Raw genomic sequence first — 115,343 nt, forward strand, 5'->3', positions numbered from 1 at the left:
TCAGAAAAGGTACTGTGCGTGTTGGCCAATGCTAACGTCGCGTCGTCCTCATACATCTCTTTCGCCACTGATGGGTAAACCGTGGTCGAGCTGACCATTACCAGCTTGTTGACCCCGATATTGACACAGGCTGTGGCGAGTTTTTTCCACTGCTCGGCGTATTCATCACCCTTACCTTTACGAAAACCTGGCGGAAAACAACCGATCACGATCGAAGGTTGAATCGCGCTGAGTGAGCGTTCCACCTCAGACTGCGGACTCTCGAGCTGGCAGATAAAGCCATCGAGGTGCGCTGCTTTGAGCTCATCTGCCCCTGCCTTACTGGTGCGGCTGACAGACACCTGATGGCCAATGGATTCCAAGTATTGAGCAAGTGGGCGACCTAACCATCCGCCGCCAATAACCGCTATATGACTCATGACATCCTTCCTTCATTTGTTTCCTTTACTCTATCTTGCGTTAGGTGCAATGAAAAGCATTGTGAAAGTGTTCGCAACCGTATCGCAAGGCCACGCAGAGGTGTTGGCTAAAATGAATCTAGCGAATTGAGTCAATCACGCTATTATTAAAAGTGAGACAATGGGTTGGCAATGGGCGCCAAACCTTGGATGTCACTGGCTTGAATAGCGATGGCTGCGAAGGCGTTGAAAAAGGAAGGTAAGATGATCAAGTGGTGGTTTGCTCTGTTGTTACTGACATGGCAGGTACAGGCTAATCAACGTGTCGTGATGACGTCACTCAACTGGCCACCGTATTCAGGTGAAGAGATGATTGAGCAGGGTGTCTCCGTCGCCATTGCCAAGGAAGCGTTTGCCGCCATGGGCTACCAGTTAGTGGTTGAGTTCAAGCCTTGGGTCAGAACGGTGACGACGGCCAGTCGCAAAGCCCAGTACATCGGTTACTTCCCCGAATATTATTTTGATACACAAGAGTTTGTGTTTTCAGACCCGATTGGTCGCGGTCCGCTAGGGCTGGTGGAAAATACCCAATCCCCCATTCGTTGGAGCACACTCAGCGATCTCACTCAATACCGCCTTGGAACCGTGAAAGGCTATGTCAATACACCAGAATTTGATCAGATGGTCGCTTCCGGCTCCCTCACAGTGGAAGAGACACTCGATGATTTACGTAATGTCTATAAAGTGGCAAAAGGGCGATTGGATGCGGCGGTGATTGATGCCAATGTGCTCGATTTTTTGATTCGGCGTGATTCTCGCTCTGCCTTATTATCAAAGCGGTTGCGAATGAACCCCACCTTATTGGCAGAAAAAGATCTCTTTTTGGCGTTTAACAACAGTGAAGAGGGGCGCAAGTGGCGAGACATCTTTAATCAAGGCCTCGCCAAAGTCGATCCACTGTCGATCGCGGCCAGTGTTCAGAAAAGACAACAAGAACCGGGTAACGTGACTCAGTTACCCGTGGCGGATAATTAGCTGCACAGCACTCGAAGAATCTTATCAGCGTGCTCGGCCACTTCAATGCCTTCGTCCGTCAGGTAGCCACCATCAGGTAGCGTACAAAGCCCCTTTTGATACAGACGAGCCACCGCGGATTGCATCTCTTGCGACGCCTCGTGGTGCACTTTGATGCCAGTCGCTGCGCTGCTGATATCGAACTGAAGTAAGAGATTCAGTTCAGAAAGGTGCTCGCTGGAGTATTTCATAGACGGTTTCCTTCTGTTTCTATCGTCGATCTCACCATAAGCGCCCAGCCCCGTTAGAACAACGCCTTGCGGCGAGTTTTGTTAGCTCAACCACTCTTTTTTAGTGGCCAATGATCACTTCTGAAAGCTAAATCTTATTTCCTTATTTTTAGTGCTTGAATTTGATCACATTTAGAAACACCGTCTGGATGTTTAGTTGAGTCAAAAAACCTAGCTCGCGCTAGGTTTTTTCGTATCGTCTCTGATTAATCGAGGCTTTGATGATAGGGCTCATCAAATGGCAGCAGTTCTTTGGGCAAAGAGACCAGCCAATCACGCAGCTCTTCACTGCCTACCTCTTCTTGATCGCACACTTGGTGTAATGGATTAACTATCATAACAACACTCCTTTGCAGTTACCGATTGCATCCTATGGTCATTTTGTGACCTGTTTATTACAGTTATCGAAATAAATCATACTCGGATGAAAGTAAAGGAATTTTTCTATAATCGTCAAAATTTACGTTTTTCGTCTCGACCAAGGCTAGGTATCACCACGGTTATCCACAGAATCTGTGGATAAGATCTATTCCTGTTCAGGCTCGATCCTTTTGACCCGTGTTTGACCCGATTGGGTAAAGTTGACCGCAATATTCAGCCGAAGCGTGGTGGTAATGGAGATGGTCATCATGACAAATATCGCTACCATGATCATCACTTGGTATTTGATCGCAATGATAGGGCTTGCTCCGCCTAAAATTTGACCAGTCATCATCCCTGGTAACGTCACCAGTCCGCTGGTGGTCATTGAGGCTAATGTGGGTGCCACGGATTTTTGAATCGCTTCGCGAACAAAAGGCAGGGTAGCAAAGCTGGGTGGCGCCCCTAGTGAGATCGCCGCTTGGTACTCGGAATTGCGCTGCTCAAAGGCGGTGTAAAAATGTTGCAGCGCGACGATATTGCCGCTCAAACTGTTGCCCAGTAGCATGCCAGCGAGCGGAATTAAGTACTGAACGTGATAAAACGGCGTGGGTTTCACCACCAAAGCGGTGATAATCAGCAACACTGGCGTTAGGCCGACGATGAGGCTTGTGGTGACGACCGCCATTAATGGGCGGCGAGGTAAACGCGCTTTGTTGATGATGGAACTGGCGCCAATCAAAATCATCACGGCGAGCCAGAGCACATTGACCAGCGGGCTATTGAGTTCAAACAGGTATTCGAGATAGACCCCAACCAGGGCCAGTTGCAGCGTCATTCTCGCGACGCCTATGAGCGCATCTTTGCCAATGTTCAGTTGATAGTAGCGACTGATAGAGAGCGGAACGCTCAAAGTAAGAAAAAACAGCCCAAGAATGGGCCAAGGAATATCCACCACACTGCTCATTATTCATCTCCATATTCGCGTTTATTCTACACCATTGCGTTCATTGTGACAGATTGGCCGCTGCGCTCGGATTGAGCCCGTAATTCCCGTTTCTCACTAATAATAATTTAACAATTTGTTGGGAAGTTGAGCGCTCAGGCTTACGTTTTTTAAGCCAGTTTGAAAGTGAAATGTTATGTGAGTAACCGTTTTTTAACTCTTTCTTCTTGTTCATATTTCTTCACAAATGCACCTTATTTAACACATAAAATCGCAATCCATCACATCTCTGTGTCAGCTCAAAAAAGTGTCGAATAGTCGCTGTGATGGGCTTGAATTCGATTGAACCCCACAGAATGTGTGGTCTACCATTACGTCTATCAGTTGTACGAAATTTGTGCGTATCGATCAGCGCTCAAAGTGAGCATCAGTGACAGGGCAGGCAAATGTATGAGTAATGTTAAGAAAATAGAGAGTGGCGAAAAGCGCTCCTTGGAGTGGAAATCGTTCCTCTTCATCACAGTGATTCTTTTCCCCGTGTTGAGTGTCGTACTGGTGGGTGGATACGGATTCATCGTCTGGATGCTACAGGTCTTTTTCATGGGACCACCGGGAACGCACGGTTAATGACGCACGGTTAAACCAAGAACCATCACTGACGTTAAGAATAAGATGAAAGAGAAAGAATGATGAAAGCACTAATTGTTAAGCTGTGGCGAACCATGACTCGCCCTGCAGTTCATATCAGCCTAGGTGTGCTCACCATGGGTGGCTTTATTGCTGGGGTGATTTTCTGGGGTGGATTCAACACAGCGCTAGAAGCGACCAACACCGAAGAGTTCTGTATCAGTTGTCACACCATGCGTGACAACGTCTATGTTGAGCTGCAAGAAACCGTGCACTGGAAAAACCATTCAGGGGTTCGCGCATCCTGTCCTGACTGTCACGTACCTCACAACTGGACGGATAAAATTGCACGTAAAATGCAGGCCTCCAAAGAGGTGTTTGCGCAGGTGTTTGGCGATCTCGATACGCCTGAGAAATTTGAAGCGCGCCGTCTTGAGTTAGCCCGTCACGAATGGGACCGTTTCTCGGCCAATGGATCACTGGAGTGTAAAAACTGTCACAACTACGAATCGATGGATTTTGATTTGATGTCGCCAACCGCGCGCATTCAAATGCAATCCGCGGCTGAGCGCGATCAAAGCTGTGTGGATTGTCACAAAGGCATTGCGCACCACTTACCGAACAATATGGAAGCGGCGAGCGGCATTGTGGGGGATCTTGAACAGGTCGCTAACGGCACCTCATACAATGTGGGCAACTCTGTGGTTTCGATTCGTCACTTGCCTCTCTATACCGACGAAAGCGCGACCACCGAAGCGGGCCTACTTAGCCCAGCAAGCCAAGTGGCGATTGTGGAAACGAAGGGCGACATGATCAAAGTAGAGATCGACGGCTGGCGCAAGGCGAAAGGCTTTGGACGTGTCATTCAAGAAGATTTTGGTATGAACATCTCAACGGCCATTTTGACGCGCGATGTTTCTCAAGGTGACCAAGTGGTGACAGGGGAAAGCAAAGAAGACCAACTCACGGGTTTGCCATGGGAAAAAGTGGCCGTGGACTTGTGGATGAAAAAAGAGTCGATGGTCTCGGATTTCGAGCCGATTTGGAGCGCTGCCGGCCAAGCGTATCAAACCAACTGCTCGACGTGTCATACGCAGCCTGATGAGGCGCACTTTAGTGCCAATGGCTGGGTGGGGATGCTCGATGGCATGATTGCCTTCGTCAACTTTGACACTGATACCGAAGCCTTGGTGCTCAAATACCTGCAAAAACACTCTTCTGATTTCTCAGATGGTCACCACTAATTCGCGGCAATGGAGTAACAAATAATGGCAATCACAAGAAGAAGTTTTCTAAAAGGTGTTGCGGGAACCAGTGCTGCCTCCTTGATTGGGCCGAGCTTACTGACGTCGGCTGCGGCGCACGCCGGAGAAGTGGAGGGTACCTGGAAGGTATCTGGCTCACACTGGGGCGCATTTCGTGCCCGTATCTGGGGCGGGAAAGTACAAGAAATCAAGCCGCTTGAAGTCGATAAGTACCCAACCGATATGCTGAATGGCATCAAAGGGATCATCTACAGCCCCTCTCGTGTACGCTACCCTATGGTGCGTTTGGATTGGTTGAAAAAGCATAAGTACTCGACCGATACACGCGGCAACAACCGTTTTGTTCGAGTCACTTGGGATGAGGCTCTGGATCTTTTCTATCGTGAGTTGGAACGCGTGCAAAAAGAGTATGGCCCTTGGGCTTTGCACACTGGACAAACTGGTTGGCGTCAAACCGGTCAGATGCACAGCTGTAACAACCATATGCAGCGAGCGATGGGTTTACATGGTTACTCAGTGAAAAAGGTCGGCGACTATTCAACCGGCGCGGGGCAAACTATTTTGCCTTATGTGTTGGGTTCCACCGAGGTGTACGCGCAAGGCACATCATGGGAGCTGATCCTCGAAAACAGCGACAACATCGTGTTGTGGGGTAACGATCCGGTCAAAAACCTACAAGTGGGCTGGACATGTGAAACGCACGAGTCGTTTGCCTATCTTGAGCAGTTGAAAGAAAAAGTCGCGCAGAAGCGCGTCAATGTCATCTCCGTTGATCCAGTACGCAACAAAACTGCGCGCTATCTAGGTAATGAGTTGCAATACATCCACCCGCAAACGGATGTGCCTTTTATGCTTGCAATCGCGCACGTGCTGTACAACGAAGATCTGTACGACAAAGACTTCATTGATACCTACTGTCTTGGTTTTGAAGAGTTTATTGACTACGTGCAAGGTAAGACCAAAGACAAGGTCGAAAAAACACCCGAGTGGGCGGCAGAGATTTGCGGCGCATCCGCCGACGAGATTCGCCAATTTGCGCGCATGCTTGTGAATGGCCGCACTCAGATCTTGGTCGGCTGGAGTATCCAACGTCAGGAGCACGGTGAGCAGCCATATTGGATGTGCGCCGTGATTGCTGCAATGGTGGGGCAGATTGGTTTGCCTGGTGGCGGTATCTCTTACGGTCACCATTACTCAGGTATCGGTGTATCCTCGACGGGATTTGCTGCGCCGGGATCGTTTCCGCTTAACATCGATCAAGGTCAAGAACCAAAGCATACCAATCAAGATTTCAACGGCTATAGCCGCGTGATTCCGGTGGCGCGTTGGGTGGATGCCTTGCTCGAGCCGGGTAAAAAAATCAACGCCAATGGTGCTGTGGTTACCCTGCCAGACATCAAAATGATGGTGTTCAGTGGCAACAACCCTTGGCATCACCATCAAGACCGCAACAAAATGCGCCAAGCGTTCAAAACGCTGCAAACCGTGGTAGCGATTGATTTCGCTTGGACGGCCACTTGCCGTCACGCTGATATCGTCTTGCCCGCCTGTACTCAGTTTGAGCGTAACGATATTGATGGTTACGGTGCTTACTCTGGCCGTGGCTTAATCGCTATGCATAAGCTGGTTGATCCGCTGTTCCAGTCGAAAACCGACTTTGACATCATGACGGAACTGACGCGCCGTTGGGGTCGTTCTGAGGATTACACGCGTGGTATGAGCGAGATGGAGTGGATAAAATCACTCTATGATAACTGCCGTGAAGCCAACAAAGGCAAGTTTGACATGCCTGAATTTGATGTGTTCTGGCAACAAGGTTTCCTTGACTTTGGCCAAGGTGAACCTTGGGTTCGTCACGCTTCGTTCCGTGAAGACCCGGAAATCAACGCGCTGGGCACGCCATCGGGCTTTATTGAAATCACCAGCCGCACGATCGGTAATATGGGCTATGAGTTCTGCCAAGAACACCCGATGTGGTTTGAAAAATCCGAGCGCTCGCACGGCGGCCCAGGTTCACAGCAGTACCCCTACTGGCTACAATCGTGCCACCCAGACAAGCGTCTGCACTCACAGATGTGTGAATCTGAAGCGTTTCGTGCGACCTACGCGGTGCAGGGGCGTGAGCCTATCTACATCAACCCAACCGATGCTAAACGCAAAGGCATCAAAGAGGGCGATGTGGTTCGAGTGTTCAACGGCCGAGGTCAGCTACTTGCTGGCGCCGTGTTGACCGATAGCTACGCCCCAGGCGTGGTACGTATCGAAGAGGGCGCATGGTATGGGCCACTCAACGAAAAAGTGGGCGCGTTGGATACCTACGGCGATCCGAATACGCTGACTCAAGACATCCCGTCCTCTGAGCTAGCGCAAGCGACCTCTGCTAACACTTGTCTGGTGGACTTCGAAAAATACACCGGCACATTACCGCCAGTGACCGCCTTCGGCGGGCCGATTGAGGTCATGTAGCACCCATGTAGCCAGCAAAGACCAGCATCGCGCTGGTCTTTTCCTATTTTAGTGACCTGATCACTCCCTGTTTTGGGAATAATGGTTATTCCTATCAGTTCGAGCACGATAACCGCATAATTCGCCACGTTTAATTCCAATAATCAGTGAAAGGGACATCGCTGAACAACTTTGTGGAGATGGCGATGAGCAACAAACCTCTATTCGCACTGAGCGCGTTGGCGTTGGTGCACTTTAATGCAGTAGCCAATGAAGATGTGCAGGACATGTCGGATCCGTTGGCGGTCTATACCCAGGCGGGTGTCGGTTATACCGACAAAGGTCTGAACCTGAAACTCGGTCAAGCGTACGACACCGGCAATCCAACCACGATGGCGATGCACATCGCAGAGGTGAAAGGCTTCCTTGGTGAAGATCTTGGCTGGAATGGCGGCACACGTTCAGACAACGACAACAGCATCGATAGTTTACGCTACCGCCACTTCAGCGTGGATATGACTAACGGTCGTGGCTCGCAGGTGGACGTGAATCTTGGATTCCAAAACACAACGCCAAAACGGCGAGGCAATGGGTACTCAAGGCAGCGTCTCTTACAGTTTTATTCAAGCGTTGCCTAAAATGGGCCCGGTAAACTTCTACCCATTGGCAGGAGCGGGCGTCGCATTTGGTGAAAATCCCCAAGCTGCGACAGACAACCAAGCGCAAGATCGCTGGGACATTCACGGCACATTCTATGTTGTGGGTATGTACAGCAAAATCGAAGTGACTGAGAGCATCTGGATCAACTACAACCCAATGTACCTAGGCACCATGTCTGGCTCAAGCTTCTACAAAGACAATGCTTTTGGTGCAGGTGAAGATACCCTGTACGCGCACGAAGCGGCGGTCTCTTACCAAATCAACCCACGCGCCAACGTTCGTTACTTTGCCAACTGGAACGAGAACGTCAACTACGCGAAAGGCGATCACCGCATCGAATTTAACTACCAGTTCTAACGTTCAATGCGTTTTGTATGGTCAATGCCGCTTCCTGTGAAGCGGCATTTTTCGTTGCGCCGAAATTTGGCGAAAACAAAAACCATCACATATAGTGATAAAAGTGTGATTTGCAATAGATTTGTTGGTTAGACAGGCACGGTGAGCAGTGCTGTAATGTCAATCGTTGTGGTGAGAGGTAACGAGATGGGCCAAGTGATTCGATTAGATAACGAGCAGGTGCTGTATGTGCCGAGCCGCGATCTTGATGCGGTGGCAGAGGGCAACGAAGTCCACTTTCGCTTCCAAGGCTTAAGTAATGATCCATTCGGCTCACACTACGCACTGTTCTCAACGGATTTTCAGTTTGAGCGTCAGGCAACGGTACTTGGTGATGGCTTTCAAATGCTCGCTCAAACCACCGGCACCATCGACAAGCCGGTGGATATCGGTCGCTGCCCCGACAACAGCGCGAGCTATCGGCTCTATGGCTCCAACGAACCTAAACGCTATTACAACTATCTGGTGGTCGAAGACTCGCTGGGCTACACCTTGTTTGGCTTTACCTCTTGTCGGCGTTTCGCCGGCTATTTTGAGGTGAGAGAGCAGAAGGGTACGCGTACCCTCACGGCTTACATTGATGGTGAAAATACCCACCCTAGTGATTGGAGCTATAGCGAACTCGAATCGGTTGTTGTGCTACAAGGCTCTTCACTTTCCGGACTGTATGAAACCTTCAGTGACTGCATTGCCAAACATCATCCACCGCGTGCAGGTGTTGATGGTGTCTCGCCGCTGGGCTGGTGCTCTTGGTATGCCTATTATGCGCAAGTCAAAGAGCAGCAGATTCGCGACAATGTGCGCTGCATGAAAGAGAACATTAAGCCGCTCGAGTACGTGTTAATTGATGATGGCTATCAAGCGTTTATGGGCGATTGGCTTTCGCCATCTGAGCAGTTTCCGTCTGGGCTTGCGTTCTTGATTGAGGAGATAAAGCGCAGCGGCAAAAAGCCTGCGATTTGGGTCGCGCCTTTTATTGCCGAGGGCAACTCAACCATTTTTCGCCAGCATCCAGATTGGTTTGTCACCCATGACAATGGCCAGATCATGAAAGCAGAAGACGTCACCTATGCGGGCTGGCGATGTACGCCTTGGTATCTGCTCGATACGACTCACTCGGATGTGCAAGATCATCTCACCCATGTGTTTAAGACCATGCGTGAAGAGTGGGGAATTGAGCTGTTTAAGCTTGATGCTAACTATTGGGGAGCGTTAAAAGGTCACCGTTGGCAGTCAGGCATTACTGGGGTGGAAGCCTACCGAATGGGGATGGATGCCATTGCTCAAGGGGCAGGCGATGCGTGGCTACTGGGCTGCAATGCCCCAATGTGGCCGTCGCTAGGCATGGTAGATGCGATGCGCGTATCCGATGATGTCGAGCGAGACCCAAGGCGATTTGAACAAATCGCCAAAGAGACCTTCTACCGCAGTTGGCAGCATCGCAAACTGTGGCAAATCGACCCCGATTGCGCGACGTTGGTCTCGTTGCCCAATCAGGCAGCGGAACGTCAAGCGTATGAATTCCATCGTGATGTGTTATTAGCCAGTGGCGGATTACTGCTCTCTGGCGACCCTCTACCGGATCTCACCACATTCGCGAAAAAGACCCTAGCGAAACTGGTGATGCGACACAACCATAATCAAGACGCCGCCAAGTTTACCGCGTTTAACCTGCATCATGGGTTTTTGAAACTGACTGAGCGTAACGACTTACACTGCTTATTTAACTACCACCAAACCGGCCGAGAAGTCACGTTGACCTCCGATTACCCGGTGTATTGGTTTGATTATTGGAGTGGCGAGAAGCTGACCGCTGAGCCTGAGCAAGTGATTGAAGTGACGCTTGAGGCGGGCTTATCGAGCCGCGCGATCATTACCGCTCCGTCTTGATGCTTTGCGCTACATATTCCCCCATCGATTGGGTAGAATGACGTTTTTTGCCAATCTAGGATCTCAATGTCGATAATTATAGGAATCGATCCGGGCTCAAGAATTACCGGATATGGCGTGATTCGCCAAACAGGTCGACATCTTCACTACCTCGGCAGCGGTTGTATCCGCACGTCAGAATCGGAATTACCCGGCAGGCTCAAGCAAATTTATGCGGGCGTTTCGGAGATCATCACCCAGTTTCAGCCCGATGTGTTCGCTATTGAACAGGTCTTTATGGCGCGCAATGCCGATTCCGCACTTAAATTAGGTCAAGCCCGAGGCAGCGCTATTGTGGCGGCGGTGAATGCTGAGTTGCCGGTGTACGAATACGCTGCGCGTCTGATTAAACAAGCTGTAGTGGGTAATGGCGGCGCGGACAAAGAGCAAGTGCAGCACATGGTTCAGTCGATGCTCAAACTGCCAGCCAAACCACAGGCGGACGCCGCCGATGCGCTGGGTGTGGCGATTTGTCATGCGAATACCAACAAAACCTTAGTGGCGCTGGCGGGAAAAGCGACCAGCGCACGACGAGGACGCTACCGCTAGTTTTTTACTGGCTATATATCCAGTTCTTTATTATCATCAAACCACTTTTATACAGCGAATAGGACGAACCAGTGATTGGACGATTGCGCGGCATTTTAATTGAGAAACAACCCCCAGAATTGCTGATTGAAGTCAGCGGGATAGGCTACGAAGTTCAAATGCCTATGAGCTGCTTCTATGAATTGCCCAACATTGGTGAAGAAGCGATCATCTACACACACTTTGTGGTTCGTGAAGATGCGCAGTTGTTGTACGGCTTTAATACCGTCAAAGAGAGAGCGCTGTTTCGTGAAGTGATCAAAGCCAATGGCGTAGGGCCAAAACTGGGGCTTGGCATTTTATCGGGTATGACGGCGAGTCAGTTTGTCGCCTGTGTCGAGCGAGAAGATGTCTCTACCTTGGTTAAGCTGCCTGGAGTAGGCAAAAAAACCGCAGAACGATTGGTGGTTGAGATGAAGGATCGCCTCAAAGGCTGGGGAGCGGGCGACTTGTTCACGCCACATACTGATGCCGCGCCGATGGATTCGGCGACACAATCAAGTCAATCGAATGCGGAAGAAGAGGCGATCAGTGCGCTGCTTGCGCTTGGCTATAAGCCAACCCAGGCGTCTAAAGTGGTATCGCAGGTGAAAACGTCAGAGATGAGCAGCGAAGAATTGATTCGTGAAGCGCTCAAATCTATGGTCTAGCCCATTGAAAGGTAAACAGTCATGATTGAAGCGGATCGCCTGATTGCCCCAGACAATGCTGTCTACAAAGAAGAAGACGTCATTGACCGTGCAATACGCCCGAAAAAGCTCGAAGATTACCAAGGCCAGGATCATGTCCGTGATCAAATGGAAATTTTCATCAAAGCCGCCAATTTGCGCAGCGAAGCCCTCGATCACTTGTTGATCTTTGGTCCTCCGGGTCTGGGTAAAACCACGCTGGCGAACATTGTGGCTAACGAGATGGGCGTTAACATTCGTACCACCTCGGGGCCAGTACTTGAAAAAGCGGGCGATTTGGCCGCCTTGTTAACCAATCTCGAAGAAAATGATGTGTTGTTTATTGATGAGATACACCGCTTGAGCCCAATGGTTGAAGAGGTGCTCTATCCTGCAATGGAAGACTATCAGCTTGATATTATGATTGGTGAAGGCCCGGCGGCGCGGTCAATTAAAATTGATTTGCCTCCGTTTACCCTGATTGGCGCTACCACGAGAGCCGGGTCGTTGACGTCGCCACTGCGCGATCGTTTTGGTATTACTCAGCGTTTGGAGTATTACAAAATCGCCGATTTGCAGCACATTGTCCAGCGAAGTGCCGATTGTCTAGGGCTGTCGATGGATGCGGAAGGGGCGCTTGAAGTCGCGCGCCGAGCGCGAGGCACGCCTCGTATCGCCAACCGACTGCTACGCCGCGTACGTGACTACGCTGAAGTAAAAGGCAATGGCCATATTTGCGCTGACACCGCAGACAAAGCGCTCAATATGCTTGATGTTGATGCCAAAGGCTTCGATTACATGGATAGGAAATTACTGCTCGCCATTATGGAGAAATTTGGTGGCGGACCGGTTGGCCTCGACAACATGGCGGCAGCGATAGGTGAAGAGAAAGACACCATCGAAGACGTTCTTGAACCTTACCTCATTCAACAGGGGTATCTGCAACGCACACCAAGAGGTCGTATTGCGACCGATCGAGCTTATCTCCATTTTGGTATCGACAAGTCTTAGCGAGTCAATGCCCAATCGTGAATGAAAACTAAGTTTGCATAACCAGCTCCGATGAGCTGGTTTTCTATTTTTGGTGATCAATGTCACAAATGTAAATTCTTTACTACCCCTTTATGGTTAATGAAATAAGGTGTTTTGTTAATCGCTTGTTCTGCATAAAAATGAATTCGACCCGTCTAATTACGCCCCATTAACATCCGCGCTGATTTTCTTTTGATACAGATCAATTTGATGGAAAATTAATCAAAAATGCGGCACTAAAGTTGATACAAATCAAAGCGGACAGTTTCTATAAACCTTTTGAAACGCAGAATTTTTAGCAGTAATATTAGTCCCAGCTATATTAGCTGATGCTTAACAATTAACTAACTGTTACGGTACATTTTTGCAACAGTAAGCCGTTATCTGATAACAACCTTTAAGATTGGGTAACGAATAATCATGCTGCATCAATGGAAGTAAAGTGTCTTCAGCCGGCACAAAAGGAGTAATCAATGTTCGATATTGACGTAGTGGATCTGTCGCGGTTGCAGTTTGCATTAACCGCGATGTATCACTTCCTCTTCGTACCGTTGACTCTCGGAATGGCGTTCTTACTCGCCATCATGGAGTCTCTGTACGTGATGACCGATAAGCAAATCTACAAGGACATGACCAAGTTCTGGGGTAAGCTGTTTGGTATTAACTTCGCCCTAGGTGTAGCAACGGGCCTGACCATGGAATTCCAATTCGGAACCAACTGGTCTTACTATTCTCACTACGTAGGTGACATCTTTGGTGCGCCTTTGGCCATCGAAGCACTGGTTGCCTTTTTCCTCGAATCCACCTTTGTCGGCTTATTCTTCTTTGGCTGGGACAGGCTCTCTAAGCGTCAACACTTAGCCGTCACTTGGCTCGTTGCGCTTGGCTCCAACTTTTCGGCGTTGTGGATCTTGGTGGCCAACGGTTGGATGCAAAACCCAGTTGGCGCAGAGTTCAACTTCGAAACCATGCGTATGGAAATGGTGAGCTTTGCCGAAGTGGTGCTCAACCCAGTGGCACAAGTTAAATTCGTTCACACGGTCGCTTCAGGTTACACGACGGGCGCTATGTTCGTGCTAGGCATCAGCTCTTACTACTTATTGAAAGGTCGTGACATTGCGTTTGCGCGTCGTTCGTTTGCGATTGCGGCTTCTTTCGGTATGGCGGCGATTTTGTCGACTATCGTCCTTGGCGATGAGTCAGGTTACGAATTGGGTGAAGTGCAGAAAGTGAAACTTGCGGCAGTTGAAGCTGAGTGGCACACAGAGCCAGCCCCAGCGGCCTTTACTCTGTTTGGTGTCCCTAACCAAGAGACCATGCACACCGATTACGCGATTAAGATCCCTTACGTTATGGGTATTATCGCGACACGTTCGTTTGATGAGGAAGTGACGGGCCTTCGTGATTTGCGTGATCAGCACGTCGAGCGTATCCGCACTGGTATGCTTGCTTATGAGCTGTTAGAGAAGCTGCGCGCTGGTGACCAATCTGCTGAAAACGTTGCGGCGTTTGACGAAGTGAAGGGCGACCTTGGCTACGGCTTGCTGCTCAAGCGTTACACCGACAACGTTGTCGATGCGTCAGAAGAGCAAATTCAAGCGGCGGCGGATGACTCCATTCCTACTGTTTGGCCTCTATTCTGGTCGTTCCGTATTATGGTGGCGTGTGGTTTCATCATGCTGTTTGTCTTTGGCGCGGCGTTTATCCAGACCTGTCGTCAGAAAATCGAACAGAAAGCGTGGATCCACAAAGCGGCGCTATTTAGTATCCCATTGCCTTGGATTGCGGTTGAAGCGGGGTGGTTTGTCGCCGAGTTTGGTCGTCAGCCTTGGGCTGTGGGTGAAATCCTACCAGTTCACGTTGCTGCATCAGCGTTGACTGCGGGTGAAATCTGGACGTCGCTGTTTGCCATTTTGGCGCTTTACACCGTGTTCTTGATTGCAGAGGTCTACCTGATGGTGAAATTTGCACGCAAGGGACCGAGCAGCCTGAAAACAGGTCGCTACCACTTCGAGCAAGATGCTAACTCTGTTGAAGACAAAGTTAGTCGCCAAGTAGAAGCTTAAGGCAAGGAGAAACACAGATGTTTGAATACGAAATCTTGCGATTGATTTGGTGGGTACTGATTGGTGTTCTACTAATAGGCTTCGCCATTACTGACGGTTTCGATATGGGGGTTGGTGCGCTGGTCCCTGTTATCGGCAAAAATGACAACGAACGTCGTGTCATGATCAACTCTATCGCCCCGCACTGGGACGGTAACCAAGTGTGGTTGATTACCGCGGGTGGCGCGCTGTTTGCCGCTTGGCCACTGGTGTACGCGACCTCGTTCTCCGGTTTCTATCTGGCGATGATCGTGACATTGGCAGCACTCTGGTTGCGTCCGATTGGTCTCGATTACCGCTCTAAGATTGAAGATCCTAAATGGCGTAACACTTGGGATATCTGTATCTCAATCAGCGGTTTTGTCCCACCGATTATCTTTGGTGTGGCGTTTGGTAACTTGCTGCAAGGGGTTCCGTTCCAACTCAATGAGTTCTTGATGCCGACCTATCACGGTTCCTTCTTTGGCTTGTTGAACCCATTTGCTCTGCTGTGTGGCATAGTGAGCTTGTTTATGATCATCATGCAAGGCGCAACCTGGCTACAGATGAAAACCACCGATGACGTGCACGCTCGTGCTCGTGGCGTGGCTCAACTGATGGGTCTACTGACAGCGGCTGCCTTTGTGGGCGCGGGTTTTTGGGTACAAAGCATTGATGGTTATGTGATCACTAGCGTGATTGATGGCAATGCGGCGTCAAACCCACTCAATAAAGAAGTGGTGCGTGAAGCTGGCGCATGGATGAGCAACTTTGAATCCTACCCACTGATGTGGCTAGCACCTGCACTGGGTGTGGCGATGCCTCTGTTGGCGGTAGTGGCGTCTCGATTTGAAAAAGGCGGCTTTGCCTTCTTGGCATCGAGCCTTGGTAATGCGGGCGTCATTTTGACCGCAGGTTTTGCGATGTTCCCATTCGTAATGCCATCGGATTTGATGCCAAGTCACAGCCTAACCATGTGGGATGCGACGTCATCTGAGCTCACACTGAACCTAATGACCGCGGTTGCGGCCGTGATGGTACCTGTGATTTTGGGTTACACATCGTGGACCTACTACAAAATGTTTGGCCGTCTCGATAATAAATACATCGAAGACAACAAAAACTCACTCTACTAAGGAGCAACAATTATGTGGTATTTCGCATGGATTCTGGGTGTACTCTTAGCGTGTGCGTTCGGCATCATTAACGCGCTTTGGTTAGAGCACTCAGAAATGATGGACAAAGACAGTGAGTAATCTCACTGCGCGTGTCACTAAGTGGCATGCGCCAATGGATAAGACCCTATTTCGGGTCTTATCTTTGGTGTTGGGTTTTTACCATGTCGCTATGGTGATGTGGGATCCAGAACGCTACGCTGCATCCATTGGCGGTTTTAATGCCGTGATCTCACCGCTGATGATTTGGGCCATTTGCTCAAGCATGGTGTATGGCATTGGCTTTAAGCCGCAGAAATGGGTTTGGCAGTGCCTGTTTAGCCCCTATTTCTGTTTGAGTGTTTTGGGCTACCTCACCGTAGTGAGATTGCTCTAAACGCGATCCCCTCACCGCAGGCGAACCCGTCCGCTCATTCCATGAGCGAAATAGCACTACTGATTGAAAGGTAGTGCTATTTTTTTGTTTCAATCTTTGAAAAGCGCCGATAAGCCCTTGCGTAAACCCCAATGAGTTGCGTTATAGTAACAAACCGTTTGTGATGGGCTTGCGTCCTTTCTCCGGTGGGACCGATAGGCACAAGGAGCCGAGATGACATTTGAATGGCCAGTGACGGTCTACTACGAAGATACCGATGCCGGTGGCGTGGTATATCACTCCAACTACTTAAAGTACTTTGAACGTGCGCGAACCGAGCTACTTCGCACTATCGGTGTATCGCAACAGCGTTTACTGGAACAAAAGTTGGGTTTTGTAGTCCGACACATGGATATCGACTTTTTACACGGAGCGCGTCTAGACGACCATCTCAAAGTGCTGACGCGCGTCGAAGAAATCAAAAAAGCATCGCTCACATTCTGTCAGGAAATCGTTAATCCTGAAGGAAGGTCATTGTGTAAAACAATGGTTAAGGTAGCATGTATTGATAATGAGAAAATGAGGCCAACGGCGATACCTCAGTCAATAATTACGGAGTTTACACACGGTGACCGCTGATATTTCCATGCTGGATCTGTTCCTGCAAGCAAGCTTGCTGGTAAAAATGGTCATGCTGATTCTTTTGGGCATGTCGATAGCCTCTTGGGCGATGATCATCAAGCGCAGTAAAGTGCTCTCACAAGCCGCGAAAGAAGCGGAGACGTTTGAAGATAAGTTCTGGTCGGGCACCGATCTTTCTGTCCTTTATCAAGCGGCCAATAAGCGCAAAGATGAACTGGCCGGAACGGAAGAGATTTTCTACTCGGGCTTCACAGAGTTTGCTCGCCTACGTAAATCCAACGCTGATTCGCCAGACTACATTATGGAAGGCACGGGACGCTCGATGCGCGTCGCAGTCGCTCGCGAAGTCGATGAGTTAGAAACACATCTGCCGTTTCTTGCGACCGTTGGCTCCATCAGCCCTTATATTGGTTTATTTGGCACGGTTTGGGGCATCATGCACGCCTTCATTGCACTGGGTGAAGTGAAGCAAGCGACGTTAGCTATGGTGGCGCCAGGTATCGCCGAAGCATTGGTAGCGACTGCGATGGGTCTGTTTGCTGCTATTCCTGCGGTAATGGCTTACAACCGCCTGAGCAATAAAGTGGGCAAGCTTGAGCACAACTACGCCACCTTCTCTGAAGAATTCCACAGTATCTTGCATCGTCAAGCGATGGCCGGAAGAGACAAAGCGTCCAAGGAATAAGCGCGATGGCAGGCTATCAACCGAAAAAGCGTAAGATGACCGCAGAGATCAACGTCGTGCCTTACATTGACGTGATGTTGGTACTGCTGATCATCTTTATGGTGACTTCACCGTTTGTTACGCAAGGGGTCGATGTTGAGCTACCTAAGACCTCCACCGCCAAACCTGCCTCAGAAATGGCGGGAGACAGCGACGCGAGCTTCATCATTGTCGAAATCGACCGAGATGGAAACTTGGGGCTAAGTGTCAACGACGAAGACGTGGTGCGCGGCTTATCACTGCAAGACATTATCGTGCGAGTTAAAGCGGAGCTTTCACTTAAGCCCGACTCACCGGTTGCTGTGGGCGGCGACGCGGCCACCCCTTATGCCGAAGTTGTCTTGGTGCTGGATGAGCTCAGCCGCGCGGGCATTCCTAAAGTCGGCCTCCTGACAGACATCAAAGAGTAAGTGCTCCTAATCTATGAAAGAAAAGAAGTCTCTATTTCGTGAATACAAAAAGCCCATACTGATTTCAGTTGGGCTTCATGTGGCTTTGATGGTGGCACTGATTTGGGGAACGGATTTCACCATGTCGACGCCAAAACCAACGGGCCAGCTCGTGCAAGCGGTGGTCATAGACCCAAGTGCGGTGCGCGCGCAAGCACAGCAAATTCGCAGCCAGCGTGAAGAGGCCGCGAAAAAAGAGCAAGAGCGTCTCGATAAGCTGCGCCGAGAAAGTGAAAAGCTCGAGCAGAACCGTAAAGCGGAAGAAGAGCGCATTCGCAAGCTAAAAGAGCAGCAAGCGCAAGAAGCCAAAGCGGCGCGCGAAGCAGAAAAACGCCGTGTTGAGAAAGAAAAGCAGCGCGAAGCGGAAGAGCAGCGTGTAGCCAAACTTGAGGCGGAGCGCAAAGCGAAAGAAGAAGCGGTGAAGAAAGCAGAGCAAGAACGCCTAGCCAAAGAGGCGGCGATTGCTAAAGCAGAACAAGAGCGCGTCGCTCGTGAGAAAGCCGCGCAAGAGGCGCAAGAAAAGGCGCGTCGTGAGCGTGAAGCGGCGGAAAAAGCGGAACAAGAACGCATAGCGAAACAAGAAGCGGCGAAGAAGGCTGAGCAAGAGCGGATTGAAAAAGAGCGTGCAGCCAAAGAAGCCGCAGAAAAAGCGCGTCAAGAGCAGGAGCGTTTGCAGCGACTGGAACGTGAGCGCAAAGAGCAAGAGGCGGCGCTTAACGATATCTTCGCTGGCCTAGAGTCAGAGTCACAGAGTAACAGCAGTGCGCGTTCACGCCATGTAGCCAGTGAAGCGGACCGCTACGGAGCGATTTACACCCAGCTGATCCAGCAGAATTTATTGCTTGAGGACAGTTTTCGGGGAAAGTCTTGTTTGGTTAACCTGCGCTTGATACCCACGGGATCGGGCGCGATTGTTGGTAATTTGAGCGTTCGAGAGGGTGACAGCCGTTTGTGCGCTGCGACTAAGAGTGCGGTCGCCAAAGTCGGCACCTTTCCGCTGCCAACCGATCAAGACATAGTGAACAAGTTAAAAGACATCAACTTACGAGTAATTCCTGAGTAATTCAGGATTGAGTAAAAGGAAATGCTTGTGTTAAAGCGATTAGTATTAGGATGGGTGCTCACCACTATGAGCCTGTTTCAAGTAGCCAACGCGGCCTTGGAACTTGTTATTACCGACGGTATTGATTCTGCGCGTCCCATCGCGATTGTGCCTTTCCAATGGGAAGGTGCAGGCAAGTTACCTGAAGATGTGTCTAACGTGATTGCATCTGACTTGCAGCGCAGCGGTAAATTTAGCCCAGTTGCCACCAGTAAAATGCCACAAACGCCGTATAACGAATCTGACGTCAACTTTGATGCTTGGACGAGCATCGGTGTGGATGCTCTCGTCACCGGTAGCATTAGCCAAAATGCGGAAGGCAACTACGTGATCAACTACCAGCTAGTGGATGTGGTACGTGGTCAGTTGACGCAAGGGCAGAGCAAAGCGCTCAGCGACGATGGTCAATTGGTCCTATCAAAAGATCACGTGCTGTTTAACAAGCGTGCCACCGTACCGGGCGATCGCATGCGTGAGTACGCGCACCGCATTGCCGACCTTGTCTACCAAGAGCTAACCGGTGAACGCGGCGCCTTTCTGACCCGTATTGCCTATGTGGTTGTCAATGACAAAGAGACGTTCCCTTATCAGCTTCGCGTCGCCGATTATGATGGCTACAACGAGCGTTTAGTGCTGCGCTCTAAACAACCATTGATGTCACCAGCTTGGTCACCGGACGGTCAGCAGCTTGCCTATGTGAGCTTCCAAAACGGCCAAGCAGAAATCTACATCATGAACATTTACACCGGCAAGCGTGAAAAAGTGACCTCTTATCCGCGTCACAATGGGGCGCCACGATTCTCACCAGACGGCAGTAAGCTGGCTTTGGTGCTGTCAAAAACCGGTAACTTGCATGTGTATACTCTGGACCTAAACAGTCGCAAGTTAACTCAGGTGACGACGGGTCGCTCGAATAATACGGAGCCGTTTTGGCACCCAGATGGTAAATCTCTGATCTTTACCTCGGATCGGGGTGGAAAACCTCAGATTTATCAAGTAGATTTGGCAAACGGGTCATCCAGTCGAATCACTTGGCAAGGAAGTCAAAATTTAGGTGGACAAATCACGCCTGATGGTCGTTTTCTTGTGATGGTTAACCAAAGCAACACCGGTTTTAACCTTGCAAAACAAGACCTAGAAACAGGGGCGGTACAAATCCTAACGAAAACACTGCTCGATGAATCTCCGAGCATAGCGCCAAACGGTGGCATGGTGATTTATAGTTCGATCTATAACAAAGCCAATGTGCTGTCCATGGTCTCCATCGATGGGCGTTTTAAAGCGAGATTACCAGCGACAAACGGACGTGTTCGTGCACCTGCATGGTCACCATTTTTGTAGCAAGTAAATACCTAAAATAAGGAAAATCAACAATGCAACTTAATAAAGTGTTTAAGGGGCTTCTAATTGCGCTTCCTGTCCTTGCAGTTACAGCATGTAGCTCAAGCGACGACGCAGCTAACGCTTCTGGTTCTGAAACTAACCAATCAGTTCAAGGTTCAGCGAACGGTACAGATACCACTATGGTCTCTCCTATCGATCAAAACGCTCAACTGTCTGAGCAAGAACTAAAAGAGCAAGCGCTACGTGAAACGCAAACTATCTACTTTGCTTTCGACAATGCAACTATCGCAGCAGATTACGAAGAGATGCTAGCAGCACACGCGGCATACCTAAGCAAAGATCCTGCGCTTAAAGTGACTATCGAAGGCCACGCGGATGAGCGCGGTACGCCTGAGTACAATATTGCCCTAGGTGAGCGTCGTGCGGAAGCCGTAGCGAAATACCTACAAGCACTTGGTGTTCAAGCTGATCAAATCGCTATCGTAAGCTACGGTGAAGAGAAACCTCTTCTTCTTGGTCAGTCAGAAGATGTTTACGCTAAGAACCGCCGCGCTGTTCTAGTGTACTAATTCGAGGATTGCCTCATGTTCAGTAACTTAAAGCGAGCGTTTACGCTGACGTTACTGGCAAGTGCAGCGAGCTCTGTGCTCGCTGCACCAGCCCCAGTATCTGATCTCGGCAGTAGTGGCAACGGCGCTGCGTCGACATCCGTTGTGCGTAGTAACGAGTCAGACGTAGAGCGTCTTGAACGCTTATTAGAAAACCGCAACCGTGTGCAGCTACAAATGCAGCAGCAACTTGATGGTATGGCGCTAGAAATTAGCGACCTTCGCGGACAAATCGAAAAGAATAATTACGACATGCAGCAAATGCTGCAACGTCAACGTGAGCTGTTTATCGAACTTGATAAGCTGCGCGCTCAAGCCAGCGCCGCGCCTGCTGTGGTCCCTGCGGATGCCGCAGACAACGAGCCGACCGGCACATTCAGCTCCGATGCGAGCGAGCAAGAAGCCTATCAAAACGCCGCCGATCTCGTGCTGAAAAAGCGCGATTACACCGGCGCGATCGCTGCATTTAAACAGTTCCAGCAAGACTACCCAGATTCTAGTTTTGCGCCTAATGCCCACTACTGGTTAGGACAGCTCTATTTCGCTAAGAAAGAAGACAAAGAAGCCGTGAACAGCTTTGCCGCTGTGATTGCCTACCCAGAGTCCAACAAGCGTGCAGACGCACTGCTCAAATTGGGTGACATTGCTAAGCGCAACAACAATGAAGCGCAGGCGAATAAGTACTACCAACAGGTGGTCGATGAGTACCCTACCAGCGCATCCGCCAATATGGCAAAGGAACGCATGTAGACTCTGTATCGTCGCGTGTCTCGTCGCCCTGGGGCAACACATCATCAACAAGAAGGAGCGCGTGTCGCTCCTTCTTCATTTTGGGTTCGATAGCCTTTGTCTCTTACGCATAAGCAGCGGTTTTAAGGATGAGGTGGAATCTACAACACACTTGGGGTTACAATATTCGGATTACTGGAAGTTGCGTAGAGCAAGAGCAATGAGCCACATACTCGATAAAATTGAAACCGTTTACCCATTCCCTCCTAAGCCCGTTCCGCTGACGGATGCAGAAAAGCAGGCCCACGTGGCCAATATTAAAGCGCTGCTGAAAGAAAAAGACGCGGTACTGATTGCCCACTACTACACTGATCCTGAAATTCAGGCGTTGGCAGAAGAAACCGGCGGCTTCGTGGGTGATTCGCTTGAGATGGCGAAGTTTGGTAACCGTCACCCAGCCAGCACTTTGATCATTGCGGGTGTTCGCTTTATGGGTGAATCTGCAAAAATCCTCACACCTGAAAAGCGCATCTTGATGCCAACCCTAGAGGCGGAGTGTTCTCTTGATTTAGGCTGCCCAGCGGATAAGTTCAGTGAGTTCTGCGATGCACACCCTGATCATACGGTGGTGGTGTACGCCAACACGTCTGCTGCGGTAAAAGCGCGCGCTGATTGGGTGGTGACGTCGAGTATTGCACTCGAAATCGTCGAACACTTAGACGCGCAAGATAAGCCGATCATCTGGGGCCCAGATCGTCACTTAGGCTCTTACATTGCCAACAAAACAGGCGCAGAGATGTTGCTTTGGCAAGGGGAGTGCGTGGTTCATGACGAATTTTCCGCAGACGCACTGCGTAAGATGAAAGCCGTCTACCCTGAAGCGGCTATTTTGGTCCACCCGGAATCTCCCGCTAGTGTGGTCGAATTGGCCGATGCGGTTGGCTCGACCAGCCAGCTGATCAAAGCCGCTAAGGCGCTGCCACATAAGCAGATGATCGTCGCGACGGATAAAGGTATCTTCTTCAAAATGCAGCAATTGGTGCCAGAGAAAGAGCTGATTGAAGCCCCAACCGCTGGCGCGGGTGCAACGTGTCGCAGCTGTGCACACTGCCCTTGGATGGCGATGAATGGGCTTAAAGCGATTGAAACCGCCCTGCGTGATGGCGGCAAAGAGCACGAAATCTTTGTGGATGAAGCGCTACGAGTGAAATCACTCATCCCGCTTAACCGCATGCTTGATTTTGCGGAGCAGCTTAACCTGCAAGTGAAAGGCAACGCCTAATCTTTGATGCGTTAAACGCCTATTGAGAGAACCAGCCATTGTGTTAGCGCATTGGCTGGTTTTTTTCGTTGTAGGGATCCGCTAGTATGAAAGCCATAGACGCCAATATCACAACAGTAGAGACTCAGCATGACATTGTGGCTCACCTTTAGAAAGTGGATGATGACGCACTTGTTCAAACTCAGTGCACGCAATGTGCTGATTTTGTTTTTTCTCTACGTGTTGATTGCATGGGTCTTGCTTGATGCCAGTGGTGAGCAAGCACTCACACAAGATATTTCAACCTATTTTTATTTTTTGATGGTGACCGCCTCGACCGTGGGTTATGGCGATCACTCACCGCAGACTGCCACAGGAAAATGGGTTGTGATGTTGTTTGTCATCCCTGGTGGTTTAACCTTGTTCGCGGCCTTAATTGGACGACTGGCGGGCAGTGCGGTGGACTATTGGCGAGCCGGTGTATTAGGAAAACGGAGAGTGGGTGTGGAGAATCATATACTACTGTTGGGGTGGAACGGGCAGCGCACGATGCATTTGATTCGGATGCTACAGCATGAGGAAGCGGGCAAGCGCCCGATTGTACTGTGTAGCCGCTCAGACATCGAAAACCCACTGCCTGGTGAAATTGGCTTTGTGCGAGTCACCAGTTATACCGACCAGCAAGAGATGGCGAAAGCGTCTATCACCGATGCGAGCTGTATCGTGGTCGACAATCTAGAAGATGACATCACGCTCTCTGCGGCTCTCTACGCGGCGAACGTGAACCCCAAGGCTCATTTACTCGCGTACTTTAAAGATGAGGCGCTCAGCCAGCTTCTTAGCCAGCATTGCCCGAATGCCGAGTGCATACCCGCAGTAGGTGCAGAAATGCTCGCCAAAGCGGCCGTTGACCCGGGCTCTAGCGCTTTGCATCAAGAGTTGCTTGCTTCGACGCGGGGTATGACGCAGTACTCCACCACGTTACCAACTGGCTTTATTCAGCGCGACATCGCGCCTATTTTTGATTACATGAAGCGAACTCATCAAGCGACATTAATCGCAATCGATGTTGGTGAGGGGATTGAGCTGAACCCGGATTTAGATCGGCAAGTCAAAGCGGGCGATAAGCTGTTCTATATTTCAGATGAACGAATCGAGTCATTCCAGTGGCAAAAGTTGGATTAAAAAACGCGGCGTGATGCCGCGTTTTTCGTTTCCATTCAGGAATTAATCTTGCTCCGCCAGCATTGATCCGCGCATGGTAAGGCCGCATAGCATGGTAGGTACGGCGTTGAAAATCTCTTCAAACTGCTCTAAACCCTCAATACCTTGGTCGGCCAAGGTGGCGATGGAGGTTTCGGGATCGTACAACATGCTGATAGAAAGCAGTACCCCACCCAATAGGGCGTTATCTTCGCTCTCTTCTGGCATGATGGTTTCCCAATCATCGCGCGCGAGCTGCCAACCTTGCAGTAAGCCTTCGCAGAAATCGCGTGTTGCTTCGTTGACGATCTCTTCTTCATCAATCTGGCAGCTCTCTGGCCATTGCCATTCATTGTTTAACAGGGCAGGGCGGTAGTCATTCCACATCGCGATCACCGCTTCAATGTAGGACTCAAGCTGCTCACCATCGGAAAACGGAGCGACGTCTTCACCGCCCCATAAGAATGGAAGCCACTCTTCCGGTGCCAGCACGTTCGGTGCCGCGGCCATGGAAGTCACAAAACCACGAGTTTTGTTTTCGTTAATAAGTCGGCCTTCTAGTTCTGGCAGAGCTAGGATCTCTTGTAGCGTCAAAATGGGTTCCATTGAGTGTTTGAGTTGTGATGGAGCAATGTTAACAGTCTCTTTCTGAGAGAAAAAGGTTGAACCCTAGTGATATCCGCTATAATTTTTTAGAAACAGTAAAAATTCAGACGTTTATGAAAATTCGTTCTTCCCTCAAGCGCAAAAGTAGTTATGCGCTGGCGCTCTATTTGGCGCTGGCGGTGACGCTCATTGGTACCGTGAGCTACTTGGTGGTTGAGCCACCGATTCGCGATCAGTTGGAAGCGAATTTGGATCTGCGTACTGAGCTCCTGTCGGCGCAAATTGAAGAACCGATCAATAGCTCGCTGGGCATTTTGCAAAGCATTGTCGCCATCGGCAGCAACAACGAGCCGCAAGATCACCAAGAACGGATTTTGTACAAACTGTTTGAAACGCTACAGGGCATCACTGTCAGTGGTGGACTGTGGCCGGCCTCGAACCAAGAGGGCGCTCAAGACACGCGTGAGACACAGCTCCAAAGCCTGTTTTTTACCCGAGCCAGTGATGGCCTGATAGATAGAATACGCTCATGGGATAACCCTGCTTTAGGGGGTTATCAGCAAGAACCATGGTTTACAGCGGCGGTGGAAAAGCCCGCCGGTTATGTCGCATGGTCTGAAGTCTATATTGACCCGTTCAACCACATTCAGATGATCACCGCTTCCTCGCCATACTATGTGGACGGGCGATTTGCCGGTGTTGCGACCGTCGATATTTCATTATCCAGCTTGGTGAGATTTGTTCGCCAACATGCCGAGCAGTACGATCTCGGCGTCATCTTGCGCGATGCCTACGGAGACTTGGTGACTGAGCACAATTTTCAAGTCGTGAGAGGGATGTACATCAGTCGCTTCCAATTTGGTGAGTTTAATTGGAGCGTGGATGTCATCAACGCCAAGCGCCTCGTGACCGAACAAGTCTATGAAGTCGTCTACAAAGTGGAGGCGGGGATTGTCCCCATCATGCTGATCTGCGTACTGATTGGGTACTTTTTGATTAACCGCTACCTCATTTCTCCCATCGTCTATATCGCCAAAAAAGTGGACGATTCCCGCGAAGGTGGCGTGATAGACATTACCTACAACAGCCAAGATGAAATTCGCCACCTTATCGACACGTTTAACCAAAAGACCGTGTATCTTGATGCGGAAAAACGCAAGGCGCAGGCCTCGACCGAAGCGAAAAGCGCGTTTTTAGCCTCGCTGTCTCACGAAATACGCACACCGATGAATGGCGTCTTAGGTACGGCGCAGATTCTACTCAAAACCGATTTAGATGATGAGCAGCGCAAACACATGAAAACCCTCTATGACTCTGGGGATCACATGATGACGCTGCTCAATGAAATCCTCGATTTCTCCAAAATTGAGCAAGGTCGGCTAGAGCTCTCAAATCATCCTTTCCCGCTTGAATCGATCATCGGCAGCGTAAACAGCGTCTATTACACCCTGTGTAATGAAAAAGGACTCAAGCTAACCGTGCACAGTGACGTACCGGATGGGCGTTGGTACTGCGCCGACAAAGCGCGTCTAAGGCAGATCCTATTTAACTTGCTCAATAACGCGGTGAAGTTTACATCTCGCGGCTACGTGGAAGTGCATTTGAGTGAACAAAAGCGTGATGGGAAGAACTACCTCAACGTCGAGGTCAGAGACTCGGGAATCGGCATCGCCAAAGAAGCGCAAGGGAAGATCTTTAATCCTTTTGAGCAAGCAGAGTCTTCAACGACACGACGTTACGGTGGAACAGGGCTTGGCCTCTCTATTGTTAAACAGATTTGTGAACTGATGAACGGCGAAGTAAGCGTAACCAGTGAGGTAGGGATCGGCTCGAGCTTTCACATCAGCATCGAAATGGCCATCAGTGACATTCAACCTGTCGAAATGGCTCAGCGGTGCAAAGTGGACTACAAAGGGCTCAAAGCGCTGATTGTGGAAGATAACCGCACCAACTCCGTGATCATGAGCACGTTTTTGGCCAATAAAGGCTTTACGTGTGATTGTGTCGATAATGGTCAAAAAGCCATTGATGCGATTGGCTCAACGCACTATGACCTAGTGTTAATGGACAACCACATGCCCGTAATGGATGGGATCGAGTCCACCACAGCGATTCGAGCGCTCCCCGATGGCCATGCCAGCACCTTGATTTTTGGCTGTACGGCCGACCTGTTCAAAGAGACACAAGACAAAATGTACGCCGCAGGTGTGGACGCCATTATCTCCAAACCCATCGATGAAACCGAGCTTGACGACACACTGTTCCAGTTTACTCATCGTCTGTACGGTTCAATGAGCGCAGTCATTTCAAACGAAGAAGAGTTAGAGAAAGCACTAGTGAGTCTGTTCGTAGCGATTGAAAATCAACAGTTTGAAGAAGCACTGACCTACGTTAAAACGATTCAAGCAAGTGTCGACTCGTCGAAAAGTGCCAACTTACGTCAAGCCATCGACAACCTTCACGGTGACATAGAAGCCAAGCGTACGCCGAGCCAAATCGATTTGGATACTCTCGCCGTTGAAGCGAGTCGGAACCTCTAGAATTGGCTGCCACATTCACCTCAATACTACCTGAATGCTCGTTTTGCTCAGAAAATACACAAAGGTCAAAAAGGCAGTGAAAAATGCTACCTTGCTCACACTATTTGGTGGGTTATTGACCAAGCTTACTTAAATTCGAGATCAAAAACTGCAAATTTACTGTTCTAATAGCGCCATCAACTGGGTGGTGTTTTTATCTTAGTTGTATGTGTTGCTGTTTGTGTGTTGTTTTAGTTTATTGTTTGGTGAGTAAAATGAGGCCTAGAGCGCCGTTTTGTATTCGTCATGCCGCTGCAGATACCTTTGCAATGGTCGTGTTTTGCTTTATTTCCGGAATGATCATTGAGATCTTTATCTCTGGTATGACATTCGAGCAGTCTCTTGCATCAAGAACGCTGTCTATTCCCGTCAATATCGCCATCGCATGGCCTTATGGTGTGTTTCGTGACTTTGTATTGCGCCAAGGGCGACGACTTTCGCCATCAGGTGCAATGAAAAGCGTCTCAGACTTGCTGGCTTACGTGCTGTTTCAATCCCCGGTCTATGCCGGCATTCTTCTGGCCGTGGGGGCATCCACCGATCAGATCATGACGGCCGTTGCTTCGAACGCTGTCATCTCATGTGGTATGGGTGTGTTGTATGGCTATTTTCTCGACCTATGCCGCAAGTGGTTCCGCGTTCCGGGTTACTACCAACGCGCGTAATTGCATGAACCTTAACCACTTAACCCAATAAGTAGCCAAACAAACCCAATGACTTGGCTTTTTTTGGGAATGGGTCTTGACCTAAGGTAATAGAATCATTAAATTAGCGCCTCGTTGGTGAGCAACACCAACCACAATTTGATTCGGTGAGTTGTCCGAGTGGCTGAAGGAGCACGCCTGGAAAGTGTGTATACGGCAACGTATCGAGAGTTCGAATCTCTCACTCACCGCCACATTCTAAGAGGTCTGATTTATCAGGCCTTTTTTCATATCTGAAGATTGAAGAATATTTTAGATAGCTACTCTAGAACCAACACATATCATTCAGCCCAAGTCTAACTTCTCGTAAAGGTCGAACCATTACAAATCAGGCTTGAGTCCAGTCACATTCACTACAAAAAAGCGCGCAATCCAGCGGCGGTAGTCCGAAAATTTCAAATTAAACATCATGCCAAACGTGACGCAAGTCACCAAACCTAACCCATTTCTAAGACTTTATCGCCATATGCAATTGAGCTGTATATCATGATTTCAGAATGATGATCGGCGCCTATTATGTTCCAGACTACCTCTTTTTATGATGCGCACGCAGATGTGCTAGCGAAGCAATACAACTCAGTGTCGTTTGAGTCTGTTCACCAGTCTTGGCGGGCCTATTGGCCGAGTGCGGGCGCGTCTGTGCTTGATGTGGGGGCCGGTTCTGGGCGAGATGCAAAGTGGTGTAGTGCACAAGGGTGTGAGGTCATTGCTATCGAGCCGAGTGATTTGCTGCGAGATATTGGCAAACACAGCACGGGCCCGAATGTCACTTGGCTGAAGGATTCACTCCCTAGGCTAGAGAACACGCTCACCCTAGGCATGCGCTTTGACCTGATCTTAGTCAGCGCAGTATGGATGCATATACCGAGTAGCAAACGGGAGCGCGCGTTTAGGAAACTCTCATATCTTCTTGCTCCCAATGGCAAGCTTGTGATCAGTTTACGTCATGGTGAGTTCGATGATGGGCGCCACAGCTTTCCCGTTTCGGTGGACGAAATTAAGCGCTACGCAAGCGAACGTGCGCTACAAATGGAGTTGGTCACTGATAGCGATGATTCTCTTCAACGCAGCGGTGTGCATTGGCAAACCGTTGTGCTGTCCCTACCTGATGATCGTTCTGGAAGTCTCAACACCGTTCGCCGTATTGTGATCAATGACAGTAAGTCGGCCACCTACAAATTGGCTTTATTGCGCACACTTTTACGCATTGCTGATGCTCATCCCGGCGCAGTGATGGAGAGAGCCGATGGCAAGATAACGCTACCAGCCGGCTTAGTCGCGCTCTACTGGGTCAGGCAGTTTAAGCGACTCATTGATGTCGATATCCAAGGCATGGGGATTCAACAAAACTCCAATAGTAGTAAAGGTCTGGGTTTTGTAAAAGAAGATGGGTGGCACCAACTCAACCATCTAGCGGCGGATGATTTTGCCATTGGTGCGCTCTTTATGGGGGATGACGCCAAAGCCATCCAAAAGCTCTTCTCTCACACACTGGTGACCATCAAATCAGGTCCCGTAACCTTTATTTATCAAGGCAGTAAAGACAATCGCTTGTTTGAGTTATGTTCACCTTCCTCTCGTCGCAAGCGTCAAGACTCAGTGGTATTGGATGGCGCGTTTTTCGCAAGCTACGGTGAGTTTGTACTCGATGAGAGTTTGTGGGAGTGCTTTCGCTTGTATCACTCATGGATTGAGCCTTTAGTCGTCAACCAATGGGTTAAAGAGATGCAGCGATTCGAGTTAAATCGCCAGCGTGATATAGCGCTACATACCTACCATAATTGTTTGGTCTGGATTGATGCTGCGCATGATACGCGTGATGTACGGCAAAGAGTTGAGGAGCTCAAAGGTCAAGGGACGGAGATTGTCAGTGTGTGGAGCGGTAAGCCGCTCGCAGATGCGTATCACGTTGATCATTGCTTGCCTTTTGTGTACTGGCCAAACAACGATAAGTGGAACTTATTTCCGACGACATCAGCGGAAAACCTGAAAAAGAGTGACCGACTGCCAACAGTTAAACGCCTGTATGACTCGAGAGTGCGAATCCTAGATTGGTGGAATGTTGCGTGGGGAAATGATGCACATCGCCAGCGCCGCTTTTTCACTGAAGCCGCATTATCGCTGCCCAATTTACCCGCCGCGTGTACCGACTTTGAGGCGGTATTTGAAGCGATGGGGCTTCAAGTGCGAGGGGTAAAAAGCCGCTTACTTGTCTCTGAGTGGTAACCACCATGACCTACACCGGAATTGATGGCTGCAAAGCAGGCTGGTTGGCTTGGGTAGTGACAGAAAGTGCACTGCCTAAAGTCGTGATTGGAGAGAGTTTGGACGCGCTGGCGGCGCAGATTGGGGAAACTGGAGTGTGGCTGGTGGATATGCCAATCGGCTTTAGCACCCCAGATCAGCCAGATAGGTTATGTGATAAGGCGGCGAGGGCGTTGCTCAAAGGGCGCCGTGCGTCGGTGTTTTCCGTACCTTGTCGTGAGGCGGTCTATAGTGAGAGTTACGAGCGCGCCTGCGAGCAAAATGTGGCGCGGTTGGGCAAAAAGTTCTCGAAACAAACCTGGGGTATTGTCCCTAAAATGCGTGAATTGGATGCCTTTGTCCGATCTCGGCGCAGTGCGTCACTGTCTGTACGTGAAGCGCATCCCGAGCTGGCCTTTGCGGGGCTATCTGGTCAACCGATGGCGTGGAATAAAAAGTGTGTTGAGGGGCATCAAGAGCGGTTAGCGCTGCTAAATCACATTGCCCCTGATTGGATAGCGGTGCTCAACTCAGCGCTGGCGAGCGTGCCGCGTAAAGTGGCGGAGAAAGATGACATTCTCGATGCGTTTGTTCTGATGTGTATTGCGATGCGACCAGAAGAGTGGGTGAGCGTACCAAACCCTGCCAGCGATTTAGAATCTGGCTTACCGCGTGAGATTGTCTATCTACCGAGCGCCGATGTGAGCTGAGTACCCGTTTCACATCGGCGTCATCTGTTTCACGCCGGTTTATTGCGCTTTTTGTGTGTTGGATGGCTTGTTTGGACGGTTACCTGAACGGTTTGGCTTTCTTGCACCGTTGCCGCTTTTTCCCGCAGGTTTACCACCACGGTTTTCACCGTTCGCCGATTTTGGGCCGAAGTGACGCTTGTTTTTGCTGGCCGGTTTGTGGCCACGTGCGTTGTCTGCTGAGCGTTGTCCGTCGGTGTGTTCCGTTTTCGGTTTCTTCGGCTTTTTCGGTTTCTTTGGCTTAATCGGGCGTGTGTCGAGTTTGGATTCTGGCAGCACGTTCACTGGCGCATAGCCTTCTAAGGCAAGGCGTGGCAACAGCTGTTGAATTAATCGCTCGATGGCAAATAGCTCGCTCGCTTCTGCCGCTTCCACCAAAGAGATGGCACGGCCCACTTCGCCAGCTCGACCTGTACGGCCAATACGGTGAACATAATCTTCGGCCACATTCGGCAGTTCAAAGTTCACCACTTGAGGCAGCTGTGGGATGTCGATGCCGCGCGCCGCAATGTCGGTGGCCACTAGGACGCGAACGTCGCCAGATTTAAAATCCGCTAGTGCTTTGGTGCGCGCACTTTGACTTTTATTGCCGTGAATCGGCGCTGCGGTGATCCCTTGATCATTGAGGTAATACGCTAAGCGGTTAGCACCGTGTTTGGTGCGGCAGAACACCAGAACTTGCTTCCAGTCGCCATCTTGAATCAGTTTAACCAACATCGGCGCTTTCTTGCGCTTGTCGGCCGGGTAGATGCACTGCTCGATGGTGGTTGCGGTTGAGTTAGCAGGCGCGACAGACACTTCAACAGGGTTGTTCACCAAGCCTTTTGCTAAGTCACGAATCTCCGCTGAGAACGTCGCTGAGAAGAGCAGGTTCTGGCGTTTTTCAGGTAGCAGAGCCAAAATCTTGCGGATATCGCGAATAAAGCCCATATCCAGCATGCGGTCTGCTTCATCAAGAACCAGCACTTCCAGTTGATCAAATTTCACCGCGTTCTGTTGGTAAAGATCGAGCAAGCGACCCGGCGTGGCGACCAATACGTCCAACCCTTTGCGCAGCTTCATCATCTGCGGGTTGATTTTGACGCCGCCAAATACCACACCCGAGGTTAGGCGTTGGTAACGGCTGTACTTGAAGACGTTTTCTTGCACTTGCGCCGCCAACTCACGAGTCGGTGTAAGGACGAGCGCACGAATGTGATTGCCTTTGACGCGCGTGCCGTTATCGAGGCGCTCTAGAATTGGCAGTGTAAAGCCTGCGGTTTTACCTGTGCCTGTCTGCGCTGCGGCCATGACATCTTGACCAGCAAGCACCGCTGGAATGGCTTGTTGCTGGATTGGTGATGGCTCACGGTAGCCTTGTTCATCAATGGCTTTAAGCAGCGGAGCAGAAAGACCTAAATCGGTAAAACCCATACGTTGTTCTCTGTTGTGATGTAACCACGCCCCAGCGTGTATGCGGGGGGCGAAAAAGTGGGCCATTCTGCGCCCTTTGTCTCTGAACATCAATAAAATTATTGAGACAAAGGGCACAAAGACCGGGCGTCAAGGAGGGCAGTGCAAGACGGCGGATGCGGCCGTGGCTGATTTGAGCGTGACTTATTTTAGCGTGATCGCGTCTTTGTTTTGTTGCGTGAGCAAGTGCATGACAAGCGCGAAGAGCAAGCCGGTACCCGCGCCAAAGAGATGCGCATCAATGGCGACAGGAGCTTCAATCAGAGCGCTGGTGGATTCTGGCGCGCCCATGCTTTGCTCCCAAGCAATTTTTGCCAGCAAGCCAAGCACAAGCAGCCCGCTACTTTTTCGCCTTGGTAAATGGCTCTTGCTTGGCAAGTATTCACGTAAGGCGAAGTAGCCAAACAGTCCATGTAAAACGCCAGAGAGGCCAACATAGCCTTGCATCGTCGTCGTTAAGTTAAGTAAACCGACGCCAAGGCTACAGAGAAAAAGGGCTAAAATAAGGTTAAAGGGGCGAGGGCGGAATAGATAGCAAATCACCCACAGACCTGCGAGGTTCATCACAAGGTGGGCAAGGTTGGTATGGGTAAAGTTTCCTGTTACGATCCGCCACCACTGACCTTGTAGGATATCGACCTGGTGCCAAGCGCTCCAAGTCGCGGCGGGTTCAGTTTGCATCACGGCACACACAAGGCTAATGAGCCCCAATAGGATAATTAAGCGGAAATGACGTTTCGGTACTGTACTCAATGTGGGAAATCACTCAAAGCGTGTCTATGCCAATGGATAGTGCCGCTATCCTCTCATGTGGAACTCATCATACTCCAACATAAAGCGGAAACCCACCGACCAATGGGCACCGCGCGCATCTTGACGCTCTCGCTCTCCAATAGTCGCTGTTACGTCGGGGAAGATTTCAGTGAGCATGAGGCGCTCAACACCCTGCTTAGTGAATCCAACGTCGAGCATTGGGTACTGTTTCCCGGTGAAGGTGCGCAGAGCTATGAGCAAGTGAGAACGCGCCTCCAGCAAGCTGAGCCCAAGGTACGTCTGCGCGTGATCCTATTGGATGGCACATGGAAGAAAGCCTATAAAATGTGGCAACTCTCGACCAATTTACACGCTTTGCCTAAAGTCGCGCTCCCCACAGATCTGGTGGGCAACTACCGCATTCGTAAATCGCCCAGCGCCAACAGTTTATCGACGGTGGAGGCAGGCTATCACATCTTGCGTCTACTTGAGCCTCAGCAGGATTTCACCCCACTTATTAATGCGTTTGAGAAGATGATCGATTTTCAGATTGCGCAAATGCCGCCAGGTGTGTTTGAGAAAAATTACCAAGGCTAGGTGTTGCCACGCAGCAAAGGTTGGCAAAGTCTTCTGTCTAGGTATATGCTTAACGCAATCGTTTTCACCGTAAGGCCATCATTGGCGCTGCGGTGCTTCGTATAATCCCACTGATATGGTGTGGGAGTCTCTACCTGGAGCCGTAAATTCCAGATTACGAAGAGATAAGTGCAAGTCGCTTTTCTCTTTGTATGTCTGAAATTCGTCAAGGGAAAAGCGTTTGTTGTGAAAGTGTCATTAAGAGGCGACAAACGTGAATCATACTGCTTTTATTCAAAACCTACCCAAAGTTGAACTCCACCTACACATTGAAGGCACCTTAGAGCCCGAGATGATGTTTGAGCTGGCCAAGCGCAACCAAATAGACCTGCCCTTTGCGACGCCTGAGGCGGTCAAGCAAGCGTACCAGTTTACCAATCTTCAATCGTTTTTAGACATCTACTACCAAGGCGCCAATGTGCTGATTGAAGAGCAAGATTTCTACGATTTGACGTGGGCTTACTTGCTGCGCTGTGAGCAAGATAATGTGCTGCACACTGAGATCTTTTTTGACCCGCAAACGCACACCGCGAGGGGTATTGCCTTCTCTACCGTGATCAACGGCATCACGCGCGCTTTGGATGATGGCCAGCAAAAGCTCGGTATTACTAGCCAAGTGATCATGTGCTTTCTTCGTCATTTAGATGAAGAGAGCGCGATGGATACGCTTGAAGAGGCGATGCCGTTTAAAGAGAAGATCGTTGGCGTAGGACTCGATTCCTCTGAACTAGGCCATCCGCCAGAAAAGTTTGAACGCGTGTTTGCCAAGGCTCGTGAGGCGGGCTTTTTGACCGTGGCACACGCGGGCGAAGAGGGGCCAGTCGCTAACATCGCCAACAGTTTAGATAAGCTGCATGTGGCGCGAATCGATCATGGAGTGCGTTGCAGCGACGATCCAAGCTTAGTCGCCTCGCTTGCACAATCGCGCGTGCCGTTGACGGTCTGCCCACTATCAAATATCAAGTTAAAGGTCTTTGATGAGATGGCGCAGCACAACATTGTGGACCTATTGCGCCAAGGGCTTTGCGTGACGATAAACTCTGACGATCCCAGTTACTTTGGCGGTTACATGAGCGATAACTTTCTTGCGGTTGCCGGCAGCCACGCACTAAGCCGCGATGAACTGGCCATGTTTACTCGCAATGCGATTGAAGCCAGTTTCATTTCACAGCAAGAAAAAGCGCGCCTGAATAGCCAGCTTAGTGACTATATGGAAGCTGGGCAGCCAGAGCGTAGCTAATCGCGTTAATGAGACGAAAACAGCTGTTGGTGCAGGCGCTGAGCGTGGCCATCGGTCATTGAGGAGATGTAGTCGGCTATCACGCGATAGCCGTCTTTGCTCTGTGTCCACTGTTGGCGCACTTCGATCGGCAGCAATCGCTCTGGATCGGCGCTCAGCGCTTCAAAGATGTCCATAATGATCTGCTGGCCTTTATATTCGACCACCTGAACGTGGGGCACTTGAATCACATAGTCGCTGACAAAGCGCTTGAGAATATCCAGTGCTAGCGCCATTTGTGGCTCCAAAAAGGCATTGAAAGCCAGCAAGTCACAATCGAATGGCGCATCCACCGGCTTGATAGAGACGCTGGTCAGCAGGGCGTTGACCATACCGCCAATGGCATCTTTGCGCTGAAAGTGCGTGCCGGCAAACAGCATTTCAGTGATGGAGTCGATGTGCTGCTCAAACCAGCTCTCACCGCACTCCGACAACTGGCTCGCCGCGCCCTCTATCCATTGATGACGGGTGACCAGACCAAGCACTATGGCATCTTCCAGATCGTGTACGCCGTAGGCAATATCATCGGCCAGTTCCATAATGGAGCAATCGAGCGACTTAAATCGCGTTTTGTGGTGCCCTTGGCCGCTTGGCGCTTCACGCAGCTCGCTAAAGCGCGTTTTGTCCGCTTGAGAGAGCGGTTGCAGCATCCAATCAAAGGTGACTTGGTCACAATCATAATACCCTTTCGCAGGCGACCACTCTTTGGCTTTTAATCGCCGTTGATGAGAGACTGGCGGTGGCTTGTCGGCGGAGCAAGTTTGGCTAAGCGGCGCTGGGTATTTCATCAACCCAAGCAGAGTGCGCCGCGCGAGGTTCATACCAAAATGTTCGGTGTAGGGTTCAAGCTGGGTAACAATACGAAAAGTTTGCGCGTTGCCTTCAAAGCCGCCGTGGTCGCGCATCATGTAGTTCAGGGCAACCTCGCCGCCGTGCCCATAAGGCGGGTGGCCAATATCGTGCGCCAAACATAACGAATCAATTAAGCTATCGCTAGGCAGTAGGTCACGAAACTCAGGCTGCTTCTTTTTGATTTGCGCGACAATACCTGTACCGAGCTGAGCGGCTTCAAGCGAATGGGTGAGACGGGTGCGGTGGAAATCATCAAAGCTGGTGCCATGCACTTGGGTTTTGGCCTGCAAACGACGAAATGCCGCAGAGTGGAGGATTCTTGCTCGATCGCGCTGGTATGGGCTGCGATGATCGTCACGGCGAATTTTATGTTCATCGTCGTGGCGCATCAGCCACGCCGGGTCCAAGTTGAAATCCATCAGCACATCACCTTTCGAACGTTACGTGTTTAAACCTCGAGTATGCCTAGCTTACGATGGATTGCCAATCTGCTTTATCAAATCCTCAATAGACAGAGGTTTAGCATAGAAATACCCCTGACCCAAATTACAGTCGTACTCGATCAACTGCTGGCTTTGCTCTTGCGTTTCTATCCCTTCGGCGACCACTTTCATCTTATGCGCTTTGCCGATGGCGATGATCGCTTTGACCAGCGCATCACTCTGTTTGTTGACCAGCATTTTATCGACGAAGCTGCGGTCAATCTTGATCTCGTTAATCGGTAGATTGCAGAGGTAGCTCAGAGACGAGAACCCAGTACCAAAGTCATCCAACGAGACTGCAAAACCGCTCTCTCTGACTTGATTAAGGATTGGGGTAACCATTTCTAAGTCATCAATCAGGACGTTCTCGGTAATTTCAACCGTGATGCGGCTGCGGTCGATCTGCTGTTCATCAATAATACGAGTGAGCTGTTCGAGGAAGTTTTTCGCCATCAATTGGCTCGGCGAAATGTTAATGGAAAGACCCAGCGTGTCCTGCCCATTGGGGAAGTGCGCAATGATGTGCTGACACGCATGGCGAATGACAAACTCGCCAATTTGATGGATAAGACCGATCTCTTCTGCTTTACGTATCAGCTCAATCGGTGACACATGCCCAAGCTCAGGGTTATGCCAACGCAGAAGCGCCTCTACCGATTCAAACTGGCCAGATTGCAGGTTGATCTGTGGTTGGAACACCATATAGAGCTCATTATTCCTGATGGCATTTCTCAGCTCTTTTTCTAGAGTCAGCTCGTACTGGACACGCTTGTTAATTGACTCATCAAAGAACAATACGCGCCCTTTGCGGCGGGCTTTTGAGGTATAGAGCGCTGTGTCGGCGCGAGTGATAAGCTCTTCCGGATTTAAGCCATCTTGCGGATAGATAGCGACACCGATACTACAACTGGTGGAGATCACTTTGCCATCCACCACCATTTCTTGTTTAAAAATATCGCGGATTTGATGGGCGATCTCTTCGGCATCGAGCACTGAGCCCAGTTGTGGGAAGCAGAACACAAATTCATCGCCGCCAAAGCGCGCTACCAGTGAGTGATCATTGAGCATCTCGGTAAACTGATGGCCGACATAGGTCAGCAGCTTGTCGCCCACAGAATGACCAAAGGCGTCGTTGACCTTTTTAAAGTCATCAATGTCGACAAACATGATCGCCGTGAGCGGTGTTTCTTGATTGGCATTGCGAATCGCCTCTTGAATAAACTCAATCAAGAAGGTGCGGTTGGGCAACTCGGTTAAACTGTCGTGCAGGGCTTGATGTTGCAGCTCACTTTTGGCCTCTTGCAACTGGGTAAAGTCACGCGAAATCTGCTTTTGCATGATGCGATAACGTAGCCCAACACGTTTACCGACCACCCAAGAGAGCAAACCTAAAATGCCACAGACCAGAATGCTCGCCAGCAAGACCTGATTGAGCTCTCGCTGATTGCTCTGTGTGATCTGTTGCTCGCGATCCATGAGAAAATCTTCGACGGGCTTGAGGTAAACGCCTGTCCCGACGATCCAATCCCAGTCGGGCAAGTAGGTGACATAGCTGAGCTTGTAGGAATCTTCGCTACCGAGCGGCGTTTGGCTTGAGTGGTAACGGACAAAGCCACTGCCTTGGTGGGCGGTATCGACAATGGCTTGAATGTACTGAAAGCCGGTTTTATCGGTAGCGTCTAAGCGTTCAACACCGAGCAGCGCTTTGTTGGGGTGAGAGAGCATCGCCCCTTTGCTGTCCATGATGAAAATGTAGTCGTTGTTGCCGTAGCGATAATCTGAGATGCGTTCAATCAAACGTTGTTTGATATCTTGCTCGACATCCACCACGTACTCACCGGTACCAATAAACCAATCGTAGGGCTCAAACAGCGCCACATAGCCAATTTTGTCGAACTTTTGATCCAAAGCGTTGGGCTTGTTCCAGTGCCAGCGGTGGTAGACACTCTGTTGATTGCTGACCATTCGGGAGAGGTCTCGAGTGAGGTACGAACCATTGACATCTTGAAGATCCCACATGTCCGTTCCTTCTAACTGGGGAAGAATCGGATGCATGACATTGGTACCATCGAGCTGATAGACAAAGAAATACCCGCGCCCTTGATTGAATCGAATGGGTCTGAGCGCTTCGATGATCGCCTTTTTGATGGTCTCTTCGGGTTGGCCTTCATACTGGCGATATAAGTTTTGTGCAATGGCGAGGGCTTCTTCAACGCGCTGTTTAATGTCTCGGCGAAGCAGATCTTCGGTGCGTTTTTTCTCAAACTCAATCTGATCGACAATATTGGTCACGCGATTTTGGATGCTTTTGCGCTGTGTGGTGTAGAAGTTGTCGCGCAGGGAGTTGACGTCTTTTTCGAGCGCAAAGCGATTTTCGTTGACGATTAAGGCCACAATGACAATCGCAAATGTGACCATTAAGGTAAGCGGCACATACTGAATGAACATCAGCAGTTTTTTATCATTAGAGATACCGTCCTGCACTACACACCTCGTCTTAGGGCTTTTTGATTAAGTGTAGACAGAAAGTACTAGCTTGCCAGTTAGCTTATCTCATCGAGAGAGAGCTCAAAACTCGGCGCGAAGGTGTTGAGGAAGTACTCCATTTCGGGGGTATGGCGCTCTTTTAGCGTCACATCAAGGCGCTTTTTGGCCAAGGCGTATTCATGGTTGCCCGCACTGAGTTCTTCCAAACATTTGAGATAGGCACAGATGGTGTCGGCTTGCTTAACGATGGCAGCATCGTCACTGTGCGCTTGATGAGAAACTAAGTAAGGCGCAAAGTCTTCTTGGAACTCTTCCGGCAGCATGGAGAGCAACTTCTTCTCGGCCGCTGCTTCGATTTTTTTGTACTCTTTGGCGATCTCAGGATTGTAGTATTTCACTGGAGTCGGTAAATCGCCCGTCAGTACTTCACTGGTGTCGTGATACATGCCGAGCAGCGCGACACGTTCTGCGTTGACTTGGCCGCCAAACTTCTTGTTTTTGATAAGCGCCAGCGCGTGGGCGACAAAGGCGACTTGCAAACTGTGCTCGGAGATGTTTTCAGTCGACACAGAGCGCATGAGGGGCCAGCGCTGAATGAGTTTCATACGGGCCAAATGGGCAAAAAAGTGGCTTTCTTGGGGCTGATTGGATGACATTTCTCTACCTCCTAGAAATGAAAAAAGGACACGAGGTCGTGTCCTTAGCATAAGAAAATTCGGCGGCGATTACTATTGCCGAATCGCTGATTACACCATGTCGCCGAGACGCGTTATTGGCTGTAACCGGAAAGGAATTTCTCAAAGCGGCCAATGGCCAGTTCCAAGTCTTCAACATGGGGCAATGTCACGATGCGGAAGTGATCCGGTTTAGGCCAGTTGAAGCCAGTGCCTTGTACCAGTAGCACCTTCTCTTGGATCAGAAAATCCAACACCATTTTTTGGTCATCTTTGATCTTGTACATCTTGGTATCAATTTTAGGGAACAGGTACATCGCCCCCTTGGGTTTGACGCAAGAGACGCCAGGGATTTGGTTGATCAGCTCCCAAGCGCGGTCGCGCTGCTCCAGCAATCGACCACCGGGTAAGATCAACTCATTGATACTTTGGTAGCCACCGAGCGCGGTTTGAATTGCATGCTGCATAGGCACGTTGGCACACAAACGCATCGACGCCAGCATGTCCAGGCCGTTGATGTAGCCCTGCGCCAGGTGTTTTGGCCCGGTCATAAACATCCAGCCGCCACGGAAACCACACACACGGTAGGCTTTAGAGAGACCATTGAAGGTCATCACCAGCACATCTTCAGTCAAGGTCGCAACTGAGGTGTGCGTCGCGCCATCGTAGAGCACTTTGTCGTAAATCTCATCGGCGAAAATGATTAACTTGTGTTGGCGCGCAATTTCAATCACTTCTAATAGGAAATCACGGCTGTAGACCGCACCGGTTGGGTTGTTTGGGTTGATCAAAACAATCCCGCGGGTTTTGGGCGTGATTTTCTTCTTGATGTCATCCAGATCGGGGTACCAATCGGCTTGCTCATCACACAGATAGTGCACCGCTTTACCACCTGACAGTGCGACTGACGCTGTCCATAGTGGGTAGTCCGGTGCTGGCACTAGCATCTCTTCGCCGTTGTTGAGGAGCGCTTGCATCGCCATCACGATCAACTCCGACACGCCGTTACCGATGTAGACGTCTTCCACATCAAGCGAGCGAATACCTTTACGTTGGTAATGTTGCACGACCGCTTTACGCGCCGAGTAAATGCCTTTGGAATCGCAATAACCTTGTGATGTTGGGAGGTTACGAATCACATCGACCAAGATTTCGTCAGGGGCGTCGAAGCCAAATGGGGCGGGGTTGCCGATATTGAGCTTTAGTATTTTGTGTCCTTCTTCCTCCATGCGCTTAGCATGTTTCAGTACAGGACCCCTAATGTCATAGCAGACATTGTCGAGTTTTGACGACATCCCGATATTTTGCATTGGCAGCAACCTAAAAATAATTGAATTTCTTTATTAAAGTAACTCAATTCAACGTTATTTAGAATAAAAATCTGAATGATTGCGGCTATTTAGTGAGCTTGTAGCACGCGTATTATCACAGGAATTCGCAAAACATTGCTTGCATCCTTGATTTGAGTAGGGTCAATAAATAGAGTAGCGGTATAAAATTGAATAATGATCTCTTTGCATACGAGGCTGATTTGTCCCATTTCCATCAAGCAGTCACTGAACTGATAGAACGCGTCAAGCTAGCAGAAGACGGCACCGCCCGTCTGGTTCAAGCTCTTGAAGACAAACCAGAATGTTCAATGATCGATTGGCTGGATGCTCAGCCACTTTTCCCTAAATTTTACTGGCAATCCCGCGATACTCGTGAAGAGGTGGTGGCGCTCGGTCAGTGGCATACTTTCGTTGACCCGGCTCCCGCTTACGCAATTTTATCGGCAGATCAGCGCGTGTGGGGAGGGAGAGCGTTTGATGGTGATGATGAAAAAAATCGCCGTTGCATGCCGTCGTTTTTCTTTTTACCTCAAGTGGAGTTGATTCGTCTTGATGATCAATGGTCTTTGGCGGTCAACCTTAACCCAGATAAATCGCGCACCTTGGTGGCGCTAACCAAATTGCGTTGCGAGGTGGCCAAGCTCAAGCCTTTAAGTGCTAACGTGCAGAGCATGACCCATAGCCCAGAGCAGCCTCAGTGGCATGATTTGGTCGACAAAGTGTTGCACGGTATCGATAACGATCAGTTTAAAAAAGTGGTGCTCGCAAGGCGCACCGATGTGGCGCTCGACCGCGCGATCAGCGCCGCGCAACTGCTTAAATCCAGCCATGAGCAAAATCACCATAGCTTCCATTTTATGTTGGCGCTAGACAGCAAACACAGCTTCGTAGGGTCAACGCCAGAGCGGCTCTATGCCCGCCAAGAGAATGAGCTGCACACCGAAGCCTTAGCTGGCACGATTGGTCGTGGGCAAAGTGCGACGCAAGATATGGCGCTCGCCAATTGGCTGGCTAATGACAGCAAGAATCTCAACGAAAACCAGTACGTGGTGGATGACATAGTGCAAAGCCTTGCGCCGTTTTCTTCCCATGTTGAGGTGGAGCAAGAGGCGCGTTTGGTTCGGCTTAGAAAAGTGCAGCACCTTAAGCGCACCATTCACGCCACGCTACACTCTGGTATTAACGGTGTGCAGTTGCTTGGCGCTTTGCAGCCAACGGCGGCGGTCGCCGGTTTGCCGCGTCAGGCGTCGATCGATTTCATACGCCAACACGAGCCGTTTGCGCGCGGTTGGTACGCAGGTTCTATGGGCTTTATTAGCCATCAACGTGCCGAGTTTTGCGTGGCGATCCGTAGCGCTTTGGTCTTGGGGGAGACAGTGCAGCTCTTTGCCGGGGCAGGGATTGTGCCCGGATCTGTGGCTGAGCATGAGTGGCAGGAGCTGGACAAAAAAATGTCGACGCTACTGTCACTGTTTGGCCATCAATCACCGCCTTTTTGTCAACGCTCACCATTAGGAGTGGCTTCGTAAATGCCCCCACAAACCCATACACAAGCGGTGACAAATCGTCTTTGGTCGCGTCTTTTACTGGAAGAATTATCTCGATTTGGCGTGCGTCACGTCTGTGTCGCGCCTGGCTCGCGTTCAACGCCGTTGACCCTAGAAGCCCATGCCAATGCGCATTTTACCCTGCACACCCATTTTGATGAGCGAGGTTTAGGCTTTCTCGCTTTAGGGCTGGCCAAAGCCAGTCAACAACCGGTCGCTATTGTCGTCACCTCTGGGACGGCGGTGGCCAATCTTTTGCCTGCGGTTGCCGAGGCCAAGTTAACCGGCGAGCCTTTAGTGGTGCTCAGTGCCGATCGCCCGCCGTCGCTGGTGGATTGCGGCGCGAACCAAGCGATCAATCAAATAGGATTGTTCTCAACCCATGTCACTAACAGCTTAAATCTGCCTATCCCTGCGGGTCGAGAGGCGTATCCTTGGCTGCTGACATCGGTTGATAACCTGATGGCCAGCCAGCAGCGCGAGGGCGGTGCGGTGCACATTAACTGCCCGTTTCCTGAGCCTCTCTATCTCAGCGCTGAGGATGAGCCAGTCTTGGCGCAAAGTCTCGATACCTTATACCCTGAACTGGCTAAGTGGACGCTATCATCCACACCTTATTCGCAAAAAAGTGCTGCTCAGCACAATGAGCCTTGCCATGTTCCTAATCTGGCGGGCAAGAAAGGCGTGGTGGTGGTGGGGAGTGTGGAATTACAGGAAGCCAAACAAGCCAAACACTTAGCCGACACATTAGGTTGGCCGGTGTTTTGCGATCCGCAGTCAGGCGTCAGTTCGCCTTGGGCACACTACGATTTATGGCTGCAAAATTCGCGTTTTCGCTCTCAGCTTGCATCTTGCGAGTGCGTCCTACAGTTTGGCTCGCGTCTGGTCTCTAAACGTTTGGTGCAGTGGATAGCCGAGTGCGTTACCGGCTCGGGTGCTGAGTATCACTATGTATCGCCTCACCCTGCGCGCGATAACCCGAACCATCTGCCACAGCATCATCACGAGATGGATATTGGCCGTTGGATTGAGAATGTTCAAGCGATGATGCCCGCAGCGGAAAGCCATCAAACTGGATGGGCGGAGCGCTTAATAGGAGCGAGCGAGCAAACACGTCGCCTAGTGCAGCAGTTCAATGTGGATGGGGCGCTCAGTGAAGTGTCCGTGGCCATGTCGTTAGAATCGTTGCCTGATGAGGCATCGCTCTTTATTGGTAACAGTTTGATTGTTCGCTTGGCGGATATGTTTACTGCGTTGACGCCGAGAGAGGTGTTGAGTAACCGCGGCGCATCGGGCATTGATGGCTTGATCTCCACCGCGGCAGGTATTGTGCGTGAGCGTCAAACGCCGACGGTCGTGCTGCTTGGCGATACTTCCGCACTTTATGACTTGAATTCACTTGCCCTGTTCCATCATGAGGCAACGCCGGTGGTTATTGTGATTACCAACAACGATGGCGGCGCGATTTTTGATTTGTTGCCGGTCCCAGATAGGGAGAAGCAAGCTCTGTATCAAATGCCGCACGGTTTTCATTTTGAACACGCTGCGGCTCAGTTTGGCCTTGCGTATCGTCAGCCAAAGGCGTTGGCGGACTATCAGCACTGTTTAGCCACGCACCTCAAGCAGGGAAGTGGCGCACTCATTCTTGAAGTTTTCACGCCCGCGGGTGAGGCGTCGAGTCATATTCGTCAATGTGTCAGTCAGATCTATGCTCTCTAGTCAGTTCTTCCCTGCCGATGATGTTCAGAAAAAAGACAGTATTCAGCAAGCTGATGACGCGCCGCTATTGGTGTTTCTTCACGGCTTTCTTGGTTCGAGTGACGATTGGCGTGAGACGCTCAGCTATCTGAGCGAGTTTGATCGACTTTGCCTCGATCTTCCGGGGCACGGTGAGAGTGTCGGTATCCACACCGAGTCATTTTCGACTTGCTGTGCACAGATCACCAAGAGCGTGTTGGCGAGATTGCAGAGTGAGCAAATCTCTTTGGATCGACCTATAGTGGTAGTGGGTTACTCGCTTGGCGCTCGCCTTGCCATGATGGGCACGGTGAAGCGCGATTTTGCGCCGCTGAATATCCAAGCCCTACTGCTAGAGGGTGGTAATTTTGGCTTGCAAGATGAAGCACAGCGCCACGAGCGATGGCGCAGTGATGCGCAATGGGCCCGCCGCTTCAACGAGGAGCCGATTGAGCAGGTATTGAGCGATTGGTATCGCCAGCGCGTATTTAGTTCACTAAAGGATGCGCAAAGACAAACTCTTATCGCCAAGCGCAGTGATAATCTAGGCCCCGCGGTGGCCAAGATGCTATTAGCAACGTCTTTGGCGAAGCAGCCGGACTGCTTAGACGCACTGCGCCAACTCACCCTGCCAATCACCCATGTCTGCGGTGAGCAGGATGAGAAATTTAAACAACTTGCACAGCGCAGCGGGCTCCACCTCTGCTGCGTTGAGAATGCGGGGCACAATGTTCATGTTGAACAGCCCCAACGCTTTGCAGAGCAGGTGCGCGCGCAGTGTATTGCGCTTGCCGCTCGCTCCTAGACATTATGCCCCGCTCGGTTGGGCTACAAGACAAAACAGGAATCATCATGGCTAAAACAGTCGGTATCTCAGAAGAAGAACTCTACGCTCCCGTTCATTGGCGTGATTGCAGCGCCGAATATGAAGACATCCACTACCACAAATCGGACGATGGCATTGCTAAAATCACCATCGCGCGACCTCAGGTGCGCAATGCGTTTCGCCCTTTGACGGTCAAAGAGATGATCCATGCACTCGCGGATGCGCGCTACGATGAGAGTGTTGGGGTGATCATTCTGACTGGGCTAGGCGAAAAAGCGTTCTGTTCAGGCGGCGATCAAAAAATTCGTGGCGACTACGGCGGCTACCAAGATGATTCTGGCACTCACCATCTCAACGTGTTGGACTTTCAGCGCCAGATCCGCACCTGTCCAAAACCTGTGATCGCCTCGGTGGCCGGTTGGGCGGTGGGCGGCGGCCACGTATTGCACATGATGTGTGACCTCACGATTGCCGCAGACAACGCCCAATTTGGTCAAACAGGACCTAAAGTGGGTTCTTTCGATGGCGGTTGGGGCGCCTCTTACATGGCTAGAATTGTTGGGCAAAAGAAAGCGCGTGAAATCTGGTTCTTGTGCCGTTTTTACGACGCCCAAGAAGCGCTCGACATGGGGCTGGTGAATACCGTTGTGCCTCTGGAAGAGTTAGAAAAAGAGACGGTGCGCTGGTGTCGTGAAACCTTGCAACACAGCCCAATGGCGCTGCGCTGTCTGAAAGCGGCGTTAAATGCGGATTGTGATGGTCAGGCGGGTCTTCAAGAGTTGGCAGGCAACGCAACCATGATGTTCTACATGACCGAAGAAGGCCAAGAGGGTCGCAACGCTTTCAATGAGAAGCGTCGCCCTGACTTCAATAAATTCCCACGCAATCCGTAAAGGAGTTGGTGATGAGAACAGCCAAACTGTACCGCTACGAACTGCCGATGGACAGTGGCGTGATCCTGCGCGAGCAACGTTTGACTGTGCGGGAAGGCTTTGTGATTGAGCTTTGCTGTGATGGTCATACTGGTCGTGGTGAAGTCGCACCGTTACCCGGTTTTAGTGTGGAGAGTCTCGATGAGGCCTACGCGCAATTGGTTGAGCAGCTTTCTTACTGGCAACTAGGCCAAGAATTGGCGCTGGATACGCTGCATCCTTCGGTGGCCTTTGGTCTATCGATGGCGCAATTGGAGCTCGACAACGCCTTGCCGGCAGAGGGCTGTTTTCAGGCCGCGCCGCTTTGCTCGGGCGACCCGGATGAGCTGTTGCCCAAACTGGCGGGGATGAGCGGGGAGAAAGTCGCCAAAATCAAAGTTGGCTTGTACGAGCCTATCCGAGATGGCCTCTTGGTGAGTCTATTCCTTGAGTCGATTCCCGATTTGACGCTGCGCCTTGATGCGAACCGAGCATGGAGCGCGGACAAAGCGGCGCAATTTGCTAAGAAAATCGCGCCGTCGCTACGTCAACGTATCGCTTTTATTGAAGAGCCATGTCAAGCGCCGGGGGACAGCTTCTCCTTTGCCATCAACACTGGCATTGCGATTGCCTGGGATGAAACACTGCAACACGCCATGCGCAGCGAGGATTTCTCACTGCATGATCTCAATGGCGCCAAAGCGATCATCATCAAACCGACTTTAATTGGTTCGATTGAACGCTGTAAATCGCTGATTGAGCAAGCGATGTCGCTTGGGATCAAACCGGTGATCAGCTCAAGTATTGAGTCAAGCCTTGGCTTGACGCAACTGGCGCGCCTTGCCCATTGGTTGCTGCCGGAGACGATTCCAGGTTTAGATACCGTCGGATTGTTTACCGCGCAACTTGAGGTCCCTTGGCCGGGCTGTGAGCTGCCGGTTACGCCTCTGTCGTCGCAAAGTCTCATCTGGCAATGTTAATCGCCGCTGTGAGAGGCGAGCACTATGATGGAAGGCTTCATGTTGTCACCAGTTAGACAATGGGCGCAGCAGTGCCCATTGCAACTGGCCTTGCGCACGCCAGAGCGAGACTATACTTGGGCAGAGCTGTCTGATGTGGTCAGTGAAACAGCATCGACTCTCGCTCAGCAAGGTGTGGGACAGGGTGATGTGCTCACCTGCATCGATAAAAACAATTCGGAACTCCTGTTTGTGTTGTTGGCGTGTATGGAGCTAGGGGCCATTTGCGCCATCAGCATGCCCGGTAGTGAGCAGGAGAGGGCGCAAAAGCTTTCTACGTTGTATCCCGCATCCAACGCTGTGAAGCAGTGGTCTTCTCGCCAAGATATTCGCAGTACCCTCCGCTTAGACTTCTCTGCCAACCAGCGACAACGCCAAGAGAATTTTTCTCACAGTTACCACCCAGATAACCTCGCGACGCTAATTTTTACCTCAGGCTCGACTGGGCCTGCTAAGGCCGTCGCCCATACACACGCGCAGCATTTGGCCTCAGCGACGGGTCTATTGACGCACTTTTCTTTTCAGCCTGAAGATTGCTGGCTACTGAGCTTGCCGCTTTATCATGTCTCTGGGATGGCGATCGTCTATCGCTGGTTGGTCAGTGGCGCGCAGCTCAAAATCGGCACGGGTGAGTTGGCGCGCGACATTCAACAGGTAACTCACGCCTCGCTGGTGGCGACGCAGCTTAAACGTTTACTCGATAGCCAACAGCCTTTACAGCTGAGTCGTGTGTTGCTTGGTGGCAGCCATATTCCGCTAGAGCTTAGTCAACAAGCTGCGGATCGTGGTATCGACACCTGGCTGGGGTATGGGTTGACGGAAGCGGCCTCGACCGTGACAGCAAAACGCGTGGATGGCAAAGAGAGCGCCGGTGTGGTGTTACCCCATCGCCGCGTGATGGTGCACGACGGGCGGATTTTGATTGGCGGTGAGACGCTCGCCTCAGGTTACTACTTTCAAGGTCAATTGACCCCGCTCCCGAGGGTTAGCGTGCCGGGGCAGGGGGATGGGTTTGATAGTAAAGATTTAGGCCAGTGGCAGGACAATGAGCTGTGTATACTTGGCCGCGCCGACAACTTATTTATCTCTGGCGGCGAGAATGTACACTGCGAAGAGATAGAAGCGGCGCTCTGTACCCACAGTGCGATTCGTCAAGCGATTGTGGTGCCCGTTGACGACGCCGAATATGGCCAGCGGCCAATCGCAGTTCTCGATGCCAACGCAATGCCCGATAAAACCGAGCTAGATTCCCACCTAACACCACTATTAGCCAAGTTCAAATGGCCCATCGGTTACTATTTGATGCCCCCTGAATTGACCCAAACAGGCATCAAAGTCTCACGTTATAAGGTTAAGAAGTTGCTAGTTCTAGTTCCTAGAGTAGGGCTTTCTCCTTCTAGGAACTAGAAACTAGCCACTCGCCTCTCCTCACCCATTAGGTCTTTTGGCAATATCACAGACCAAATCTGAATTTCGTTTTGTTATTCCTCTCTTTCATAATAACCGCTAGTTTAAATGATGATGGGAATAAGCAATGAATGCGATCTTGATCGTCGCGGTGGTGATTCAGATTATTGTCGCGACGCAAAGCGAGGGTGTGATGCGCTCGTTGTGCGAGCTCACGGCTTTCCTGTTGGTCATTGTGTTGGTTTTTCGTCAGCGTCAGCGATTGAGCCCACGTCGCAGAAAGCAAGACAACAAAGTGATGATCGAACCAGAAGATCTCTAACGTCGGTTCGCGCGTTAACTGAGCATTAGCCAAGTCAGTGAACCGCTTGAAATCAACACCCATAAGGTGATGCCAAACAACAAGGGCTTGGGTCCGGCAGCTTTCAATTTTTCTAGCGAAATACCACATCCAATCAAAAACAGACAGACCACTAATGCGCGTTTTGCCAGCGCGAAAAGGCCTTCATAGAGCACCTGAAATTGCGGTAGCGCATCACTCACTCCGATCGCGGCGCAGTAGAACACGATGAAATAGGGAATGGTGACCTTTTTTGCATCGCTGTGAAAAATCCACGCACTCACCAGAGCCACAGGCACTATCCATAACGCACGCGCTAACTTTAGCGTGGTTGCGGTGGTAAGTGCTTCCTCACCGTATGCCGAAGCGGCGCCGACCACCGAAGAGGTGTCATGGATGGCGATGGCGGCCCAAGTTCCGAAGGTGTGTTGGTCGAGATTGAGGGCGTGTCCAATCAACGGGAACACAAATAAAGCGACTGAGTTAAGCACAAATACAGTTGCCAGTGCCAAGCCAATTTGTTCGTCTTTCGCATTGATCGCCGGTGATACGGCGGCGATGGCGCTGCCGCCACAAATCGCGGTGCCTGATGAGATTAAATAGCCGGTGACCGTGTCCAGCTTAAGCTTCTTCGCTAGCCAGCTACCGATGAGCAAGGTGCCAACGATGGTCGTGATAATCAGGCCGATACCATCCGCGGTGACGCTGATGGCTTGCTGAAATTGAATACCAAAACCCAAGCCAACAATAGAATAGGCGAGCAGCTTTTTGGTGATTTTTGCAAGCGGGATCGACGCCGGTACCCAGCCCATCGACGCGATCAAAAAGCCAATCACCAGTGCGGTGGGTGACGAAATCCAGGGCGTTAAACACAGGGCCAGTGCTGCCCAAAAAAGCCAAGTTGAAGAGGGTCGGATCATCGTTGCTCTAAGTGCCTACAGAAACGTGTTCATTGAATAACGTCAGTCTAAAGCAGTTTTGTTGTTAAGTAGATTAGTATGATTTGAACAAGCGTTAAGTTTTTCTTAACGCTTGTCTTCACAGTGAACGCCTGTATCAAGTCGTGTACGGGGTGATTATCGCCAATCGCCTCGCAGTTCGAGCACGCGTTGCTTCATCCCTTCGGCGGAGGCTTCTTGCGGCGTAACCGGCTCTCCGGCTTCGATTTCAATTCTCGACCAGAATCGACTCGGCAAGCCTTTGCAGGCACTGCCTTTCACGCGACTAAAGTAGCTGCCCCACATGCCTTTCAGAGCGACGGGAATCACAGGGACAGGGCTGCGTTTAAGAATGATGTCCATACCGCGCATAAACGGGCCGATTTCGCCGTCAGGCGTCAGTGTGCCCTCAGGGAAAATACAGACGATGTGTCCCTCTGCCAGCGATTGTTCCACTTCGCTGAACGCGCGGCGGATAGAACCTCGGTTTTGCGCGCAAATCGGAATCACGCCCGCCCGCTTTAAAAAGCGTTTTAGCGGAGGAAGATGGGCGTACTCTTCATGCATCACAAAACGAATCAAACGCGGACACACCGCGCTCAGTAGCAGCGCATCCATATAACTGACGTGGTTACAGACAATCAGTGCGCCGCCCTGTTCGGGCAGGTGGTGTAAATTTTTGTGTTTGACGCGATAGGCGCTGTGCGTCAGCACCCAAACCAAAAAGCGCACCGCAAAAATCGGCACTTGCAGGAAGAGATAGAGCGCGACCAAGGCATTCAACACCGACAGCAGAATAAACAGCTGCACTATGGTGAGGTTGAGTAAGCTCAGGCACACAATGCCCATCACAGCACTGCCTACCATAAAGAGTGAGTTGTAAATATTGAGCGCCGCAACGACCTGCGCGCGCTCACTCTCTTTCGAGCGCTGCTGCATTAACGCATACAAAGGCACGATAAATAGACCGCCAGAGGCACCTAGCAGTAGCAGATAAACAAACACTGGCCACAGTGCTGAGTGGCTAATAAACGCGTGGAACGTTGAAAATTCAGGCAATTGCTCAGGGACAGAGAGCGCCATTAGTAGACCAAACAGGGTAATTCCGGCACTGCCAAGTGGCACGATGCCAATATCGATGCGATTTTTCGATAGCTTGTCACAAGCCATGGAGCCAACCGCAATGCCGATTGAAAACAGCGCGAGCAGGAAGGAGACCGCGGCTTCATTGCCACTTAAGTGCAGTTTGGTGAAATTTGGGAACTGAGTCAGGTAGGCGGCGCCTAAAAACCAGAACCAACTGATCGCCATTAGGGTTTGAAAGACGGTTCTGTCGCGCTTGGCGATCGCCAGCGTGCGGCGTGTCTGTTGGGTAGGCTGCCAACGAAAGGTCAGGTTTGGATCATTGGCTGGGGCAACCGGAATTGATCGGCTCGCGAGATAACCCGCAATCGCAAACACCACGACTGCAACCGCCGCAACGTATTTGGCGTTCTCTGCGGAGGCAATGACACCAGCGCCCAGTGTGCCGAGCAAAATCGCAAGAAAGGTGCCGGTTTCGACCAAGGCATTGCCGTTCACCAGTTCATGTTGTTTAAGCTGAGAAGGTAATAGGGCGTATTTTATCGGTCCGAAAAACGCCGATTGGGTACCCATCAAAAACAGTAACAAGAGCAAAATAACATAGCTTTCGGTAATAAAACCGACAGCGCCAAGGCACATAATGGCAATTTCGGCCAATTTGACTTTACGAATGAAGCCCGCTTTTTCGTATTTGTCCGCCAATACTCCCGCCGATGCCGAGAATAAAAAGAAAGGCAAGATGAACAGGCCCGCAGCGAGGTTGATGAATAAGTTGCTAGAGATGGGGAGCGCGTTTGCGCCCGCGAACGCGACAAACAGCAGCAAAACATTCTTGAAAATGTTGTCGTTAAACGCGCCAAAAAACTGAGTAATAAAATAGGGTAGAAAGCGCTGCTGTCGAAGAAGCGAGGTCTGGGGCTCTGACATGAAGGGGCCTTTTATTGATTACCAGCTTTTAAGATAGCTCGAAAGTAAATTTTCGATAAGCACTTTGCCCTCAATCGGCTCATCAGCAAAAAACTTATCATCGACACTGAGTAAGGTAATGCCGTGAACGCCCGCCCACAACACGCGACTGGCTTTCACCACCTCTTGATCTGAGCGATGAGGGGCAACGGCTTTCAGCAGATGTTCCAGCATGCTGGTCATACCGTCAATGCGCTGTGCTTGCCATTCGGGCAGCTCTTCCCCGTTCATATTGTGCTCAAAAATGAGCTGCCAACGGTAAGGGTGGCGTGCCGCAAAGTCGTGGTAGCAATAGGCAAGCTCATATAAGGCTTTGGTGCTGTGATTACAACGTTCAACGACCTTTTTTGACTCAAGCGCGAGTTCGTCCAGTGTTTGAGCGACCGCGTGTAAGAGCAGCAGGTTGTAGTTGCCAAACACATTCACCAAGGTGCTCGGAACATAGCCGATTTTGTTCGCCAGCTTACGCAGGCTCAGCTCATGATGAGAGTGAGTCGTGAGGAACTCTTTTACCGTGTCTAAGGTGAGTGCGATCAGCTCTTCGCGAGTGTGGTCGTTGCGTCTGGCCATAAAAAGGGGATGAAAATGAACAATGTTCAATATTCTAATAAGCACCTGTTCGATCCGCAACAAAACAATCACTAAATTGGGGCGTTTCCTTGCGGATAGCTGCAATATTCTGATACATCATAAACCCAGCTTCTGGTTTCTTTATCAAGGATGTCTGGGTATTATGCGATGATAACGAAAACTTCATCCTCAAATGGAAACTCTAAGGAAAAATATGAAACGTTTGTTTTCCCTAGTTGCTCTACTCATGGTCTCTGTCGCCATGACGCCTGTTGCCGAAGCGAAAAAGTTCGGTGGTGGTAAATCTTTCGGTAAAAGCTTTAAAACAGCCCCTGCGCCGAAGCAGCAGCAACAAAACACCAATACGCTGGGTAAAGACCAATCGACCAAAGCACCGAGCTCAAGCAAAAAAGGCTTAATGGGCGGCTTGCTTGGCGGTCTGCTGGCTGGTGGCCTGCTCGCGGCATTTTTCGGTGGCGCGTTCGAGGGCATCCAATTTATGGATATTCTCATTCTCGGTTTGATCGCCTTTGTGATCTTCAAATTTATGCGCGGTATGCTGGGCGCAAAACAGGGCAGCATGAATCAACATCGTCAGCAACCTGCTTTTGGCGGCAGCGCACCCAAGTTCGAACAGCCGAATGTTCACAACTTTGAACAAGCGTCTGCGTCTTCTACGGGCGGTTTTGGTGCACAGACTGATGTGCCACACAACACGCCACCGGGTTTTGACCAAGCGGCCTTTATCAACGGCGCGCGTGAGCACTACCGCATTTTGCAAGGGGCGTGGAACCACAATCAGTTGGAGACCATTGAAGAGTACGTGTCACCAAGCTTGTTTGAAGACCTAAAAGCAGAGCGTGCGAAGCTAGAGGGCGATCAACACACTGACGTTATGTACGTGGATGCGGAAATCGTGCGAGCGGACTACGACGCGTCAAAAGCGCAACTGAGCCTACAGTTTAGCGGTCGCTACCGTGATGCGGTGGAAGGCGTTGAAGAGAATATCGAAGACATCTGGCACCTAGAGCGTGACTTAACCGTCGACAATGCGCCATGGTTGATTGTGGGTATCCAAGGATAATATCCTAGGGCAAGAAATAGTATCCTAAGGTAAGAAATAGTAACCTGATGTAAGAAAACGCCCATTTCGATGGGCGTTTTTTTCACCTCTCCATGATTGACCTTAACAACCAAAACAAGGAAAGAGTAACGTGGCTGAATTTAAGTACCAACACCTCTCACAGGAAGAGCAAGACAAACTCGATGCCGCTGTGTTTCGTCGCTTGCTGTCACACCTCGATGACAATAAAGACGTGCAAAATATCGACCTGATGATCTTGGCGGGTTTTTGCCGCAACTGCTTTAGCAAATGGTACAAAGCCGAGGCGGACAACCAAGGGTTAGAATTAGACATTGATGACGCACGCGAGCGTGTTTACGGTATGACTTACGATGAGTGGAAGCAAAACCATCAACCTAAGGCTACCCCAGAGCAGTTGGCTGCCTTTGAAGCTCGTCAGAATCGCACCAAATAGCGAGTAGTAGCTACAGAGCGAATCAAAGCAGTAGCAAACGTCAGAGACAAAAAAGCCAGCGCAGGTTCCACCTCGCTGGCTTTTGTTTAGATTGCGCCTATGTTTAGATTGCGTTTAGGGGCGGTTTAGAGCTTAAGAAGCACCTTAACATCGCCCGTAACAGCAGACTCATCCACATAGCCAATCGCGCTGGCATTCGAAGAGACTTCCGCAATCACGCCGGCGTAATCCGCCACTTGAACAGGCGCTTCCGCTTTACCCGTGAAGACCAAGCGTGACCAGGCCGATTGCAGCTGAGACTCACTGCGACCCGTGGCGATTTCATGAAAAGCAATACGCCCAGCGTCACCATCAGCCAGCTCAACGATACGCGCAGTTGAGCCATTGTCGAGCTTGGTTTTTTTGCCCATAAAGAGCTTTTTCACATCACCTGCTGAAAGTGAGTCCACACCAGCCGGATTACCAATCACGACCATACCTGCTAGCGCATTGAATGAAAGGGCAGAAGCCGCTAATAAAGTGATCAGTTTTTTCATCGCTTCCTCCTTAGAATACAAAGTCTAGACGTGCAGAGTAGACGAAGGTGTCTTGCTCCAAAAATTCAGAATATGAACTGTTTATATTTGTTTGATAGCCGCCTGATGTATCTTTGTAGTCAACGTATGTAACATCAAATTTTAGAGCCATATTTTGATAAAAATCCCAACGGCTACCCAGAGAGTATGAAATGCGCTCGTAGTTAGAGATCTTATTTAGGGCAAGAGCGGTTTGGTATGCTGATTGATCCGAAACGGCGAGCGCGAGGCTAGGTTCGGGACGTTCATCATCATCCGTGGTTTCTACCCAGCTTGAGGCTATGTAAGGAGTAAATTCGCCAATACGATACCCGACTAAGCCAGAGAGTGAACGAGTGTCATAGAATTTTCCGTCCAATTGAACGTCGGTACCTTCGACATTAACGAGTAAGTCGCCATTATCGTACTGTGCTCCGAGGGAAATAAACTGCCCATCTTTGTCTTTGGCTATCACAGAGAGGTTACAGCCATCGCTGCTGTCAGTACATTGTGGATCTGCTGTTGCTCTAAAATATGAGCCACGTAAAGTAATATCTTCGTAGTTCCAACTCGCCGATAAACCCATTAATTTGTTGAGTTTCACCTCACCAATGCGAGAATCATCTTCGTCTACTGTACCAATCCCAACTACTGGTTGAATAAGCAAGGTTGATTCATCAAAATCGACTGGTATTAGGAGCTCAGCGCCAGTATACCCTTTTAAGACAATGTTCTGATACGTCTCTTGAGAGGGTCTCAACATTGGATAGGCGTATCCTAAGTCGATGTAATCCGAGTAGAAAAACAATGGTAGGCGTAACTTACCAGCACGAGCGGTGAAAGAGTCAAATTCGTAGGCAAGGTAAGCCATTTCAAATTTTGGATCGTAGTCATATTGACTGTTTGCAACAATTTGAGTGACAAACTTAGCTCGATCATTCACTTGGAAGTCAAACTGAATTCCGGCGAGTGTTTCTTGTTCCCACTCAACGTTGTCATCAGTGTATCCTGCATAGCCGACATCATTGTCTGCTTTACCGATACCAACGGAACCAAATCCTCCGATAGATAGGTCTTCTAAACTGGCAGCGTTAGCGCCAAATGCGGCGAGTGCCACACAGCTTGCTAGAATCGTTCTTTTCATCCTGAACTCCACTACTTTATGTTGGGGGTTATCATAGTTATTTAATTTTGGGCGAATTTGTCCACACCATCACGCTTACGAGACGGTGTGAGAGACAAAGAGATCGCTACTTGACCTTAAAGTGACTCGTCAGTTCGGTTAAGTTAGCGGTAATAATGTTGATGTTTTGCGCGACGCTATCGAGCTCACCGACACTGTCTGCCGTACCTTGAGCCATGTTGCGGATGTTGGCCACTATGGTTTCAATCTCTGCGGATGTGCGTTCTTGCTCTTCTGTGGAAGAGGCAATCAGTTCGTTTTTGTGGCTAATATCCGAGACGTCAGCGGTGATGCGTTGCAAAGATTGCTCAGCAACGAGCGATTTCTCTACGCACGCTTCCGCTTTGTTGGCGCTTTCGGTAATGATGTTGGCAGCGGTTTTGGTCTGTTCCTGTAACTGCTGCAAGACAGATTGAATTTCTTGAGTAGAGGTTTGAGTGCGAGAAGCGAGGGTGCGCACTTCGTCGGCCACCACGGCAAATCCGCGGCCCTGTTCGCCCGCGCGGGCGGCTTCAATGGCGGCGTTAAGCGCCAGTAAGTTGGTTTGCTCAGCAATGGCGCTGATCGCATCCAGAATCGAGCCCGCATTTTGGGTGTTGGCATCGAGTTGTTGAACGACGGTCGAGGCGTTTCTCACGTCTTCCGTCAGCTCTTGAACGGCAGTGATGGTGCTCTTAACCTGCACTTCACCGTTGCTGGCTTGCTCACTGGCGCTGTTGGCTGAGACGGAAGCATCGCTGGCGTTGGAAGCAATCAGCCTTGCAGCTTCAAACAATTGCGCCAGTGAGCGAGAGACTTCTTCGATCGCTTGGTATTGTTTATCTGACAGGCTAGAGGTCGAATGGCTTGATTCCACTAGAGTGGTGGATATATTGTCCAGCTTGCTGACGTTTTCGATAGTGCGGGTGACGTTTTGCTGTAACTTGTTAACGAATACGTTGAAGGAGTCCACCACAGGTTTCAATTCATCGCGTTTGTCATGTTGAATTCGAACAGTGAGATCGCCATCGCCCTCTGCAATGTCGCGCATGTTTTCGGCCAAGGCACCCAGATCGCGGCGAATACCGCGAGTGACAAATGCGCCCATGACGATGATCAGAGCCAGCGCCACAACACCAAGAACGCTCATGTTGCGACTTGCGGTCACGTTGTCACTTTGTAGCTCCGTCACCGACTGCTCAAACTCATCAATGCGAGCTTGAGAGAAATCGGACATTTGGGTGGTCAGTTGGCTAAGAAGTTGGTTGTTTGCTTCGGCTTTTCTGGCCGCCTCGGACAGATCGAGTTCGCCATCAATCATGCCGAGCGCGACATCATAAGTGCCATTGAAATAGCTCTCTAACGTCGATTTAAGTTGCGCAGTCTGTGATTTCAGTGCTGGCTGCAAAGTGGCTTGCATCTCAAAGTTGCCGACGATTTCCGCGAGCGTGTCACGGTTGATCTCGAGCATCTCTTCATCACCGAGTGTTACGGCGAGATTGAATCGCTCTGCAAGCTGGGAGAGCAGCACAGAGTTCAGGGAGGCCGAGTTCATCACGGGGTAATAAAGCTTATTGATATCACGAACTTGTTCGGTGTTATTGGTGAGGGTTGAGCCACCGATAGAGAGAATGCTCACAAAGCCGAATAGCGACACCAAGCAGAGTGCAAGGACCTTCCCACGAATGGAGAGCGACAGCATAGAAATTTCCTTATTTCAGTATCAACAAAGATGTGTGACAGTGATTGTTTATAGATTTTGTATTGTGGTTAATGATAATAATCACATCTTATCAATACTAAAACAATAACCTAGCCACGTTATTTTGCTATTACTGTGAAGGATAGTCGCTCTTTTGGGACTCTGCTGAGTTTAAAACAAAAGTCGTAGGTTAAAAATTGATTTTTGTATGACTTAATTCGTTTCTGTTTTCATTATTTATAATAAAAACAACGGGTTGATAAATGCGCGTTTTTATCGCCCGTTGTTTGAATTTATCGGATGTTTAGCCCCGTTCCTGTGGTTTCAAATTGTTTAAGTTGCGTGAGGTAAGGCGCTAAATCACCAATGTGATCCTCAACCCATTCTGGTGAAAAGTAAGTATCGAGGTAGCGCTCGCCACTGTCACAGAGTAGCGTGACAATCGCGCCTTGCTCGCCTTTGGCTTTCATTTCGCTGGCGATTTGCAGCGCGCCGAACAGATTGGTGCCTGTAGATGGCCCCACTTTACGCCCCAGAATCCCCTCAAGCCAATGGATGGTCGCGACCGAAGCAGCGTCAGGAATGGTGCGCATTTCATCGATAACGCCGGGAATAAAGCTCGGTTCAACTCTTGGGCGGCCGATCCCTTCTATTTTACTGCCGCAGTCGAGCGTCAATGAAGCATCGCCAGTACGATAAAATTGATGGAACACTGAGTGTTCTGGGTCAACCACGCACAACTTGGTGTTGTGCTGTTGATAGCGAATAAAGCGGCCAATGGTGGCGGAAGTGCCGCCTGTTCCAGGGCTCATAACAATCCAACTGGGGATAGGGTGCGTCTCGAGTGCCATCTGGCTAAAGATCGAGTTAGCAATATTGTTGTTGCCGCGCCAGTCTGTCGCGCGCTCAGCATAAGTGAACTGGTCCATATAATGGCCGTTGAGCTCTTTGGCGAGGCGGTGAGATTCTGCGTAAATCTGGTCGGTGCGTTCGACCAGATGCGCTTTGCCACCATAAAATTCGATTTGTTCTATTTTTTTCCGCGCGGTGCATTTGGGCATCACGGCGATAAAGGGCAGCCCAAGTAGCCGCGCAAAGTACGCCTCTGAGACCGCGGTACTGCCGGAAGAGGATTCAATGATCGGAGTGTCAGGCCCGACCCAACCATTGCATATTGCGTACAGAAACAGTGAACGTGCCAATCGGTGCTTGAGCGAGCCGGTAGGGTGCGTGCTTTCATCTTTTAAGTAGATATCAATGCCGTCAACACACGGCAAATCGAGTTTGATGAGATGAGTATCGGCGCTGCGTTGATAGTCCGCTTCAATTTTGCGCACAGCGCTGTTTATCCAATCATGATCTTTACACACGGTATCGCTTCCATTGTTCATGCAATGAAAATAAACTAACTTCAAATAAGGAGAAATGCTTATCTATTTTTCCTTGTATTTACTGTCATCGTAGAAAAAAATTCTCCCATAACCCATAACCCATAACCCATAACCCATAACCCATAACCCATAACCCATAACCCATAACCCATAACCCATAACCCATAACCCATAACCCAAGGCCTCACCATGCAACTAGACCGTATCGATAAAACTCTCCTCAACTTGCTGCAACAAGATGCGACGCTGTCGTTGAACGATCTGGCGGATGCGGTCAATCTAACGACGACACCGTGCTGGAAGCGGCTGAAAAAGTTGGAAGAGAGTGGCGTTATAGAGCGTCGCGTTGCGTTGCTCAACCCTGACAAACTGGAGTTGTCGTTTACGGCGTTTGTGTTAGTGAAAACATCGGATCACTCGCATGGCTGGTATAGCCACTTTGTCGAGACTGTGTCGGAGTTCCCTGAGGTGATGGAGTTCTATCGGATGGCGGGAGAGTATGACTACATGATGAAAGTGCTGGTGAAAGACATGCCGTGTTTTGACCGTTTCTACAAAAAGTTGGTCAACTCGGTAGCGGGTATCTCTAATGTCACGTCGACCTTTGCTATGGAACCCCTGAAATACACCACGGCGTTGCCGATTCAGGGTTAGCGTTATGATTAGCAATAACTGGCAGCGCCTGAAAAATAGCGCCGTGCTTGGATGATTCCAAGCACGGCATTGGCGTTATTGAGTAAATCGCATCACACCTTCTTGCACCGCAGTGGCGACCAGGTGTCCCTCACGATTGTATATCTCGCCGCGGACTAAGCCTCGGGTATTGCTGGCGGTCGGGCTCTCGATGGCATACAGCAACCAGTCATCCATTTTAAAAGGGCGATGGAACCAAATAGAGTGGTCGATGGTGGCCACTTGGAACTTAGGCGTCATCAAAGAAACACCGTGCGGATGAAGCGCGGTCACGAGGAACCCCCAGTCAGAGGCGTATCCAAGCAAATATTGGTGAATCAGTTGATTGTCGGGCATCTCACCGTTGGCACGAATCCAAAGATACTGCTTGGCGTCGACTTTTTGCGGATTTAACGGATTGACGACCGTGACCGGGCGCATCTCAATCGGCTTCTCTCCACAAAACGCTTTTTTCAGCTTCTCTGGCAAGATGTGTTCGATTTGCGCGGCGAGCTCAGACTCGGATTTAAAGTTTTCAGGCCCCGGAATATTCGGCATGGTGTTTTGATGCTCAAAGCCCGGCGCATCACCATGATAGGAGGCGGTGAGGTAGAAAATCGGTCGACCGTTTTGAATCGCTTTTACCCGACGTGTGCTGAAGCTTCGGCCATCGCGCAGGTTTTCCACATCGTAAATGATCGGTTTTTCCGGATCGCCAGGGTAGAGAAAGTAGCTGTGAAACGAGTGCACAGTGCGCGCATCATCCACTGTGTAGCGAGCGGCAGAAAGCGCCTGACCAATCACTTGTCCTCCATAGACTTGCGGTAGGCCAAGATTTTCACTTTGGCCGCGAAACAATCCTTCTTCTAATTTTTCAAGTTTCAGTAGTTCTAGGAGTTCTTTGAGAGGTTTACTCATTGGCAGATCCTTCCCCTTGTCGAGCGGGTTTCATAGGTACAGGTTGACGATAGCGACTATTTTATCGGTTGAGTGATAAATTTAAACAGCTGTATGAAATTGTAGTCAGACTTTTCTGATTTGCGTTAGGTCGCGGTCAACTCTTTCATCAATAAACACCACTGTGCACAGCCATCGTTTATACTCAAGACGATTCTCCCGCTTACGTTGGGTTTTTGGCGAACAAATTAAAGAGGCACTATGAAAAAGAATATCACGCATTGGTTTTTAGCATGCACTGCGATACTTGCGCTCGCAGGTTGCCAAGCGGGGCAACTGTCGGAGACTGCGCCGAAAATGGACACAGTCTCCGGTACTCTTGCCTACCGAGAGCGGATCGCACTGCCGAGCGAAGCCTTGGTGACGGTCACGTTGCAAGATGTGTCACTGGCGGATGCGCCAGCAAAAGTGATCGCCAAACAGCAGTTTTCGGCGGATGGGGCACAAGTTCCGTTTGCGTTTGAGCTCAGTTACGATCCGAGCCAAATTGACGCGCGACATACTTATAGCGTCAGCGCAAGAATTGAGGTGGGTGGGAAATTACGTTTTATCTCTGATACCGCGTATCGCGTGATTACCGATGAAGCGAAAACGCAGCAAGTGAATCTAATGCTTAAAGGTGTGCGTTAAACATCGTCTTAAGGCTGCCAGCGATAGCGAGCCAGTCTTACTCGGCCTTGCGGTGATACCTCAATGCCCTCTTCAATGAGGGCGTTTTTTTGTCGTTCAAACGCTTCGCCTTTCAATGAGAGCTTACCTTGACTATTGATAACCCGAAACCAAGGCAGAGATGATCCCTCCGGCAGTTGGCCCAGCGCTCGGCCGACATGTCTTGCGTAACCTGGGTAACCCGCCATTTTTGCGATCTCTCCGTAGGTAGAGACCTTTCCACATGGAATTTGGTGAATCACAGCAAAGATTTGCGCGAGAAACTGGTCCATAATGCTTTTGTCCTAGTTCGATTTTTTCCATGGAATGGATAAGGAGAGAGGATGGTATTGTCTACATTTCAGTTCTTTGTCGCAACACTGCTCGCGGTGATTTGCGCCCGCGCCATCAGCATGAGTGAAGGAGACATCCCACTGCTCGCGATGCTCATTCCTGCGCTTTGGATATTGCCTCAAGGCGGTATTGTCGGGCTGATATTGATCGGTGCAATGACGGTTTACGGCTTGACGTTGCCTTATCAGCCGATTGCGTTGTCTGTCAGCCAATGGATACTCTTCCCGCTCTTAATGGTGGTGTTCTCAAAACGCAGCAATATGTGGGTGGTGTTAACCACCGCATTGATTGTCGCAGCGCTGCAAGTTGGCATTATGGTCACACAGGCCGGTGGAAAATTAGAGGGCAGTGCCTTTATCACTGTGCTGCAAACCCTCTCAATATTGGTGGTGTGGTGGTCAGCCAATCACTGGAAACCATCGAATAAACATAGCTGGTGGGCGCTCAGTTTGATCTTGCCCCTGTGGATGGCTGAACTCTCCTACGGCGTGCTGGTGGCACTTTCGCTGACGGGCATGATTGCCTCAATGGAAACACTGACGAAGCTAAAAACACTGCGTTGGGGGAAGTTGCTCTGTTGGACGCTGCCGACCGTCGGATTTGCTGCTTTAGTGGTGTCGCCCAATATAGACGTGCCCAACCCGGTATTTGTGGTGTGGTTTGCCTTGTTAGGCACGGCATGGATGACCGATTACATCCTTCGCAGTGCGGAAGAAGCAGAGATTTAGTTGCATAGCTCTCACTATAAAATGTTTGGCTAGCAATTACTTGGCGTATGCAACCGAGTGTGCGAGAATCTTGCGTAATTGCAATCTCATGCAAAGGGGTGAGCAGTCTTCACCAGGACTGGTTACTTGGGTTAGTTTTTCGCTAGAGACATGAACAATGTGGTTTAGGTTTTGGCTACGGATGGTCAAACTCGGCCAAGGATTGTGGCTACTGTTGGCGTTGATGGGAGGAGCCCATGCAGCGCAAGAGCAGTATCGGGTCGCGATGGAAGCCGATGACGTCGTCACGAGGACGCTGTTTGATGCAGTGTCGCAGCATTTTTCCATCAAAGTAGAGTATGTACGCTATCCTAGTTTTAGCAACATCTTACAGTCTGTCGAGTCTGGTGAGAGCGATTTCGCGGCCAATGTCACCTATACCCCTGAGCGTGCTCAATACTTCGATTTTTCTGCGCCCACTAACATTGAATACACCTATTTATTTAGCCCCCAAGCCCGCCGTTTAGGGGACGTTCAAGTCGTGGGCGTGCCCAACGGCACGATTTATGGTGAGTTGATTGAGCGCCACTTTCCTGCGATTACCCTCATCGAATACTCGGGCCATCACGAAGCGGTTCGACTACTGAATGCCGGCGAAGTTGACGGCGTTGTTGACGCCATTAACCAGCTTAAGCCGATGTTGCTTTCTGGTTTTGATGCTGAACTGCTGAACGATCAAATCCCGATTAAACCGGTCTCTATCGTGACGACCAAAGGCCAACACTCGGATCTCTTGGCAGCGATAGAACATTACGTCCATAGCGCTAGCGTACAAAAACTGTTGCGTGAGTCGATTCGACAATACCAATTTAATATTCGCAGAGATGCACTACGAAATGTGGCGAAAGAGAGCGGCCTTGACCTTGATCGCCCACTGAGAGTGAAGTTGGAGAATTTTGGTCAGTACGCGACCTATCATGCCGACGGCAGTGTGTCTGGGATCGCAGCTGACGTTTTTTTTCAAGCGTGCGACATCTTACTGCTTAAGTGTCAGCTTGAGAGCCAAGCCAACGAAACTTGGGAAAGCATGTACCAAGATCTGGTCAATCAGGCCATCGACGTACTTGCTCCGGTTGCGGTGCTGGAATCGCGTCGGGGCGAGTTGCTCTTTGGTGATTCTTACTACTTCCCTGAAGCGATTTTGGTCAAACGGGAAGGGTACAAGGAGGGCGTCTACAGCAATATTTCTGAATTGATTGCAGAGCGTATTGGCGTGATCAAAGAGGCGGCATCTGAATCACTGCTGAATGTCTTGCTGCCCAACAAGCGTTTTAAGGTCTATAACAGTAGCCAGGCGTTGGTGACGGCGCTGCTGAATGGCGAAATCGACTACATCCCCATAACGCGCGGCAGCTTCCATGCGCTGCTGCGTGAGAGCAAAGAGGTGTTGCCACTCGAAGAGGACACCGCGATAGCGCCTTTCTACCGTTCAGAGGTAGCGATGGGCTTTGCAAACAATGAACTCGGAGCGCAATTGGTGCCGCTGTTCAATCAGGCGCTGACGATGATCGACGTCGAGAAAATCATCCACAACTATGATAACCAGCCAGACTGGAAAGCCACGCTGCATAACGAGAAAAGCTTAGCCCAGCAGAACCAAGCATTGTTTCTGTTTGTGCTGGCGTTCTTGGTCATCGTGGCTTATTTCCTCTATAGCCAATCGAATACGGATAACTTAACGCGTTTGAGAAACCGGCGTGCCATGCAGCGTAAATATCGACTCGGGCTCAAATCGCGTGACACCTTGGTCTATTTTGATGTCAACGGCTTCAAAGCCATTAATGATACCTATGGGCATGAAATTGGTGATGAGGTGTTAAAAGCGATCGCCAACCAGATCGTTCGCTACTGGCAAGGCAGCGCTTATCGTATCGGTGGAGATGAGTTTATCTTGATTGGCCCGATGGATGAAGGGCAGCTGGATATTCTCGCTCAACATGTTGCTGCCTTAACCTATACCTCATGGGATAACAGTGTGTCACTCAACATTACGTTGGCTATGGGTGTTTGCCAAGCGAGTACTCGCTCTCTGACGCTTCAGCAAGCCCTGAATCAGGCGGATCAAGCGATGTACAGCCACAAACGCAAGCAGCGAGAGCGCAGTAGCCAAGGCGCAAAGAGCAAAGCAGCTTGGTTAACTGCTCCGTCAATGGCTGATCAGCCACAATTGCCTAATGATTAGGCAGTTAAGCCGTTTTTCGTTGATTTGTCTGGTTAACCGCTTGAAATCAGTCAGGCGATGATTAATAATCCCCACACTTCTTAGCACACAGTCGCAAGAAAAACGAATCAATGGAGGCTCTGGTCCTCCCGCAACAATAGCTTGTGAACTCGGTCAGGTCCGGAAGGAAGCAGCCGCAGCAAGTGACTTGTGTGCCGGGATGTGGCTGGGGCTTCCACCCTTTTGAAGCCTGCAATATATGTCGCATAAATTGCAGGCTTTTTCATATCTGCACAGCATTGGGTTCTGTGTCGCTAGGCGAAGCATTCATCTCACGTATACAGGATATGACAGTCTTCATCAGTTAGCTTATATTTGCCCCTTTTCTTTTTTCGACAAATTCAACAACCACTTGACCAAAGTAACGATTGACTCACTTTCCCTCACCTCACTATGTGGTCAAATTTACTACCGCACTGCAGAGCAACAGATAGCTATGATTACGATACGAGACTACCAGCACTCAGACGCCCTAGAAATGTGGCAGCTGAAGTTCCAAACGATTAGAACCGTGAATATCAAAGACTACACTTTTGAGCAAGTATCCGCTTGGGCTCCGGATGGCTTTGATATGGCGGTTTGGCAAAAGCGCGCAGACGACATGAAACCTTTCGTCGCGGAATTCGAAGGCAAAATAGTCGGCTTTGCAGATTTACAGAAGGGTGGGTACATCGACCATTTTTTCTGTCATGCCGAGTATCAAGGCATCGGGGTAGGGCGACGATTAATGGAGCACCTATTTACGAAAGGACGTAGACTAGGCATCAAGCGTTATTATTCTCACGTGAGCATCACCGCCCGTCCGTTTTATGAGCACCTTGGCTTTCGTGTTGTAGCAAAGCAGCAAGTCGATGTACGTGGGCAGCAACTCACCAACTTCATAATGGAAACAAGCGGTCAAGATTGATTGGGCAATGGCCCGAAGTGCGAATTTTTTACCCGCTTACAATTGGCTTTCTATCGGCAGCCATCCGCTGATCCAAGCGCCCATTTTTAACCATAGGCTAGCATCGGGTTCGCTATCGAATTGCACGGACTGCGCGTGATCGATCCAAATCAGTTCGCCCTCTTGCACAGTGACTTGGTAGGCCTTCTCATTCAGTTTACTGTACAGCTGCGCTAAGGCGCGCTCAGCGTACTCAGGTTGTTCGAACAGTACCGCCAACTCGGTATTGAGCTCCGCAGAGCGCGGGTCAAGGTTCATCGAACCGACGGCAATTTTGCTCCGATCGAGTACGATGACTTTGGCATGTAAGCTGGCGTTACTGCTGCCCTTGATGCTCCAACTGTTGTCGATGTCTGCTGTCGCTTTGACCTCCCAAAGGGTAACGCCGCCTTCAATGAGCGCTTGGCGATATTTCGCGTACCAACCGTGAACGGCGAAAACGTCATTGGACGCGAGACTGTTGGTAATAATCGTCACTTCAATCCCTTTCTCAACCGCTGAAATCAAGGCTTGTGTACCAGATTCCATCGGGACAAAGTAGGGGGAAATCAAGACCAACTCACTCTCTGTTTGGCTAAGAAATTGTGTCAATCCGCTTTTTAGTGGCTCGCCTTGTCCTAGCACTTTGTTTGGCGAGTCGTAGATAAGCTGCGCCTTACCCCAGAAAAGCGAGAGTTCTGCGTTAATAAGCTTTTGATAAAGAGGTAACTGGGTAAAGTCGTATTGGCCCTGCGTGAACTGCTCTTCGATTTTAGAGCTTGCGACCCAATCTGAGATGGCTTCAGAGGTGAGCGGTGTGCGATTGGGGTAAATCCACTCCATTGGGATAGCGAAGTCGCTGTTCCAATATTCATCGAACTGCTCACTCACCGCTGCGACGGCTTCACCGTGCATCAACAGATCAAAGTCGCCAAACTCGACATCCGATTGAAATGAAAAGTACTCATTGCCAATGTTTCGCCCGCCAATCACTGACGCGACATTATCTGCCGTGAGTGATTTATTGTGCATGCGGTGGTTAAGACGGTCAAAATCACTGAGGAAGGCCGCGCCGCGCGCTGTGCGATATTGGTGAGGATTGAATAGACGAATCTCGATGTTTGGGTGCGAGTTGATGTAAGCCATGACCTTGTCATCGCGCTTTTGCATGTCGTCTAACAATAGGCGAACTCGGACGCCTCGCTCTGCGGCGATGAACAGTCGCCAACTGAGCAGTTGGCTGGTTTCGTCGTCACGGAAAATATAATACTGAAGATCTAAGCTTGCCTGTGCGGATTCAATCAGCGCCAAGCGAGTCAGGAGAGCGTCGTGGCCATGCTCTAAAGGATAGAATCCTGTCTCTCCCGGCGTCTTTTTCGAAAGGGCAGAAAAATAGTGATCTAAGGGTGAGTTATGCTGATATGGCAGGGCGGTGCTGGTGGTCTTCTCATTATGGGTGTCAGGTGACAGGGAAGTACACGCCGTCATGGCGATCATAACTAAGCTAATCAACATCGTTTTAAATAAAGAAGACAAAGCCAGCGCCTGTTCAAAACCGATAGATACCCTTGAGTGTAAATGAGTCACGCTGGAGAACTTGCTATTTTGCGTTTTTGAGATGGATAAGTATGAGAGACGTCACATTGGCGGTTTATAAAGCATTCCACGCATTCGCCACGACGATGAATAGCTAAAAAACACACAAAATAAAGCTCTAAATTTATCAATTTAGAGTGGGCTATTGACTGACGTGTTGAGCATTGGCAGTGAGTTATTTATTTCGTGAATGATCACTTTTGGCGCAGGTTGACTAAATAGGTGCATCATGGTGATTCGCTTCACAGAACCTCTCATCGGATAAGCGATTTGTAGTTAAGTAGTCGCCACCTTTCATAACTAATGTTAAATTTTCTGCACGCTTTCTAGCAGATGATGCTAGATGCTGGTGTTTATTTAGACTAAAAGGCGCATTAGTCTGTCTGCAGATGTAAAGAAATGCCAACTCTCTGGCAAACGTTTACGTATGCAGAATTATATGCCAATTCATTGATATGATCGTGGAATATTACGGTTGAATGCTACAAATTTATGGCAAATTGCTTCAATGGTTGGTAATGTGTGCCGCAATCTTTGTGGGGTTATTAGGTGATTATTGGTCGAATTTTGGGCTAAAAAAACCTAAATCACTGGCCGTTCAAGTGAAAACCACAAAGACGTCATGGATGCAAAAGAAAAACTTGGAGTTTTACTCATGTACAAGAACAAAATCACACAAGCCCTTCTACTAGGTGCCGGCCTTGCAGTGGCCTCTACCGCAACTTTTGCCGCTGATGTTCCAGCGGGTGTCGAACTAGCAGCAAAACAGGAATTCGTCCGTGGTAACGGTACGGAAGTGGCGTCGCTAGACCCTCATAAAGTTGAAGGTGTGCCTGAGTCTCACGTTCTACGTGATTTGATGGAAGGCCTTGTTATCCAAGATGGCCCGGGTAATACCATCCCAGGTGCTGCTGAATCTTGGTCTACTGAAGACAATCAAACGTTCACATTCAAAATCCGTAAAGATGCGAAATGGTCGAACGGCGATCCTGTCACCGCTTATGATTTTGAATACAGTTTCAAACGCGCTGCTGACCCAATGACTGCGTCTCCTTACGCTTGGTATATCGAATACACCAAGATGAAAAATGCGAAAGACATCATCGCAGGGAAGAAAGACGTGGCTGAGCTGGGTGTGAAAGCCGTGGATGAGCACACGCTCGTGGTGGAGACTGAAGTACCACTGCCATACTTCGTGAAGATGATGGCGCACACCACGATGTACCCAGTACACAAAGCGACGGTTGAGAAGTTCGGCAACGACTGGACGAAACCAGGTAACTTCGTTGGCAATGGTGCGTACGTGTTGTCTGATTGGGTAGTGAACGAGAAGATCGTTCTAGAGCGCAACGCTAACTACTGGGATAACGCCGATACCGTCATTGATAAAGTGACTTACCTGCCTATTGAAAACCAAAATGCGGAAATGAACCGTTTCCTATCGGGTGAAATCCACATGACTTACGAAGTGCCAAATGAGCAGTTCCGTCGTCTTGTGAAAGATTACCCAGATAACGTGGTTGTTTCACCAAACCTATGTACTTACTACTACGGTTTCAACAACCAACGTCCTCCGTTTGACGATGTTCGCGTACGTAAGGCGCTGTCTTACTCGATTGACCGTGACATCATCACTCAAGCGATTCTAGGTCAAGGCCAAAAACCTGCTTACGCATTGACGCACAGCGGCATCACAGGTTTCGCACCTGAGGCGCCAGAGTACGCGACAATGACGCAAAAAGAGCGCGTAGAGAAAGCGAAAGAGCTTCTTGCTGAAGCGGGCTTCGGTCAAGGCAAACCTCTTGATTTCACGTTGCTGTACAACACCAGTGAAAACCACAAGAAGATCGCCGTCGCGGTTCAATCTATGTGGAAAAAATCGCTGGGTGGTTTCGTCAACGTTAAGCTCGAGAACCAAGAGTGGAAAACTTACCTAGACAGCTCTAAGCAAGGCAACTTTGACGTTCGCCGTGCAGGTTGGTGTGCAGACTACAACGAAGCCTCTACCTTCCTAGCGATTGCGATGACTGAAAACGGTTCAAACGACCAGAAATACTCTAGCGAGATTTTTGATAAGGCCATGAACGACGCAGTAAAAGTAGCGAAAACTGAAGAAGAGCGTAACAAGTACTACGCGATCGCAGAAGCTCAGTTGGCACAAGATATGCCAATCGCACCTATCTATCAGTACGTTCAGCCACGTCTAGTAAGCAAACAGCTTGGTGGCTACCCTGATCAAAACCCGCAAGACAATATCTACTCAAAAGACATGTACATTATCAAAAAGTAATCCTTGAGTAAGATATCCAGTGCGCTGATAGCCCGCGTTATTAGCGCACTGTTTTTTTAGATGTGAGATGTTTTATGTTAAAGCTAATTTTCTCTCGAATTTTGGAAGCTATTCCAACCTTACTTGTCCTAATAACCGTATCGTTCTTCTTGATGCGGTTTGCACCGGGTAACCCTTTTTCTTCAGAGAAGACACTGCCTCCTGAAGTGATGCAAAATATCAACGAGAAATATGGCTTGGATAAGCCTCTATTTGAGCAATACACCACCTACTTAGGTAATATTCTTCAAGGCGACTTTGGCCCCTCGTTCAAGTACAAAGATTATACGGTGAATGAGTTGGTGTCTGAGGCGCTACCTGTATCGGCAAAAGTCGGTTTCTATGCCTTTATCTTCACTGTGATTGTCGGAGTGGCGGTCGGCACGCTCGCCGCGTTAAAGCAAAACACCTGGCTCGACTATACGGTGATGTCCACCTCCATGATAGGGGTGGTACTGCCGTCGTTTGTTTTTGCCCCCGTGCTTATCTACATTTTCTCGATTGGTCTGGGGTGGTTCCCAGCGGGCGGCTGGAACGGCGGTGCGATTGAGTACATGGTTTTGCCTGTCCTTGGTATGTCCTTTTTGTACATCGCCACGTTTGCGCGTATTACCCGTGGCTCGATGATTGAAACCTTGAACAGTAACTTTATCCGCACTGCGCGTGCGAAAGGTTTGAGCTACCGTTACATCGTTCTTAAACACGCACTGAAACCTGCGTTGTTGCCTGTCGTCTCTTACATGGGCCCTGCGTTTGTCGGCATCATTACCGGTTCGGTGGTGATCGAGACCATCTTTGGTCTGCCTGGCATTGGTAAGTTGTTCGTCAACGCCGCATTTAACCGCGATTACTCGCTGGTGATGGGAATTACGATTTTGATCGGTTTCCTCTTCATTCTTTTCAACGCAGTGGTAGATATTCTCCTTGCAATGATTGACCCGAAAATTCGCTACTAACAGGGAAGATTGGTTATGTTAACGAAAAAAGAGAACCTCGAAGCGGTCGAGAAGTTTGCAGAGAATTTGGAAGTCGAAGGCCGCAGTTTGTGGCAAGACGCCCGTATTCGTTTTATGCGCAACAAGGCGGCAATGATCAGCCTGTGCATTTTGTTTGTGATGACCTTAGCGGTGATCTTCCTGCCAATGATTGCGCCGTACACATTCGATGATACCGATTGGTACGCGATGCACGTTGGCCCAAGTGCTGAGCACTGGTTTGGTACCGACAGTCTAGGTCGTGACCTCTACGTACGTACGCTGATTGGTGGCCGAATCTCACTGATGGTGGGTGTACTTGGCGCCTTGGTGGCGGTTCTGATTGGTACCCTCTATGGCGCAACCTCTGGGTTTATCGGCGGTAAAGTCGATAGAATCATGATGCGTATTTTGGAGATCCTTTACGCGGTGCCATTTATGTTCCTTGTGATCGTATTGGTGACCTTCTTTGGCCGAAATATCATTTTGATTTTCGTCGCGATTGGTGCCATTGCTTGGCTGGATATGGCGCGTATTGTACGTGGTCAAACTTTGAGCCTACGCAGTAAAGAGTTCATTGAAGCGGCACACGTCTGTGGCGTTAGCAACTGGAAAATCATTACCCGTCATATTGTGCCAAACGTACTGGGTATTGTGGCGGTTTACTCCACACTGTTGATCCCAAGCATGATTCTGACTGAATCTTTCCTTTCATTCCTTGGTCTAGGTGTACAAGAGCCGATGACAAGTTGGGGCGCACTTCTACAAGAAGGCTCGCAAACGATGGAAATCGCTATTTGGCAGCTGACTTTCCCAGCCGCGTTCATGGTGGTGACCTTGTTCTGCTTCAACTACGTTGGTGACGGTCTGCGCGATGCGCTTGATCCTAAAGACAGATAATTAAAGAGAAAGATTAAGGAAGCAATGATGAGCTTATTAGATGTCAAAGATCTGCGCGTCGAATTTACCACGCAAGATGGTATCGTCACCGCAGTTAACGATCTGAACTTCTCACTCAACCAAGGTGAAACACTGGGTATTGTGGGTGAATCAGGTTCAGGTAAATCGCAAACGGTTTTCGCTATCATGGGGCTGCTGGCCAAAAACGGCATCATCTCAGGTAGTGCTAAATTTGAAGGCAAAGAGATCCTCAACTTGCCAGAAAAAGCGCTCAATAAAGTGCGCGCTGAGCAAATTGCGATGATCTTCCAAGATCCTATGACGTCACTGAACCCTTATATGAAGGTCAGTGATCAGTTGATGGAAGTGCTGATGCTGCACAAAGGCATGGGCAAGGCCGAAGCGTTTGAAGAGTCGGTCCGCATGTTGGAAGCGGTGAAAATCCCTGAAGCGCGTAAGCGTATCACCATGTATCCGCACGAATTTTCAGGCGGTATGCGTCAGCGTGTGATGATCGCAATGGCGCTATTGTGTCGTCCTAAACTGCTGATCGCTGATGAGCCGACGACCGCTCTGGATGTAACAGTTCAAGCGCAGATCATGGATTTGCTTAACGAGCTAAAACAAGAATTCAACACCGCCATTATCATGATCACGCACGACTTAGGTGTGGTTGCAGGTTCATGTGACAAAGTGCTGGTGATGTACGCAGGCCGTACCATGGAGTACGGTAGCGTGGATGAGATCTTTTACAACCCAAGTCACCCTTATGCAGAGGGTCTGCTCAAAGCGATTCCTCGCCTGGATACCGAAGGTGAGGTGCTGCCCACCATTCCTGGAAACCCGCCAAACTTGCTACGTCTGCCGACCGGCTGTCCGTACCAAGAGCGTTGCCATCGCGTGATGGATCGCTGTAAGCAAGAAGCGCCAATCCTGACGCCATTTGGTCAAGGTCGTCAACGCGCGTGTTTTTCTGATTGGGAGGCTTGGACGAAATGAGTGCAGATAAAAAAGTCATTCTAGACATTTCAGAGTTGAAGGTGCACTTCAATATTGCCGCAAAATCGGCGTGGCCATGGGCCAAACCTTCAACGCTAAAAGCGGTGGATGGTGTTAACGTGCGTTTGTACGAAGGCGAAACGCTCGGCGTAGTGGGCGAATCTGGCTGTGGTAAATCCACCTTCGCCCGTGCCATCATCGGCTTGGTCGAAGCGACCGACGGTGAAGTGGTGTGGCTTGGGCAAGACTTGACCAAGATGAAAGAGGTCCAGCGCCGTGAAACGCGTAAAGAGATCCAGATGATTTTCCAAGATCCGTTGGCGTCGCTTAACCCGCGAATGACCATTGGTGACATCATCGCCGAGCCGCTGGAGACTTTCTATCCAGATCTCTCCAAAGAGGAAGTGAAGCAGCGCGTTAAAGAGATGATGAAGAAGGTCGGTCTGCTACCTAACGTGATTAACCGCTATCCTCATGAGTTCTCGGGTGGTCAGTGTCAGCGTATCGGTATTGCTCGTGCGCTTATCTTGAATCCGAAGATGATCATCTGTGATGAGCCGGTATCGGCGCTAGATGTATCGATTCAGGCTCAGGTTGTGAACTTGCTTAAAGAGCTGCAAAAAGAGCTGGGTCTGTCACTGGTGTTTATCGCCCACGATTTGTCGGTGGTCAAACACATTTCTGATCGCGTGTTGGTGATGTACTTGGGTAACGCAGTGGAGTTGGGTGAAGCTCACGCGCTGTTTGATAACCCGAAACACCCTTACACACGCGCACTGATGTCGGCGGTGCCGATTCCCGATCCCAAGTTGGAACGTGAGAAGCAGATTGAAATGTTAGAAGGCGATCTGCCATCACCGATCAGTCCGCCGTCTGGTTGTGTGTTCCGCACCCGCTGTCCACAAGCGACCGACGCGTGCGCCAAGACCAAGCCAACCATTCAAGGTAGCGATGTGCACGCAGTGTCGTGTTTGCATGTGTCCGTCTCTTAATTGACGCATTATGCACGTTCAACTTTCAATGCCAGTCTGATGACTGGCATTGTTGTCTCTAGCCCTTTGTTATTAGGTTCTGACGTTTTCCTGACACCTGATAGGCACTTTTGACGATAATTTCCTGCAGAACTTAAACCGCTAAGGAACTCATCAATGAACAAGAGAAGCGTTAGCATGGTAGGGGGCACGTTGGCAGTATTGCTTGGCTCGTCCGTAGCCATGGCAAACCCAGATAAAACCCCAATTTCGGTCGGTATGGCGTACGATCAAGAGCTCAGTGCGGTATTGGAGCTCGATAATCAATACCGTTTCACCCTTGGCAATGATGGTGCTGCATTTGACTACCTGATCACTTCTGGTCGTTTTGATGGCAACGCCCCAGTCTCTTGGTATGTCGGTGTTGGTGGTTGGAGCGAGTGGGATCACAAAGAGTTTGGCGTGCGCGTGCCACTGGGCTTGAAATGGGATCTGGGCAAAGGTTGGGATCTTTACGGCCAACTCCACCCAGAGCTTGACCTATACAGTGGTCCTGAACTGCAAATTGGCGGCGCACTCGGCATTAAGTACAACTTTTAAGCGCTCCAATTAGACTCTCTACGCCACCGCTTTGTCGGTGGCGTTTTTATGCCTGCTCGATATTGAGAATCCTAGAATCGCCACGTGATCCCGATGTTGGCGGAAAATTGATTCATCCAATCGGTCTTAAAGCGAATGATGCACTGTTCGCTGCCATCGCTGGGTAGATTGCATATCCCGCTGGTGTCATTGTCCACCACAGTCCCGAGCCAGCGTACTTGCGTGTTAACAGAAAGTTGCGAGTTGAGCTGGTAATCAAAGCCACCAAAGATCGAGGCGGAAAACCCATAGTGGTCATCCACCCATTGGGCATCCATGTAGGACGCGCCCAAACCGACGCCAACGTAGCTCGACAGCCCCGGATTCAGTGGATAGTAAATACTGCTCTGAAAGTGAAGATAGTGAGTGGTCGCTCGCTCTGAAATCTTTTCTACATCGGTCGACTGCGTGGCGTAAAAAAGGCCGATGCGTCCCTTATCTAACGTATGTTCTAGGCTAAAAGCGTAGCTCTCTGACGGTTTGAGGTCGTAGGTTTGTCCGTTTTGATCTTCTAACTCGCCGCCCAGTGTCACACCTAGCCAAGGGGTGAGGAAAGTCTCGGCGTAGCTGATGGAGGGTAGGGCGCAGAGTAAAAGTAAGGGAGTGAACAAGCGCAGACAAGTCATGAGCGGTTCCTTATCGAGAATCTAATCGCAGTGGGATAAGGCAATTGTGACGCTAACGCCATAATTAAACACAAAAAAGATGTGGTATTTGAAGATACTTCACAGAGGTGTTATTACTTTGTTAAACAACAAGGAGATGTCTATGGAACACGATCTCAAATTTGCCCTCATCATCGTCGCGACCGTCTTTACCGTGTTAATTGGCTATGGACTTATCGCGATCAATTCGGCTTAACCGCCATCATGAACAACAGCGGATGCATTACTAATGCTGCTGTCGAGTTAGACGAATCCCGACTCGCCAAATATACCGGTGGCAAAAACGCTTTGGTTGCCCAAGGGGGCGGCCAAAGAGGTATCTTCACTGCCGGTGTACTTGATGCTTTTCTTCTTTCCAATTTTGACCCGTTTGATACCTTCTATGGCACCTCAGCTGGTGCGTTGAACTTGTGTGCGTACCTCTGCCGCCAACGCGGAATCGGTCGCTCTTTCATCTTAGATTTGACCACGGATCCGCAGTTCTTCAATCTTTTCGGTTACATCCGCCGCAAACAGTACCTTGGGCTAGATTGGTCTCTGGATAAAATCAGTGATTACCCCTACCGGTTGGACGTCGATTTAGGGCGCAAAGTGCTGGGTAAGCGTGATGCCTATGCAGCGGTCACGGATACGCATCATCTTCTCGATCACTATTTGCCCATGTTAAAAGACGATTGGAAAAAGGTGCTGATTGCCACCTGCGCGATTCCAAGGCTCTATCCCAATACAGTGGCATTTGATCATGGAGAATACGTGGATGGCGGCGTGTCGGCGTCGATCCCGGTACAAGAAGCGTGGCGCAAGGGCGCTCGATGCATTGTCGTGATCCGCACTGAAGGGGATGATCTTGCCGTGGAGCCCACTCCTCTTACACAAACAGAGAAAGTTGAGTGGTTTCGTGACTCTTTCAATCTGATTCAAGAGCAGTGGCAGCAAAAGCTGTCGCAATGGAAGTTGGATTGGGGCGCGTTTTTGTCGGAAAAGGTGCAGAAAAACAAACAGCTGCAAATCCAAAAACAAGGCTTTGAGGCGCTCAATGGCGGGCGTTGGCTGTTTGGCGCCGACGATGTGTACCGTTTGAGTCATTTGTTGGGCGATAAGTTTGACTCACATTTAGCCGATATGTTGATGGTGCACTATCAAACCTACGCCTTGACGCAAGATTTCCTTCATTCGCCACCGGATGATTGTTTTATTGTGCAAATTAAGCCCGATAAACCTCTGCAATCGAGTTCGCTGATGAGCGAGAAATCCGCGTTAGAACACGATTATCAACTCGGTCTAGAGGCAGGTTATCGATTCGTCGAGACCTTCGCCCGATGCAGCGATCAGCGCTTGTTCAGTAGTTAGAGGTGCAGGCGAGTTAAGCGAGAAGAGGTTTAAAGTCGGCCAGTAAACCGGCTCAGCAAATAAACAATCAATAGGGAGCTTTGCTCCCTATTGGCGTTCTTTGGCTAGGCTTTCAAGATTCGCATGCAGTTGGTCGAGCCCACCACATCCATCACGTCACCGAGCGTGATCAACACTAAGTCGCCTTCATCGAGTAACCCTTTTTCTTTGAGCGTATTGACCGCGGCTTGAGCGGTGTTAAAGCCTGTGTCGCCTTTGTAGTCAAAGAAAATCGGGAACACGCCACGGTAAAGGGCGCTGCGATTTAGCGTATCTTCGTTGCGAGAGAGAGCAAAGATGGGCAGCCCTGAGCTTGGACGAGACATCATCAGTGCGGTGCGGCCAGATTCAGTCAGGGTAATGATGCCTTTAACGCCTTTGGTATGATTGGCGGCGAACATGGTGCTCATCGCGACCGCTTCTTCGGCGGATTCAAATTCTGAATCGACTTGGAATTGACTGCGATTGATGGAGGCCACACGCTCGGCACCCAAACAGACTTCGGCCATCGAAATCACGGTCTCAAGAGGGTATTTACCCGCTGCGGTTTCACCCGAGAGCATCACTGCATCGGTGCCATCCAGTACCGCGTTGGCCACATCCATGACTTCCGCTCGAGTGGGCATCGGGTTTTCCATCATGGATTCCATCATCTGCGTCGCGGTGATCACGGTGCGGTTCAGGCTACGCGCGCGACGAATCAGTTGTTTTTGTACGCCGACCAGCTCAGGGTCACCGATTTCCACCCCTAAATCCCCCCGAGCGACCATGACGGCATCGGAAGCGAGAATGATGTCATCAATGTTCTCAAGGCTCTCCACCGTTTCAGCGCGCTCAACTTTTGCGACCAATTTGGCGTTGAGCCCGGCATCTTTTGCGAGGCGTCTGGCGTACTTCATGTCTTCGCCGTTGCGTGGGAACGACACCGCGAGGTAATCGACATTGATCTCTGCCGCAAGAAGAATGTCCCGTTTGTCTTTTTCGGTTAAGGCGGCGGCCGACAAGCCACCCCCTTTTTTGTTAATGCCTTTGTTGTTCGAGAGCGCGCCGCCGATGGTCACTTCGGTGCGCACCTGCTGGCCGGATACGCCAATCACTTTGAGTTGCACTCGGCCATCATCAAGAAGCAGGATATCGCCGGTGGTGACGTCATCTGGCAGCGCTTTGTAATCCAAACCGACGGCGTTTTTGTCACCTTCACCTGCAGGCAGGTCGCCATCGAGAATAAAAATGTCGCCCACATTGAGGTGCACTTTGCCCTCTTTGAAGGTGGAGACGCGAATTTTAGGGCCTTGTAAGTCACCCAAAATGGCAACATGTGTGCCCAATTTGGCGGCGATATTGCGGACTTTGGTGGCGCGATCTCTATGATCTTGAGCCGTCCCGTGCGAGAAGTTCATTCTCACCACATTGACCCCCGCTTGCAAAATGGCGTCTAAGATACCGGGTTGGTCGGTTGAAGGTCCGAGGGTTGAGACGATTTTTGTTCTTCTCTGGATGATGGTCATTGAACTCTCCTTGCAAGACGTCATTCGCCAGACTCGCTTTCTCCAAGCGCTCGATGATGTCTGTGGTCGATAAATTAAGTGTTTGAGTTAAGTCCCTGATAACTTAAATGCTCGATGAGATAAGTTCCCTATGAGATAAGTATATACGCTGTTTCAAACTTGAGGATGGAGACATATTTATTAATGCAAAAAAATAACACTAAGGGGGCAGGAATCGTTTTGTGATTTGACTCGGGACACAAACAAAACGCTTTATACGTGATGCTGGTCACGGCGATACATCAAAGCTCTTCACAATTAGTTCGCAAAGTAAAAAAATTACCAGGTTACTGATATTTGGAGCACTCTATGTACATGGCTCAACCTGGCCATATTGATCATATCAAGCAGGTCAACGCTGGCCGTGTCTACAAACTGATCGATCAGTTCGGCCCTATTTCTCGCATCGACTTATCCAAGTTGAGCGAGTTAGCACCAGCGAGTATCACCAAGATTACTCGTGAGCTGATAGAGGCGCACCTTATCCACGAAACCACAGTGCAAGAAGCCACCAGTCGTGGTCGACCTGCGGTGGGGCTTCAAGTCAATAACGAAGGCTGGCAATTTCTCTCGATGCGTCTTGGTCGCGGTTATCTGACCATTGCACTGCATGAGCTGGGTGGTGATGTCCTCATCGATACCAAAATCGATATTCACGAGACAGACCAAGACGACGTGCTCGCGCGACTTTTACATGAAATTGACGAGTTCTTCCAAACCTACGCCGATCAGCTTGATCGCGTCACCAGTATTGCCATCACGTTGCCGGGCTTAGTGAACTCTGAGCAAGGCGTCGTGCTGCAAATGCCGCACTATCACGTCGAAAATCTAGCCCTAGGCCCAGAGATCTTTAAAGCCACGGGTTTGCCTGTGTTTATTGCTAACGATACCCGAGCTTGGGCGCTGGCAGAAAAACTGTTTGGTCACTCACAAGAGAACGACAACTCGGTACTCATCTCGATTCACCACGGCCTCGGGGCTGGGATCGTTTTGGATGGCCGTGTTTTGCAAGGTCGTCACGGAAACATTGGTGAGCTTGGCCACATTCAAATCGACAAAAACGGTAAGCAGTGTCACTGCGGCAACCGTGGTTGTTTAGAGACCGTTGCCAGTTCACAAGCGATTCGTGATGAGGTGACCGAGCGTATCGCCAATGGTGAAGAGTCATCGCTCTCGTCGATTGAAGAAGTGTCGGTTGAAGACATTTGTGAAGCGGCGGCGAACGGCGATCCACTGGCGGTCGATGTCATCCAAAAGTTGGGGCGCTACCTCGGCTCTGCGATTGCGATGGTGATCAATTTGTTCAACCCTGAGAAGGTGTTGATTGGCGGAGCCATTAACCAAGCCAAAACCATTTTGTACCCGGAAATCCAAACCTGCATTGAAGAGCAGAGTTTGCCTGTCTATCATCAAGATCTGGAACTGGTGGAATCGCGCTTCTACAAACAAGCGACCATGCCGGGCGCGGCGTTAATCAAACAGGCGCTATACGATGGCCTGCTGTTGATGAAAGTCATTGAGGGTTAACGCACGTCATCTCATAGCCAAGCTTTATCTTTTCCACTTTCCCATATAATCTTGAAAAGGGATGGGGTGAATACCCTAGTTAATTTGTCTTAATACATTGGTTGAGAAGTAGTATGTCTGGAGTATTAAATACCGTAGATCAGCGCACAAACTTGGTGGGTGAGAACCGACTTGAGTTGTTGCTGTTTAGCCTCAACAGTCGTCAAATCTTCGCGATCAATGTGTTTAAAGTGCGTGAAGTGATCAAAGTGCCGCCATTGACCAAAATGCCCGGCTCTCATTACAACATCACGGGTGTCGCATCACTGCGTGGTGTCTCAGTGCCCGTGATTGACCTGCGCGCTGCCATTGGTTTCCCGCCTTCTCGTCTTGAAAATCAAGAAGAAAATCTCATCATCACCGAATACAACCGCACTGTGCAGGGCTTCCTAGTAGGTCAAGTGCGTAATATTGTTAACACCGCATGGAGTGAAATTCAGCCGCCACCGAAAACGGCAGGACGTGCGAACTACCTGACAGCCATTACACATGTGCAAGAAGACAGCCAGCAGAAGATTGTCGAAATCATCGATGTAGAAAAAGTGCTGGCTGAGATCATTGACTACGACGTCTCCATTTCCGAAGGCGTACTGGATGAAGAGTTGTCGACACAAATGGTCGGACGCAACGTCTTGATTGTTGATGACTCCTCGACGGCGCGCGCTCAGGTGAGAGGAACCTTGTCGCAATTGGGCCTTAATATCATTGAGTGCCGCGATGGTCTTGAAGCATTAAGATTGCTTAAGTCTTGGGCGGATGAAGGCAAGAATGTGGTTGAAGACTTGTTGCTGATGATCACCGATGCCGAAATGCCAGAAATGGACGGCTACAAACTCACCTATGAAATCCGTAACGATCCGCGTATGAAAGATCTCTACGTTACCTTGAACACCTCGCTCAGTGGCAGTTTTAATGAAGCCATGGTGAAAAAAGTGGGCTGCGATCGTTTTATCTCCAAGTTCCAACCGGATTTGCTGGTGGAAGTGGCGCAAGATCGTCTGCGCGATGTACTGAGCAAGTAAGTCTGACTTGTTGTGACCTTTTGGTTTGATCTGACGGGCTCACCATTTAATGAAAATCTCGCGAGCGGCTGTTTAAGTCTGCCAGTTGCTCGGTCATATCCTCTAAGCGCCCAGCGATGACATGTGTGACGTCGCCTTCGCGTTCTAAAATCCCTTTGACTTTGAGTATCTTGGCGGTCAGGTAAGCATTTTTTTGCGCTCTGGCGGTCGCTTGCCACACCACAACATTGATATTGCCGGTATCGTCTTCCAGGGTAAAAAAAGTCACCCCGGCGGCGGTTCCCGGGGATTGCCTGCCCGTGACCACACCTACTACGGTGACTAAGGACTGATGCGGCTTTTGCACCAGTTGATTCATCCGCGTAAAGCGACCTAATCGCTGAGCGTTATCCAGCAGTGTGATTGGGTGGCTGTGCAGCGATAGCCCAGTGGCGGCGTAATCTTCAAGTAAGGTTTGCACATCGCTTGGGGCAGGCACCGGCGCGGCTTGCTCATCATTGAGGTGGCGAAACAGTGGCAAGTCATTGAGTGAGTCCATCATCGCCCATCGGGTATGGTAGCGGTTGTTGGCAATGGTGTGCATGGCGTTGGCTGAGGCCAGTGCTTCGAGCTCTTTCTGGTTTAAGCCAATGTGTTTGAGTTGGCTTGGGTGGTGAAAGGGTCCGTTATGGCGTGCTTTGAGTACCTGCTTAGCGCTGGTTTGACTAAAGCCTTTAATAAGACGAAAGCCCAGCCTTAGGGCAAATCCGTGTTCATCGCGTACGACCTGATGGTCATACTCAGAGTGGTTGATACAGATAGGTAATACGCGCAGTTGGTGGCGACGCGCATCTTGGATCAATTGAGAAGGGCTGTAAAAGCCCATCGGCAAGCTATTGAGCAGCGCCGTATAAAACGCGTAAGGGTAATGGCACTTTAGCCATGCCGAGCAGTAAGCGAGCACCGCAAAGGAGGCGGAGTGGCTCTCAGGAAAACCGTATTCGCCAAAGCCTAAGATCTGGTCAAATAATCGCTCGGCAAACGCTTGTTCATAGCCGCGCGCTAACATGCCCTCAATCAGTTTGGTGCGAAACTTCACCAAATCGCCATTTTTCTTCCATGCCGCCATTGCGCGTCGCAACTGATCGGCTTCCCCGCCACTAAAGCCGGCGGCCACCATCGCCAGTTTGATCACTTGCTCTTGGAAAATCGGCACCCCCATTGTGCGTGACAGCACCTCTTCCACCTCTTTTGAAGGGTAGGTGACGGGCTCTAAGCCATCACGGCGCTTGAGAAAGGGATGAACCATATCCCCTTGAATTGGCCCTGGGCGCACAATCGCAATCTGTATCACCAGATCATAGTAGTTGGCGGGTTTGAGGCGCGGTAGCATACTCATCTGCGCGCGTGATTCAATCTGAAACACGCCCACGGTGTCGGCTTTTTGAATCATGTGATACACCTTGGGGTCATCGCCAAGGCGGGTAATGTCGGCAATCGATAAGTTGCGTCCGTGCCAGCGCTCAATCAAGGCAAAACATTTGCGAATGGCGCTGAGCATGCCCAGTGCCAGCACATCGACTTTGAGCAGTTTGAGGCTTTCTAAGTCATCTTTATCCCACTGGATCACGGTGCGATCGGCCATGGCGGCATTTTCGATCGGCACCAGTTCATAGAGTGGACCTGCGGAGATGACAAAGCCACCCACATGCTGTGATAAGTGACGCGGAAAGCCCAAAATCTCATTGACCAAGTCGATAAACTGCCGGCCTTTGAGTGAGCCCGGTTGCAGGCCCAACTGTACGATCTGAGCTTGCCAACCTTGAGTGCGGTCACGGCGGTTGACGTTGTGAATGAAGTGGTCAAGTTGGCTCTCTTCAATGCCAAGCGCTTTACCGACTTCACGTACCGCACTTTTAAAACGATAGGAGATCACCGTTGCGGCGAGCGCTGCGCGTTCACGGCCGTATTTTTGATAAAGGTATTGAATGACCTCTTCGCGTCGCTCGTGCTCAAAATCGACATCAATATCGGGCGGCTCATCGCGCTCTTTACTGATGAAACGCTCAAACAGTACTGAGATTTGTCTTGGGTCAACGGCGGTAATTTCTAAGCAGTAGCAGACGACGGAGTTGGCCGCTGAACCTCGCCCTTGGTAGAGGATTTTCTGGCGTTTGGCAAACATCACCATGTCATGAATGGTGAGAAAGTAAAACGGATAATCGAGCGCCTCAATCAGCGCTAGCTCTTTTTGAATGGTGTGTTCAATCTCCTGAGGAACGCCGTCTGGAAAGCGTGCTATTTTGCCTTTTTCTACTAATGCGGTTAGGTAACTCATCGGGGTGTGGCCGTCAGGAATCAGCTCGCTAGGGTATTCGTATTTGAGCTCACTGAGGCAGAAATGGCAGCGCTTAGCAATCCGAACACTCTCCGCTAGCCATTCAGCTTTAAACAGTTTGTTGAGCTTATCTTGGCTGCGCAGGCTGCGCTCTGTGTTGGCGAGCAAATGCGCAGAGACCTGTTCAACACTTTGACCAAGACGAATCGCGGTGAGGACATGTTGCAAAGGCAGGCGTGTTGCGCTGTGCATCAATACGCCGCCGCATGCCGTGATGGGTAGATGAAGCGATTCGGCGAGCTGCTCACAATGGGCTAAGTAGGCGTGATCGTCTTCTTTAAGATGGCGCTGAACACCAATCCACAAGCGATCGGCATGGTGTTGATGGAGCCAGCGTCCCCAGCGGTTATCTTCGCTGTGGTGGGTGGGGAGCCAAAGCACAAAACAGTGGCGAACGGACATCAGATCCCACTCTGACAACTGGTATTGCCCTTTCTCTGAGCGCCGACGCGCATTGGTAATAATCCGGCACAGCTCGGCGTACGCTTCACGGCTTGGGCAGAGCAACACCACGTGGCAATGGGGGGTCAACCAAAATACGCTGCCGACAATCAAATGAATCCCGAGTTGTTGCTGCTTAACGGCACTGTAGGCGCGCACCACACCCGCGACGGAGCACTCATCGGTAATGGCCAGTGAGTGATAGCGAAGAAAATCCGCCTGCAAGATCAGCTCCTCTGCGTGAGAAGCGCCGGTCAGAAACGAAAAATTGGTTTGGCAGTAAAGCTCAGCGTACGACATGCTTTTCTCTTGGGTTCAGTGCTAACAAAATAGGCCATGCAAAAACCACTGCCGCTGCGGGGTGCGATAGACCCACAACCAGCGCCCAACCTCACTGCGAGCGATGAAGTAATCCCGAGTGATGCTGTCACCATCCCACCATCCGGTTGCAATGCGTTCGGGGCCTTGAATCAAGGTAACGTTCTCTTCCAGTGGCTGAGCGTTGTCGAGTAACACCAAAGGGCGAAACTTCGGTGTAGCCAGAGAGGTTGGAACGGGACGCTCTGGCTCGCACAGCGCCAGTGATTTTTCCGGTCTAGGGTCGGCGGTGAGCGCGATTTTACGTACCTGCTGCGCGCCTAGTTTGGCTTGCAATAGGCTGATGAGCTCCAACTCGCTCTGTTGGCCCTGCTTTTTGCCAAACAGGTTGGGGCTGGTGGATTCTAATTCGCCGCCGCGTACTAACTCGAGTGTCAGTCCTTGTACTGGCGCGTCGAGTTTCATCGACTCTAACGTCAGCTGGCACAGCGTCATCCAGCGCGTGGCCAGATAATCACCACTGGCGGAGGTAAAGTGAATCTGCGCCTCTTGTCCTTCCCGTTGATGCAGCGTGAGTGTGAGCTCATAGGCCACTTGATTGCGCAGCATAAGGAAGGTTTCCAGTTGATTGAGCAGGCGCTGCAAAGGGCGAGTGAGCCACGCAATGGTCTCAATCTCAAACAGCAGCTCCAGATAACGCTGGAAGGACTCGGGCGGATGGTAGAAATCCACCGGATGTTTAAATTGGCCCATCAAGCGCCCAACATAGTTGACCAAATCAATATCAAAGCGGCGGGCAATATCTTGCATTGGCAACGCCAGCAGTTGTTCGAGTGTGGTTATCCCGACGCGCGCGAGTTTATCCACTTGCGAGGGGGCGAGTTCGGTCGCGTGCAGAGCAAACGGTAAAAGGGCTTGATGGAGTCTCTCTTGACGCTCTTCAATCATGGCTGTACCCGATTTGGCCAATAGCATGGCGCAAAGCGGAGAAAACCCAGTGGCGTAGTGATAGTGAAGGCGCATCGGCGCGTTGCTATCGCTCTCTGCTGTCTCTTTGCCATCCAACGACCAGCGCGTGAGGTGCTGACTGAGCTGCTGCCAATACTTATCCAACCCCTCGTATAAGGTCAGCATATCGGTGACTTTAAGTAACAAGCCATTGGGGGGATAGAGCGCAATGTCAGAGGTGACGAAATAGAGCCACTGCGCCAGTTCCAGTAACAGCTTATGCTCGACATCGGCATCATAAGGGTGCACTTGCAGAGTCGGGCAAAGCGCACTGGCGCTGCCCAGTCCCATGCCGGGTTGGATCCCTTGAGCATGAGCCGCTGCATTTAACTGCATAACCCGAAAGCGCTGAGGATCGACAATCACCAGCGGCTCACCTTGCGGTGTGTGAAACAGCGCGTCCAGTTGCAAGGACGGAAAATGGAGATACAACCAGAGCGTCATCGTTAGCCTTGCTGCCTCAGTGGAAAGGGGAGAACGTCAGCGCTTGATGGCGAGCGAGCGTGCGTCAGTGCTGGCCAAGTGCGGCTCATATCCAGGACAAAACTGGCGTGTGGCCATCCGCCGCGGCGTTTGGTGATGGTGACCTCTAAGCCCAAAGGGTGCGGGCGCAGGGCAAGGCTTAAGCTCACCGGCAGTGATGCCTGGCTGTGCTGTTCGGATTTGAACAAAAAAGACAAACTATCACCGCGTTCACTGGCGACTTGCAAACGCCGAGCTTGGTGCACTTCTAACTGGCTTGACCATAACAGCACATTGCTGCAAGCGCCGCTTTTTAAACATTGTTCAGCGGCCCACAGCGCCTCTTTGTGCTCGCGTGGGTAGAGGAGCAAAATCTTATTCATATCGAACCCTTCGCGGATGAGCTGCTCGGCGCATAGATACCCCGGCGGCTGAATAAAGACCGACAACCGCTCTTGAGTGGTGTTTCTTAGATGGGGAAGCAACAGGCGCAGCTCACCAATCGCAGCGGGCGAGCTCAGCTCCACCACACCTTGCTTCGGGAAGCCGCCGCTGAGCTTTTGATCAAGCAGATCATAGCCAGTGGTGTAGTGGTCTTGCTCTGCTAAGGTTTGATTACCCTGCCAAAGCCATTGTTTTTGCTTAAGATGTTCGATCAGTTCATACATAACCATTTACCTGTATACATATACAGTATAATTATTTATCAACGATCGACAAGATCCTCGTGGTGTGAGTGAATAAAAAAACGCCTCACACAGAGTGCAAGGCGTTGAGAAGTCGGCGTTTATTGGCGATTATTTTTTCGGTTGAGCGTCAATACACTGACCGTTGACGGCGCGACCTTCCGGTGCCATCAAGTAGAGGTACAGGGGCATCAGATCGAGCGGTGTTTTGAGTAAATCGGCATCTTCCGCTGGGTAGGCTTTTGCGCGCATGCCTGTGCGGGTCGCGCCCGGGTTGATGGCATTAACACGAATGGTCGAGTCACTGAGCTCATCCGCCAACACTTGCATCATGCCTTCGGTTGCAAATTTGGACATCGCATACGTGCCCCAGAACGCGCGGCCACTGTGACCCACGGTGGATGAGGTAAAGACAATGCGCGCATCGTCGGATTGACGCAGCAAAGGCAGCAGGGCCTGCGTCATCAAAAAGGGCGCTTTGACGTTGACTTGCATCACGTCGTCATAGGTATCCTCACCGACTTGATCAAACGGACTGATCACGCCAAGCAAACTGGCGTTGTGCAGCACACCATCAAGACGTCCAAACTGGCTCTCAATCGTATCGGCCATATCCAGATAGTTTTGCTTGCTCGCGCCTTTCATATCCAAGGGAATAATCGCTGGCTGAGGGTAGCCGGCGGCTTCAATTTCGTCGTAGGTGGCTTCGAGTTTTTTGACGGTGCGGCCAAGGAGAATCACCGTTGCGCCATGCTCTGCATAAGAGAGCGCCGCTTGTTTACCAATACCGGCTCCCGCGCCAGTAACCAGAATAACCTTACCTTTCAGGGCATCTGAAGAGACAGCATAATCCACGATGTGCATCCTTATTGTAATCTTCTGCTTTAAGTCTTCGTGACAAGGTGGTTACAATACACCAATTCGCCTAGGAGAGGATATTCACATTGGAATTTTTGTTGGAGTACGGACTGTTTTTAGCCAAGATTGTGACTGTTGTGGTCGCGATTATTGCGATTTTAGTGATAGCCAAAGCCGCGGGTGGCAAGAGTGGCAGTGCGAAAGGTGAACTGGAGGTGACCAACCTCAGTGAACAGCATAAACACACCGTCGATACCCTTGAACATCATCTGCATGATGATGCGTTTTTGAAAGCGCGCGACAAGGCGGAGAAGAAGAGCCAGAAAGAAGAGACCAAAGCGCGCGAGAAAGCCATTAAACAGGCAAGTAAAGCGGGTGAGTTAGACAGCCAGCGCGAGCCGCACCTTTTTGTGTTGGATTTTAAGGGCAGCATTGATGCGAAAGAGGTGGCTTCGCTACGTGAAGAGGTGACCGCCATTCTTGCCGTGGCCCGTGAGGGAGACGAAGTTCTGCTGCGTCTTGAATCGGGTGGTGGCATGGTGCACGGCTATGGCTTGGCCTCTTCGCAATTGGATCGCATTAAGCACGCGGGCATTCCACTGACCATCGCGGTCGATAAAGTAGCGGCCAGCGGCGGTTATATGATGGCGTGCATTGCGGACAAAATTGTCTCGGCACCGTTTGCGATTGTCGGCTCTATTGGCGTGATTGCCCAGTTGCCAAATTTCAACAAGTTGCTGAAAAAGCATGACATCGACTATGAGCAGCTGACTGCTGGTGAGTACAAACGCACCCTCACCATGTTTGGTGAAAACACCGACAAAGCGCGTGAAAAATTCAAACAAGAGCTTGAAGAGACGCACGATCTCTTTAAAGACTTCATCCGTGAACATCGCCCAGAGTTAGCGTTGGAGAAAGTCGCCACCGGTGAACACTGGTTCGGCACACAAGCGCACAAACTGGGCTTGGTGGATGAAATCAACACTTCCGATGACCTTATCGCCACCGCCTGCAAGGAAAAAACCGTTTTGGCGATCCATTACACACAAAAGAAAAAGCTGTCATCCAAGCTGGCCGGCATTGCCGGAGAAGCCGCCGATAACGTGCTCATGAAGCTGATGGATCGCGGACAAAGACCGATTGTGTGATAAAGATAGATGCTTTGGTAACACGACGTCTAAAGCCTAACTCCCAAAAGCCCACTTCGGTGGGCTTTTTGCTGTTTGGTATTGGTACGGAGCCAATGTGTACCTCGTTACTGTATGAGGAATAACCGATATTCCTCATAAAATATGCACTTCGCTACACTCGCACGAGCATGCTTATTTGTCTCCGAGGAATTATGAAATTTCGTACCAAACTGATCGTAGCAGGATCAGCGATATGTTTAGTGTCGTTGAGTCTATTATCGACCCTTAACTACCGTGCATTGAGTAAAGAAGTGGAGAGTTCTATCTCAACAATGATTGACCTCTCGATGAAACAGGTAGCTGATAATTTGTCGGAAACCATGAAGGCCAAATATGACTTTGCTGATTACCTATCGGAGTTGACGGCGAACGCACCTCAAGAGAGTGTTCATACTATTTTCAATCAATCGGCACTGAATCATGTCTTTGTTACCGCCGGAGTCGGATATGAAGATGATGGCCGAATTGTGCACAATGATGCCAGTTGGACGCCACCGAGTGACTGGGATTCTCGCACTCGCCCTTGGTATGTGGACGCAAAGCGCGTGGGTCAACGAGTGGTGACAGAGCCGTATGTGGATGAAGGCACAGGCGCGGTATTGATCTCTGTGTCACAACCGATTTACCAGAGTGGTCAGCTTGAGGCAGTAAGCTTTTTTGATGTTGACCTTTCTGTGTTGTCAGCCACTGTCAATGAGGCTGACGTGCCACACAGCATGCTATTCATTGTTCATGAAAATGGCACCATCATTGGTCACCCAAACGCGCAATTTAATGGTCAGCCTCTGACTCGTTTCATTGCAAATGGTGCGATTAGCAATGATGTTAAGATCTTGCCTGTTAATGGGCGAGATTACTATGTCACCTACCAGCCAGTGCCTGATACACGCTGGTTTGTCGGCATCCTCGTCGATTTTGAGCAGACACATCTTCCTTTGCAGAACATGAGAACAAGCTCGATGATCATTGCCACTCTCTTGATGTTCCTCAGTTTAGCGGTTTTCTTGGCGATCATCGCTTGGCTAACCCGCCCATTGCGTCAACTGAGTGCAGCGATGGACAACGTTGCAAGTGGCGATGGCGACTTGACTAAGCGTCTTGATACCAATACCGATGAAGAATTTAGCCAGCTGGCGAAAAGCTTCAACAACTTTGTTGCGACGATTCAAGCGCTGATTAAAGACAGCCAACGCACAGCTCACGATGTCACTCATGTGGCGGAGTCGACCAATATCGCGGCGAACGATTCACGAATGCTGTTGGACACTCAAGTACAAGAAGTGGAGCAGTTGGCGACTGCGATGAATGAGATGTCGACGACCTGTGCGTTGGTGGCAGAGAACGCACAGAGCGCGGCGCACGCTGCGCAATCGGCGGATCACGCCGCAGAAGAGGGCACCAGCATTGTCTCGCTGACGTCTGATTCTATCCAAACGCTGGCGCAGCAGATGGAGCGCGCGTCGAAAAGTGTCCGTGAACTGGAAGCCTCAACCGACAGCATTGAATCTATCGTCAGCGTAATAAATGGCATTGCTGACCAAACCAACCTGCTTGCATTGAACGCGGCGATTGAAGCGGCGCGTGCGGGCGATTCAGGACGCGGTTTTGCAGTAGTAGCGGATGAAGTTCGCACCTTAGCGCAGCGCACGACGGAATCGACCACCGAGATTCGCGCTATGATTGAACGCTTACAAGCGGGCGCGAACACGACGGCTTCGGCGATGACTCAGAGCTACGATCTGGCGATGGAGACGGTAGAGCACGCGCACAGTGCCAATGAGTCACTGCATCGCATTAAAGATGCGGTGTCGCAAATCACCGAAATGAATATCCAAATTGCCTCCGCGGCGGAAGAGCAAAGCTTGGTGGCTGAAGAGATCAACAGCAATACGGTGAACATCAAAGATCTGTCGAGCCAAGTAGCAGAACGTACGTTGGAAACGTCTAACTTAGTCGAGCAACAGACGCGCCTTGTCGAAGAGCAATCATCAGCACTCAACAAGTTTATTGTTTAGTCGAAATGGCCCCAGCTTAATGCTGGGGCTTTTTTTGAGCGGTGAGCGTGCGTTAACTGGCTTTTAGAGTACGTATGAAGGGTACGCCATCGTTATCATGATGAACCGTGGCATCCACATTGTAGATGGACTTCACCAGCTCTGTGGTCAAAATGGCATTGGGCGCGCCGCTGGCGACCAATTGCCCCTGTTTGATGACCAGAAGATGGTCGGCGTATTGCGCCGCCAAATTAAGATCGTGCAGCACCATAATGCTGACAAACTGCTGCTCGCGTGTCTGTTTCACTAAGTGATCAAGCAAGACATGCTGGTGGTGAAGATCCAATGCGCTAACGGGCTCATCAAGTAACATGATCTGCGGGTTGCGCATGATAGCTTGGGCGAACAAAATCATCTGCCGTTGACCGCCACTGAGTGAGCTAACGTTACGATTCGCCAAATGGGCCATGCCAATACTGTTGAGAATGTGCAGCCCTTGCTTGAGTAAATCATCATCAATGCGCAAGCTCAAACTATCGAGCCTGCCCATCAGTACCACTTCTATCACACTCAAACTCACTTCAAGGTGAATGTCTTGCGGCATGTAGCCAAAGCGAGCACGCCAGCGAGCGAGAGCTTTCGGGTTGAGCGTGGTCTCTTGATGACGAATGGCACCTTGAGAGAGGTCAATATCGCCAAACAGCGCTTTCAAGAGTGTGCTCTTTCCGGCGCCGTTGGGACCCAGTACCGCAGTGACTTGGCCGGGATTGAGCTCAAAGCTGATGTTATCCGCTAGCGTGAGATTATCGATATGAATGTGAATATGATCCGCAACCAGCACCATTAACCTCGCTTCGCCAAGATAAGCCAGAAGAAGAAAGGCACGCCAATAATGGCGGTGACTATGCCAATGGGAAATAGCGCGCCTGGCACGATGATTTTAGATAGCACAGAGGCGCCTGAGAGCAAAAATGCCCCAACCAAAAACGACATCGGCAAAAAGAATCGCTGATCTTCACCCACCATGGATTTCGCCATATTGGGGGCGACAATGCCGACAAATCCGATGATCCCAACAAAACTGGTCACGGTTGCGGTGATCACCGCGACGATAAACAGAGTTTTTAATCGCAGCCGTTTGATGTTAACGCCAACGCTTTTTGCCCGCTCTTCCCCAAGGCGCAGCGCGGTGAGTTGCCACGCATCTTTCATCAGCAACACGCCGCCCAATAAGACCACCGCCGCAGTAATGGCTAGGTTATTCCACGTTGCTTTCGACAGGCTACCAAAGAGCCAAAATAGAATTTGCTGACTGAGTTCAGGGGAGGAGACAAACTGCACCAACGAGAGCAGCGATTGAAACAAAAACAGCAGCGCAATTCCGGCAAGAATCAGCTGGCCAGAGCTAATATGACGCACCGACGCGAGAGAGAACAAAAAGCACGCCGACAACATACAACACAAAAACGCGCCAAGTGGCACTGCATAGTTGCTGCTGATCCCCCAAGATCCCATGTACAGAGTGATGGCCGCGCCAAAACCTGCGGCTGCCGCCATACCTAAGGTGTAGGGGCTTGCCATGGTGTTGTTCAGGAGCGTCTGCATTTCTGCACCACCAACGCCAAGTGCGCCGCCAACGACGATCGCCATCAAAGCGATGGGCAAGCGCAGGTTGGTGACAATGATTTGCGTGGATGCATCGACTTGATACGGCAAGCCAATCCATTCCAATAATGAGTAGAGGACTTTGGATGCATTGAGCATCGAAGGCCCGGTCATGATGTCAAAAACAAACGTCATCACAATCAGACAAGCAAAGGCGATAATGACGCCTACGCGTTGCTTCTCGGTGCGGCGCTGCTGCTTGATTAACTGTTCTAAGGCGACAGATTCCACGTCATCTTACCTGTACAAAAGGGTGTATTCGCATAAATAAAGGTGGTGATATTACCATTAATGATAGTTAGTTGCATTATCATTAATAAAGGGATTAATATGTCGCAAAACAACAAGGAATTGACCCAATGATTAAACAGTTAATGATGTTTGCCGCACTCTGTTTTAGCGGTTTCACTGTTGCCCAAACCACCACAGTAACTGACGTTCTAGGACGTGAGGTGACCTTTGATGCACCGGCGCAACGAGCCGTCGTAGGATTTTACCCTGAAGATTATATGGCAATAGGCACGGAAGCGGCGTATGACCATGTGGTTGGCATGTCTAAATACATTTGGCAAGCACGTTCGGCGAGCTGGGCGGAGTATGTCAAGCACCGCCCCTCTCTTGATGAGATCCCCGAAATCGGACGTGTAGACACCAACACCTTCTCGGTAGAAAAAGTGATCGGCTTGAACCCGGACGTCGTGCTACTGGCGGATTGGCAATTTAAGGCACTTGAATCGGATGTTGAGCGTATGCAAAGTGCTGGAATCGCGGTGGTCGTTGTGGATTACAACGCCCAAACGGTGGAGCGCCATGTGCAAAGCACTAAGCTGATTGGGGTCATCACTGGTCAGCAAGCGCGCGCACAAACCATTGCTGATGAGTACCAGAAAAACGTAGAGATGATCAGCGAGCGTCTAGCGAAAGCCAACCTGCCTAAGCCGCGTGTCTACACCGAATATGGTGCGGCGGGCGTGAGTGAAACTGGCTACACCTTTGGCAAAAACATGTGGGGTGCGATTGCGACCATGGCGGGCGGTGACAATATCTCCGCTCCATACGTCGAGTGGTGGGGCAAACTCAACCCAGAGCAAATCCTCGCTGCGAATCCAGAAGTGATTGTGATGACAGGCTATGAATCAGGCAGCGCCGATGACTCTATGGTCATGGGGCAAGGTGTGGATGAAGCGCTAGCGAAGCAGCGTTTAGCCGGATTTCAGCAGCGCGTCGGTTGGTCAACCCTATCTGCGGTGCAAAACCAGCGTATGTTTGCGGCGTATCACGGTGCATGTCGTACGATTCTTGATGGCGCGATGATTCAGTTCTACGCGAAAATTCTTTACCCATCCCTGTTTAGTGATTTAGACCCTGCTGGTCAATACCAGGCGTTTTATGAAAAATACCTGCCGATTAGCCCAACCGGCACCTTTATGACTGAGTTATAAGAGCTCAGCTGTTAGGCTGGTTACGCTCTTTTGGGCAAGTTGAATAAGCGTGCTGCCCTCAACGAAAGCCGAAGTGAACCGTATGTCGGGTCACTTCGGCTTTTCTGTCATTACTAAGCCTAGAGAGCGTCAATTTTCTTCTTTTCTGACAGAGTCGATTTGTCTGGTATCTCCCGAACTCGTGTCATACTCTTCCTACAAAATTTAAAATTATCTATATTTAACAATTAGTTACAATCAAGGTGCCAAACGTGCTCGTTTGACTTTGCTTCCTATATCCCTAGTCTTGCCGATCAGTAGATTAGGAAAGACTTATGATGCCACGTTTTCAAACACGATTTCACATGCCGCGCCTGCGCGTGATGGTGCTGTGCGCGCTCTGCCTGCTTGGTTTAGGTACAGGTGAGGTGAATGCGACCAAAACTGCGCCAGTAGCGCCGACCAGCGAGCCACAAAGGGCGACGTTGGTGTTTGGTATCGTGTCAAAAGAGGGAGCGATGGGTACCCACCGCGATGGCATCAATGCATTTGACGCCATCAATCAAGACTATCTGGTCAACATTGCCAACGCGCTGAAGTTGAAGGTAGAACTGAAAGGCTACCCGACGGTGTCTGCACTGCTGGATGCGATTGAGCGTGATGAAGTGGTCGGGGCGGTGGGCTTTAGCCACACCGAGGAGCGAGCCAAGCGATTTATCTTCTCTAAACCTTTTTTCACTAGCAGTGTGGCGGTGTGGTACGCCGATCGTCACCTCGCCAAACATGCGCCTGAATCTCTTGCTTGGTCATGCATTCGCGGCACTTCCCATTGCGAACAGCTCAAATCGGCGGGCATTGATAACATTCACTATGCCCGCGATCTTGATGATGCCAAGCAAGCGATGGAGTTGGGGTTGAGTGATGCGCTTATCTCCAGTTTCGTGGTCTTAAACACCTTTCTTGATGGCCATGACATCGTCAAAGGTACATTGGCGACGCCAGAGTGGGTCAAGAGCGAGAAAGTGCGCTTGATCACCACCGCCAAATATCAAAGCCTTGTCGATCGCGTCAATCAGGTGCTGAATTTAGAAGAGCAGGGAGATAACGTTCGCTCGATAGTCTCCGACAACCCTTATCACTCGGTTGAACTCAAACTGAACGATTTTCACCGTACCCATAGCGCCGAACAGCCGATCACTTATAGCGCCGCGACCACCGCCTATCCGTTTCTGTTTCGTGGTGAAGACGGCAAGCTTGATGGCTTTTTGCATGATTTCTTCCAACTGCTTCGCTCGCGGACAGGGCTCGAGTTTACCCATGTAGAGCCTGATCATCTCGATGAAGGGAGCCTGTCAGGCTATAACGCCGATTTGGTCCCCGTGGCGTATACCGATGAAAAACCGATGGCGAAGTGGCAACTGACTGAGCCCTTTTTGTCCCTCAACTATGTTGCCGTGACCCGTGAAGGTGACGTGCCTCAACATCAGGGGCATGACATTGTCGGCGTTTTGACCAGCAGTGAGCACCAAGGATTTGTCCATCTTACCGGGTGGCGAGATCGCCAGATCAAACAATACGACACCCTGAAAACGCTGATTGCAGATTTGAAATCTCAAGCGATTGATTTTGCTTATATCCCTAAAGATATCGCGCACAGTTTGGTGGTACGAAGCGATGTCGGCGGGCTCGAAATCAACGAGCGTGAGCCTCTAAAAGTGCACCTCGCGTTTGCGGTGAAAAACTCCCCGCAGTTGAAGCGATTGCTCGACAGTGTATTTAGCACCATTGACGTTAACGAGATGGCGAAGCTGATGCGAGGCTATCGCCAAATCAACTTCATCTACGGCTATGACGACAAGCAAGTGGTGCAGGTCGCTGGCGCTGTGCTGACATTGGTATTGCTGGCGGCGCTGCTGACCTACTTTATTATCTCTAACCTCAGGCTCAAAGTGGGCTTGGCTGAGGCAAGTGCAAATCAAGAAGAGAACGAAAAAGAGTGGTTGAAGACCATTATTTCAGAGCTCGACAGTTGGGTATTTATTCATGACAGCCGCAACCAGATGGTGCTGAGTAACTGCGAGCACGTTCAACGTGGCGATTGCAACGGGTGCACCGTGGCCAGTCGTAGCGCGCAGTCGCCTTTGGTCGATAATGCGCAAGAAGTGGAGCGGGTATTGGCGGGTGAGCTGATCGCGGATTATCACCAAACTCAAGATTGTCGTCTGTCGGTGGCGCACATTTTCCGCCAACGTAAAATGATCACGTCTCCGAGCTCAAACAATCGCTTTGTGTTGACGGTGCTCAACGACATCACCGAGCACAAAGCGAAAGAAGCCGAGCTTCTCAAAGCGAAGCAACATGCGCAGGAAGCGGTCGTCTCTCGTGAGCGCTTTTTGGCAACCATGAGCCATGAGCTGCGCACTCCCATAGCGGCAGCACAAGGGCTATTGGAGCTGATGCAAACCAAGCCGTTGCATTCTGACGTGTCTGAACTGGTGGAACAAGCCAAACAATCGACCCGTCACCTCAATCAGCTGGTGGATGAAGTGCTCGATTTTTCCAAATTGCACGCCAATCAGTTGCGTGTGAATCCGGTTGAGACCGATCTGCTGCAGGTGGTGGGGGAGACGGTTCGTTCCTTTGAAAGTGCAGCGCAGAGCAAAGGGCTGGAGTGTCGCGTAGCGTTTTTACCTTTTGCCCAGCGTTATGGCGTGATTGATGATGTGCGAGTGGTGCAAATCATCAACAACTTGATGTCTAACGCGATTAAGTTCACCCAGACGGGCTTCATTAAAATTGATGCATCCGCCACTGATCGGGCACTTAACGTGACGGTCTCTGACAGCGGCATCGGAATGACGCGCGCCCAAATAGAAAAGATTTTTCAGCCGTTTACCCAAGCCGACGATGGCGTGACGCGCCAATTTGGCGGCACCGGTTTAGGGCTGAGCATTGTTGATAAGCTGGTGGCCTGCATGGGTGGGTCATTAAATATCGAAAGCATCGTCAATGTTGGCAGTGTGTTTCGCTTACAGCTGCCACTCAAACCCAGTGCTCGCTTAGATCCGATATTGAGCGATGTGAGCTACAACGAATCAGGTTTACCTGTAGAAATGACACAGTGGTTTCGCGCCTGGGGGCTGAAAGCCTGTGAGAGTCACGCGGATGTGATGATGCTTGAAAACCATCATCTTCAGATTCGAGGTTTGAGTGATGACGTACATGAGATTCCGAGTCAGCACTATCGCTACCCTCATCTGGTGCTTAAAGCCTTGACGGAGCGCACGCGTCAGACATCGACCTCCACGTCAGCAGCTAAGGATGCGCCTGCAAGTCCCGCGCTGAGCGGACGTGTTTTGGTGGCGGAAGATAACCTCATCAATCAAAACATCATCGCGATGCAACTGGCTGAGTTGGGCGTTGACGCCAAGATAGTCGATAACGGCGAACAAGCGTTGGCTTATCTTGCTCAGCACCAGGATATCGATGTGCTGCTGACTGACTTTCATATGCCCATCATGGACGGTTTTGCCTTGACGCGTCACATTCGTCAAGACTCGACACTGAGTGCGTTACCCGTGATTGGCCTCACCGCAGAAGATTCGCGAGTGGCGACGGAGCTTGCCAGCCAAAGCGGCTTGGACCATGCCCTTTGCAAGCCGTATTCAATGGCGCAATTACGTGCTCTGCTTGGCTTGTATCTGCCCGCAGAGGCGAGCGAAACCCGCGCCATGCCCGCTTGGCTTGCTCAGTTAAGCGAGAGCGAACAAGCTGAATTTGCGGCGCTGTTTGTGCAGTCGATGAATCAAGATTTAAAGGTGCTGCGAGACAGTGATGATATCGATGTGCTTCGCAAGGCGATACACAGCATTAAAGGCGGCTTGGCAGCCGTTGGGCTCACGTCACTGGTGACTCAGTGTCAACACATAGAGCACTCTTCTGCTCACTCATTCTCTCAGGGAGTCGCGTCATTGATTGATAGTCTGACGCAAGAGGTAGCCGCGGTAGACCGCTGGAGAACCCAATCATGACACACACAGTGATGTTATTAGACGACCACCCCTTACAGCTAAAAATGCTGGACAGAGCGCTACGCCAACTCGGGGTGAGTGATATTCACAGTTTTACCTCGGTAGATGCGGCGATGGCATCAGTGAGTGAACGGGATTACCAGTTGATCTTGTGTGATTTGAGCATGCCCGGTCGAGATGGTATCGACATGCTTGAAGCGCTCAATGAGGTCGGTTTTGCTGGACATGTCGCCATTCTCAGTGGGCTAGATCAACCTGTGCTCTCTACCGTGAAAGCCATGTGTCAGGGTTACAGTTTTGACCTTATTGCCCAGATCAGTAAGCCTTTTGTTGAGGCCGAATTAAGCGCTCTATTTTCCTACATCAAACCGACCCCGCGCACATTCGTTCAACGCGCGCTAACGCTAACGGATGCGGAGTTTTTGCTCGCATTGGCTGCGGGGGACATTTGCAATTTTTATCAGCCTCAAGTGGATTTCAATACTGGTGAGGTAGTGGGCGTTGAAGCGCTGGCGAGATGGCAACACCCAGAGCATGGCACGCTCTTCCCCGATACCTTTCTTCCTATGGTGGAGCGATGCCAGTTGTCGAACGAGCTGTTTGATACCGTATTGCTCAACGCGCTCATGGATATGCAGCAGGGTTTGCTGCCCGCCAAAGTCTCCGTGAACGCCGATCAAGCGAATCTGGAGAACCCCAATTTTGCCGATCATGTGCTGACGCTGTGTCGTCAGCACCGAGTGGATCCGCAGCGTCTGACGATAGAAATCACCGAAGAGTACTCGTATCAGAAAAATCGTGCGCTATACAAAAACTTAGCCAAGCTGCGCGTCAATCACATCAATGTCGCGATTGATGATTTTGGTACAGGCTACTCCTCGTTGGAGAACTTGTATGCCTTCCCATTTAACGAAATCAAGATAGACCGCACCTTTGTGCTTGGTCTTGAGAACGACACCAAAAAGCAGCGCATCGTGACGTTTATCAGCCAACTTGCGCAATCTTTCAACATTCATGTTGTGGCAGAAGGTGTGGAGACGAAGCAATCGTGGGATGTATTGCGCGGGTTGAGTGTGCATACCTGCCAAGGCTACTTGGTCAGTAAACCTGTTCCTTTGGCAGAGCTGCCGCTTTGCCAACCTAATTTAGTAGAGAGCTTATTATGAGTAAATGTCGCTGTTTAGTGTTTGATGACCATCCACTGGTGGGAGTGGCGATTCGCGCCACCATCTCAACCTTACCCTTTATTGACAGTGTCTCTGTGGCCAACAACGCCAAGAGCGCGCTCAATACTATTAAGTCAGGGGCAGTGGACTTACTTATCTTGGACATCAATCTCACCGATGTCGATGGATACGATTTCTACCGCCGCATTAAGTCTCATGGCTATCGCGGTAAGGTCTTGTTCTATTCGGCGGAAGAGAGCGCGCTGTTTAGCGAATTGGCGTTTAAAGCAGGCGCTGACGGTTATGTGTGTAAGTCGGAGCAGCAAGAGATCTTGCGTGATGCAGTAGAAGGGATCTTCAACGGCTATACCTTCTTCAAGTTCAAATCAACTCCGAGCCCTGAGCGCGAGAAAGTGGATCTCTCTAATCGTGAAGCCGTCGTGATGAACCATTTACTGCGCGGAAAAACCAACAAGGAGATCGCGCATATTCTGTCGATCAGCGACAAAACCGTGAGCACCTATAAGAAGCGTCTTTTAGACAAATATGGTGTGGGCAATTTAATGGAGCTCAACAAGGTTGCGGCATTATGATTAGCAAAAAAGTGAGTCGTGTCAGCGTGCTGACGAAGTCTTGCGCGTTGGCATTCATCGCTTATATCTTACTGTTTTTTGCCTACTCCTATGTGCAAGTCAGCACGAAAAAAAACGACTTCAAGCTGCTGACGGAAAGCATCGATACTCAAAAGCAGCGCCTGATTTACACCTCTTTGTTTGTGAATACGGTTTTTCATATTGATGAGGCGGTGTTGGAGGAGACGTACAACAATATCGGTCAATATGGCATTAAGACCTACGTTTACCCACTGACCGGAGAGTCGCACCAGCTAAATCGCGATGAGAAAGTGGTGTTGTCCTCACTGATTTATGCCTTTGGCAATATGAATGCGTTTTTACTCGATGATCGCTCTGCGACCTACTACCAATCGTTTCAAGGGCAGGGAAAGTTCATCTTTTTCAGCGATATGGGGCAAATTGACTTGGGTACACGCGCCATCCACGATCAGCGCTGCGAACGCTTTCGAATTTGTTCTCGATTTTCCACCGCAGAGGCGCTTTCAGATCGCTTAGTAGTATCAAAAATCTACCAGGATATGATTTCAGGCGAACCGACAATAACGCTGTCGAGCCCCGTGTTGCATCGTGGTGAAGTGATGGGTGATGTGAGCGTAGATATGTACGCGTTTGGTTCAAAATTTGGTGAAGAAGCGACGTACAGCTCAGGCAATGTGGGCGAGCTTAATTATGTGCAAATCAGTTACCCGGACTACCCGTTGGCAGAGCTGGGCTTTCGCTCGCACTATGTGATTGATAACAAATCGGTGCTCAGTTTCAATTATCCGGTCAGCAAGTTGTTGCTTGATACGTTACCCGCCTTTTTCTTGCTTTGGTGTGTCTCGCTACTTGGGGTGAATCACTACGCCAAACTGCGTGAGGCGAAAGCCAATATCGCCAAAGTGTACGAAGAGTCACACCGTGATGAGATGACAGGGCTGTATAACCGCAAGGTATTCAATACTCGCAAGTTTATAGAAAAAACACACAGTGAAACTCTGGCTATCTTGGCCGTGGATGGCAACAAACTCAAAACCATCAATGACGAATATGGACACCATACCGGCGATGAAGCGATTAAACACATTGCCAACGCGATGAAGCGTGTTTTCCGCGACTCCGACTATCTTGTTCGCTCGGGCGGTGATGAGTTTCTCGCCATCTTGCCGGGGTGTACTCCACCTCGTGTGTTAGAGCTCAAAGAGAAGTTGCAACAGCAGGTATCGGCTCAGCTGTTAAGACCGATGAACATCGCGGTGACCGTGAGCGTGGGTGTGGCGTTTAAACGGCCAGATGATGAGCTAGACCATGCGCTGATCATGGCGGATGAAAATCTCTATCAAGACAAAGGCAAGCGGGGGGGTAAGTAAGAGGTGATGCAGCAAATCCAGCCTAACGATCACACGGCGTGGCTAGATGCCTTTGAGCCAAGCACAAGGCCGATGATGGCGCAGTGCTATATCGATGTGATGCAAGAAGACGCCACCGGTTTAACGCAAGCGCTTGAACGGGAGGATGTCGCGGCTGTTCGCGCTTTGCTGCATAAGATCAAGGGCGGCGCGGCGATGGTGGGTCACCACTTATTGGCGAGTGAGGCGCATCACTTATTGCAAGCCAGTTCTCTATCGGTGCAGGGTGAGCCGGCGCTTATCCTATTTTCACGAAACCTAAGCCAAAGCATTGAGCATGTCGTGAACTGGCAATCGATGCCGACATCGGAGGATGCAGGGCCATGAATGGGATCAATGTTAGCCAGCTTAAAGTATTGGTCGCGGATGACTCGCGTTTAGTGTGCAACTCTATCTTGTTGATCCTAAGAGAGATTGGTTTTGATAGCAGCAACGTTGTTTGTGCCTATCGGCCAAATGAGGTGATCAATCACTGCAAGCAGATTGCGTTCGACATCGTGATTTGTGATGTGAACTTCAATAGCCAGATCAACGGCTACCAACTGCTCGAAGAGTTGCATCACTTACAACTGCTCAAAAGCGATCTCTTTTTCGCCTTTTTAACCGGTGAAAACCAACCGCAAATCGTGCGTACCATCATTGACTGTAACCCGGATGATTATTGGCTTAAGCCCTTCAATAAGCCCTTTCTCTCTGCGCGTCTTTACAGCGGTCTCAAGCGGAAAAAGGCACTGGCGAGTGTCTATGCCGCTATTTATGACAAGCAATACCAACAGGCGCTAGAGGTATGTGATGAGCTGCACCCGTTTCACCCGCAGTATGGGCGTCATCTGGGCCATCTGAAAGCCCAATGCTATGCCCAGTTGGGTCAATATGAGGATGCGGCCCTGCAGTATCGCGCGCTGCTCGATGAATATGATTGCGACAGCGTGAAAACCGCATTGAGCAAAGTGCTGATTGAACAAGAAGAGATTGATATGGCGAGGGATGTACTCAGCACCTTGTCGAATCAAGACAATAATCCCTACTACCATGATGGGATGGCGGCGGTGTGTGTGCGTAACGACAACATAGAGGGGGCGATAGGACATTTAAAATTGGCCACCAATCTGCTTGAGGCAGGGACAGAGCGCGAGTTGATTCTCTCCAATCTGTCGCTAGCGATAGCTCATTATGACGACGCGTTTTATTACATTAAGCGCTACAGCGAAAAGAACGAAAATACCTATCGGCAAAGTGAATACATCACGCTCAACACGGTCCGCAGTTTTCTCTATCGAGCCGTTGATGAGGATAAGCCCGCCGTGTTTGAAGCTCAGCGCTACCTCATCAATGGTAAGTTGGATGAGCTTGAAAAGTGTCGTCATCTTGATGTGCAAGTGACGTTGCTGCATGTGCACATTCATTGGTTGTCGCAAGATATGCGCAGCGCCGTGTCGCTCATTTCTGAGCTCACCGTTGATAAGCCACTGCATTTCTATGATTATTTTCATTGGCTCTACCTACTGGAGCACCTGTCGCTGTTTAACGACATTCCCGTGCTCTTGCAGCAGGCCAAAATGGCGATTCGAGACGAGCAAATTGCCCATATTAAGAAGAGCCAGCACGTCATGTGGAAAAATTTTGAAAGCCGCTTCAAAGATAAGCAGCGCCAAATTCAGCGAGTGAAAAGCATTATGGCGCAATGGAACGAACGCGACGAAAAAGAAGGCGAGAAATACTTAGAGCAATACGCGACGCTCAAAGCCCTGATGCCGAACTCCTACAAAGTGAGCTTGGCAATCATCAAGCTACTGGCTAATAACCGCATTCGAATTCGCGACTACCGAGAGGTATTTAACTTGTTGGCGGATTGCCATCGAGTAGTCCATGCGCAAATGTCGGCACAAGAGCGCAACAACAGCAATTACAAAAAGCTCTATGCGATGGCGAAAGACAATGTAATGGAGTATGCCTAAGCCACCGGAGTGACTTAGGCAGGATATTAAGCTTTGATACGAATGATCGGATGATATAGGTTAGAAGCCGCGCATTTGGATACGACGCAGGAACTCCGTCATCAGGCGGTCATAGAGAAGATCGCCGAGGAAAGCGTCTTCAACATGATGGTCAATACTCGGGTTGTCATTGACTTCAATCACGTAGACTTGACCGTCGATCTCTTTCAAGTCGACACCATATAAACCATGACCAATCAGATTCGCTGCTTTGACCGCCACATCGACGACATTCTTTGGCACTTGCTTAAGATCGAGCGTCTCAAAACTACCAGATGAAACACGGCCACTGTTGTGGTGTTGGTAGATTTGCCAGTGACCACGACTCATCATGTATTTACAGGCAAAAATCGCTTGGTGGTTCAAAACACCAATTCGCCAGTCAAAATCGGTCGGCATAAAGGCTTGAGCCAAAATCAATGCGCTTTTCTCAAACAGCGCCGCCGCTTCGCGCTCAAGCTCCTCTTGGTTTTTAACTTTCACCACACCGCGAGAGAAGGCGCCATCTGGAATCTTAAGCACCATAGGAAAGCTCAACTCACTCAGCAAGTCGTCTTGCCAGTCTGGGTCAAAGCGATTCAAAATCACGCTTGCAGGCGCAGGGACTTTGTTGTTCTTCAACAGCTCAGTCAAAAACACCTTGTTGGTACACTTCATGATGGACTCAGAGTCATCCATCACCACTAGGCCAAGCTTTTCGGCGGTTTTGGCAAAGCGGTAAGTGAAGTTGCTGATGTTGGTGGTCGCGCGAATAAACAAGCCATCAAATTCGCCAAGACGCGAAATGTCGTCTTTGCCAATCGACTCTAGGTTCATCCCCAAGCGATCCGCTGCACGTTTAAAACGCTTCAATGCAGAGGCATCCGATGGCGGCATTTTTTCCTCTTCATCGACCAGCATTGCGAGATCATAGCGGTATTTTTTCACCTGCTTGGGTTTGCGCCAAACTTTGTCTGAGAACTGCTCAAGCGACTCGATAAAGAAGTTTTCTTCTTGATCCTCAAGCTCTTGGAACGGGAAGGCCGCCACAGATTCGATTTGCCACTGCGTTTGATGTTTGGTCATCTTGAGCTCGATGATCGGAATCATAAACTGCTCAAAAAGCTGACGGGCAAGTTTTTCAAGCCCTGCTTGTTGCGTACGACCAAAATAGATCTTGCAAGACAAGGTCGTTAAGTCACTCGGCAGTTTACTCAGCTTGAGGAAATTAGATGACATCAACAGGGGTTGAGAAATATCATTGATAGCAGTGACCGTCGGGATCACTCGGTGACGACGGGCCTCGGCCATCAGCGAACAGTAGTAACCACTGCTCATGTAGCTGTAATCGCGACATAGGTTGACCACTTGAACATTACGTTGGGTGGTTTGCCAATCTCTGTCGAGGTATTGCGCCACGCTCACCACTTGTTCTGACGGGAAATATTGCTGCCAATCACTGGTTTGGTCGGCGACAATTAATAAGTTTGCCATCTATCTTGTTCCTTAATAATAACGCTATGATGGGTAAACACTAGCATAAGCTTTTTTGAAGGTATCACATGAATTTTCGCCAATCGAAAATCACAGATCTCAGTGCGTTAAATCAGTTGGAAAAGTCACTTTTCTCCAGTGATAGGATCTCACCACGGCAGATGAAAAGGTTCATCCAATCTGAACATTCTTCTTTGTTCGTAGCACAGTGCGATGAGCAGGTGGTTGGCTATGCATTAGTTTTGTTTCACCAAGGAACACAACTGTCGAGACTCTATTCCATCGCGGTGATGCCACAGTACCGGGGACGAAATATTGCACAATCGTTGATCGAAATGTGTGAGCGCGCTGCCGTCGAAAAAGGCTTCACAACAATACGACTAGAAGTGCGCGAAGACAATATAGGCGCGATAAATTTATACAAGAAATTGGGCTATAAAACCCTCAAGCTGCTGATCCATTACTACGACGATTTGTGTGATGGGCTAAAAATGCAAAAACGCTTAAGTCATTACGGACCTAAGACCTTGTTAAATATGCCACTTTATGTGCAAACCACGCCATTTACTTGTGGCGCGGCGTCGCTGCTAATGGCTTTTGCGCATTTCGATAAATCACAACCTCTGACACGCAGTGCCGAGTTGCAATTGTGGCGCGAGGCGACGACGATTTTCATGGCGTCAGGCCACGGTGGGTGCAGTGGTCATGGGTTGGCACTGGCAGCGGCACGACGCGGGTATCATGTCGAGCTGTGGAGCCAATCCCAGTCAACGCCATTTATCGACAGTGTGCGTGATGACAACAAGAAGCAAGTGATTGAAATTGTTCATCAGGATTTTTGCCAACAGTTGGCGGAGCAGGACGTGGATATCATCGACTCTCCACCGTCACAGAGTCAGTTGGAGCGCTGGGTGGAAGAAGGGGCTAGTATTTTGCTGTTAATCAGCACCTATCGTTTTAATGGCAGCAAAGAGCCGCACTGGGTGGTACTGAGTGGGATGAGCGAGCAGTTCTTTTTCATTCATGATCCGCACGCTGAATCTGAGCTGGATGCCGTTGGCTCGGCGCACGTGACGGTCAGCAAAGCGGCGCTGTCGCAGATCATCGGTTTTGGCAAGCAGCGTCATACCGCTTGTGTGGTGATTCGCCCTGCGCACTCTGAATCCAGCGCAGTGGCGTCACAGAGCTAGTTGACCGAATAACGCTTAGATTGGGTCGCGTCAGGTTGCTCGGTTTTACTTTCGTCTTGGCTATTAAGGCTTTGCCATTTCAGCGCGCCATTGCTCTCAAAGTCGTTGGCTTTGGAGCAGCGCAGCAGGTGATCCTTGACTTCAATCACGGCGCCCAATGAGTAGGCTTGGTCTTGGTAGTAGCAGACGCGCTCCGCAAGGCGCGTAGCGTTGACGCCGACAACCGGTTTACCCGGCGTTGTGATGACGGTTGCCAACGCAGGATAAGTCATGCCGAGAGCCAACAACAGACTTAGAATTTGAGTGCACAATCGCATCGCTGCGCTCCTTTTACTCTTTGGTTGGTGATGAACTTAGGGGATGCGGTGGCTTTAAACACCATCAAATTTGCGTTGATAACGCGCCAGCATACTTTCGTTGCCCAGCAATCCCCCTTGATGCACATAGAGAATAGTCTTTTGCGGGTGATTTGGGTACCAGTTGAGCAGGCAGCGCCACATCATGGGATCGTAAAGCAGATCAAACTCAACATCGGTGTCGGTCAGCAGCAGCTGCCACATCCGATAATCCGCTTGATACAACTTGCCAAAGTGATGCTTTTGTTCGAGTTCAAGAACGGTGGGAAACACCTCTTCACCCAATGCTCGCCATTGCGCTTCGAGGTAGGCTCTCCCACCCACACACGGACAAGTCAGAACCTCAATGCCGTGCGATCTGAGTGCTTTTTGCAGATAGAGCGACGTGGTACCGGTCCCGGAAGGTAGGGCGACAACAAACTCGTGCTCGGGATGATAACGAGTCCAAGAGAGAATTTCTCGCGCCAGTCCTGCCACACCGGGTTCTGCCAGAGTAGAGCGGCCGCCTTCGGGGATCACTAAGCAGGTTTCATCAGGTTGGCGGATTTGCTCGATGTAGCTCGTGGGTTCTAGCCCTGAATCGCCGACGGCGATGATTTGCCCACCGAGCTCCAACACGCCGCGATAATTGCCCATCGGCTGCTGCTCTAGCCATGCGGGGATACGATCGACATAAAACTCAAACGCCCAGCCCTTTATTGCAGCAAGCGCGGCAAGCGAGTAGGCGGAGTTCGCCTGTGCGCTGCCATAGCCAATCAAGGTTTTCACCTTTGGCCACTCGCCGCTCAGTACTGACATCAGTTTGCGTGCCTTGTTACCAGAGAAGTGGCTGTGCAGTTGATCGTCTCGCTTGAGAAAAAAGGGGATCGAAGCCACTTGATGTTGCGTGACGGGCGTATCGCTGAGTTTCATGGTCTAATGTGCTGGGTGTCAAAAAGAGGCGTAGTGTATAAAACTAGCACTAAAAAGTCTTGTTGGTCGGTTTGAGCGCAAAAGATAAAAAAGCCCAGAGTAAAAGGTCTCTGGGCGGATACATAAAACATAGGAGTTAATAAGAAAAAGCAGCATATGAGTAGGTTCAGAAAGGAAACAAGTTTGACGGCCTGTAAACTTCGAATGCTCTGCTCACTACACCTATTCAGACCGGAGACGGCCCAAACAGTTCAATAAATTTCCTCTCTTTTTTCTTCTTTGCACACTTTTTTGTTCGCAAGGAAAAATCTCTCTTACGTTTCAATGAATTACTTTCACACTTTTTTATCTGGTCAGACCAAAGCGCAAAAATGTGATGTTAATTGGTTGTTAGTTAAATGTTTCGGATGTATATTTCAAACAGTTGTTTAATACGAGTGCTTTAAAATGTCTGCGAGAAATAAGACGAAAGAGAAAATCCTAGATGTAGCGGAAGCGTTGTTTGCTGAGCATGGTTTCAATGACACGTCTCTTCGTACCATTACCAGCAAAGCTGGAGTGAATCTCGCGTCAGTCAACTATCACTTTGGCGATAAGAAAACCTTGGTACGTGCAGTGCTAAACCGTTATCTCGAAGCTTTTATGCCCTCAGTGCAAGATGCGCTAATAAACTTAAATCTCAATGATACGTATGAAATGTCAGACGTGTTTGAGTCACTGCGTACGCCACTAAGAAACTTAAACGATGTAAGACCGAACGGCACCAGCCGCTTTATGTTGCTGATTGGGCGTGGTTATACCGATGTGCAAGGTCACTTGCGTTGGTTCATTACCACACGTTACCAAGAGACGTTATCACTGTTTACCCAATCGGTGATGAAAGCCAACCCTGAGTTGACTCAAGAAGCGCTGTTCTGGCGTTTGCATTTTACCCTCGGCACCTGCGTGTTCACTATGGCTTCGAGTCAAGCGCTGCTAGAGATCGCTGAAAATGATTACGGCAAAGCGATGGATGCCAAGTCCGTCGTTGACCAACTGATTCCTTATTTGGCTGCGGGCGTCGCGGCGAAATAAATCGAGTAATAGCGAAGGTTTTTAAGACCAATAAAGCATTTTTAACATCAACAAAGCATTTATAACACTAACAATAAGTTCAACACCCTAACGCGAACAAAAGGATCGGATTATGTGCTCTCTAAGAAGAAAATGGGTCAGCGACCCAGCTTTCAAAATGTTCAAAAAAGTACTACCGCCGCTATCAAGCACAGAGAAAGAAGCCATGGAAGCGGGCAGCGTATGGTGGGACGGAGAGTTGTTCTCAGGCCGTCCTGATTTTCGTAAGTTGCACCAATATCCTGCACCAACGCTAACAGCGGAAGAGCAAGCCTTTATGGACAATGAGCTCGAAACCTTGTTGGCGATGCTCAATGACCACAAGATCGTCAAAGAAGATCGCGATCTGCCAAAAGAAGTGTGGGATTACCTACGCAAAGAGCGCTTTTTCTCGCTGATCATTTCGAAAGAATATGGCGGTCGTGAATTCTCTGCATTGGCAAACTCAACCATCGTTTCGCGCATCGCCACTCGCAGTATCAGTACAGCGGTATCGGTCATGGTGCCAAACTCGTTAGGTCCGGGTGAGCTGTTGTCCCACTATGGTACGCAAGAGCAGAAAGATTACTGGCTGCCACGTCTTGCCGATGGTACCGACATTCCGTGTTTTGCGCTAACTGGCCCGGAAGCGGGTTCAGATGCCGGTGGCATTCCCGATGATGGCGTCGTCTGTTACGGCGAGCACGAAGGGAAAGAGGTGCTCGGTATTCGCCTCAACTGGAACAAGCGTTACATCACTCTCGCGCCCGTTGCGACGGTACTTGGCCTTGCGTTTAAAATGTATGACCCAGACGGCCTGCTAGGCGATGAAAAAGAGCTCGGCATTACCTGTGCGTTGATCCCGGCGGATCACAAAGGGGTGGAAATCGGTGAGCGTCACGACCCGCTAGGTTTGGCGTTTATGAACGGTCCAACGCGCGGTAAAGATGTCTTTATTCCTATGGAGTGGCTCATTGGTGGCCAAGACTACGCCGGTAAAGGTTGGCGCATGCTGGTGGAATGTTTATCAGCAGGTCGCGGTATCTCGTTACCAGCACTTGGCACTGCGATTGGCCATCTGACGTCACGCACTACAGGCGCGTATTCCTACGTGCGTAAGCAGTTTGGTATGTCGATCGGTAAGTTTGAAGGGGTTGCAGAAGCGCTAGGGCGCATCGGTGGTTTGACGTACTTGCTTGAAGCGAGCCGTACACTCACCACGACCTCGTTGGATCTGAAAGAGAAACCGGGCATTGTGACGGCGATTGCCAAATACCACATGACGGAAATGGCCCGCACCATTTTGAATGATTCGATGGACATTCACTCAGGCCGCGCTATTCAAGATGGCCCGATGAACTACCTTGCAACGCACTATCTCGGTGTGCCGGTCGCTATAACCGTGGAAGGCGCGAACATTTTGACCCGTAACCTGATGATCTTTGGTCAAGGGGCGACGCGTTGTCATCCATACGTGCTGAAAGAGATGGAAGCGGCCGCCAACCCAGATGAAAAAGAGGGGGCGAAGCAATTTGATGATTTGCTGTTCAAACACATCAAACACGCGATGGGCAACACCTTCGGCGCGTTTGGCGCGGCGCTCACCGGCTCTCGCTTTATCAAAGCCGATATGAGCGGGCCAACGCAGCAATACTATAAAGAGATGACACGTCTCAGCCGTGCGTTGGCGGTCAGTGCGGACATCGCAATGGCGACACTGGGCGGCGATCTAAAACGTAAAGAGATGATCTCGGCGCGTTTAGGGGATGTACTGGCGTATCTTTACATGGCGTCTGCGGCACTGAAAAAGTACGAAGATGAAGGTCGCCAGCAGCAAGATCTCGATTACGTACACTACGCCGTGCAGCACTGTTTGTATCACGCGGCGCAGTCATTGCAGCAAGCCTTTACCAACTACCCACAAAAAGCGGTTGGGCGTTTGCTGAAAGTGATCATCTTCCCACTGGGCAATCGCTACACCAAGCCAAGTGATCAGCTTACTGTGAAACTGGCAGAAAGTCTGATGACACCAGGAGCGCACCGTGATCGCCTCACTCACCTTTGCTACATTGACAAAGACGCGGATGACAGTGTCGGCTTGATGGAAAACGCGTTCCTTGCCATGTATGGGGTGAAGAGCTTAGAGCGCAAACTGATGCGTGCAGCTAAAGACGGTGTAGTCGCTCGTAAAGGGCTGCTGACCGAGCGATTAGCGCAAGCCTTAGACGCTGGCGTGCTGACTCAAGCTGAAGTGGATAAGATCTTGGCCGCGGATAAATTGCGTTACCGCGCCATTCAAGTGGACCACTTTAGCCACGATTTCAGCGAGACTCGTACCCATCAAGAGGGTGCGAAGCCAAAGCTCGATAGCGTGGCGTAATAAAGTACGTCACCGCTCTTACTACTCAGAGGCACCGTCATGGTGCCTCTGCTGTTTCTGCTCAGTAAAATGCTTTGGATACCACAGAGAGAAGCCACAGGAAGTGATCCAACCACTTGCCTTTTCACGACATTTTTACAGAAATTAGATGCGATCTGGCGTTGAACCTTTTATCCTAGCCGGGTTTTGTTAAGGAAGTTGAATATGATCATCAAACCTAGAATTCGTGGATTTATCTGTACAACAACGCACCCAGTGGGTTGTGAAGCTAACGTAAAAGAACAAATTGCTTACACTAAGGCGCAAGGCCCAATCAAGAACGCACCTAAGCGTGTACTGGTTGTGGGCGCATCGAGTGGCTACGGTCTATCTTCTCGTATCGCAGCGGCATTTGGTGGCGGCGCTTCAACCATCGGTGTGTTCTTCGAGAAAGAAGGCACAGAGAAAAAGCCGGGCACAGCCGGTTTCTACAATTCTGTCGCTTTTGAAAAACTCGCGCGTGAAGAAGGTCTTTACGCAAAAAGCTTGAACGGTGACGCGTTTTCAAACGAAGCAAAAGAAAAAACCATTGAGCTGATCAAACAAGATCTGGGTCAGATCGATATGGTGGTGTACTCACTGGCTTCTCCAGTACGTAAAATGCCAGAGACGGGTGAAGTGATTCGTTCTTCTCTCAAGCCTATCGGCGAAACCTACACATCGACAGCGGTGGATACCAACAAAGATGTGATCATCGAAGCGAGCGTTGAGCCTGCGACTGAAGAAGAGATCAAAGATACTGTCACCGTAATGGGTGGCGAAGATTGGGAATTGTGGATCAATGCCCTCTCTGAAGCCGGCGTGCTGGCTGATGGCTGCAAAACCGTCGCTTACAGCTACATTGGCACTGAGCTGACGTGGCCGATCTACTGGGACGGTGCGCTAGGTAAAGCGAAGATGGACTTAGACCGCGCAGCCGCAGCACTGAACGAGAAACTTTCTTCAACCGGTGGCAGCGCGAATGTCGCAGTATTGAAATCGGTTGTGACTCAAGCGAGTTCTGCGATTCCTGTTATGCCGCTTTATATCGCTATGGTATTTAAGAAGATGCGTGAGGAAGGCGTTCACGAAGGTTGTATGGAACAAATCTACCGCATGTTCAGCCAGCGTCTTTACAAAGAAGATGGCAGCGCAGCAGAAGTGGATGAGAAGAACCGCCTGCGTTTAGACGACTGGGAATTGCGCGACGACATCCAACAACACTGCCGTGACCTATGGCCACAAATCACCTCTGAAAACCTAAAAGAGCTGACGGATTACGTCGAGTATAAAGAAGAGTTCTTGAAACTGTTTGGTTTTGGTGTCGAAGGCGTGGATTACGACGCGGATGTTAACCCAGACTACAAAGCCGATTTTATCGCTATCTAACCGCTGCTTATCGTAACGTCACTACTCAATATGTGGCGTTAGAAACAAAAAATCCGGAGTTGATGCTCCGGATTTTTTCACTGCTATTTTCAATCGGCGGCTTTGGAACGTCGGCTTACCCAGCTCTTTATCCTAGTCAGTCCGCTTACTTAAACGTCGACCAAATAGGCGCGTGGTCAGACGGTTTTTCAATCCCGCGCAGCTCGTAATCAATATCCGACTCGACGCATTTTTGCGCCAAACTTGGCGTAGCTAGAATCACATCAATACGTAGACCACGGTTATCATCGAAACCGCGAGAACGATAATCAAACCATGAAAAACGATCGTCGACACTTGGATGAACCTGACGGAACGTATCGACCAATCCCCAATCCATCAAGGTGTTAAGCCACTCGCGCTCCTCTGGTTGGAACGAACACTTGCCCGTTTTTAACCAACGTTTGCGGTTGGGTTCACCAATACCAATATCGCTGTCCAGTGGGCTGATATTGATGTCACCCATCACGATTAATTGCTCGTCGCTGCTGTGATACTCGTTCAAGTAGGTCATTAAATCTTGATAAAACTGACGCTTATACGGGTACTTGGTTTCGTGGTGGATGTTGTCACCTTGAGGGAAGTAACCATTGAGGACGGTCACTTTCTCTCCCGCGTCGTCTTCAAACGTCGCCATGATCATGCGTTTTTGATGATCATCATTGTCGGTCGGAAAGCCTTTTTGCACGTGAATCGGCGCTTTCTTACACAGCATGGCCACACCGTAGTGCGCTTTTTGACCGTGAAAGTACACGTGATAGCCCATCGCTTCCAAATCCTCGAGTGGGAAAGCTTCATCATGCACCTTGATCTCTTGAAGACCAATCACGTCAGGTTGGTGCTTATCAATAATGGCTTGCAGTTGATGAAGGCGGGCGCGAAGGCCGTTGATATTAAAAGAGATGACTTTCATTGATAATCCTTGCTTGAATAGGTCTCGTTTTTGCAGTCTAAATCCACTGGTTTTGAATAGTAACACTTCCACTTTTGGCTGACTAATGCCAAGCGTTCAGCATCTTCCTCCGAGCGATAGTAACAAATTCTTAAACTTTTGATTGATAATCAAGTTCAATATGCTGTAATGATTGAACAAAACTATCAACAAGTTTGCTTATAAGGATGTATTATGCGAACGCTTTCGGTTCAATGGAAGATCACGCTTTTCGCTGGCTGCTGTCTCCTCATTACGTCACTCTCTCTAATTGGCTTCTCGGTCTACAACGCTTTATCCAATCAACAATTGATCAAAGCGCAAAGCGCGGAATCGGTGATCGATAAATCCGAGCAGTTGCTGCAAACGCGCGCTCTACTCAGTGGCACTGAGGTGGCGGAGTATCTCAATGAAGCGCTCTACCGCGCAGAAATGTTGGCCTCCAGCGCCATGTTCTTAAAACGCAATACCGAAGAAAATTTTGGTGACAGTGAAGAGCTGCGTACTGCATTGGATGAAATGGTTCGTCGTGCGGTGATGGACTTTGAATCGATTCAAGGGGCGTATTTGGTCTTTAGACCGGACATGCTCGACAATGAAGACAGCAATTACGTTGATGCCGAATATGTCGGGTCAAACGAAGTGGGCCGTTTTGCGCCTTACTGGATCACCGCGCAAAATGGTGAAAATGTGGTAAACAGCGTGCTCAGTGAAGCTCTGCTGTCAGACCCCACTAATCGTGAGCGATTTGAGTGCCCATTGACCACAGCGCAAGCGTGTGTGACCACGCCAAGCGTGATTACACAAGAGGAGGAGACATTTTTGACCTCCTCTATTTCGGTGCCGATTATGCTTGATGGCACCAGCATTGGTTTCTTTGGGATTGATTTGCGTCTCGACGCTTTGAAAGAGGTGGTGGCCGATGCGGATAGCAAACTCTTTTCGGGCGACGGCAGCGTCAATATTGTTAGCTTTGATGGCTCTTTGATTGCCAGTGACGCGCCTGACGCGGCCATTGGCCAAGCTTATCAGAGCGACATGCACAGCAGTGAAGCACTGCGAGAGCTGCTCTTGGGTCAAGAAGTGGTGACACAGTGGAGCGAAAGCGGTGACTGGATGACGGTGTTCGCACCGATTATGGTGGCGAATCAAACCTGGGGCGTATTGTTTGATATGCCAAGAAACAGTGTGTTGGCCGATGCCGATGACCTTGACGCGACCATTACTGCGCAAGTGGAATCGAGCGTGACCACCGAACTGTTGGCGGGTTCGGTCCTGGTGCTGTTTGGTTTATTTACGATTGGTGTTATGGCTAATCGCTTGGTGAAACCCATTCGTGACGTGGTGGCGCGTTTGGATGATATCGCGTCGGGTGAAGGTGATCTTACCCAACGTATTGAGGTGAAATCGGCGGATGAAATTGGTCAGCTCGCCATGGGTTTCAACTCGTTTTTGGAAAAGCTGCAACACATTATTCGTGATGTGATAGATACCACGATGCAGGTAGGGACTACAACCGAACAATCGAAAGTGGCCGCCCAAGGCACAAGGCGCAGCAGTGATGCCCAGTTTAAAGAGGTCGACTTAGTCGCGACGGCGTCTGAAGAGATGACGCAAACCGCAGGCCTTGTTGTGCAAAACGCGGAAATTGCAGTGCAAGAGGCGGATAAAGCGCATCAGGCGGCAACCGTCGGTCAACAAGTGATTGAAAAATCGCAACATGAAATGGAACATCTGGTTGAACGTATGACCGCAGCGGTGCCCGTAGTGGAAGAGCTGGCGAAGAACAACGCCAACATCACGGAAATTTTGACTGTGATTGAGGGCATTTCGGAGCAAACCAACCTGTTGGCGCTCAACGCTGCGATTGAAGCGGCGCGCGCGGGTGATCAAGGTCGTGGCTTTGCCGTGGTGGCCGATGAGGTCCGTAATCTCGCCAGCCGCACTCAAGACTCAGTTGGTGAAATCCGTAAAGTGATTGAAAGTGTGCAGAAGGGGACGCAGGATGTGGTGTCTGCGATTCAAGAGGGCAATGAACTCGCCAATCACTCTGCCAGCCAGGTTGAACAGGCGGTACAAGAGCTCAATCATGTCTTTGGCGCGATCGCGTCCATCAACGACATGAACAATCAGATTGTCAAAGCGGCAGAAGAGCAGCAGTCGGTGTCGGGCGAAGTGAATCAAAGTGTCGCTAATATCCGCGATCTGAGTGCGCAAATTTTGTCTCAAGCGGAAGAGTCAGAAACGGTCAGCAGCCAGATCAGTCAGCTGTCGAAAAATCAGCAGCAACTGGTCAATCAATTTAAGGTGTAGTCTCAAAGGACATACACCTCTTATTGAGAAAAACGCGCTCGGTGAATCCCATCACCGAGCGCGTTTTGTTTTATCCAGCGATTTATTGAGCAAGAAAGCAAGTCTTTGAAGTCAGGGCGTTGACCTTATTGTGCCAATTTTCGCTCTAAATCGCTTTTTACGATGTCGATTGCGGCTAAAGCAGTGTGAGGATCGATCTCGTTGCTCTCCAATAAGTAGATTAAATCTACCGCCAGTTTGATCTCTTCGGGGGCGTTTTCAAGCCCGCTGTTTACTGCCGTTGACTGTTCTTGGCTAGACATTACTGGTTTCTCTCTCGATAGGTGATCTGATTTTCGATTTTCAACTTAGACTCTTGGCACCGTTTTAGACGCTGCTCGGTGGCCAGTAACGCTTGCTGCGCTTGTGCTTGTGCAAACGATGAGGCGTTTTGCAGTGCACGCTCTTTATCTCTCACCATCTCTTTTAAGCGACGTTCCCACTCTTGATGCTGCGCCAGTTGTTGGTAGAGCTCGTTGATAGGCTTTCTATAATAGCTTTTGTGCTTAGGTTCGTTTTTACGGATTGAGGTGGTGGCCAATTCGCGCTCAATGGCACTGATTTGCGACAGTAAACGCTCGCCGAGGTATTCTGCTCGGTGCGTCGTCAATTTGCCCGCTTGTTCTTCGCGCAAAATCAACGTCAATGTGGCTTGTGTTTCTGTCACGCAGGGCACAAGCAGTTTGGCTCGGCAAGAAAACAGCCGTTCATCAAATAGCGGTAGGTGGTGCTCACCCCGTTGGCGATCAAGCCCCGCTGCTTGTTGGGCAAGGTTCTCTAAGGTTTGCTTTAGCGAATCGAATCTATTCATTGCGTTAACCAGGGATAAACCACGCATCAAACGCCAGTTTGACGGCGAGCACACTGACGACGGTAACAAAGACTGGGCGTATAAACGTTGCGCCAAATCGTATCGCGGAATGAGCGCCAACAAACGCGCCAGCCATCAAACAGACACCCATCGTCAGACCTAGTACCCAATCGATGTGACCCAAAATCGCAAATGTCACCAATGACGTAAAATTGCTGGTAAAGTTCATCGCCTTGGCCAAACCTGAAGCCAACAAAATATTGAGGCGATAGAGCGCCATTGAGCTCACGGTCCAAAACGCACCAGTACCGGGGCCGGCAACGCCATCATAAAAGCCTAGAATCAAACCTTGGCCTATCTGCTTTTTATGCAGTACAGGGCAAGGTCGTGGCGATTCATTGATGTTTGCGTTCGGCGTTTTATGCCAAACAGTATAGACAGCCGCCGCCAGAATAATCAGCGGTAAGATTTTTTCAAGCCACTCGGTTGAGATGAAATCAACAAACAAGGTGCCCAAGATCGCCCCTGCTAGGGTGGCAAAGAAGGCTCTCAGCCAACATTCAGGTTTAAACAGGCGCTTTCGGTAGTAGGTAAACGCGGCGGTTGACGACGCGAAAGTCGCCGCCAACTTATTTGTACCGAGCGCAATGTGCGGCGGTAGGCCGAGTGACAGCAGGGCAGGCACCGTTAACATGCCACCACCACCGGCGACGGCATCAATAAATCCAGCGACAAAAGCAACCAGTGCCAACACCAACAACATGGTTGGCTCAAAAAGTTCCATAATGTGTATTCTTCTTTATATGCTT

101 protein-coding genes, 1 tRNA gene, 1 other RNA gene, 1 pseudogene and 1 riboswitch (1 of these 105 running past the window's edge) are annotated in these 115,343 nt (G+C 50.1%); of the genes and pseudogenes, 68 read left to right on the plus strand and 36 right to left on the minus strand.

The window, feature by feature from the left end:
* Positions 1-419, minus strand: the 5' portion of a protein-coding gene (locus AC6R03_RS13975; RefSeq protein ID WP_500631926.1) for an NAD-dependent epimerase/dehydratase family protein. The gene continues 403 nt to the left of window position 1, outside the view; 419 of the gene's 822 nt are visible here — the first part of the coding sequence; the start codon lies at positions 417-419; the stop codon falls past the left edge of the window.
* Between the two features lie 243 nt (positions 420-662).
* Between AC6R03_RS13975 and AC6R03_RS13980 the strand changes: the two genes are divergently transcribed.
* On the plus strand, positions 663-1,433 hold the full coding sequence (locus AC6R03_RS13980) for a substrate-binding periplasmic protein (protein ID WP_500631927.1): 771 nt from the start codon (positions 663-665) through the stop codon (positions 1,431-1,433).
* Here AC6R03_RS13980 and AC6R03_RS13985 read toward each other — a convergent pair.
* The 3 genes from AC6R03_RS13985 to AC6R03_RS13995 form a co-directional block, all read right to left on the minus strand.
* Positions 1,430-1,663, minus strand: a complete 234-nt coding sequence (locus tag AC6R03_RS13985) for a TIGR02647 family protein (protein ID WP_334550984.1) — start codon at positions 1,661-1,663, stop codon at positions 1,430-1,432. The genes AC6R03_RS13980 and AC6R03_RS13985 overlap by 4 nt on opposite strands.
* Positions 1,664-1,908: 245 nt before the next feature.
* Positions 1,909-2,040: a hypothetical protein gene (locus AC6R03_RS13990; RefSeq protein WP_487902670.1), complete on the minus strand. Its 132-nt coding sequence runs from the start codon at positions 2,038-2,040 to the stop codon at positions 1,909-1,911.
* A 188-nt stretch (positions 2,041-2,228) separates the two neighbouring features.
* A complete protein-coding gene (locus AC6R03_RS13995) occupies positions 2,229-3,029 on the minus strand; it encodes an ABC transporter permease (protein WP_500631928.1) in 801 nt (266 codons plus the stop codon).
* A gap of 429 nt (positions 3,030-3,458) precedes the next feature.
* On the opposite strand from AC6R03_RS13995, the gene torE reads away from it, so the two are divergent.
* The 21 genes and pseudogenes from torE to AC6R03_RS14100 all read left to right on the plus strand — a co-directional run bounded on the left by torE (position 3,459) and on the right by AC6R03_RS14100 (position 24,276).
* On the plus strand, positions 3,459-3,635 hold the full coding sequence (torE, locus tag AC6R03_RS14000; RefSeq protein WP_500631929.1) for a trimethylamine N-oxide reductase system protein TorE: 177 nt from the start codon (positions 3,459-3,461) through the stop codon (positions 3,633-3,635).
* Positions 3,636-3,697: 62 nt separating this feature from the next.
* A complete protein-coding gene (gene torC / locus AC6R03_RS14005; protein WP_500631952.1) occupies positions 3,698-4,879 on the plus strand; it encodes a pentaheme c-type cytochrome TorC in 1,182 nt (393 codons plus the stop codon).
* A 24-nt stretch (positions 4,880-4,903) separates the two neighbouring features.
* The gene (gene torA, locus AC6R03_RS14010) at positions 4,904-7,366 is read left to right on the plus strand and encodes a trimethylamine-N-oxide reductase TorA (protein WP_500631930.1); all 2,463 of its coding nucleotides are present in this window, start codon (positions 4,904-4,906) and stop codon (positions 7,364-7,366) included.
* Positions 7,367-7,545: 179 nt separating this feature from the next.
* Positions 7,546-8,362: pseudogene (locus AC6R03_RS14015) on the plus strand (hypothetical protein).
* A 186-nt stretch (positions 8,363-8,548) separates the two neighbouring features.
* The gene (locus AC6R03_RS14020) at positions 8,549-10,291 is read left to right on the plus strand and encodes a glycoside hydrolase family 36 protein (RefSeq protein WP_500631953.1); all 1,743 of its coding nucleotides are present in this window, start codon (positions 8,549-8,551) and stop codon (positions 10,289-10,291) included.
* Positions 10,292-10,357: 66 nt separating this feature from the next.
* Entirely contained in the window at positions 10,358-10,879 is a 522-nt protein-coding gene (gene ruvC / locus AC6R03_RS14025) for a crossover junction endodeoxyribonuclease RuvC (protein WP_500631931.1), read from the plus strand.
* 71 nt (positions 10,880-10,950) lie between these two features.
* The gene (ruvA, locus tag AC6R03_RS14030) at positions 10,951-11,568 is read left to right on the plus strand and encodes a Holliday junction branch migration protein RuvA (protein WP_500631932.1); all 618 of its coding nucleotides are present in this window, start codon (positions 10,951-10,953) and stop codon (positions 11,566-11,568) included.
* A gap of 21 nt (positions 11,569-11,589) precedes the next feature.
* Positions 11,590-12,597, plus strand: a complete 1,008-nt coding sequence (ruvB, locus tag AC6R03_RS14035) for a Holliday junction branch migration DNA helicase RuvB (RefSeq protein ID WP_334550969.1) — start codon at positions 11,590-11,592, stop codon at positions 12,595-12,597.
* A 494-nt stretch (positions 12,598-13,091) separates the two neighbouring features.
* Entirely contained in the window at positions 13,092-14,684 is a 1,593-nt protein-coding gene (gene cydA, locus AC6R03_RS14040) for a cytochrome ubiquinol oxidase subunit I (RefSeq protein WP_500631933.1), read from the plus strand.
* Between the two features lie 17 nt (positions 14,685-14,701).
* Entirely contained in the window at positions 14,702-15,838 is a 1,137-nt protein-coding gene (cydB, locus tag AC6R03_RS14045) for a cytochrome d ubiquinol oxidase subunit II (protein WP_500631934.1), read from the plus strand.
* Positions 15,839-15,850: 12 nt separating this feature from the next.
* Positions 15,851-15,958, plus strand: coding sequence for a cytochrome bd-I oxidase subunit CydX (cydX, locus tag AC6R03_RS14050; RefSeq protein WP_000270284.1), 108 nt, complete (start codon positions 15,851-15,853; stop codon positions 15,956-15,958).
* Positions 15,951-16,253 (plus strand): cyd operon protein YbgE, encoded by a 303-nt coding sequence (gene ybgE, locus AC6R03_RS14055; RefSeq protein WP_500631935.1) that lies wholly within the window; start codon positions 15,951-15,953, stop codon positions 16,251-16,253. The genes cydX and ybgE overlap by 8 nt, the downstream gene beginning before the upstream one ends.
* Before the next feature lie 213 nt (positions 16,254-16,466).
* Positions 16,467-16,871 (plus strand): tol-pal system-associated acyl-CoA thioesterase, encoded by a 405-nt coding sequence (ybgC, locus tag AC6R03_RS14060; protein ID WP_334550962.1) that lies wholly within the window; start codon positions 16,467-16,469, stop codon positions 16,869-16,871.
* On the plus strand, positions 16,861-17,559 hold the full coding sequence (gene tolQ, locus AC6R03_RS14065) for a protein TolQ (protein WP_500631936.1): 699 nt from the start codon (positions 16,861-16,863) through the stop codon (positions 17,557-17,559). Before ybgC ends, tolQ begins: the two co-directional genes overlap by 11 nt.
* A gap of 5 nt (positions 17,560-17,564) precedes the next feature.
* On the plus strand, positions 17,565-18,008 hold the full coding sequence (locus AC6R03_RS14070; RefSeq protein WP_487902661.1) for an ExbD/TolR family protein: 444 nt from the start codon (positions 17,565-17,567) through the stop codon (positions 18,006-18,008).
* A 13-nt stretch (positions 18,009-18,021) separates the two neighbouring features.
* Complete coding sequence (gene tolA / locus AC6R03_RS14075) at positions 18,022-19,110, plus strand: cell envelope integrity protein TolA (RefSeq protein WP_500631937.1); 1,089 nt, start codon at positions 18,022-18,024, stop codon at positions 19,108-19,110.
* Between the two features lie 27 nt (positions 19,111-19,137).
* Positions 19,138-20,490 (plus strand): Tol-Pal system beta propeller repeat protein TolB, encoded by a 1,353-nt coding sequence (gene tolB / locus AC6R03_RS14080; RefSeq protein WP_500625849.1) that lies wholly within the window; start codon positions 19,138-19,140, stop codon positions 20,488-20,490.
* 32 nt (positions 20,491-20,522) lie between these two features.
* Positions 20,523-21,062, plus strand: coding sequence for a peptidoglycan-associated lipoprotein Pal (gene pal / locus AC6R03_RS14085; protein ID WP_334550954.1), 540 nt, complete (start codon positions 20,523-20,525; stop codon positions 21,060-21,062).
* 15 nt (positions 21,063-21,077) lie between these two features.
* Positions 21,078-21,851: a tol-pal system protein YbgF gene (gene ybgF, locus AC6R03_RS14090; RefSeq protein WP_500631938.1), complete on the plus strand. Its 774-nt coding sequence runs from the start codon at positions 21,078-21,080 to the stop codon at positions 21,849-21,851.
* 199 nt (positions 21,852-22,050) lie between these two features.
* Entirely contained in the window at positions 22,051-23,112 is a 1,062-nt protein-coding gene (gene nadA / locus AC6R03_RS14095) for a quinolinate synthase NadA (RefSeq protein ID WP_500631939.1), read from the plus strand.
* Positions 23,113-23,241: 129 nt separating this feature from the next.
* A complete protein-coding gene (locus AC6R03_RS14100; protein ID WP_500631940.1) occupies positions 23,242-24,276 on the plus strand; it encodes an ion channel in 1,035 nt (344 codons plus the stop codon).
* Positions 24,277-24,318: 42 nt separating this feature from the next.
* Here AC6R03_RS14100 and AC6R03_RS14105 read toward each other — a convergent pair whose 3' ends face one another.
* Complete coding sequence (locus tag AC6R03_RS14105; protein WP_500631941.1) at positions 24,319-24,888, minus strand: UPF0149 family protein; 570 nt, start codon at positions 24,886-24,888, stop codon at positions 24,319-24,321.
* Positions 24,889-25,013: 125 nt separating this feature from the next.
* Between AC6R03_RS14105 and AC6R03_RS14110 the strand changes: the two genes are divergently transcribed.
* From AC6R03_RS14110 to AC6R03_RS14130, 5 genes are all read left to right on the plus strand, one after another.
* Positions 25,014-27,440, plus strand: coding sequence for a hybrid sensor histidine kinase/response regulator (locus tag AC6R03_RS14110; protein WP_500631942.1), 2,427 nt, complete (start codon positions 25,014-25,016; stop codon positions 27,438-27,440).
* A gap of 254 nt (positions 27,441-27,694) precedes the next feature.
* Complete coding sequence (locus AC6R03_RS14115) at positions 27,695-28,144, plus strand: L-alanine exporter AlaE (protein ID WP_487902653.1); 450 nt, start codon at positions 27,695-27,697, stop codon at positions 28,142-28,144.
* A gap of 145 nt (positions 28,145-28,289) precedes the next feature.
* A tRNA-Ser gene (locus tag AC6R03_RS14120) sits at positions 28,290-28,377 on the plus strand.
* 322 nt (positions 28,378-28,699) lie between these two features.
* Positions 28,700-30,409 (plus strand): class I SAM-dependent methyltransferase, encoded by a 1,710-nt coding sequence (locus AC6R03_RS14125; RefSeq protein WP_500631943.1) that lies wholly within the window; start codon positions 28,700-28,702, stop codon positions 30,407-30,409.
* 5 nt (positions 30,410-30,414) lie between these two features.
* Positions 30,415-31,137: a DUF429 domain-containing protein gene (locus tag AC6R03_RS14130; RefSeq protein ID WP_500631944.1), complete on the plus strand. Its 723-nt coding sequence runs from the start codon at positions 30,415-30,417 to the stop codon at positions 31,135-31,137.
* A 39-nt stretch (positions 31,138-31,176) separates the two neighbouring features.
* On the opposite strand, the gene AC6R03_RS14135 is transcribed toward AC6R03_RS14130, so the two are convergent.
* Both AC6R03_RS14135 and rrtA read right to left on the minus strand, forming a co-directional pair.
* Complete coding sequence (locus tag AC6R03_RS14135) at positions 31,177-32,589, minus strand: DEAD/DEAH box helicase (protein WP_500631945.1); 1,413 nt, start codon at positions 32,587-32,589, stop codon at positions 31,177-31,179.
* Positions 32,590-32,772: 183 nt separating this feature from the next.
* Positions 32,773-33,309, minus strand: coding sequence for a rhombosortase (rrtA, locus tag AC6R03_RS14140; protein ID WP_500653668.1), 537 nt, complete (start codon positions 33,307-33,309; stop codon positions 32,773-32,775).
* A gap of 48 nt (positions 33,310-33,357) precedes the next feature.
* Between rrtA and AC6R03_RS14145 the strand changes: the two genes are divergently transcribed.
* Both AC6R03_RS14145 and AC6R03_RS14150 read left to right on the plus strand, forming a co-directional pair.
* Positions 33,358-33,978: a tRNA-uridine aminocarboxypropyltransferase gene (locus AC6R03_RS14145; protein WP_500653669.1), complete on the plus strand. Its 621-nt coding sequence runs from the start codon at positions 33,358-33,360 to the stop codon at positions 33,976-33,978.
* A gap of 77 nt (positions 33,979-34,055) precedes the next feature.
* Positions 34,056-34,155, plus strand: a riboswitch (purine riboswitch).
* Between the two features lie 76 nt (positions 34,156-34,231).
* Positions 34,232-35,257, plus strand: coding sequence for an adenosine deaminase (locus AC6R03_RS14150; protein ID WP_500631690.1), 1,026 nt, complete (start codon positions 34,232-34,234; stop codon positions 35,255-35,257).
* A 5-nt stretch (positions 35,258-35,262) separates the two neighbouring features.
* On the opposite strand, the gene AC6R03_RS14155 is transcribed toward AC6R03_RS14150, so the two are convergent.
* From AC6R03_RS14155 to AC6R03_RS14170, 4 genes are all read right to left on the minus strand, one after another.
* Positions 35,263-36,567: an anti-phage deoxyguanosine triphosphatase gene (locus tag AC6R03_RS14155; protein ID WP_500631689.1), complete on the minus strand. Its 1,305-nt coding sequence runs from the start codon at positions 36,565-36,567 to the stop codon at positions 35,263-35,265.
* 51 nt (positions 36,568-36,618) lie between these two features.
* Positions 36,619-39,114 (minus strand): bifunctional diguanylate cyclase/phosphodiesterase, encoded by a 2,496-nt coding sequence (locus tag AC6R03_RS14160; RefSeq protein ID WP_500631688.1) that lies wholly within the window; start codon positions 39,112-39,114, stop codon positions 36,619-36,621.
* A gap of 59 nt (positions 39,115-39,173) precedes the next feature.
* Positions 39,174-39,773 (minus strand): 5'-deoxynucleotidase, encoded by a 600-nt coding sequence (yfbR, locus tag AC6R03_RS14165; RefSeq protein ID WP_334550923.1) that lies wholly within the window; start codon positions 39,771-39,773, stop codon positions 39,174-39,176.
* Positions 39,774-39,886: 113 nt separating this feature from the next.
* Positions 39,887-41,101, minus strand: a complete 1,215-nt coding sequence (locus tag AC6R03_RS14170) for a pyridoxal phosphate-dependent aminotransferase (protein WP_500631687.1) — start codon at positions 41,099-41,101, stop codon at positions 39,887-39,889.
* Between the two features lie 221 nt (positions 41,102-41,322).
* Here AC6R03_RS14170 and AC6R03_RS14175 point away from each other — a divergent pair, with 221 nt between their 5' ends.
* The 7 genes from AC6R03_RS14175 (at position 41,323) to AC6R03_RS14205 (ending at position 48,891) form a co-directional block, all read left to right on the plus strand.
* Positions 41,323-42,651: an isochorismate synthase gene (locus tag AC6R03_RS14175; RefSeq protein WP_500631686.1), complete on the plus strand. Its 1,329-nt coding sequence runs from the start codon at positions 41,323-41,325 to the stop codon at positions 42,649-42,651.
* Entirely contained in the window at positions 42,652-44,388 is a 1,737-nt protein-coding gene (menD, locus tag AC6R03_RS14180) for a 2-succinyl-5-enolpyruvyl-6-hydroxy-3-cyclohexene-1-carboxylic-acid synthase (RefSeq protein WP_500631685.1), read from the plus strand.
* Entirely contained in the window at positions 44,378-45,211 is an 834-nt protein-coding gene (gene menH, locus AC6R03_RS14185) for a 2-succinyl-6-hydroxy-2,4-cyclohexadiene-1-carboxylate synthase (RefSeq protein WP_500631684.1), read from the plus strand. The genes menD and menH overlap by 11 nt, the downstream gene beginning before the upstream one ends.
* 47 nt (positions 45,212-45,258) lie before the next feature.
* Positions 45,259-46,125 carry a 1,4-dihydroxy-2-naphthoyl-CoA synthase gene (gene menB, locus AC6R03_RS14190; protein WP_334550914.1) on the plus strand — a complete coding sequence of 289 codons (867 nt, stop codon included), beginning with the start codon at positions 45,259-45,261 and terminating at the stop codon, positions 46,123-46,125.
* Positions 46,126-46,136: 11 nt separating this feature from the next.
* Entirely contained in the window at positions 46,137-47,123 is a 987-nt protein-coding gene (menC, locus tag AC6R03_RS14195; RefSeq protein ID WP_500631683.1) for an o-succinylbenzoate synthase, read from the plus strand.
* A gap of 39 nt (positions 47,124-47,162) precedes the next feature.
* Positions 47,163-48,569, plus strand: coding sequence for an o-succinylbenzoate--CoA ligase (gene menE, locus AC6R03_RS14200; RefSeq protein ID WP_500631682.1), 1,407 nt, complete (start codon positions 47,163-47,165; stop codon positions 48,567-48,569).
* Between the two features lie 127 nt (positions 48,570-48,696).
* A complete protein-coding gene (locus tag AC6R03_RS14205) occupies positions 48,697-48,891 on the plus strand; it encodes a hypothetical protein (RefSeq protein ID WP_334550910.1) in 195 nt (64 codons plus the stop codon).
* Between the two features lie 14 nt (positions 48,892-48,905).
* Here AC6R03_RS14205 and AC6R03_RS14210 read toward each other — a convergent pair whose 3' ends face one another.
* The 3 genes from AC6R03_RS14210 to AC6R03_RS14220 form a co-directional block, all read right to left on the minus strand.
* On the minus strand, positions 48,906-49,829 hold the full coding sequence (locus tag AC6R03_RS14210) for a YeiH family protein (RefSeq protein WP_500631681.1): 924 nt from the start codon (positions 49,827-49,829) through the stop codon (positions 48,906-48,908).
* 156 nt (positions 49,830-49,985) lie between these two features.
* Positions 49,986-51,857: an MFS transporter gene (locus AC6R03_RS14215; RefSeq protein WP_500631680.1), complete on the minus strand. Its 1,872-nt coding sequence runs from the start codon at positions 51,855-51,857 to the stop codon at positions 49,986-49,988.
* 18 nt (positions 51,858-51,875) lie between these two features.
* Positions 51,876-52,466: a TetR/AcrR family transcriptional regulator gene (locus AC6R03_RS14220; protein WP_500631699.1), complete on the minus strand. Its 591-nt coding sequence runs from the start codon at positions 52,464-52,466 to the stop codon at positions 51,876-51,878.
* A gap of 214 nt (positions 52,467-52,680) precedes the next feature.
* Here AC6R03_RS14220 and AC6R03_RS14225 point away from each other — a divergent pair, with 214 nt between their 5' ends.
* Complete coding sequence (locus tag AC6R03_RS14225; protein WP_500631679.1) at positions 52,681-53,550, plus strand: Tim44 domain-containing protein; 870 nt, start codon at positions 52,681-52,683, stop codon at positions 53,548-53,550.
* A gap of 130 nt (positions 53,551-53,680) precedes the next feature.
* Positions 53,681-54,004 carry a DUF1244 domain-containing protein gene (locus AC6R03_RS14230; RefSeq protein WP_500631678.1) on the plus strand — a complete coding sequence of 108 codons (324 nt, stop codon included), beginning with the start codon at positions 53,681-53,683 and terminating at the stop codon, positions 54,002-54,004.
* Positions 54,005-54,129: 125 nt separating this feature from the next.
* Here AC6R03_RS14230 and AC6R03_RS14235 read toward each other — a convergent pair whose 3' ends face one another.
* From AC6R03_RS14235 to AC6R03_RS14250, 4 genes are all read right to left on the minus strand, one after another.
* Positions 54,130-54,540, minus strand: coding sequence for a phosphate ABC transporter substrate-binding protein (locus AC6R03_RS14235; protein ID WP_334550902.1), 411 nt, complete (start codon positions 54,538-54,540; stop codon positions 54,130-54,132).
* 10 nt (positions 54,541-54,550) lie between these two features.
* Positions 54,551-55,702 carry a hypothetical protein gene (locus AC6R03_RS14240; RefSeq protein WP_500625877.1) on the minus strand — a complete coding sequence of 384 codons (1,152 nt, stop codon included), beginning with the start codon at positions 55,700-55,702 and terminating at the stop codon, positions 54,551-54,553.
* 106 nt (positions 55,703-55,808) lie between these two features.
* Positions 55,809-57,275, minus strand: coding sequence for a methyl-accepting chemotaxis protein (locus tag AC6R03_RS14245; RefSeq protein ID WP_500631698.1), 1,467 nt, complete (start codon positions 57,273-57,275; stop codon positions 55,809-55,811).
* 440 nt (positions 57,276-57,715) lie between these two features.
* The gene (locus AC6R03_RS14250; protein ID WP_500631677.1) at positions 57,716-58,792 is read right to left on the minus strand and encodes a PLP-dependent cysteine synthase family protein; all 1,077 of its coding nucleotides are present in this window, start codon (positions 58,790-58,792) and stop codon (positions 57,716-57,718) included.
* Between the two features lie 210 nt (positions 58,793-59,002).
* Here AC6R03_RS14250 and AC6R03_RS14255 point away from each other — a divergent pair, with 210 nt between their 5' ends.
* Entirely contained in the window at positions 59,003-59,467 is a 465-nt protein-coding gene (locus AC6R03_RS14255; protein ID WP_487903569.1) for an Lrp/AsnC family transcriptional regulator, read from the plus strand.
* Positions 59,468-59,542: 75 nt separating this feature from the next.
* Here the strand turns inward: AC6R03_RS14255 and tesB are convergent, their stop codons facing one another.
* Positions 59,543-60,403 (minus strand): acyl-CoA thioesterase II, encoded by an 861-nt coding sequence (gene tesB, locus AC6R03_RS14260; RefSeq protein ID WP_334550896.1) that lies wholly within the window; start codon positions 60,401-60,403, stop codon positions 59,543-59,545.
* A gap of 240 nt (positions 60,404-60,643) precedes the next feature.
* Here tesB and AC6R03_RS14265 point away from each other — a divergent pair, with 240 nt between their 5' ends.
* The gene (locus AC6R03_RS14265) at positions 60,644-61,072 is read left to right on the plus strand and encodes a YbaY family lipoprotein (RefSeq protein ID WP_500631676.1); all 429 of its coding nucleotides are present in this window, start codon (positions 60,644-60,646) and stop codon (positions 61,070-61,072) included.
* Positions 61,073-61,080: 8 nt separating this feature from the next.
* On the opposite strand, the gene AC6R03_RS14270 is transcribed toward AC6R03_RS14265, so the two are convergent.
* Entirely contained in the window at positions 61,081-61,383 is a 303-nt protein-coding gene (locus AC6R03_RS14270; protein WP_500625882.1) for an MGMT family protein, read from the minus strand.
* A gap of 51 nt (positions 61,384-61,434) precedes the next feature.
* Here AC6R03_RS14270 and AC6R03_RS14275 point away from each other — a divergent pair, with 51 nt between their 5' ends.
* The 4 genes from AC6R03_RS14275 (at position 61,435) to AC6R03_RS14290 (ending at position 65,339) form a co-directional block, all read left to right on the plus strand.
* The gene (locus AC6R03_RS14275; RefSeq protein WP_500631675.1) at positions 61,435-62,172 is read left to right on the plus strand and encodes a VP0952 family biofilm-associated protein; all 738 of its coding nucleotides are present in this window, start codon (positions 61,435-61,437) and stop codon (positions 62,170-62,172) included.
* A gap of 181 nt (positions 62,173-62,353) precedes the next feature.
* Positions 62,354-64,393 (plus strand): GGDEF domain-containing protein, encoded by a 2,040-nt coding sequence (locus AC6R03_RS14280; protein ID WP_500631697.1) that lies wholly within the window; start codon positions 62,354-62,356, stop codon positions 64,391-64,393.
* A 117-nt stretch (positions 64,394-64,510) separates the two neighbouring features.
* Positions 64,511-64,607, plus strand: an RNA gene (gene ffs, locus AC6R03_RS14285) — signal recognition particle sRNA small type.
* A 261-nt stretch (positions 64,608-64,868) separates the two neighbouring features.
* The gene (locus AC6R03_RS14290) at positions 64,869-65,339 is read left to right on the plus strand and encodes a GNAT family N-acetyltransferase (protein WP_500631674.1); all 471 of its coding nucleotides are present in this window, start codon (positions 64,869-64,871) and stop codon (positions 65,337-65,339) included.
* Positions 65,340-65,375: 36 nt separating this feature from the next.
* Here AC6R03_RS14290 and AC6R03_RS14295 read toward each other — a convergent pair whose 3' ends face one another.
* Positions 65,376-66,872: a phospholipase D family protein gene (locus AC6R03_RS14295; RefSeq protein WP_500631696.1), complete on the minus strand. Its 1,497-nt coding sequence runs from the start codon at positions 66,870-66,872 to the stop codon at positions 65,376-65,378.
* A 736-nt stretch (positions 66,873-67,608) separates the two neighbouring features.
* On the opposite strand from AC6R03_RS14295, the gene AC6R03_RS14300 reads away from it, so the two are divergent.
* From AC6R03_RS14300 to AC6R03_RS14325, 6 genes are all read left to right on the plus strand, one after another.
* On the plus strand, positions 67,609-69,243 hold the full coding sequence (locus AC6R03_RS14300) for an ABC transporter substrate-binding protein (protein WP_334550882.1): 1,635 nt from the start codon (positions 67,609-67,611) through the stop codon (positions 69,241-69,243).
* A gap of 74 nt (positions 69,244-69,317) precedes the next feature.
* Positions 69,318-70,238 carry an oligopeptide ABC transporter permease OppB gene (gene oppB / locus AC6R03_RS14305; RefSeq protein WP_334550880.1) on the plus strand — a complete coding sequence of 307 codons (921 nt, stop codon included), beginning with the start codon at positions 69,318-69,320 and terminating at the stop codon, positions 70,236-70,238.
* Positions 70,239-70,253: 15 nt separating this feature from the next.
* Positions 70,254-71,156, plus strand: coding sequence for an oligopeptide ABC transporter permease OppC (gene oppC, locus AC6R03_RS14310; protein ID WP_334550879.1), 903 nt, complete (start codon positions 70,254-70,256; stop codon positions 71,154-71,156).
* A 27-nt stretch (positions 71,157-71,183) separates the two neighbouring features.
* Positions 71,184-72,155 carry an ABC transporter ATP-binding protein gene (locus AC6R03_RS14315; RefSeq protein ID WP_334550877.1) on the plus strand — a complete coding sequence of 324 codons (972 nt, stop codon included), beginning with the start codon at positions 71,184-71,186 and terminating at the stop codon, positions 72,153-72,155.
* A complete protein-coding gene (gene oppF, locus AC6R03_RS14320; RefSeq protein ID WP_487902387.1) occupies positions 72,152-73,147 on the plus strand; it encodes a murein tripeptide/oligopeptide ABC transporter ATP binding protein OppF in 996 nt (331 codons plus the stop codon). Before AC6R03_RS14315 ends, oppF begins: the two co-directional genes overlap by 4 nt.
* Positions 73,148-73,303: 156 nt before the next feature.
* Complete coding sequence (locus AC6R03_RS14325; protein ID WP_500631673.1) at positions 73,304-73,726, plus strand: hypothetical protein; 423 nt, start codon at positions 73,304-73,306, stop codon at positions 73,724-73,726.
* Positions 73,727-73,797: 71 nt separating this feature from the next.
* Here the strand turns inward: AC6R03_RS14325 and AC6R03_RS14330 are convergent, their stop codons facing one another.
* Entirely contained in the window at positions 73,798-74,391 is a 594-nt protein-coding gene (locus AC6R03_RS14330; protein ID WP_500631672.1) for an outer membrane beta-barrel protein, read from the minus strand.
* Between the two features lie 142 nt (positions 74,392-74,533).
* On the opposite strand from AC6R03_RS14330, the gene cydH reads away from it, so the two are divergent.
* Complete coding sequence (gene cydH, locus AC6R03_RS14335) at positions 74,534-74,626, plus strand: cytochrome bd-I oxidase subunit CydH (protein WP_500631671.1); 93 nt, start codon at positions 74,534-74,536, stop codon at positions 74,624-74,626.
* An 8-nt stretch (positions 74,627-74,634) separates the two neighbouring features.
* A complete protein-coding gene (locus AC6R03_RS14340) occupies positions 74,635-75,780 on the plus strand; it encodes a patatin-like phospholipase family protein (protein WP_500631670.1) in 1,146 nt (381 codons plus the stop codon).
* A 104-nt stretch (positions 75,781-75,884) separates the two neighbouring features.
* On the opposite strand, the gene pyk is transcribed toward AC6R03_RS14340, so the two are convergent.
* Positions 75,885-77,327 (minus strand): pyruvate kinase, encoded by a 1,443-nt coding sequence (pyk, locus tag AC6R03_RS14345; RefSeq protein ID WP_500631669.1) that lies wholly within the window; start codon positions 77,325-77,327, stop codon positions 75,885-75,887.
* A gap of 348 nt (positions 77,328-77,675) precedes the next feature.
* Between pyk and mlc the strand changes: the two genes are divergently transcribed.
* Both mlc and AC6R03_RS14355 read left to right on the plus strand, forming a co-directional pair.
* The gene (mlc, locus tag AC6R03_RS14350) at positions 77,676-78,893 is read left to right on the plus strand and encodes a sugar metabolism global transcriptional regulator Mlc (RefSeq protein WP_500629695.1); all 1,218 of its coding nucleotides are present in this window, start codon (positions 77,676-77,678) and stop codon (positions 78,891-78,893) included.
* Between the two features lie 113 nt (positions 78,894-79,006).
* Entirely contained in the window at positions 79,007-79,954 is a 948-nt protein-coding gene (locus AC6R03_RS14355) for a chemotaxis protein CheV (protein WP_500625579.1), read from the plus strand.
* A 46-nt stretch (positions 79,955-80,000) separates the two neighbouring features.
* Here AC6R03_RS14355 and AC6R03_RS14360 read toward each other — a convergent pair whose 3' ends face one another.
* From AC6R03_RS14360 to AC6R03_RS14375, 4 genes are all read right to left on the minus strand, one after another.
* On the minus strand, positions 80,001-83,072 hold the full coding sequence (locus AC6R03_RS14360) for an error-prone DNA polymerase (protein ID WP_500631668.1): 3,072 nt from the start codon (positions 83,070-83,072) through the stop codon (positions 80,001-80,003).
* Between the two features lie 21 nt (positions 83,073-83,093).
* On the minus strand, positions 83,094-84,542 hold the full coding sequence (locus AC6R03_RS14365) for a Y-family DNA polymerase (RefSeq protein WP_500631667.1): 1,449 nt from the start codon (positions 84,540-84,542) through the stop codon (positions 83,094-83,096).
* Positions 84,543-84,544: 2 nt separating this feature from the next.
* Positions 84,545-85,228, minus strand: coding sequence for a translesion DNA synthesis-associated protein ImuA (gene imuA / locus AC6R03_RS14370; protein WP_500629692.1), 684 nt, complete (start codon positions 85,226-85,228; stop codon positions 84,545-84,547).
* 129 nt (positions 85,229-85,357) lie between these two features.
* Positions 85,358-86,101, minus strand: a complete 744-nt coding sequence (locus AC6R03_RS14375) for a YciK family oxidoreductase (RefSeq protein ID WP_500631666.1) — start codon at positions 86,099-86,101, stop codon at positions 85,358-85,360.
* 89 nt (positions 86,102-86,190) lie between these two features.
* On the opposite strand from AC6R03_RS14375, the gene sohB reads away from it, so the two are divergent.
* Together sohB and AC6R03_RS14385 are read left to right on the plus strand one after the other, a co-directional pair.
* The gene (sohB, locus tag AC6R03_RS14380; RefSeq protein ID WP_500631665.1) at positions 86,191-87,252 is read left to right on the plus strand and encodes a protease SohB; all 1,062 of its coding nucleotides are present in this window, start codon (positions 86,191-86,193) and stop codon (positions 87,250-87,252) included.
* Between the two features lie 194 nt (positions 87,253-87,446).
* Positions 87,447-89,309, plus strand: a complete 1,863-nt coding sequence (locus AC6R03_RS14385; protein ID WP_500631664.1) for a methyl-accepting chemotaxis protein — start codon at positions 87,447-87,449, stop codon at positions 89,307-89,309.
* A gap of 52 nt (positions 89,310-89,361) precedes the next feature.
* Here the strand turns inward: AC6R03_RS14385 and AC6R03_RS14390 are convergent, their stop codons facing one another.
* Together AC6R03_RS14390 and AC6R03_RS14395 are read right to left on the minus strand one after the other, a co-directional pair.
* Positions 89,362-90,132, minus strand: a complete 771-nt coding sequence (locus AC6R03_RS14390; RefSeq protein ID WP_500631663.1) for an ABC transporter ATP-binding protein — start codon at positions 90,130-90,132, stop codon at positions 89,362-89,364.
* Positions 90,132-91,184: a FecCD family ABC transporter permease gene (locus AC6R03_RS14395; RefSeq protein WP_500631662.1), complete on the minus strand. Its 1,053-nt coding sequence runs from the start codon at positions 91,182-91,184 to the stop codon at positions 90,132-90,134. The genes AC6R03_RS14390 and AC6R03_RS14395 overlap by 1 nt, the downstream gene beginning before the upstream one ends.
* A 128-nt stretch (positions 91,185-91,312) precedes the next feature.
* On the opposite strand from AC6R03_RS14395, the gene AC6R03_RS14400 reads away from it, so the two are divergent.
* The 7 genes from AC6R03_RS14400 (at position 91,313) to AC6R03_RS14430 (ending at position 101,552) form a co-directional block, all read left to right on the plus strand.
* A complete protein-coding gene (locus AC6R03_RS14400) occupies positions 91,313-92,395 on the plus strand; it encodes an ABC transporter substrate-binding protein (protein ID WP_500631661.1) in 1,083 nt (360 codons plus the stop codon).
* Positions 92,396-92,709: 314 nt separating this feature from the next.
* On the plus strand, positions 92,710-96,405 hold the full coding sequence (locus tag AC6R03_RS14405; RefSeq protein WP_500631660.1) for an ATP-binding protein: 3,696 nt from the start codon (positions 92,710-92,712) through the stop codon (positions 96,403-96,405).
* On the plus strand, positions 96,402-97,571 hold the full coding sequence (locus tag AC6R03_RS14410) for an EAL domain-containing response regulator (protein ID WP_500631659.1): 1,170 nt from the start codon (positions 96,402-96,404) through the stop codon (positions 97,569-97,571). The genes AC6R03_RS14405 and AC6R03_RS14410 overlap by 4 nt, the downstream gene beginning before the upstream one ends.
* Positions 97,568-98,164: a response regulator gene (locus AC6R03_RS14415; protein ID WP_500631658.1), complete on the plus strand. Its 597-nt coding sequence runs from the start codon at positions 97,568-97,570 to the stop codon at positions 98,162-98,164. The genes AC6R03_RS14410 and AC6R03_RS14415 overlap by 4 nt, the downstream gene beginning before the upstream one ends.
* Positions 98,161-99,555 (plus strand): sensor domain-containing diguanylate cyclase, encoded by a 1,395-nt coding sequence (locus AC6R03_RS14420; protein WP_500631657.1) that lies wholly within the window; start codon positions 98,161-98,163, stop codon positions 99,553-99,555. Before AC6R03_RS14415 ends, AC6R03_RS14420 begins: the two co-directional genes overlap by 4 nt.
* 6 nt (positions 99,556-99,561) lie before the next feature.
* Positions 99,562-99,921 carry an Hpt domain-containing protein gene (locus AC6R03_RS14425; RefSeq protein WP_500631656.1) on the plus strand — a complete coding sequence of 120 codons (360 nt, stop codon included), beginning with the start codon at positions 99,562-99,564 and terminating at the stop codon, positions 99,919-99,921.
* Complete coding sequence (locus AC6R03_RS14430) at positions 99,918-101,552, plus strand: response regulator (protein WP_500631655.1); 1,635 nt, start codon at positions 99,918-99,920, stop codon at positions 101,550-101,552. The genes AC6R03_RS14425 and AC6R03_RS14430 overlap by 4 nt, the downstream gene beginning before the upstream one ends.
* A 60-nt stretch (positions 101,553-101,612) precedes the next feature.
* Here the strand turns inward: AC6R03_RS14430 and AC6R03_RS14435 are convergent, their stop codons facing one another.
* Entirely contained in the window at positions 101,613-103,064 is a 1,452-nt protein-coding gene (locus AC6R03_RS14435) for a RimK family ATP-grasp domain-containing protein (RefSeq protein WP_500631654.1), read from the minus strand.
* A 68-nt stretch (positions 103,065-103,132) separates the two neighbouring features.
* Here AC6R03_RS14435 and AC6R03_RS14440 point away from each other — a divergent pair, with 68 nt between their 5' ends.
* Positions 103,133-104,254, plus strand: coding sequence for a GNAT family N-acetyltransferase/peptidase C39 family protein (locus AC6R03_RS14440; RefSeq protein WP_500631653.1), 1,122 nt, complete (start codon positions 103,133-103,135; stop codon positions 104,252-104,254).
* Here AC6R03_RS14440 and AC6R03_RS14445 read toward each other — a convergent pair.
* Together AC6R03_RS14445 and AC6R03_RS14450 are read right to left on the minus strand one after the other, a co-directional pair.
* Positions 104,251-104,571: a DUF1496 domain-containing protein gene (locus AC6R03_RS14445; RefSeq protein WP_500631652.1), complete on the minus strand. Its 321-nt coding sequence runs from the start codon at positions 104,569-104,571 to the stop codon at positions 104,251-104,253. The genes AC6R03_RS14440 and AC6R03_RS14445 overlap by 4 nt on opposite strands.
* A gap of 54 nt (positions 104,572-104,625) precedes the next feature.
* A complete protein-coding gene (locus tag AC6R03_RS14450) occupies positions 104,626-105,522 on the minus strand; it encodes a 1-aminocyclopropane-1-carboxylate deaminase/D-cysteine desulfhydrase (protein WP_500631651.1) in 897 nt (298 codons plus the stop codon).
* A 447-nt stretch (positions 105,523-105,969) separates the two neighbouring features.
* Here AC6R03_RS14450 and psrA point away from each other — a divergent pair, with 447 nt between their 5' ends.
* The 3 genes from psrA to fabV all read left to right on the plus strand — a co-directional run bounded on the left by psrA (position 105,970) and on the right by fabV (position 110,401).
* Entirely contained in the window at positions 105,970-106,596 is a 627-nt protein-coding gene (gene psrA, locus AC6R03_RS14455) for a TetR family transcriptional repressor PsrA (protein ID WP_334550821.1), read from the plus strand.
* Positions 106,597-106,708: 112 nt separating this feature from the next.
* Entirely contained in the window at positions 106,709-108,994 is a 2,286-nt protein-coding gene (locus AC6R03_RS14460) for an acyl-CoA dehydrogenase (RefSeq protein ID WP_500631650.1), read from the plus strand.
* A gap of 204 nt (positions 108,995-109,198) precedes the next feature.
* A complete protein-coding gene (gene fabV, locus AC6R03_RS14465) occupies positions 109,199-110,401 on the plus strand; it encodes an enoyl-ACP reductase FabV (RefSeq protein ID WP_334550818.1) in 1,203 nt (400 codons plus the stop codon).
* A gap of 145 nt (positions 110,402-110,546) precedes the next feature.
* Here the strand turns inward: fabV and xthA are convergent, their stop codons facing one another.
* A complete protein-coding gene (gene xthA, locus AC6R03_RS14470; protein WP_500631649.1) occupies positions 110,547-111,353 on the minus strand; it encodes an exodeoxyribonuclease III in 807 nt (268 codons plus the stop codon).
* 213 nt (positions 111,354-111,566) lie between these two features.
* On the opposite strand from xthA, the gene AC6R03_RS14475 reads away from it, so the two are divergent.
* Positions 111,567-113,684 (plus strand): methyl-accepting chemotaxis protein, encoded by a 2,118-nt coding sequence (locus AC6R03_RS14475; RefSeq protein WP_500631648.1) that lies wholly within the window; start codon positions 111,567-111,569, stop codon positions 113,682-113,684.
* A gap of 125 nt (positions 113,685-113,809) precedes the next feature.
* Here AC6R03_RS14475 and rsmS read toward each other — a convergent pair whose 3' ends face one another.
* From rsmS to AC6R03_RS14490, 3 genes are read right to left on the minus strand one after another with little or no spacing between them, the layout of a single operon-like run.
* Positions 113,810-113,986: a pleiotropic regulatory protein RsmS gene (rsmS, locus tag AC6R03_RS14480; protein ID WP_500631647.1), complete on the minus strand. Its 177-nt coding sequence runs from the start codon at positions 113,984-113,986 to the stop codon at positions 113,810-113,812.
* Positions 113,986-114,534: a primosomal replication protein gene (locus tag AC6R03_RS14485; protein WP_500631646.1), complete on the minus strand. Its 549-nt coding sequence runs from the start codon at positions 114,532-114,534 to the stop codon at positions 113,986-113,988. The genes rsmS and AC6R03_RS14485 overlap by 1 nt, the downstream gene beginning before the upstream one ends.
* Positions 114,535-114,538: 4 nt before the next feature.
* On the minus strand, positions 114,539-115,318 hold the full coding sequence (locus tag AC6R03_RS14490) for a sulfite exporter TauE/SafE family protein (RefSeq protein ID WP_500631645.1): 780 nt from the start codon (positions 115,316-115,318) through the stop codon (positions 114,539-114,541).
* Between the last annotated feature and the right edge of the window lie 25 nt (positions 115,319-115,343).

The organism is Vibrio sp. R10-SG-ISO4, assembly GCF_059834135.1.

Excerpts from the sequence above, each read along its gene's own strand:
- AC6R03_RS13980 (WP_500631927.1), top strand. The coding sequence starts at position 663 with ATGATCAAGTGGTGGTTTGCTCTGTTGTTACTGACATGGCAGGTACAG.
- AC6R03_RS13985 (WP_334550984.1), bottom strand. The coding sequence starts at position 1,663 with ATGAAATACTCCAGCGAGCACCTTTCTGAACTGAATCTCTTACTTCAG.
- AC6R03_RS13990 (WP_487902670.1), bottom strand. The coding sequence starts at position 2,040 with ATGATAGTTAATCCATTACACCAAGTGTGCGATCAAGAAGAGGTAGGC.
- AC6R03_RS13995 (WP_500631928.1), bottom strand. The coding sequence starts at position 3,029 with ATGAGCAGTGTGGTGGATATTCCTTGGCCCATTCTTGGGCTGTTTTTT.
- torE (WP_500631929.1), top strand. The coding sequence starts at position 3,459 with ATGAGTAATGTTAAGAAAATAGAGAGTGGCGAAAAGCGCTCCTTGGAG.
- torC (WP_500631952.1), top strand. The coding sequence starts at position 3,698 with ATGAAAGCACTAATTGTTAAGCTGTGGCGAACCATGACTCGCCCTGCA.
- torA (WP_500631930.1), top strand. The coding sequence starts at position 4,904 with ATGGCAATCACAAGAAGAAGTTTTCTAAAAGGTGTTGCGGGAACCAGT.
- AC6R03_RS14020 (WP_500631953.1), top strand. The coding sequence starts at position 8,549 with ATGGGCCAAGTGATTCGATTAGATAACGAGCAGGTGCTGTATGTGCCG.
- ruvC (WP_500631931.1), top strand. The coding sequence starts at position 10,358 with ATGTCGATAATTATAGGAATCGATCCGGGCTCAAGAATTACCGGATAT.
- ruvB (WP_334550969.1), top strand. The coding sequence starts at position 11,590 with ATGATTGAAGCGGATCGCCTGATTGCCCCAGACAATGCTGTCTACAAA.
- cydA (WP_500631933.1), top strand. The coding sequence starts at position 13,092 with ATGTTCGATATTGACGTAGTGGATCTGTCGCGGTTGCAGTTTGCATTA.
- cydB (WP_500631934.1), top strand. The coding sequence starts at position 14,702 with ATGTTTGAATACGAAATCTTGCGATTGATTTGGTGGGTACTGATTGGT.
- cydX (WP_000270284.1), top strand. The coding sequence starts at position 15,851 with ATGTGGTATTTCGCATGGATTCTGGGTGTACTCTTAGCGTGTGCGTTC.
- ybgC (WP_334550962.1), top strand. The coding sequence starts at position 16,467 with ATGACATTTGAATGGCCAGTGACGGTCTACTACGAAGATACCGATGCC.
- AC6R03_RS14070 (WP_487902661.1), top strand. The coding sequence starts at position 17,565 with ATGGCAGGCTATCAACCGAAAAAGCGTAAGATGACCGCAGAGATCAAC.
- tolA (WP_500631937.1), top strand. The coding sequence starts at position 18,022 with ATGAAAGAAAAGAAGTCTCTATTTCGTGAATACAAAAAGCCCATACTG.
- pal (WP_334550954.1), top strand. The coding sequence starts at position 20,523 with ATGCAACTTAATAAAGTGTTTAAGGGGCTTCTAATTGCGCTTCCTGTC.
- ybgF (WP_500631938.1), top strand. The coding sequence starts at position 21,078 with ATGTTCAGTAACTTAAAGCGAGCGTTTACGCTGACGTTACTGGCAAGT.
- nadA (WP_500631939.1), top strand. The coding sequence starts at position 22,051 with ATGAGCCACATACTCGATAAAATTGAAACCGTTTACCCATTCCCTCCT.
- AC6R03_RS14100 (WP_500631940.1), top strand. The coding sequence starts at position 23,242 with ATGACATTGTGGCTCACCTTTAGAAAGTGGATGATGACGCACTTGTTC.
- AC6R03_RS14110 (WP_500631942.1), top strand. The coding sequence starts at position 25,014 with ATGAAAATTCGTTCTTCCCTCAAGCGCAAAAGTAGTTATGCGCTGGCG.
- AC6R03_RS14115 (WP_487902653.1), top strand. The coding sequence starts at position 27,695 with ATGAGGCCTAGAGCGCCGTTTTGTATTCGTCATGCCGCTGCAGATACC.
- AC6R03_RS14125 (WP_500631943.1), top strand. The coding sequence starts at position 28,700 with ATGTTCCAGACTACCTCTTTTTATGATGCGCACGCAGATGTGCTAGCG.
- AC6R03_RS14130 (WP_500631944.1), top strand. The coding sequence starts at position 30,415 with ATGACCTACACCGGAATTGATGGCTGCAAAGCAGGCTGGTTGGCTTGG.
- AC6R03_RS14135 (WP_500631945.1), bottom strand. The coding sequence starts at position 32,589 with ATGGGTTTTACCGATTTAGGTCTTTCTGCTCCGCTGCTTAAAGCCATT.
- rrtA (WP_500653668.1), bottom strand. The coding sequence starts at position 33,309 with ATGCAAACTGAACCCGCCGCGACTTGGAGCGCTTGGCACCAGGTCGAT.
- AC6R03_RS14145 (WP_500653669.1), top strand. The coding sequence starts at position 33,358 with ATGACGTTTCGGTACTGTACTCAATGTGGGAAATCACTCAAAGCGTGT.
- AC6R03_RS14155 (WP_500631689.1), bottom strand. The coding sequence starts at position 36,567 with ATGGATTTCAACTTGGACCCGGCGTGGCTGATGCGCCACGACGATGAA.
- yfbR (WP_334550923.1), bottom strand. The coding sequence starts at position 39,773 with ATGTCATCCAATCAGCCCCAAGAAAGCCACTTTTTTGCCCATTTGGCC.
- AC6R03_RS14170 (WP_500631687.1), bottom strand. The coding sequence starts at position 41,101 with ATGCAAAATATCGGGATGTCGTCAAAACTCGACAATGTCTGCTATGAC.
- menD (WP_500631685.1), top strand. The coding sequence starts at position 42,652 with ATGCCCCCACAAACCCATACACAAGCGGTGACAAATCGTCTTTGGTCG.
- menH (WP_500631684.1), top strand. The coding sequence starts at position 44,378 with ATGCTCTCTAGTCAGTTCTTCCCTGCCGATGATGTTCAGAAAAAAGAC.
- menB (WP_334550914.1), top strand. The coding sequence starts at position 45,259 with ATGGCTAAAACAGTCGGTATCTCAGAAGAAGAACTCTACGCTCCCGTT.
- menC (WP_500631683.1), top strand. The coding sequence starts at position 46,137 with ATGAGAACAGCCAAACTGTACCGCTACGAACTGCCGATGGACAGTGGC.
- menE (WP_500631682.1), top strand. The coding sequence starts at position 47,163 with ATGTTGTCACCAGTTAGACAATGGGCGCAGCAGTGCCCATTGCAACTG.
- AC6R03_RS14205 (WP_334550910.1), top strand. The coding sequence starts at position 48,697 with ATGAATGCGATCTTGATCGTCGCGGTGGTGATTCAGATTATTGTCGCG.
- AC6R03_RS14210 (WP_500631681.1), bottom strand. The coding sequence starts at position 49,829 with ATGATCCGACCCTCTTCAACTTGGCTTTTTTGGGCAGCACTGGCCCTG.
- AC6R03_RS14215 (WP_500631680.1), bottom strand. The coding sequence starts at position 51,857 with ATGTCAGAGCCCCAGACCTCGCTTCTTCGACAGCAGCGCTTTCTACCC.
- AC6R03_RS14220 (WP_500631699.1), bottom strand. The coding sequence starts at position 52,466 with ATGGCCAGACGCAACGACCACACTCGCGAAGAGCTGATCGCACTCACC.
- AC6R03_RS14225 (WP_500631679.1), top strand. The coding sequence starts at position 52,681 with ATGAAACGTTTGTTTTCCCTAGTTGCTCTACTCATGGTCTCTGTCGCC.
- AC6R03_RS14235 (WP_334550902.1), bottom strand. The coding sequence starts at position 54,540 with ATGAAAAAACTGATCACTTTATTAGCGGCTTCTGCCCTTTCATTCAAT.
- AC6R03_RS14240 (WP_500625877.1), bottom strand. The coding sequence starts at position 55,702 with ATGAAAAGAACGATTCTAGCAAGCTGTGTGGCACTCGCCGCATTTGGC.
- AC6R03_RS14245 (WP_500631698.1), bottom strand. The coding sequence starts at position 57,275 with ATGAACTCGGCCTCCCTGAACTCTGTGCTGCTCTCCCAGCTTGCAGAG.
- AC6R03_RS14255 (WP_487903569.1), top strand. The coding sequence starts at position 59,003 with ATGCAACTAGACCGTATCGATAAAACTCTCCTCAACTTGCTGCAACAA.
- tesB (WP_334550896.1), bottom strand. The coding sequence starts at position 60,403 with ATGAGTAAACCTCTCAAAGAACTCCTAGAACTACTGAAACTTGAAAAA.
- AC6R03_RS14265 (WP_500631676.1), top strand. The coding sequence starts at position 60,644 with ATGAAAAAGAATATCACGCATTGGTTTTTAGCATGCACTGCGATACTT.
- AC6R03_RS14270 (WP_500625882.1), bottom strand. The coding sequence starts at position 61,383 with ATGGACCAGTTTCTCGCGCAAATCTTTGCTGTGATTCACCAAATTCCA.
- AC6R03_RS14275 (WP_500631675.1), top strand. The coding sequence starts at position 61,435 with ATGGTATTGTCTACATTTCAGTTCTTTGTCGCAACACTGCTCGCGGTG.
- AC6R03_RS14280 (WP_500631697.1), top strand. The coding sequence starts at position 62,354 with ATGGTCAAACTCGGCCAAGGATTGTGGCTACTGTTGGCGTTGATGGGA.
- AC6R03_RS14290 (WP_500631674.1), top strand. The coding sequence starts at position 64,869 with ATGATTACGATACGAGACTACCAGCACTCAGACGCCCTAGAAATGTGG.
- AC6R03_RS14295 (WP_500631696.1), bottom strand. The coding sequence starts at position 66,872 with ATGTTGATTAGCTTAGTTATGATCGCCATGACGGCGTGTACTTCCCTG.
- AC6R03_RS14300 (WP_334550882.1), top strand. The coding sequence starts at position 67,609 with ATGTACAAGAACAAAATCACACAAGCCCTTCTACTAGGTGCCGGCCTT.
- oppB (WP_334550880.1), top strand. The coding sequence starts at position 69,318 with ATGTTAAAGCTAATTTTCTCTCGAATTTTGGAAGCTATTCCAACCTTA.
- oppC (WP_334550879.1), top strand. The coding sequence starts at position 70,254 with ATGTTAACGAAAAAAGAGAACCTCGAAGCGGTCGAGAAGTTTGCAGAG.
- AC6R03_RS14315 (WP_334550877.1), top strand. The coding sequence starts at position 71,184 with ATGAGCTTATTAGATGTCAAAGATCTGCGCGTCGAATTTACCACGCAA.
- oppF (WP_487902387.1), top strand. The coding sequence starts at position 72,152 with ATGAGTGCAGATAAAAAAGTCATTCTAGACATTTCAGAGTTGAAGGTG.
- AC6R03_RS14325 (WP_500631673.1), top strand. The coding sequence starts at position 73,304 with ATGAACAAGAGAAGCGTTAGCATGGTAGGGGGCACGTTGGCAGTATTG.
- AC6R03_RS14330 (WP_500631672.1), bottom strand. The coding sequence starts at position 74,391 with ATGACTTGTCTGCGCTTGTTCACTCCCTTACTTTTACTCTGCGCCCTA.
- cydH (WP_500631671.1), top strand. The coding sequence starts at position 74,534 with ATGGAACACGATCTCAAATTTGCCCTCATCATCGTCGCGACCGTCTTT.
- AC6R03_RS14340 (WP_500631670.1), top strand. The coding sequence starts at position 74,635 with ATGAACAACAGCGGATGCATTACTAATGCTGCTGTCGAGTTAGACGAA.
- pyk (WP_500631669.1), bottom strand. The coding sequence starts at position 77,327 with ATGACCATCATCCAGAGAAGAACAAAAATCGTCTCAACCCTCGGACCT.
- mlc (WP_500629695.1), top strand. The coding sequence starts at position 77,676 with ATGTACATGGCTCAACCTGGCCATATTGATCATATCAAGCAGGTCAAC.
- AC6R03_RS14355 (WP_500625579.1), top strand. The coding sequence starts at position 79,007 with ATGTCTGGAGTATTAAATACCGTAGATCAGCGCACAAACTTGGTGGGT.
- AC6R03_RS14360 (WP_500631668.1), bottom strand. The coding sequence starts at position 83,072 with ATGTCGTACGCTGAGCTTTACTGCCAAACCAATTTTTCGTTTCTGACC.
- AC6R03_RS14365 (WP_500631667.1), bottom strand. The coding sequence starts at position 84,542 with ATGACGCTCTGGTTGTATCTCCATTTTCCGTCCTTGCAACTGGACGCG.
- imuA (WP_500629692.1), bottom strand. The coding sequence starts at position 85,228 with ATGTATGAACTGATCGAACATCTTAAGCAAAAACAATGGCTTTGGCAG.
- AC6R03_RS14385 (WP_500631664.1), top strand. The coding sequence starts at position 87,447 with ATGAAATTTCGTACCAAACTGATCGTAGCAGGATCAGCGATATGTTTA.
- AC6R03_RS14390 (WP_500631663.1), bottom strand. The coding sequence starts at position 90,132 with ATGGTGCTGGTTGCGGATCATATTCACATTCATATCGATAATCTCACG.
- AC6R03_RS14400 (WP_500631661.1), top strand. The coding sequence starts at position 91,313 with ATGATTAAACAGTTAATGATGTTTGCCGCACTCTGTTTTAGCGGTTTC.
- AC6R03_RS14405 (WP_500631660.1), top strand. The coding sequence starts at position 92,710 with ATGATGCCACGTTTTCAAACACGATTTCACATGCCGCGCCTGCGCGTG.
- AC6R03_RS14410 (WP_500631659.1), top strand. The coding sequence starts at position 96,402 with ATGACACACACAGTGATGTTATTAGACGACCACCCCTTACAGCTAAAA.
- AC6R03_RS14415 (WP_500631658.1), top strand. The coding sequence starts at position 97,568 with ATGAGTAAATGTCGCTGTTTAGTGTTTGATGACCATCCACTGGTGGGA.
- AC6R03_RS14420 (WP_500631657.1), top strand. The coding sequence starts at position 98,161 with ATGATTAGCAAAAAAGTGAGTCGTGTCAGCGTGCTGACGAAGTCTTGC.
- AC6R03_RS14425 (WP_500631656.1), top strand. The coding sequence starts at position 99,562 with ATGCAGCAAATCCAGCCTAACGATCACACGGCGTGGCTAGATGCCTTT.
- AC6R03_RS14430 (WP_500631655.1), top strand. The coding sequence starts at position 99,918 with ATGAATGGGATCAATGTTAGCCAGCTTAAAGTATTGGTCGCGGATGAC.
- AC6R03_RS14435 (WP_500631654.1), bottom strand. The coding sequence starts at position 103,064 with ATGGCAAACTTATTAATTGTCGCCGACCAAACCAGTGATTGGCAGCAA.
- AC6R03_RS14440 (WP_500631653.1), top strand. The coding sequence starts at position 103,133 with ATGAATTTTCGCCAATCGAAAATCACAGATCTCAGTGCGTTAAATCAG.
- AC6R03_RS14445 (WP_500631652.1), bottom strand. The coding sequence starts at position 104,571 with ATGCGATTGTGCACTCAAATTCTAAGTCTGTTGTTGGCTCTCGGCATG.
- AC6R03_RS14450 (WP_500631651.1), bottom strand. The coding sequence starts at position 105,522 with ATGAAACTCAGCGATACGCCCGTCACGCAACATCAAGTGGCTTCGATC.
- psrA (WP_334550821.1), top strand. The coding sequence starts at position 105,970 with ATGTCTGCGAGAAATAAGACGAAAGAGAAAATCCTAGATGTAGCGGAA.
- AC6R03_RS14460 (WP_500631650.1), top strand. The coding sequence starts at position 106,709 with ATGTGCTCTCTAAGAAGAAAATGGGTCAGCGACCCAGCTTTCAAAATG.
- fabV (WP_334550818.1), top strand. The coding sequence starts at position 109,199 with ATGATCATCAAACCTAGAATTCGTGGATTTATCTGTACAACAACGCAC.
- xthA (WP_500631649.1), bottom strand. The coding sequence starts at position 111,353 with ATGAAAGTCATCTCTTTTAATATCAACGGCCTTCGCGCCCGCCTTCAT.
- AC6R03_RS14475 (WP_500631648.1), top strand. The coding sequence starts at position 111,567 with ATGCGAACGCTTTCGGTTCAATGGAAGATCACGCTTTTCGCTGGCTGC.
- rsmS (WP_500631647.1), bottom strand. The coding sequence starts at position 113,986 with ATGTCTAGCCAAGAACAGTCAACGGCAGTAAACAGCGGGCTTGAAAAC.
- AC6R03_RS14485 (WP_500631646.1), bottom strand. The coding sequence starts at position 114,534 with ATGAATAGATTCGATTCGCTAAAGCAAACCTTAGAGAACCTTGCCCAA.
- AC6R03_RS14490 (WP_500631645.1), bottom strand. The coding sequence starts at position 115,318 with ATGGAACTTTTTGAGCCAACCATGTTGTTGGTGTTGGCACTGGTTGCT.